At 61.1% G+C, this 115,343-nt stretch carries 94 protein-coding genes and 3 tRNA genes (2 of these 97 only partly in view); 71 read left to right on the top strand and 26 right to left on the bottom strand.

The annotated features are described in order from the left end of the window. The 11 genes from C1H69_RS04390 to C1H69_RS04440 all read left to right on the top strand — a co-directional run. Window positions 1-2,462, top strand: partial view of a DUF3141 domain-containing protein gene (locus C1H69_RS04390; protein WP_102652191.1) — the 3' portion only. Its footprint begins 82 nt before the window's first position; the window shows 2,462 of its 2,544 coding nt (coding positions 83-2,544); its start codon lies off the left edge, out of view; it ends in the stop codon at window positions 2,460-2,462. 286 nt (window positions 2,463-2,748) lie between these two features. Continuing rightward, window positions 2,749-5,376, top strand: coding sequence for a type I DNA topoisomerase (gene topA / locus C1H69_RS04395; RefSeq protein ID WP_102652192.1), 2,628 nt, complete (start codon window positions 2,749-2,751; stop codon window positions 5,374-5,376). Beyond that, window positions 5,373-5,837 (top strand): DUF6586 family protein, encoded by a 465-nt coding sequence (locus C1H69_RS04400; protein ID WP_102652193.1) that lies wholly within the window; start codon window positions 5,373-5,375, stop codon window positions 5,835-5,837. Before topA ends, C1H69_RS04400 begins: the two co-directional genes overlap by 4 nt. 135 nt (window positions 5,838-5,972) lie before the next feature. Continuing rightward, on the top strand, window positions 5,973-8,216 hold the full coding sequence (locus C1H69_RS04405) for a TolC family protein (RefSeq protein WP_165789415.1): 2,244 nt from the start codon (window positions 5,973-5,975) through the stop codon (window positions 8,214-8,216). 65 nt (window positions 8,217-8,281) lie between these two features. After that, window positions 8,282-9,406, top strand: a complete 1,125-nt coding sequence (locus C1H69_RS04410; RefSeq protein ID WP_165789416.1) for an efflux RND transporter periplasmic adaptor subunit — start codon at window positions 8,282-8,284, stop codon at window positions 9,404-9,406. Further along, window positions 9,403-12,627 (top strand): efflux RND transporter permease subunit, encoded by a 3,225-nt coding sequence (locus C1H69_RS04415; protein ID WP_102652196.1) that lies wholly within the window; start codon window positions 9,403-9,405, stop codon window positions 12,625-12,627. The genes C1H69_RS04410 and C1H69_RS04415 overlap by 4 nt, the downstream gene beginning before the upstream one ends. Before the next feature lie 26 nt (window positions 12,628-12,653). Further along, entirely contained in the window at window positions 12,654-13,133 is a 480-nt protein-coding gene (locus C1H69_RS04420) for a LabA-like NYN domain-containing protein (RefSeq protein WP_102652197.1), read from the top strand. 125 nt (window positions 13,134-13,258) lie between these two features. Continuing rightward, entirely contained in the window at window positions 13,259-13,723 is a 465-nt protein-coding gene (locus C1H69_RS04425; RefSeq protein ID WP_102652198.1) for a hypothetical protein, read from the top strand. A 12-nt stretch (window positions 13,724-13,735) separates the two neighbouring features. After that, window positions 13,736-14,167, top strand: coding sequence for a hypothetical protein (locus C1H69_RS04430; RefSeq protein ID WP_102652199.1), 432 nt, complete (start codon window positions 13,736-13,738; stop codon window positions 14,165-14,167). Between the two features lie 144 nt (window positions 14,168-14,311). Beyond that, the gene (locus C1H69_RS04435) at window positions 14,312-15,769 is read left to right on the top strand and encodes a sodium/glutamate symporter (protein WP_102652200.1); all 1,458 of its coding nucleotides are present in this window, start codon (window positions 14,312-14,314) and stop codon (window positions 15,767-15,769) included. Between the two features lie 138 nt (window positions 15,770-15,907). Then, window positions 15,908-17,494, top strand: coding sequence for an ABC-F family ATPase (locus tag C1H69_RS04440; RefSeq protein ID WP_102652201.1), 1,587 nt, complete (start codon window positions 15,908-15,910; stop codon window positions 17,492-17,494). A 46-nt stretch (window positions 17,495-17,540) separates the two neighbouring features. Here the strand turns inward: C1H69_RS04440 and C1H69_RS04445 are convergent, their stop codons facing one another. Further along, on the bottom strand, window positions 17,541-19,955 hold the full coding sequence (locus tag C1H69_RS04445) for a phosphoketolase family protein (protein ID WP_102652202.1): 2,415 nt from the start codon (window positions 19,953-19,955) through the stop codon (window positions 17,541-17,543). A gap of 178 nt (window positions 19,956-20,133) precedes the next feature. On the opposite strand from C1H69_RS04445, the gene C1H69_RS04450 reads away from it, so the two are divergent. Next, on the top strand, window positions 20,134-20,793 hold the full coding sequence (locus tag C1H69_RS04450) for a L,D-transpeptidase family protein (protein ID WP_422666880.1): 660 nt from the start codon (window positions 20,134-20,136) through the stop codon (window positions 20,791-20,793). 191 nt (window positions 20,794-20,984) lie between these two features. After that, entirely contained in the window at window positions 20,985-21,248 is a 264-nt protein-coding gene (locus C1H69_RS04455; RefSeq protein ID WP_102652204.1) for an Lpp/OprI family alanine-zipper lipoprotein, read from the top strand. 130 nt (window positions 21,249-21,378) lie between these two features. Here the strand turns inward: C1H69_RS04455 and C1H69_RS04460 are convergent, their stop codons facing one another. Together C1H69_RS04460 and mfd are read right to left on the bottom strand one after the other, a co-directional pair. Continuing rightward, window positions 21,379-22,440 carry a L,D-transpeptidase family protein gene (locus tag C1H69_RS04460; RefSeq protein WP_102652205.1) on the bottom strand — a complete coding sequence of 354 codons (1,062 nt, stop codon included), beginning with the start codon at window positions 22,438-22,440 and terminating at the stop codon, window positions 21,379-21,381. 213 nt (window positions 22,441-22,653) lie between these two features. Further along, window positions 22,654-26,103, bottom strand: a complete 3,450-nt coding sequence (mfd, locus tag C1H69_RS04465; protein WP_205738409.1) for a transcription-repair coupling factor — start codon at window positions 26,101-26,103, stop codon at window positions 22,654-22,656. 238 nt (window positions 26,104-26,341) lie between these two features. Here mfd and C1H69_RS04470 point away from each other — a divergent pair, with 238 nt between their 5' ends. The 29 genes from C1H69_RS04470 (at window position 26,342) to C1H69_RS04610 (ending at window position 60,901) form a co-directional block, all read left to right on the top strand. Beyond that, window positions 26,342-27,805: a glyceraldehyde-3-phosphate dehydrogenase gene (locus tag C1H69_RS04470; protein WP_102652207.1), complete on the top strand. Its 1,464-nt coding sequence runs from the start codon at window positions 26,342-26,344 to the stop codon at window positions 27,803-27,805. Window positions 27,806-28,180: 375 nt separating this feature from the next. Continuing rightward, window positions 28,181-29,530 carry a Na(+)-translocating NADH-quinone reductase subunit A gene (locus C1H69_RS04475; RefSeq protein WP_102652208.1) on the top strand — a complete coding sequence of 450 codons (1,350 nt, stop codon included), beginning with the start codon at window positions 28,181-28,183 and terminating at the stop codon, window positions 29,528-29,530. Next, on the top strand, window positions 29,530-30,756 hold the full coding sequence (locus tag C1H69_RS04480; protein ID WP_102652209.1) for an NADH:ubiquinone reductase (Na(+)-transporting) subunit B: 1,227 nt from the start codon (window positions 29,530-29,532) through the stop codon (window positions 30,754-30,756). The genes C1H69_RS04475 and C1H69_RS04480 overlap by 1 nt, the downstream gene beginning before the upstream one ends. Next, window positions 30,756-31,571, top strand: coding sequence for a Na(+)-translocating NADH-quinone reductase subunit C (locus tag C1H69_RS04485; RefSeq protein ID WP_102652210.1), 816 nt, complete (start codon window positions 30,756-30,758; stop codon window positions 31,569-31,571). Before C1H69_RS04480 ends, C1H69_RS04485 begins: the two co-directional genes overlap by 1 nt. Window positions 31,572-31,573: 2 nt before the next feature. After that, on the top strand, window positions 31,574-32,233 hold the full coding sequence (locus C1H69_RS04490) for an NADH:ubiquinone reductase (Na(+)-transporting) subunit D (RefSeq protein ID WP_102652211.1): 660 nt from the start codon (window positions 31,574-31,576) through the stop codon (window positions 32,231-32,233). A gap of 1 nt (window position 32,234) precedes the next feature. Next, a complete protein-coding gene (gene nqrE / locus C1H69_RS04495; RefSeq protein WP_102652212.1) occupies window positions 32,235-32,852 on the top strand; it encodes an NADH:ubiquinone reductase (Na(+)-transporting) subunit E in 618 nt (205 codons plus the stop codon). Window positions 32,853-32,923: 71 nt separating this feature from the next. Next, the gene (nqrF, locus tag C1H69_RS04500; protein WP_102652213.1) at window positions 32,924-34,156 is read left to right on the top strand and encodes an NADH:ubiquinone reductase (Na(+)-transporting) subunit F; all 1,233 of its coding nucleotides are present in this window, start codon (window positions 32,924-32,926) and stop codon (window positions 34,154-34,156) included. 80 nt (window positions 34,157-34,236) lie between these two features. Next, the gene (locus C1H69_RS04505; RefSeq protein ID WP_165789417.1) at window positions 34,237-34,941 is read left to right on the top strand and encodes an FAD:protein FMN transferase; all 705 of its coding nucleotides are present in this window, start codon (window positions 34,237-34,239) and stop codon (window positions 34,939-34,941) included. 16 nt (window positions 34,942-34,957) lie between these two features. Continuing rightward, on the top strand, window positions 34,958-35,212 hold the full coding sequence (nqrM, locus tag C1H69_RS04510) for a (Na+)-NQR maturation NqrM (RefSeq protein ID WP_102652215.1): 255 nt from the start codon (window positions 34,958-34,960) through the stop codon (window positions 35,210-35,212). A 120-nt stretch (window positions 35,213-35,332) separates the two neighbouring features. Continuing rightward, the gene (gene sthA / locus C1H69_RS04515) at window positions 35,333-36,724 is read left to right on the top strand and encodes a Si-specific NAD(P)(+) transhydrogenase (RefSeq protein WP_102652216.1); all 1,392 of its coding nucleotides are present in this window, start codon (window positions 35,333-35,335) and stop codon (window positions 36,722-36,724) included. Window positions 36,725-37,187: 463 nt separating this feature from the next. Then, window positions 37,188-39,242: an acyltransferase family protein gene (locus tag C1H69_RS04520; RefSeq protein WP_102652217.1), complete on the top strand. Its 2,055-nt coding sequence runs from the start codon at window positions 37,188-37,190 to the stop codon at window positions 39,240-39,242. A 52-nt stretch (window positions 39,243-39,294) separates the two neighbouring features. Then, on the top strand, window positions 39,295-40,344 hold the full coding sequence (locus C1H69_RS04525; protein ID WP_240609805.1) for an NAD-dependent epimerase/dehydratase family protein: 1,050 nt from the start codon (window positions 39,295-39,297) through the stop codon (window positions 40,342-40,344). Between the two features lie 63 nt (window positions 40,345-40,407). Next, a complete protein-coding gene (gene rfbF, locus C1H69_RS04530) occupies window positions 40,408-41,184 on the top strand; it encodes a glucose-1-phosphate cytidylyltransferase (protein ID WP_102652218.1) in 777 nt (258 codons plus the stop codon). A 156-nt stretch (window positions 41,185-41,340) separates the two neighbouring features. Continuing rightward, the gene (locus C1H69_RS04535) at window positions 41,341-42,558 is read left to right on the top strand and encodes an NAD(P)H-dependent oxidoreductase (protein ID WP_240609806.1); all 1,218 of its coding nucleotides are present in this window, start codon (window positions 41,341-41,343) and stop codon (window positions 42,556-42,558) included. An 11-nt stretch (window positions 42,559-42,569) separates the two neighbouring features. Continuing rightward, window positions 42,570-43,118 carry a dTDP-4-dehydrorhamnose 3,5-epimerase gene (gene rfbC / locus C1H69_RS04540; protein WP_102652220.1) on the top strand — a complete coding sequence of 183 codons (549 nt, stop codon included), beginning with the start codon at window positions 42,570-42,572 and terminating at the stop codon, window positions 43,116-43,118. A 94-nt stretch (window positions 43,119-43,212) separates the two neighbouring features. Continuing rightward, a complete protein-coding gene (locus C1H69_RS04545) occupies window positions 43,213-44,229 on the top strand; it encodes a glycosyltransferase family 2 protein (RefSeq protein WP_165789418.1) in 1,017 nt (338 codons plus the stop codon). A gap of 30 nt (window positions 44,230-44,259) precedes the next feature. Next, window positions 44,260-46,071 (top strand): ABC transporter ATP-binding protein, encoded by a 1,812-nt coding sequence (locus C1H69_RS04550; RefSeq protein WP_102652222.1) that lies wholly within the window; start codon window positions 44,260-44,262, stop codon window positions 46,069-46,071. 34 nt (window positions 46,072-46,105) lie between these two features. Then, the gene (locus C1H69_RS04555; RefSeq protein ID WP_102652223.1) at window positions 46,106-47,305 is read left to right on the top strand and encodes a right-handed parallel beta-helix repeat-containing protein; all 1,200 of its coding nucleotides are present in this window, start codon (window positions 46,106-46,108) and stop codon (window positions 47,303-47,305) included. A gap of 682 nt (window positions 47,306-47,987) precedes the next feature. Beyond that, on the top strand, window positions 47,988-49,103 hold the full coding sequence (locus C1H69_RS04560) for a polysaccharide export protein (protein WP_102652224.1): 1,116 nt from the start codon (window positions 47,988-47,990) through the stop codon (window positions 49,101-49,103). 122 nt (window positions 49,104-49,225) lie between these two features. Then, window positions 49,226-51,469, top strand: coding sequence for a polysaccharide biosynthesis tyrosine autokinase (locus C1H69_RS04565; protein WP_102652225.1), 2,244 nt, complete (start codon window positions 49,226-49,228; stop codon window positions 51,467-51,469). A gap of 180 nt (window positions 51,470-51,649) precedes the next feature. Continuing rightward, the gene (locus tag C1H69_RS04570; RefSeq protein WP_102652226.1) at window positions 51,650-52,897 is read left to right on the top strand and encodes a hypothetical protein; all 1,248 of its coding nucleotides are present in this window, start codon (window positions 51,650-51,652) and stop codon (window positions 52,895-52,897) included. A 69-nt stretch (window positions 52,898-52,966) separates the two neighbouring features. Next, window positions 52,967-53,911 carry a glycosyltransferase family 2 protein gene (locus C1H69_RS04575; protein ID WP_102652227.1) on the top strand — a complete coding sequence of 315 codons (945 nt, stop codon included), beginning with the start codon at window positions 52,967-52,969 and terminating at the stop codon, window positions 53,909-53,911. Between the two features lie 35 nt (window positions 53,912-53,946). Continuing rightward, the gene (locus C1H69_RS04580) at window positions 53,947-55,116 is read left to right on the top strand and encodes a glycosyltransferase (protein WP_102652228.1); all 1,170 of its coding nucleotides are present in this window, start codon (window positions 53,947-53,949) and stop codon (window positions 55,114-55,116) included. Further along, entirely contained in the window at window positions 55,113-56,240 is a 1,128-nt protein-coding gene (locus tag C1H69_RS04585) for a glycosyltransferase family 4 protein (RefSeq protein WP_102652229.1), read from the top strand. The genes C1H69_RS04580 and C1H69_RS04585 overlap by 4 nt, the downstream gene beginning before the upstream one ends. Then, a complete protein-coding gene (locus C1H69_RS04590) occupies window positions 56,237-56,863 on the top strand; it encodes a sugar transferase (protein WP_102652230.1) in 627 nt (208 codons plus the stop codon). The genes C1H69_RS04585 and C1H69_RS04590 overlap by 4 nt, the downstream gene beginning before the upstream one ends. Next, window positions 56,853-57,818, top strand: coding sequence for an ATP-grasp domain-containing protein (locus tag C1H69_RS04595; protein ID WP_102652231.1), 966 nt, complete (start codon window positions 56,853-56,855; stop codon window positions 57,816-57,818). Before C1H69_RS04590 ends, C1H69_RS04595 begins: the two co-directional genes overlap by 11 nt. 35 nt (window positions 57,819-57,853) lie before the next feature. Beyond that, on the top strand, window positions 57,854-59,065 hold the full coding sequence (locus tag C1H69_RS04600) for a DegT/DnrJ/EryC1/StrS family aminotransferase (RefSeq protein WP_102652232.1): 1,212 nt from the start codon (window positions 57,854-57,856) through the stop codon (window positions 59,063-59,065). Window positions 59,066-59,130: 65 nt separating this feature from the next. After that, a complete protein-coding gene (locus tag C1H69_RS04605; RefSeq protein WP_102652233.1) occupies window positions 59,131-60,084 on the top strand; it encodes an ATP-grasp fold amidoligase family protein in 954 nt (317 codons plus the stop codon). A gap of 139 nt (window positions 60,085-60,223) precedes the next feature. Next, window positions 60,224-60,901 (top strand): acetyltransferase, encoded by a 678-nt coding sequence (locus C1H69_RS04610; protein WP_102652234.1) that lies wholly within the window; start codon window positions 60,224-60,226, stop codon window positions 60,899-60,901. 29 nt (window positions 60,902-60,930) lie between these two features. Here C1H69_RS04610 and C1H69_RS04615 read toward each other — a convergent pair whose 3' ends face one another. After that, window positions 60,931-63,054 (bottom strand): polysaccharide biosynthesis protein, encoded by a 2,124-nt coding sequence (locus C1H69_RS04615; RefSeq protein ID WP_102652235.1) that lies wholly within the window; start codon window positions 63,052-63,054, stop codon window positions 60,931-60,933. Window positions 63,055-63,409: 355 nt separating this feature from the next. Between C1H69_RS04615 and C1H69_RS04620 the strand changes: the two genes are divergently transcribed. From C1H69_RS04620 to C1H69_RS04645, 4 genes are all read left to right on the top strand, one after another. Beyond that, window positions 63,410-63,850 (top strand): low molecular weight protein-tyrosine-phosphatase, encoded by a 441-nt coding sequence (locus C1H69_RS04620; protein WP_102652236.1) that lies wholly within the window; start codon window positions 63,410-63,412, stop codon window positions 63,848-63,850. Window positions 63,851-63,885: 35 nt separating this feature from the next. Beyond that, window positions 63,886-64,650 carry an ElyC/SanA/YdcF family protein gene (locus C1H69_RS04625; RefSeq protein ID WP_102652237.1) on the top strand — a complete coding sequence of 255 codons (765 nt, stop codon included), beginning with the start codon at window positions 63,886-63,888 and terminating at the stop codon, window positions 64,648-64,650. Window positions 64,651-65,188: 538 nt separating this feature from the next. Next, a complete protein-coding gene (locus C1H69_RS04630) occupies window positions 65,189-66,535 on the top strand; it encodes a UDP-glucose dehydrogenase family protein (RefSeq protein ID WP_102652238.1) in 1,347 nt (448 codons plus the stop codon). Window positions 66,536-67,245: 710 nt separating this feature from the next. Continuing rightward, window positions 67,246-69,105, top strand: coding sequence for an asparagine synthetase B family protein (locus C1H69_RS04645; RefSeq protein ID WP_102652240.1), 1,860 nt, complete (start codon window positions 67,246-67,248; stop codon window positions 69,103-69,105). On the opposite strand, the gene C1H69_RS04650 is transcribed toward C1H69_RS04645, so the two are convergent. The 6 genes from C1H69_RS04650 to leuS form a co-directional block, all read right to left on the bottom strand. Beyond that, window positions 69,096-69,536: a DUF488 domain-containing protein gene (locus C1H69_RS04650; protein ID WP_102652241.1), complete on the bottom strand. Its 441-nt coding sequence runs from the start codon at window positions 69,534-69,536 to the stop codon at window positions 69,096-69,098. The genes C1H69_RS04645 and C1H69_RS04650 overlap by 10 nt on opposite strands. A gap of 42 nt (window positions 69,537-69,578) precedes the next feature. Further along, window positions 69,579-70,523, bottom strand: coding sequence for a PA2778 family cysteine peptidase (locus C1H69_RS04655; RefSeq protein WP_102652242.1), 945 nt, complete (start codon window positions 70,521-70,523; stop codon window positions 69,579-69,581). Window positions 70,524-70,534: 11 nt separating this feature from the next. Beyond that, entirely contained in the window at window positions 70,535-70,930 is a 396-nt protein-coding gene (locus tag C1H69_RS04660; RefSeq protein WP_102652243.1) for a PA2779 family protein, read from the bottom strand. Between the two features lie 239 nt (window positions 70,931-71,169). Beyond that, the gene (gene holA / locus C1H69_RS04665; protein ID WP_102652244.1) at window positions 71,170-72,228 is read right to left on the bottom strand and encodes a DNA polymerase III subunit delta; all 1,059 of its coding nucleotides are present in this window, start codon (window positions 72,226-72,228) and stop codon (window positions 71,170-71,172) included. Window positions 72,229-72,231: 3 nt separating this feature from the next. After that, window positions 72,232-72,723, bottom strand: a complete 492-nt coding sequence (locus tag C1H69_RS04670) for an LPS-assembly lipoprotein LptE (RefSeq protein WP_102652245.1) — start codon at window positions 72,721-72,723, stop codon at window positions 72,232-72,234. 12 nt (window positions 72,724-72,735) lie between these two features. After that, window positions 72,736-75,324 (bottom strand): leucine--tRNA ligase, encoded by a 2,589-nt coding sequence (leuS, locus tag C1H69_RS04675; protein WP_102652246.1) that lies wholly within the window; start codon window positions 75,322-75,324, stop codon window positions 72,736-72,738. 211 nt (window positions 75,325-75,535) lie between these two features. On the opposite strand from leuS, the gene C1H69_RS04680 reads away from it, so the two are divergent. Beyond that, window positions 75,536-76,051, top strand: a complete 516-nt coding sequence (locus C1H69_RS04680) for a zinc ribbon-containing protein (RefSeq protein ID WP_102652247.1) — start codon at window positions 75,536-75,538, stop codon at window positions 76,049-76,051. Window positions 76,052-76,061: 10 nt separating this feature from the next. Here the strand turns inward: C1H69_RS04680 and C1H69_RS04685 are convergent, their stop codons facing one another. Further along, window positions 76,062-77,339: a hypothetical protein gene (locus C1H69_RS04685; protein ID WP_102652248.1), complete on the bottom strand. Its 1,278-nt coding sequence runs from the start codon at window positions 77,337-77,339 to the stop codon at window positions 76,062-76,064. A 105-nt stretch (window positions 77,340-77,444) separates the two neighbouring features. Next, window positions 77,445-78,350: a LysR family transcriptional regulator gene (locus C1H69_RS04690; protein ID WP_102652249.1), complete on the bottom strand. Its 906-nt coding sequence runs from the start codon at window positions 78,348-78,350 to the stop codon at window positions 77,445-77,447. 318 nt (window positions 78,351-78,668) lie between these two features. Between C1H69_RS04690 and leuC the strand changes: the two genes are divergently transcribed. The 15 genes from leuC (at window position 78,669) to C1H69_RS04765 (ending at window position 95,495) form a co-directional block, all read left to right on the top strand. Then, complete coding sequence (gene leuC, locus C1H69_RS04695; RefSeq protein ID WP_102652250.1) at window positions 78,669-80,117, top strand: 3-isopropylmalate dehydratase large subunit; 1,449 nt, start codon at window positions 78,669-78,671, stop codon at window positions 80,115-80,117. A 3-nt stretch (window positions 80,118-80,120) separates the two neighbouring features. Further along, a complete protein-coding gene (leuD, locus tag C1H69_RS04700; RefSeq protein WP_102652251.1) occupies window positions 80,121-80,774 on the top strand; it encodes a 3-isopropylmalate dehydratase small subunit in 654 nt (217 codons plus the stop codon). Between the two features lie 175 nt (window positions 80,775-80,949). Then, window positions 80,950-82,029 (top strand): 3-isopropylmalate dehydrogenase, encoded by a 1,080-nt coding sequence (gene leuB, locus C1H69_RS04705; RefSeq protein ID WP_102652252.1) that lies wholly within the window; start codon window positions 80,950-80,952, stop codon window positions 82,027-82,029. A gap of 194 nt (window positions 82,030-82,223) precedes the next feature. Beyond that, window positions 82,224-83,336 (top strand): aspartate-semialdehyde dehydrogenase, encoded by a 1,113-nt coding sequence (gene asd, locus C1H69_RS04710; RefSeq protein ID WP_102652253.1) that lies wholly within the window; start codon window positions 82,224-82,226, stop codon window positions 83,334-83,336. A 188-nt stretch (window positions 83,337-83,524) separates the two neighbouring features. Continuing rightward, window positions 83,525-85,282 (top strand): type IV pilus assembly protein FimV, encoded by a 1,758-nt coding sequence (locus C1H69_RS04715; protein ID WP_102652254.1) that lies wholly within the window; start codon window positions 83,525-83,527, stop codon window positions 85,280-85,282. 7 nt (window positions 85,283-85,289) lie between these two features. Beyond that, window positions 85,290-86,207, top strand: coding sequence for a tRNA pseudouridine(38-40) synthase TruA (gene truA / locus C1H69_RS04720; RefSeq protein WP_102652255.1), 918 nt, complete (start codon window positions 85,290-85,292; stop codon window positions 86,205-86,207). Continuing rightward, window positions 86,200-86,856 (top strand): phosphoribosylanthranilate isomerase, encoded by a 657-nt coding sequence (locus C1H69_RS04725; protein WP_276308746.1) that lies wholly within the window; start codon window positions 86,200-86,202, stop codon window positions 86,854-86,856. The genes truA and C1H69_RS04725 overlap by 8 nt, the downstream gene beginning before the upstream one ends. A 69-nt stretch (window positions 86,857-86,925) precedes the next feature. After that, window positions 86,926-88,140: a tryptophan synthase subunit beta gene (trpB, locus tag C1H69_RS04730; protein WP_102652257.1), complete on the top strand. Its 1,215-nt coding sequence runs from the start codon at window positions 86,926-86,928 to the stop codon at window positions 88,138-88,140. Between the two features lie 9 nt (window positions 88,141-88,149). Then, entirely contained in the window at window positions 88,150-88,965 is an 816-nt protein-coding gene (gene trpA, locus C1H69_RS04735) for a tryptophan synthase subunit alpha (protein ID WP_102652258.1), read from the top strand. 72 nt (window positions 88,966-89,037) lie between these two features. Continuing rightward, on the top strand, window positions 89,038-90,063 hold the full coding sequence (gene accD, locus C1H69_RS04740; protein ID WP_102652259.1) for an acetyl-CoA carboxylase, carboxyltransferase subunit beta: 1,026 nt from the start codon (window positions 89,038-89,040) through the stop codon (window positions 90,061-90,063). Next, entirely contained in the window at window positions 90,032-91,351 is a 1,320-nt protein-coding gene (folC, locus tag C1H69_RS04745) for a bifunctional tetrahydrofolate synthase/dihydrofolate synthase (protein ID WP_240609813.1), read from the top strand. The genes accD and folC overlap by 32 nt, the downstream gene beginning before the upstream one ends. A 2-nt stretch (window positions 91,352-91,353) precedes the next feature. Continuing rightward, window positions 91,354-92,076, top strand: coding sequence for an SPOR domain-containing protein (locus C1H69_RS04750; RefSeq protein WP_240609807.1), 723 nt, complete (start codon window positions 91,354-91,356; stop codon window positions 92,074-92,076). A gap of 16 nt (window positions 92,077-92,092) precedes the next feature. Beyond that, window positions 92,093-92,656: a CvpA family protein gene (locus tag C1H69_RS04755; protein ID WP_102652261.1), complete on the top strand. Its 564-nt coding sequence runs from the start codon at window positions 92,093-92,095 to the stop codon at window positions 92,654-92,656. Window positions 92,657-92,713: 57 nt separating this feature from the next. Continuing rightward, window positions 92,714-94,237: an amidophosphoribosyltransferase gene (gene purF / locus C1H69_RS04760; RefSeq protein WP_102652262.1), complete on the top strand. Its 1,524-nt coding sequence runs from the start codon at window positions 92,714-92,716 to the stop codon at window positions 94,235-94,237. A 61-nt stretch (window positions 94,238-94,298) separates the two neighbouring features. Then, window positions 94,299-95,495 (top strand): O-succinylhomoserine sulfhydrylase, encoded by a 1,197-nt coding sequence (locus tag C1H69_RS04765; protein WP_102652263.1) that lies wholly within the window; start codon window positions 94,299-94,301, stop codon window positions 95,493-95,495. Window positions 95,496-95,532: 37 nt separating this feature from the next. Here the strand turns inward: C1H69_RS04765 and C1H69_RS04770 are convergent, their stop codons facing one another. After that, a complete protein-coding gene (locus C1H69_RS04770) occupies window positions 95,533-97,236 on the bottom strand; it encodes an HD domain-containing phosphohydrolase (RefSeq protein WP_102652264.1) in 1,704 nt (567 codons plus the stop codon). A 36-nt stretch (window positions 97,237-97,272) separates the two neighbouring features. Continuing rightward, window positions 97,273-98,655, bottom strand: coding sequence for an EAL domain-containing response regulator (locus tag C1H69_RS04775; protein ID WP_102652265.1), 1,383 nt, complete (start codon window positions 98,653-98,655; stop codon window positions 97,273-97,275). A 243-nt stretch (window positions 98,656-98,898) separates the two neighbouring features. Between C1H69_RS04775 and C1H69_RS04780 the strand changes: the two genes are divergently transcribed. The 4 genes from C1H69_RS04780 to C1H69_RS04795 all read left to right on the top strand — a co-directional run bounded on the left by C1H69_RS04780 (window position 98,899) and on the right by C1H69_RS04795 (window position 102,321). After that, on the top strand, window positions 98,899-99,369 hold the full coding sequence (locus C1H69_RS04780) for a helix-turn-helix domain-containing protein (protein ID WP_205738410.1): 471 nt from the start codon (window positions 98,899-98,901) through the stop codon (window positions 99,367-99,369). Window positions 99,370-99,521: 152 nt separating this feature from the next. Next, window positions 99,522-100,076 carry a cytochrome b gene (locus C1H69_RS04785; RefSeq protein WP_102652266.1) on the top strand — a complete coding sequence of 185 codons (555 nt, stop codon included), beginning with the start codon at window positions 99,522-99,524 and terminating at the stop codon, window positions 100,074-100,076. A gap of 45 nt (window positions 100,077-100,121) precedes the next feature. Continuing rightward, on the top strand, window positions 100,122-100,706 hold the full coding sequence (locus C1H69_RS04790; RefSeq protein WP_102652267.1) for a YceI family protein: 585 nt from the start codon (window positions 100,122-100,124) through the stop codon (window positions 100,704-100,706). Window positions 100,707-101,034: 328 nt separating this feature from the next. Continuing rightward, complete coding sequence (locus C1H69_RS04795) at window positions 101,035-102,321, top strand: MATE family efflux transporter (protein ID WP_102652268.1); 1,287 nt, start codon at window positions 101,035-101,037, stop codon at window positions 102,319-102,321. Window positions 102,322-102,514: 193 nt separating this feature from the next. Here C1H69_RS04795 and C1H69_RS04800 read toward each other — a convergent pair whose 3' ends face one another. After that, on the bottom strand, window positions 102,515-104,038 hold the full coding sequence (locus C1H69_RS04800) for a uracil permease (RefSeq protein ID WP_102652269.1): 1,524 nt from the start codon (window positions 104,036-104,038) through the stop codon (window positions 102,515-102,517). 395 nt (window positions 104,039-104,433) lie between these two features. On the opposite strand from C1H69_RS04800, the gene C1H69_RS04805 reads away from it, so the two are divergent. Then, a complete protein-coding gene (locus C1H69_RS04805; protein WP_102652270.1) occupies window positions 104,434-105,174 on the top strand; it encodes a Crp/Fnr family transcriptional regulator in 741 nt (246 codons plus the stop codon). 61 nt (window positions 105,175-105,235) lie between these two features. Here the strand turns inward: C1H69_RS04805 and C1H69_RS04810 are convergent, their stop codons facing one another. Further along, on the bottom strand, window positions 105,236-106,423 hold the full coding sequence (locus tag C1H69_RS04810) for an amino acid aminotransferase (RefSeq protein ID WP_102652309.1): 1,188 nt from the start codon (window positions 106,421-106,423) through the stop codon (window positions 105,236-105,238). Window positions 106,424-106,594: 171 nt separating this feature from the next. Between C1H69_RS04810 and C1H69_RS04815 the strand changes: the two genes are divergently transcribed. Further along, on the top strand, window positions 106,595-107,209 hold the full coding sequence (locus C1H69_RS04815) for a hypothetical protein (RefSeq protein ID WP_102652271.1): 615 nt from the start codon (window positions 106,595-106,597) through the stop codon (window positions 107,207-107,209). Window positions 107,210-107,224: 15 nt separating this feature from the next. Here C1H69_RS04815 and C1H69_RS04820 read toward each other — a convergent pair whose 3' ends face one another. Together C1H69_RS04820 and cfa are read right to left on the bottom strand one after the other, a co-directional pair. Continuing rightward, on the bottom strand, window positions 107,225-108,133 hold the full coding sequence (locus C1H69_RS04820) for a GGDEF domain-containing protein (protein ID WP_102652272.1): 909 nt from the start codon (window positions 108,131-108,133) through the stop codon (window positions 107,225-107,227). 237 nt (window positions 108,134-108,370) lie between these two features. Further along, entirely contained in the window at window positions 108,371-109,522 is a 1,152-nt protein-coding gene (gene cfa / locus C1H69_RS04825; protein ID WP_102652273.1) for a cyclopropane fatty acyl phospholipid synthase, read from the bottom strand. 139 nt (window positions 109,523-109,661) lie between these two features. Here cfa and pyrF point away from each other — a divergent pair, with 139 nt between their 5' ends. Beyond that, entirely contained in the window at window positions 109,662-110,369 is a 708-nt protein-coding gene (gene pyrF, locus C1H69_RS04830) for an orotidine-5'-phosphate decarboxylase (protein ID WP_102652274.1), read from the top strand. Between the two features lie 4 nt (window positions 110,370-110,373). Here the strand turns inward: pyrF and lapB are convergent, their stop codons facing one another. Genes lapB through C1H69_RS04845 form a run of 3 tightly spaced genes read right to left on the bottom strand, consistent with a single transcriptional unit; the run spans window position 110,374 to window position 112,194 of the window. Next, complete coding sequence (gene lapB, locus C1H69_RS04835) at window positions 110,374-111,561, bottom strand: lipopolysaccharide assembly protein LapB (protein WP_102652275.1); 1,188 nt, start codon at window positions 111,559-111,561, stop codon at window positions 110,374-110,376. After that, window positions 111,562-111,867, bottom strand: a complete 306-nt coding sequence (locus tag C1H69_RS04840) for a lipopolysaccharide assembly protein LapA domain-containing protein (protein WP_102652276.1) — start codon at window positions 111,865-111,867, stop codon at window positions 111,562-111,564. A gap of 30 nt (window positions 111,868-111,897) precedes the next feature. Next, a complete protein-coding gene (locus tag C1H69_RS04845) occupies window positions 111,898-112,194 on the bottom strand; it encodes an integration host factor subunit beta (RefSeq protein ID WP_010629003.1) in 297 nt (98 codons plus the stop codon). 201 nt (window positions 112,195-112,395) lie between these two features. Here C1H69_RS04845 and C1H69_RS04850 point away from each other — a divergent pair, with 201 nt between their 5' ends. Both C1H69_RS04850 and C1H69_RS04855 read left to right on the top strand, forming a co-directional pair. Beyond that, complete coding sequence (locus C1H69_RS04850; RefSeq protein WP_240609808.1) at window positions 112,396-112,731, top strand: FAD assembly factor SdhE; 336 nt, start codon at window positions 112,396-112,398, stop codon at window positions 112,729-112,731. A 22-nt stretch (window positions 112,732-112,753) separates the two neighbouring features. Then, window positions 112,754-113,089, top strand: coding sequence for a hypothetical protein (locus C1H69_RS04855; protein ID WP_102652277.1), 336 nt, complete (start codon window positions 112,754-112,756; stop codon window positions 113,087-113,089). A 31-nt stretch (window positions 113,090-113,120) separates the two neighbouring features. Here C1H69_RS04855 and nadB read toward each other — a convergent pair whose 3' ends face one another. The 5 genes from nadB to pgsA all read right to left on the bottom strand — a co-directional run. Continuing rightward, on the bottom strand, window positions 113,121-114,716 hold the full coding sequence (gene nadB, locus C1H69_RS04860) for an L-aspartate oxidase (RefSeq protein ID WP_102652278.1): 1,596 nt from the start codon (window positions 114,714-114,716) through the stop codon (window positions 113,121-113,123). 88 nt (window positions 114,717-114,804) lie between these two features. Then, a tRNA-Leu gene (locus C1H69_RS04865) sits at window positions 114,805-114,891 on the bottom strand. Window positions 114,892-114,926: 35 nt separating this feature from the next. Beyond that, window positions 114,927-115,000 (bottom strand) — tRNA-Cys (locus C1H69_RS04870). Between the two features lie 13 nt (window positions 115,001-115,013). Further along, a tRNA-Gly gene (locus C1H69_RS04875) sits at window positions 115,014-115,088 on the bottom strand. Between the two features lie 64 nt (window positions 115,089-115,152). After that, window positions 115,153-115,343, bottom strand: the 3' portion of a protein-coding gene (gene pgsA / locus C1H69_RS04880; protein WP_102652279.1) for a CDP-diacylglycerol--glycerol-3-phosphate 3-phosphatidyltransferase. 358 nt of this gene lie beyond the right edge of the window; the window shows 191 of its 549 coding nt (coding positions 359-549); its start codon lies beyond the right edge, outside the window; its stop codon occupies window positions 115,153-115,155.

Genomic DNA, 115,343 nt, shown 5'->3' on the forward strand with positions numbered 1-115,343 from the left:
ACTGGCGTGATGCCGTTGAACGTAGCGTGCTGTACATGGACGTGATGCGTGAGCGCGGCAATCAGTATCTCGAACACATCGAGAAGACCAAGCCCAATGTGCTGGGTTTCGATGCCGACGTGGTCATGGATGGCCGTGAGCTGCCGCGACCGGTGAATTACGAACTGATGCGGATTCAGCCTCCCGAGGGTGTCGAAGTCGATCTGCAGACCCGACCTTTCGTGGTAGTGGATCCGCGGGCGGGCCACGGCCCCGGTATCGGCGGTTTCAAGCCCGACAGCGAGATCGGCGTCGCCCTGCGTGCCGGCCACCCCTGCTACTTCATCGGGTTCCTGCCCTATCCGGAACCGGGCCAGACGGTCGAGGACGTGGTGGAGGCGGAAATCGCCTTCCTGCGCCGAATCATCGAGCGTCACCCGGAAACCTCGGAGAGGCCCATGGTGGTGGGCAATTGCCAGGCCGGATGGCAGATCATGATGGCGGCATCGCTCGAGCCCGACCTGTTCGGGCCGATTCTGATCGCCGGGGCGCCGCTCTCCTACTGGGCCGGTGAGCGGGGCCGCGCGCCGATGCGCTATACCGGCGGCATGTCCGGGGGAAGCTGGATGACCATGCTGGCCAGCGACCTCGGCAGCGGGGTGTTCGACGGTGCCTTGCTGGTGCAGAACTTCGAACGCCTCAACCCGGCCAATACCTGGTGGGGCAAGCAGTATCGCCTGTTTTCCAGTATCGACTCCGAAGCCGAGCGTTACCTGAGCTTCGAGCGTTGGTGGGGCGGTCATGTGGTGCTGGGTGGCGAGGAGATCCAGTATATCGTCGACAACCTCTTCATTGGCAACCGGCTCTCGACCGCTCAACTGGTCACTTCCGACGGCCGGCGCATCGACCTGCGCAACATCCGCTCGCCCATCGTGGTGTTCTGTTCCCAGGGGGACGACATTACCCCTCCGCCCCAGGCGCTGGGCTGGGTAAGAGACCTTTACGAAGACGTGGACGATATCATCGCCAGCGATCAGACCATCGTCTATTGCGTTCATGATACCACCGGACACCTGGGGATCTTCGTCTCGGGCAGCGTCTCGCGCAAGGAACACACTGAGTTTACCGCCAACATCGATTACATCGATGTATTGCCCCCCGGGCTCTATGAAACAACCGTGTCGGCTGCGGCCGATCGAAGCGATTCGGAGTTGATCGAGCGGGATTACCTGCTCGAGTTCAAGGCGCGCTCCATCGAGGGCATGAACCGGGATGTCATCAAGCATATGGAGGAGGACGATACGCGTTTCGCCACCGTGGCCCGGATGTCGGAGATCAATATGGGCCTGTATCGCTTGTTCGTGCAGCCCTGGATCCAGGCGGTGATGACTCCCGAGGCCTCTCGTCTGATGCGTCGCATGCATCCCATTCGTTTGGGCTACAAGCTGCTGTCGGACCGGAATCCGCTTTCCGTGCCGCTGCCCGTGGTGGCCGACTGGGTACGCCAGGATCGTCACTCGGTGAGTGACGACAATCTTTTCCGGTCAGTCGAGGCGATCGTTTCCAAGCAGATCACCAGCGGGTTGGACAGCTGGCGTGAGCTGCGCGACCGGACCACCGAGCGGCTGTTCCTGGACTTCTATGGTCAGCCATTGTTGCAGACTATGGTGGGGCTGGGCGGTAATGCCCATGTACACCGTCGCCGCCCCGGCAGTGAACCGGAACATCGCCGCTTCATCGAACGCCGCAAGGATGAGCTGCGTCACCGTGTCGCCGAAGGCGGCATCCATGAGGCCGTCATGCGTTCGGTGATATACGTGCTGGGCGGTTCGCCCACGACGGATGAACGAAACTTCAAGCGCCTGCGTGCCTCCCGTGCAGAACTCGAGCCCGGTAGCAGCCTGAAGGATTTCAAGCATCTGGTGCGTGAGCAGTTCTTCATTCTCAAGCTCGATCGCGAGGCCGCTCTGGAGGCAATCCCCGACCTGTTGGTTAACGAGAAGGCGGAGATGATACGCACGTCTCTTGAGCATATCGACCACGTTCTGGCTGCGAGTGGCGAGCTGAATGATCAATCCCGGGCTCGCCAGGAGCGCATTCAGGCGCTCTTCGAGCAGGCGCTCGACAGGGTCGATCCCGAGAGCCGGCGCGAAGCCCTGGCCGAGCTGCATGCCGACGTCGAGAGCGAAGCCAAGGCCAGGACAGCGGCCACGGGAGAAGTCGAGAAGTTGCTGGACGATCCAGTGGCCAGCCCGGTCAAGGCGTCGAAAGCCAAGCCGAAGCCATCCGGGAAGGCATTGGCGAAAGCGACCGCCCGGCCCGGGAAAAAGCCGGCTACATCGACAACCGAGGTGCAACCGGCCGAGGACGCTCAGCCGGCCGGCAAGGCGTCCCGCCCGACAACTGACGATGCCGACGGTGTCGACCAGCAGGGCGCTGCTGCGCCCAAGACCAAGGCGGTGCGCAAACCGCGCAAGCGCTAGGCGACTGCGGTACCTTGTGCCCCTTCCGATCCTGTCGGCGGGGGCACAGGCTTTATTGGGCCAGGCTGGCGCCAGGTGTCGCCATCGAACGGCATCGATCCCCGTTGGGTGCTAGCTTCAAAGTGCCGGCCAGCCGGTGCCGTTCCGGTGGCGACTGGCGCAAAGGTGGTGGCTGGGTTAGGGTAAGCGGATTTTTCACCCCGCGAGTATCGTCCGCCGAGGACAGGCGGGCCGGAATCGTCAGGTGGGGGCCACTGGGTCTTCGCCGTGCAGAAAGTGGAGCACTATGGGCAAGTCATTGGTCATCGTCGAGTCGCCGGCCAAGGCCAAGACGATCAACAAGTATCTCGGCAACGAGTTCATCGTGAAGTCGAGCGTGGGTCATATCCGTGACCTGCCGACCAGCGGCTCGGGCAAGACGGCCTCCGATCCCAAGGAGCGCGCGCGCCAGGCTGCGGCTACCCGAAAGATGTCGCCGGAGGAAAAGGCCGAGTACAAGCAGCACAAGGCCAAGGATCAACTGATACGGCGCATGGGTATCGATCCTGAGCATGGTTGGAAAGCGCATTACGAAATCCTCCCCGGAAAAGAGAAGGTGGTGGCGGAGTTGCAGAAGCTGGCGGAAAAGGCCGACGCCGTCTATCTCGCGACCGACCTCGACCGAGAAGGGGAAGCCATTGCCTGGCATCTCAAGGAAACCATCGGTGGAGAGGATGGCCGCTACAAGCGCGTGGTCTTCAACGAGATCACCAAGAATGCCATCCAGGAAGCCTTCACCGAACCTGGCAGCCTCAATATTCCGCGGGTCGAGGCACAGCAGGCGCGTCGCTTCCTGGATCGGGTGGTGGGCTTCATGCTCTCGCCGCTGCTGTGGGCCAAGGTCGCCCGGGGCCTCAGTGCCGGCCGGGTGCAGTCGGTAGCCGTGAGGCTGATCGTCGAGCGTGAGCGAGAGATCCGCGCCTTCGTCCCGGAGGAGTTCTGGGACGTACACGCCAATCTGGTATCGAGTGACGGCGAGCCGGTCCGGTTCGAGTTGGCTCGGCAGGATGGCAAGGCGTTCCGCCCCACCTCGGAAGCCGAGACGCTGGAGCGTATCGCTGCGCTGAGAAAGTCGACTCTCGCGATCACCTCGCGGGAGGACAAGCCGACCCGGTCGAAGCCGAATGCGCCGTTCATTACCTCGACCCTGCAGCAGGCAGCCAGCGGCCGGCTCGGTTTCTCGGTGAAGAAGACCATGACACTGGCCCAGCGTCTCTATGAAGCCGGCTACATCACCTACATGCGTACCGACTCGACCAATCTGTCCAAGGACGCGGTCGAGGGCGTGCGCGGCTATATAGACAGCGAATTCGGCAGTCGTTATCTGCCGGAGGCGCCCAATCGCTACTCCAGCAAGGAGGGTGCCCAGGAAGCCCACGAGGCGATTCGCCCCTCCGAGGTGCAGCGCAAGGCGGGCGACCTGGCAGGCATGGAGCGTGATGCCGAACGGCTGTACGAATTGATCTGGCGTCAATTCGTGGCCTGCCAGATGACCCCGGCCGAGTATCTCTCCAGCACCTTGACCGTGGAGGCCGATGGCTATGAGCTCCGGGCCAAGGGTCGTGTACTCAAGTTCGACGGGTACACCCGGGTCATGAAGCCGGCCGGCAAGCACGAGGACCAGGCATTGCCGGACCTTCCCGAGGGTACGCCCATGGTCCTCGAAGAGCTGGATCCGCAGCAGCACTTCACCAAGCCGCCGGCACGCTATACCGAAGCGAGCCTGGTCAAGGAACTGGAGAAGCGCGGCATCGGCAGGCCCTCGACCTATGCCTCGATCATCTCCACGATCCAGGACCGCGGTTACGTCAAGCTGGAGAACCGGCGTTTCTATGCCGAGAAACTGGGTGACATCGTCACCGAGCGGCTCAAGGAGTCGTTCCCGGACCTGATGGACTTCTCCTTCACCGCGCGCATGGAGGATGGCCTCGACGAGGTGGCCGAGGGGGAGCGTAACTGGCAGGAACTGCTCGATGCCTTCTATGACGAATTCAAGCAGGAGCTGGAGGCCGCCCAGAGCGAGGACGGGATGCGGCCCAATCAGCCCGTGCCCACCGATATCGACTGCCCTACCTGCGGACGCAAGATGCAGATACGCACTGCCTCCACCGGGGTATTCCTGGGCTGCAGCGGCTACAACCTGCCGCCAAAGGAGCGCTGCAAGACCACGATAGACCTGTTGCCTGGGGAAGAAGCGGTAGCCGCCGACGCCGACGAGGCGGCCGAGACGGAGGCGCTTCGTGCCAAGCATCGCTGTCCCAGATGCGGTACCGCCATGGACAGCTATCTCATCGACGAGTCACGCAAGCTGCATATCTGCGGCAACAGCCCCGATTGTGACGGCTACGAGATCGAGACGGGCAAGTTCCGCATCAAAGGCTATGACGGGCCGATCATCGAGTGCGACAAGTGCGGCAGCGAGATGCAGCTCAAGTCCGGCCGCTTCGGCAAGTATTTCGGCTGTACCAACAGCGACTGCAAGAATACCCGCAAGCTGCTCAGGAGCGGTGAGGTGGCCCCGCCCAAGATGGACCCCATTCCCATGCCGGAGCTGGCCTGCCAGAAGGTGGACGACCACTACGTGCTGAGAGACGGCGCCAGTGGCCTGTTCCTGGCAGCGAGCAAGTTCCCCAAGAACCGGGAGACACGCCCGCCGCTGGTCCGTGAGCTGAAGGCCCATGGCGATGCTCTTCCGGAGAAGTATCACTACCTGCTCGATGCCCCTGCCGAGGACCCGGATGGCCGGCCGGCGCAGATCCGCTTCTCGCGCAAGACCAGGGAGCAGTTCGTGATGACGGATGAAGAGGGTAAAGCGACCGGTTGGAAGGCGATCTATGAAAACGGCAGGTGGCAGGTAGAGGACAAGCGAAAGTGACCCCAAGAGCCCGGACCAATCAGCTGTTCTATCAGGCCGAGCTGCTGCTGGACATGGCTCCGGAGGAGGATGAGCATGCCGAGGCCCGGCGCATGGCTGCGGAGGAGGGCGCGCTGGCCCTGACAGAGCTGGCGCTGGAGGCGCTGCTGCGTGAAGTCACCGAGCATGCGTGCCTGCCGGGGCATGATTGGCGTGAACTGCTCGATCCTCGCGGAGAGCCGGTAGCCGAGCTGCACCGGTTGCGTGAGCTGGCCGGTCGTCCCGGCAGTTGGCTGGACTGGCTGCTGACGAGATTGAGGGCGCTGCATGAGAGCGATGGCGTGGCTCGCCGCCGCGGTGCTGTCGCGCCAGGCATGATCGCGGTGGGCAGTGGGGCCGCGCTGGGAGACGAACTCCGTACCTGCCTGCGCGAGGCCAAGGCGGAGTTGGCGGCCTTGCGTGAGACGAGCGAGGAGTGGTAGTGCGGTGGATGGGCCGAGATGCCGGCCTGGATTGAGCCCGTGACAGGGAGGCCCCTGTGGTCACACTGGCAATTTTCAAACAGTCGTTTACACTCTTCCGCATCCGTCCATCGTACCGACTTCGGGCAGACAAACATGAGCATCACCGCATGGAGGCGCCTGTTCATCGCCTTGCTGTTGGCCACGGGGTTCACTCCGCTGATCGCCTTTTCCGCTAGCCTGACGATCGATGCCCGACTCTTGCCCGGTGGCGAAGCCGCAGTTGCCGAATTGCAACAGGAACTCGAGCGAATGCGGGCCGGGCGACCTGTCCCGCAATTGCGTTCCGTCGCAGCGGGTCAAGGCGTCCGGCTAGAGGGCCTCGACGACGCCGATGGGTTGACCCGGCCGCTGGCCGAAAGCCGTGATCCCTTTGCCTTCAGCCTGCTTCATGACGCCGAGCATGTTGCCGTACTGGGTCCTCGGGAACAGGCTGCGCGGGCCAGGACACTGCTTGCCGAGCGGGCAGAACGTCGCGGTGTTCACCTGTCGACGCTTGGTGTATTGCCCGGCGAGTTGCCTTCCCCCTCCGATTTCGAGCATCTCGATGCTGTCCTGCTACTGGCCCTGCCGCTTCATGCCGCCGATTCGCAGCGTGAATTGTTCGCGCGCCTCACAGAGGCCGGTGTGGCCACCCTGGCCCTGACCGATGCCGAGCAGGTGGTGCGTGGCGCCCTGCTCTCGGTGCCCGGGGCGCTGGATGCTCCGGCTTTCCATCGCCGCCTGGCCCTGCGGCTTGATGATCTGGCCGCAGGGCGCACACCCGAGCCGCTTTCCGATCGGCCCGAGCTGGGCCGAACCTGGCTAAATCTGGACACCGCCTCCCGCCTGGGCTGGGCACCCTCCTTTGAGCTGCTCAGCCAGTCCAGATTGATTGCGGAGCCGACCCCACTTGATCCCGATGCAGCGGTGTCGCTGCAGCAGGCCGTGGCGCTGGCGCTCGCCGATAACCTGAGCCTGGCAGTCGCACGTCAGTCGGTGGAGGTGGATGCCTTCGAACGGGACATGGCCGCGTCACGCTGGCGGCCCAACCTGTATCTGGAAGCCACTGGTAGAGTCATCGATGGAAATCGTGCCCGTTCTGCACTGGGTCAGTCGCCGGAACGCCAGGTCACGGGTGGGGCGGTGCTCGAACAGTTGATCTTTTCCGAACCCGCCTTGGCGGCATCGGCCATCGCCGTGAGCCTGGACCGTGCGCGCCGTGCCGAAATGGAAGTGGAGACCCTGGACCTGGCGCTGCGGGTCGCCAGCGATTTTCTGGACCTGCTGCGGCTACGGGACCGTCGGCACGTGCTGGAGAACGATCTTGAGCTGGCCCGCGCACAGCGAGATCAGGCCAGTCGTGGGCTGGATGCAGGAGCGGTGGGACGTGGTGAGCTGTCGCGCTTCGAGGCCGAGCTCGCCCAGGCAAGGGAACGGCTGGAACAGGCCGTTGCCGATCACGAGCAGTTACGGCTTGCGCTCAATCGTCAGCTGGGCCGTGATGCCACCGCGCCTCTCTCGCCCCTGGCTCCGGACACGGAGAGTTCGGAATGGCTGGGAGGCGACCCACGCTTCACGATCGCCATGGAAAGTCGCGATAGCCTGGAGCGATGGCAGGCCTCCCTAGTGGCTTCGGCGTTGTCCGAATCGCGTGAGTTACGGGCATTGGCTGAAATGCGCAGCGCGACAGCTCGCGAGCTGGAATCCCGGCGCCGCGCCTTCTGGTTGCCGGAAGTGGGGCTCGAGGCTCGCTACACCTCGGAAATCACTCGCGATGGCGAGGGGGAGCGCGCTCCCTGGGAAGCGGATAGCCCCCTGGTTCAGGAGGGCGTCGGTTTTCTGGAAGATCAGGGCATTCGTTTTCCCGAGACTGGGCGTGATGAGTGGAGTGTCGGTATTTCGGCGCGGCTGCCGCTATATGCCGGCGGGCGCCGCAGTATCGAGCGTGACACCAGCGCGGCCCGTCTGGAACAGACGACGCTGCAGGATGCCGACACCCGCCAGGGACTGGAAACGCGGCTGCGTGCGGCCAGCGTGGAGCTGCTGGCGGCATGGCGGCGTATCACACTGCGCGGAGAGGCCCGCGATCACGCCGAGGAGGCCCTGTCGCTGGCGGAGGTCGCCTGGCGTGAAGGTAGCCTGGAGCAGGTCGCCCTCCTGGATGCGCGGACCATGGCGCGACAGTCGGCCCTGGCCAAGAGCGAGGCGCGGTGGCAGTACCTCAAGGCACTGGTGCACCTGCAGCGCAGCCTGGGGATGACCCCGGGGCCGCTGGATGAGGCGGATCGCAATCAGCTGTTGGGCCATGTCGAGATGACCGGGCCATCCCGCGGCGCTACCAAGGATCCTTCACCATGAGCAGCCCCAGGAGCCTCGGATGGCCGGCGCCAGGCCAGTGGCGGCGGCGGGCGGGAGTCAGGACGATGCGGTTTCGATGTCTGCCGTTGGTCATGGTCATGTTGTGGCTCGCCGGGTGTGAAACGGAAACGGACGCCAAAGAACCCTTGCGACCTGTCCGTACCCTGCTGCTCGAAGAGGTTGGCCGTGACGCCGAGCGCCGCATTCCCGGCCGGCTGGAGGCAAGTGCCAACCGTCGTCTGAGCTTTCGGGTGGCGGGGCGCCTGGCAGATCTGCATGTCAGCATCGGCGATGCCGTGGAGTCGGGACAGCGGCTGGCGAGCCTCGATGATACCGACCTGGCCCTCCAGCGGGACCGGGCCAGGGCGGGACTGGCGGGTGCCAACGCGGCGGCGGTCAATGCCGAAGCGGAGTGGCAGCGTGCAAGGAGGCTGTACGAGGCCGGGAGTATCCCCGCGCGTGACCTCGATGGTGCACGGGCGCAGGTAGAGGCGGCACGAGCCCAGCGCAACAGCGCCGCCGATGCCTTGGCCCTGGCCGAGCGTCAGGTGGGTTTCGCCCATCTCGAGTCGCCCGGTGAGTGTCGGGTCGCCCAGCGCCTGGTGGAAAGTGGCGAGAACCTGTCAGCGGGGCAGCCAGCGCTGGTGCTGGCCTGTGGCGAGGGCATGGAGGTGCGCGCTTCGCTTTCCGAGGACATGTTGGGGGGGGTGGAGCAGGGCGACCCCATCACCGTGCATCTTCCGCTTCACGATCTGAGGCTCGAAGGCCGAGTGCGTGAGATCGGCTTGCCGGTGGATGCGCGCCAGGCCACCTGGCCACTGCGAGTGTCGCTGGGCGCTTTCGACGAGCCCTGGCAAGCCATGCTGCGCCCGGGTATGGCAGCGGAGCTGGTGCTGCCCCGGGCACAGGCTGTCGAAGGCGGGATCTGGGTGCCCATGGCAGCGGTTCAGCGCGACGGACGCAGTACGTTCGTCTATGTTGCCGAACCCCGGGAAGACGAGGCGGATGCGAATGGCCGCGAGGCAAGAATCCGGCGAATTGATATCGAGTTGGGAGACCGCCGCGGAGAAGAGCTCGAGATTCGTGAAGGGCTCGAACCGGGCATGGCACTGGTGGTCGCGGGCATGAGTCGGCTGCAGGATGGCCAGGCGGTTCGTCTGCTCGAAACCCATGGGGAGGCTTCGCAGTGACGCTGACGGAAGCCGCGTTGCGCTATGACCGGGTTACCATCGCCGGCCTTCTGGTTGTCCTGCTGGGAGCCGTCATCAGTTATATCGGCATCTCCCGTGCCGAGGATCCGGCGGTTACGGTGCGAGTGGCCCAGGTGGTGACGTATTTACCTGGCGCCACCCCTGAGCGAGTCGAACAGCTGGTCACGGACCCGTTGGAAACCGCCATCATGGAAATGCCGGAGCTGGACTATGTGGAAAGCACCTCCCGCTCGGGCGTCTCCATCATTCGCGTCGAGCTGCGCTCTGACGTGCATGACGTGCAGGCCGGTTGGGACAAGCTCCGACGCAAGATCGACGACAACCGCCAGGAGCTGCCTGACGAGGCCAGGGCCCCGATCATCAATGACGAATTCGGCGATGTCTTCGGGATCATGCTTTCCCTGACCGGGGAGGGCTATGATCAGGCCGAACTCAAGGAGGTGGCGGATGACGTGCGAGACCGCCTGCTGATGCTTGGTGACGTGGCCAAGGTGAGTATCCATGGCTATGCCGAGGAGCAGATATTCCTCGACTACAACGAGGCCCGGCTCGCCGAACTGGGTGTCTCGCCCCAGGGTTTGGCGCAACTGCTGGCGGCCCGTAACATCATCCTGCCGGGTGGCGCGATTCGCACCGAGGATGAGCGGCTGGCCGTGGAGCCCAGCGGAAACTTCGAGCATATCGACGACATCCGCAATGCACTGGTGCCACTCCCCGATGGAGCACTGATTCCACTGGGCTCCCTTCTCGAGGTGCGCCACGGCTACGCCGATCCGCCGATGACTCGCTACCACGCCAGTGGTGTTCAGGGGCTGGCATTGGGTATCTCCATGCGGGAGGGGGGGAATATCCTCGACCTGGGCGAGCAGGTCCAGGGAGCCATCCGACATCTGCAGCAGCGACTGCCGGTGGGCCTGGAGTTCGAGGTGCTGGCGGACCAGCCGGCGCGCGTCGACGAGCGTATCAACGAGTTCCTGATCAACCTGCTGCAGGCGGTGGTCCTGGTTTGCGTGGTCATGCTGCTGTTCCTGGGGCTGCGCACCGGGCTGATCGTGGCCAGTCTGGTACCCATGTCGATCATGACTTGCCTGGCTTTCATGGGGTTGTTCGACATCGGATTGCATCAGGTATCACTGGGTGCCTTGATCATTGCGCTGGGCATGCTGGTGGACAACGCCATCGTCATGGTGGAGTCCATTCAGGTCTCGGCTCGAGAGGGCAAGACCGTGCGCGAGGCGGCCCTGGGTTCGGCAAGACAGCTGCGCTTTCCGCTTTTGACGGCCTCGCTGACCACGGCGGCTGCCTTTCTGCCCCAGTTTCTGGCTGTCTCGGACGTGGGTGAATACACCCGCTCCCTGTTCCAGGTCGTTACCATCACCTTGCTGGCGTCCTGGCTGTTGTCGTTGACGATGATTCCGTTGCTCTGCGTGGCATTCATCAAGAACCGCCGCCCGGCACCGAACGGCGATCATGAGGACGACGGTGAGCGCGTGGTGGATGGCCATGCCATCAACAATGGCGAGGGTGAGGGTGGCGGAGCCGGTCGGCCCGGACCGAGTCGTCGTGAGCGGCTGAATGCCGCCATCCATGCCCGCTATCGAGGCATGCTGCTGGCACTGCTGCATCACCGTGGTCTGACGCTGTTGGCAGGAGGGGCTCTCCTGGGGGTTGCCTATATCGGTTTCGGCCAGTTACCCAAGATTTTCTTTCCCCAGGCCGAGCGCACCATCGTGACGGTGGAGCTGCGATTGCCCTATTCCGCCCCCATCGAGAGAACCCGAGAGACCGTCGAGGCCATCGAGACTTTCCTGCGTGACGAACTGGCCGCCGAGCGTGGGGAAGGCGACGAATGGGACGTTGATGGCGTGACTCACTGGGGCAGTTTCATTGGCTTCGGAGGCGAGCGCTATATCATCAACCATGCCCCTGAGCCGCCTAGCCCCGAGTATGCTTTCCTGCTGTTGCAGACCAATCGTTGGCAGGCAGCCAATGGCGTAATCGAGCGCCTCGATGAGTGGCTATCGGCCCATTTCCCCGACCTCAATGCCAGCGTGGAAGCAACCAGCTTCGGACCACCGGTGACCGTGCCCCTGTCGGTGCGCATATCTGGCGACGATGAGGACCGGTTACGCGACATTGCAGCCGACGTTCGAGAGCGGACGGCTTCGCTTGCCGGTACCCGCAGCGTGCGTGACGACTGGGGCGAGTGGATCAAGCGGCTACGCATTGACGTGGACCCCGCCCGGGCCCTGCGGGCGGGTGTGACCGAGCAGGACGTGGCGCTGAGCCTGCAGACCGCCCTGTCGGGGTTTACGGTTGGAACGTTCCGTGATGGCGATACGCTGGTTGCCATCCAGCTGCGCCAGGAAGGGGGCGAGCGGCGCACCCTGGACGAATTGGAGGGCGTCGTTATCATGCCGGCCGGTGGAGGACAGGGTGTGCCCTTGGCCCAGGTTGCCGATGTCGCATTGGACTGGGGGCCGGCACGTATCCTTCGCCGCGACCGGCATCGGACGATTTCGGTAGAATCCGAGCTCGCCGGAGGGGTCACGGCCGCTGCCATGGCCGAAGAACTGCGACCCTGGCTGGAGGAGCGTCGGCAGGAGTGGCCCGAGGGCTATTTCTTTGAATTCGGCGGTGAGGTGGAGTCCTCATCGATCGCCATACGCTCCATAGTGGATAACATGCCCATCGGGGCAATGGTGATCCTGCTGCTGCTGGTGGTGCAGTTCAATTCCCTGCGTCGCCCTCTGATCGTACTGACGACGATTCCATTGTCGCTGATCGGTGCGATCTTCGGCTTGATCATTACCGGTTCGCACTTCGGCATCATGACCTTTCTCGGCGTGGTGTCGTTGGCCGGCATCGTGATCAACAACACCATCGTACTGATAGACCGTATCGACCTTGAGATACAGACTGGCCTGACTCCTCAACAGGCCATACTCGAGGCGGGCCGGCGTCGGCTGAGGCCAGTCGTGATGTCGACGATCACCACTTGTGGCGGCTTGCTGCCACTGTGGCTGGGGGGTGGCCTGCTCTGGGAGCCGATGGCGATCACCATCATCTTCGGGCTGCTGGCGGCATCGGTCATTACGCTGTGTATCGTTCCGGTGCTCTATTCCCTGCTGATGCGGGTGCCCTTCGACAAGGTGCGGGTTGCCAGGGGGGGCAGCGAGGCGGGAAGTGTGTCACGCTGATCCTTTCTGGTCCGAGGAGCAGACCCATGGAGCGTGTCGCCATTTTCGTCGATGTGCAGAACGTCTATTACACGACTCGCCAGGCCTTTGGCCGACACTTCGACTATCACGCGTTCTGGGCGCGCTTTGCCGCGGGCCGTCAGGTCGTGGTGGCCAATGCCTATGCCGTCGAACGAGGGGACCCCAGGCAGCAGCAATTCCAGAACATCCTGCGGAGCATCGGTTTCAGCGTGAAGCTGAAGCCTTTCATTCAGCGGAGCGACGGGTCTGCCAAGGGCGACTGGGACGTTGGCATCGCCCTGGACGCAATCGAGACGGCCCCGCTGGTGGATCGTGTGGTACTGGTCTCGGGCGATGGGGATTTCGACCTGCTGGTGGAGCGGATTCGCCAGCGGCATGATATTCCGGTGGTTGTCGTGGGGGTGGAGCGCCTTACCGCTGACTCCCTGGTTCGTGCCGCCAGTGCTTTCGTGCCAATCACCGAGTCTCTGCTGCGCCAGGCATGAGCCGATCAAGAGTCATATCAACCCTTGTTGATATGCATCAAGCGGTGTGGTCCCGGTTTGGCTAGGATGAAGTCAGAAGCTGTCCGGCGAGGACTGGCGGTGATAACAACCAGAAGGGGGCTCTCATGCGCTTTCATCAAGTGAAGGATCTGGTGGACTGGGCGGCGGATTATCATGCTCGACTCGCTGGCCAATACACGCAGCTTGCCGCCAGCGGGGTCGATGAGCGAGTGGGCATGGCGCTGACCTATCTGGCGGAACGCGAGCGCAAACTGCAGTCCGACCTTGTCGGCTATCTTGAGGATGGTAGTGACCATCGAAGCGTTCTGAACGTCTGGTTCGACGATCCCAACGACTTTCCCCATCCACCGGTACTGGAGCGTCTGCCCGAGGAGGTCGACTGCGAAAGTGTTCGGAACGTCCTGGCAACGGCGCTGACGGCTCATCGGACCCTGCAGGATCTTTATGCTCATCGCGGCGACCTGGCCAGCGGTAGAGACGAGAAGCAATTCTTCGATGCCCTGTCCGCCGGGCACGAAGCGGAAGTGCGGCGTATCGCCCGTGACATGCAACGACTCGAAGATTATTGAGAAGGAATCCCCATGTCAGAACAGTTATTTTCCCCCAAGATGCTGGGCTACTGGACCCGCGAGCAACTGCATGACGCCCCGGACGAGTCCGGCATCTACTGCGTGTTCCGAGCCGCCAAGGACCCGGAAACCAATGAAATGGACGTGCAGGAACTGCTCTATGTGGGTGAGCATCGTAGCGCCCGCTATGGTTTGGAGCACCACGAGGATCACGACAGGTGGCAGGCTTTCCTGCAGCCGGGTGAAGAGGTCTGGTATGCAGTCGGGCTCGCCGGGCACGCCAATCGGGAGCGCCTGGCAGCCGCCATGATCAACGCCCACAAGCCACGCTTCAATAACCACAGCGAGTACCGGGATCGTTTCCCTTTCGACGAGACGACGGTTCACATCTACGGCAAGAAGCACAAGCTCCAGAGCATCTTCACGGTGGAGCGACAAGACTGACATTTCTGATCATTGTCTGGATATCGCCCCGGCAGGGTCTCCTGTCGGGGCGATGTCGTTTTGCAGGGTGTCGGCTAGACTGGTGTCATTGGTTGCGTGCACGGGCAACCCGGTTGGACGGTCAATCCAGGGAGGAAACGGCCAATGACCATGACGGTGGGGGAGCTATTCATCGCGCTGGTCCTGATTGGGCTGGTACTACTGATGAGCAACACCTTGCGAGTCTGGATGCCATGGATGAGGCGGTTGTTTCTGCCAAGCTCGGTGATAGGCGGTCTATTGCTCCTGTTGTTGGGTCCCGAGGTGCTGGGTGCCCTGGTGGGCTCGCCCTTCGTGGAAGGAGGTGGGCTCTTCCCGGCCTACGTTCAGGAGAGTTGGGCGGCACTGCCTGGTCTCTTGATCAATGTCGTATTCGCGGCGCTCTTCATCGGCAAGCCGATCCCGGGCCTGCGCACCATTTGGCTTCGTGCCGGGCCACAAGTGGTCGTGGGGCAGACCATGGCCTGGGGGCAGTATGTCGTCGGGCTGTCGTTGGCCTTGTTGGTGCTGGTTCCCCTTTTCGGGATGAACCCGATGGTCGGTGCGCTGATAGAGATCGGTTTCGAGGGAGGACACGGTACCGCGGCCGGCATGGCCGATACCTTCACGGAGCTGGGCTTCGAGGAGGGGGCCGACCTGGCATTGGGGCTCGCAACGATCGGCATCGTCTCCGGGGTGCTCATCGGCACGCTGATGATCAATATCGCGGCCCGGCGGGGCGTGGTGATCCCCAGCAGGGAGACGGACGACCCCGATGCTCTCATGGCTACCGATCAGCGCCCGTCGGCCGAGGAGTATTCCGAATTCAAGAAGGATCTCGAACTGGAGGCGGGCGCAACCGACCCGCTCAGCCTGCACATCGGCCTGGTGGGTATCGCCATCGTCATCGGCTGGCTGATACTGAATGGCTTGCAATGGGTGGAGCAGATGACCTGGGCCCGTGATGGTGGCCTCGAGATCATGGCACATGTCCCGCTGTTTCCGATTGCCATGATCGGCGGTGTGATCGTACAGCTGTGGGTCACCCGCTACAGCCTCGAGCGGCATGTCTCGAATCGCACCATGTCACGTATCGCCGGCACCTCGCTGGATTTCACTATCGTGGCAGCGCTGGCGACGCTTTCGCTCACCACGCTTGGCGAGTACCTGATTCCCTTTCTCCTGCTGGCGGTGGCTGGTATCGGCTGGTCGCTGTTCGTGCTGATCGTGATTGCCCCGAGAGTGATACCTGAAAACTGGTTCGAGCGTGGTATCGGCGATTTCGGCCAGTCCACGGGTGTCACGGTGACGGGCCTGTTGTTGATGCGCATGGCCGATCCCCAGAATCGCTCCGGAGCGATGGAAAGCTTCGGCTACAAGCAGCTGATGTTCGAGCCGATAGTGGGGGGCGGTTTGTTCACCGCCGCGGCCCTTCCCCTGATTGTCCAGTTCGGTGCCGTGGCGATATTGGTCTTGACGTCGACGCTGACGCTGGCCTGGCTAGCCTTCGGCCTGCTCTATTTTGGCCGCATGATACCGGGGCGGGGGCGTGGCCGCTGGTCGGGAGAGGAGCCCGGTTCGTGAGTCATCCCATCGGCGGTGAACGGACTGGTCCGGGTCGCTCCCGAGGGTGACGAGGGCCCTTTCCTGACATTCGACATGTGAGATGCGGCCATAACCGGTACAATCGCGGACTTTTGCCCTTCGATTGGATCTCCCTACGTGATCTCCACCGCCAATATCACCATGCAGTTCGGGGCCAAGCCCCTGTTCGAAAACGTTTCCATCAAGTTCGGCAATGGTCATCGCTATGGCCTGATCGGTGCCAACGGCTGTGGCAAATCCACCTTCATGAAAATCCTGGGAGGCGACCTGGAACCTTCCTCGGGGCAGGTGATGATCGAATCGGGCACCCGCCTGGGCAAGCTTCGTCAGGACCAGTTCGCCTACGAATCCGAGCGGGTCATCGATACGGTGATCATGGGCAACCACGAGCTGTGGAAGGTGGCGGCAGAGCGCGAGCGTATCTACTCATTGCCCGAGATGAGCGAAGAAGACGGCATGGCGGTAGCCGACCTGGAGACGCGCTTTGCCGAGCTCGACGGCTATACCGCAGAGTCCCGGGCCGGGGAACTGCTTCTGGGTCTGGGCATTCCCATCGACCAGCATGAGGGTCCGATGAGTGAGGTGGCGCCAGGCTGGAAGCTGCGAGTATTGCTGGCCCAGGCGCTGTTTGCCGACCCTGACGTACTGCTGCTCGACGAGCCCACCAACCATCTGGACATCAACACCATTCGCTGGCTGGAAGGGGTACTGGTCGCGCGCAACAGCACCATGATCATCATTTCCCATGACCGCCACTTCCTCAATAGTGTCTGCACCCATATGGCAGACCTGGATTATGGCGAGATCAAGCTGTTCCCTGGCAACTACGACGAGTACATGACCGCCGCCACGGCTGCCCGTGAGCGTCAACATGCCGACAATGCCAAGAAGAAGGCACAGATTGCCGAACTTCAGACTTTCGTCAGCCGTTTCTCGGCGAATGCTTCCAAGGCCAAGCAGGCCACGTCCCGAGCTCGGCAGATCGAGAAGATCAAGCTCGAGGACATCAAGCCTTCCAGCCGAGTGAGCCCGTTCATTCGTTTTGAACAGGCCAGGAAAATCCATCGCAACGCCGTTAACGTCGAGGCGTTGAGCCAGGGTTATGCCGGTGAGGCGCCCCTCTTCGAAGGGCTTTCCATGACCATCGAGGCAGGCGAGCGCATTGCCATCATTGGTCCCAACGGTATCGGCAAGACCACGTTGCTGCGAACCCTGATCGGTGAACTGCACCCGAAGGCTGGCGCCGTGCGCTGGACCGACAGTGCCGAGCTCGGCATCTTCGCCCAGGACCATACCGATGACTTTGCCAATGATGCCACCCTGTTCGAGTGGATGGCCCGGTGGACCGATGGTGGCGAGCAGGTGATTCGTGGCGCCCTGGGCCGGATGCTCTTCTCCAGCGATGACATCAACAAGTCGGTGAAGGTCATTTCCGGAGGTGAGCAGGGACGCATGCTGTTCGGCAAACTGTCGCTGACACGCCCCAACGTACTGCTGATGGATGAACCCACCAACCACCTGGACATGGAGTCCATCGAGGCGCTCAATCTGGCGCTCGAGCACTTCCCCGGAACGTTGATCTTCGTCAGTCACGACCGTGAGTTCGTTTCCTCTCTGGCGACTCGTATCCTGGATATGAGCGAGGCGGGCATCGTCGATTTCACTGGTAGCTACGACGACTATCTGAGAAGCCTGGGGGTGTAAGCGCCTTCGAGTCAGCCCCGGGAAGCGACGGGTGCCTCTCGACCCTTCAGCGCAGGGCTTCGGGGTCACCCTCTCCGGCCAGGGCCCGGCGCTCGCTTGCATCGAGCAGGGTCTCAAGGTCGAGCCCGGCCACTTCGCTGACGGCTTCCAGCACATGGGCCCAGGTGGCGCGGTTGGCATAGAGCATGCCGAAGGTGTCGAGAGTGCCACCGCGGTTTCGGTAACCGAGGAAGCGGGTTTTCATGCCGGTATCCATCGGTCGCAATACTCCGCTCAGGGCTTCCGGACGGCAATGGCCGAGGAAGACACGGGCTTCGACCGGTGGCACCAGTGTGCTTAGCCGATACTGGCTCAACACCACTGAGGCTTCCTGTTCGTCCCGGGCTTCGCGCAGCTTTCCGGGTTCCTGAATCACGTAGAGGCTTGCGGCCACCCCGACACGCATCAGGCGCTCCAGGGCGCGCTGCAGTTCGATCAGCTGATAGGCACCTACGGCGAACAACTGGACCCGGGGGGCGTTCTCGGTGTGCAGGGCGACGATGCCGTCCTCGCTCAACAGGGACGCCTGTTGTGGCGTGACGACCACCGGTACCGGGTTCTTCGGTACCACCATGACGGCGACACGCCCCCTGCTGCAATGGATGTCCAGCAGGGCTCGGCTGGCGCTGGTCGCGTCCACCGGGAACAGTGTCGGGGCGACGTCGTCCATTTCTCCCATCCACGCCTCGCACAGTGTGGGGTCCTGGTGCGACTGTTCGTTCTTGCCGTTCTCCCAGGTATGGGAGCTGGCCAATATCGGCACGGACAGCCAGCCCGGCTCCCGGCCCTCTTCGCGCTGGTGTCTGGCGAAGATGATCTCCTGACGCATGGCACCGAGCATCTTGATGGCGAAGGCTTCGTAGGAAGCCACCAGGTTGAGCCCTTGCTTGTTGGCGAGAGCCGCACTGACCACGGCTTCCTCGTTGAGTGCGGTAATGACCGCGCCGTCTAGCGCTTCGGCCACACCGGGCTCCGGGTCGGTGACCCGGTGGCAGAGAAGGTCCAGGGTCTGGTTCAGCCGATTGCTGCGCATTTCGTCCGGATTGCCGACGCGCACACGCAGGGCGGGGTTCGCATTCACCAGGCGACAGAATGTGTCATCGATCGCCGCCATCGGGGAAACCGCCACACCCAAGGGATGGATTTCCGTGGCAGGGAGGCTGGGCAGCGGGGTGATGGCGGCTGCGAGTTCGTGGTCTCGCTCTCTGGGCCTGTCGTTCAGGACATGGTTGTTGAGCGTGGCAATTGCCTCTCGCAGCTCGTCCAGGGGGACATGAAGGATGGCGGCGCCTTCATTGAAGCGCTGCCGGGCGGCTGTGTCACTGGCGGGATTATCCACGAGGGGCAGGTTGTGGGCTGCGTTGGTGCCGGCACCGGGAAAGCCATAGCCCTTCACCGTTTCGGCAATGACGTAGGGGAGCCGCAACGGATAGCGGCCGTGGCCGGACTTCCTTGCCGCCACCTGCTCGGCCAGTTCCTGTTCTGCGGTGATGATGGCCCAGGCAAAGGCGGCGGGATCACGACCATCGATGGTCAGCGGGGCGAAACCGTTGAGTATCAAGTGCTCTTCGAACCAGTGGGTGCCGCCAGACTGGCTCATGGTGGTGCGCTGGTCGATACGCCGACCATTGGCAATCATGACCGGTACCACCGGCCCGCTATCCTCGGCACGCCACCAGCGCGGTATCCAGTCGCTGCCTCGTTGCTCCTCGAAGGCACCATCGCTTAGAAAGGCGACAAGATTCTGGTGCGCAAGAGGCATGTGCACATACTGAAGGCCGGCAAAGCCGAGATACCCGCCTTCGCCCAACCCGCCTGCCGTATGGGCGTTCACATGGCTACCCAGCGGCGAAGAGGGCTGTCCGTTTGCCTCGACACCACAGTGGTAGAAGTCGTTGACCAGCCGGGTCAAGCCTTCATCGTCGAGTGAATATCGGGCAGCATGGGCCGGGTTCATGTTATCCACCAGCAGGTTGAGCGAGTCGATCGCCGCGACGCAGTGACCCTGGCCCATCATCCAGCTTCGGGTCAGCTGGGTCAGGCTATTGGCGACCAGGTAGCCCACATAGGCTGGTACCATATTGAGTGCACCGCCGGTATGACCTTCCGGGCTGGGCTTGAAATCGTCGGCGCAGAGGGGAGAGCCGTCCAGGCGGATGCGTCGTGCATAGGTCATGTGTGCCACCAGCCACATGCCCATGTTGGCCAGCCGGTCGGCGGCCCGTAGCAGAGCGAGCCATCGGCGCCGCTCCTCTACGGTGGCGGCGTGGCGATCCAGCAACTGACTGATGCAGGACTGGGTCGCGGGACTGTGCGAAATCACCCCGCGACCCCTTGCCCAGGCGGTAAAGTCGAGGTCGCGCTCGACAGTAACGTGTTGCTCGCAACGGGGCGGAAAGGTTTTTCTGGAAATCGGTGGCATGTAGGGCGCTCCTTGATCGTCACCAGATCCGCAAGCTGAATAGCTACTTTTCTGAAGACTAGAATGCCGTGGCGACAAAGACCATGACGCCCGTCATGTGAGATGATCGTCGAAATACCGTTTCTTATCGAATGTATTTCGACTGACAGGGGCGGGATAGATAGGCTATAACAGCGCCATGTTTTTTGCGTTTTTCCGTTTTTCTATACCGTGTGAGGAGCCGATGACCTCTCTTTCCCGTCGCCGTTTCGGCCTCCTGGCCCTGGGTGCGCCACTGACCCTTCTGATGGGAGGGCCCGCCCAGGCCAACCTGATCGAAACTCTTCTTGCTCGAGCGCACATACCGCGCCATGACGGTGAGCTCTGGGTGCTGGTCGATGACAAGGAAGCAACCCTCACTGTTTATCGAGGCAATGCCATCGTCGAGCGTTTCGCTCCTGTTTCCCTTGGACGTGCCGGTGCCAGGCCTGAAAGGATACGGGGCGGAAATGTGACGCCCATGGGTGAATTTCGCGTCAATCGCTTCAACATGCAGAGCGATTGGCATATCTTCATCGGTCTGGATTACCCTACGCCGTCCCATGCGCGCATGGCATTGGAATCAGGGCTTTACACAGAGCAAGATTACGAAGATTATTTCGTCTACTATCGGCGCCATGGCCACCCGCCTCAGCAGACTGTGCTGGGTGGTGCTATCGGTATTCATGGTCTCGGTCGTGCGGACCCCGATGTTCATGCCAATTATCATTGGACTCAGGGGTGCGTGGCGGTGACCAATGCGCAGATCGAAAGGCTCAATGAGCTCATCGACATTGGCACTCGCGTCGTGATCCGCTAGGCTCAAAATGCGTAAGGGACGTTTCGAGCTATGGACAAGCGTCGTATGGTATTATAAAACAGCGTTTGGCTCCTGTGCTTGGCAGCAGTCGCTGCAAGAATCCTGCATTGAGCAGGTTAGCCTGATCTCAGGCTCCATTAACGCCGCTGTACTAACATGTGCAGTACCAAGGAAGACTCAAGGAGAACACCATGACTCTGAAGACCACCCTGAAGCTGACCGCCGCTGCTGCTTCTATGGCTATCCTGGCCGGTTGTGCTAGCAACGCTGCTCTGGATGAAGTCCGCCAGACTGCTGAATCCGCCCAGGCTGACGCTGCCGAAGCTCGCAGCATCGCGACCCAGGCTCAAAACACGGCCAACCAGGCACAGCGTGACGCCCAGGCGGCCCTGCAGATGTCTGAGCAGAACCGCGAAGAAATGAACCGCATGTTCCAGCGCTCCATGCAGAAGTAATTCTGCCGGAGTGCCGGCATCATCGTTGGATGATGGCGGTTCTGCAAGAAGAGAAAACCCCGCCTCGGCGGGGTTTTCTCGTTGTGTTCCCCTTCATTGGAGGGGGGACGAGGCTCCACGATGTGGCTCCTTACCGCTGGCTGACCGCCAGCTCGGAGGCCAGGCTCGGGCGCTGGGTGACCTTCAGCTCCTGGAACAGGCCTTCTGCCTCTTCCTGTTGCGGCATGGACGGAGTCGGCTCCTCTTCGGCGGCCCGCAATAATGACACCAGCAGGCCGTCAGGGCGCTCCACGATGCGACGCAACCTGGAGTAATCGACGGAGGGCTTCTCTTCGCCAAAGGCCCTGGTGAGCACCTCAATGGCGTTGAGAATGGGCTCGAAGGTACCCTGATTCTCCTCGATTTGCGGGAATGACTGGGCATAGAGAATGTCGTCTTCCGACCAGGCCACCTTGAAGGGCTGGTCGATGATGTTCACCTTGGTGCCGCTCGGAACCCGATCGTAAAGGGATTCGATATCTTCCGGAAACATGCGGATGCAGCCACGGCTGGCTCGCATGCCGACGCCGTCGGGCATGTTGGTGCCGTGAATCAAGTAGCTTGGCAGACCGAGCAGGATGGCGTGCCGTCCCAGGGGGTTATCCGGGCCGGGTGGTACGACCGCGGGGGGTGGCTCGCCCCGGGCGGCGGCTTCTTCCCGCATGGAGCGGGGCGGTGACCAGTGGGGATCCTTTACCTTCACCGTTGTTCGGGTGACGCCAACCGGGGTGGAGAAGCCGTCACGGCCCACGCTGATCGGGTAGGTTTCCACCACGTCGTCGCTGGGATAGTAGTAGAGGCGAAGTTCGGAGAGATTGATCACGATACCCTCTCGTGGTGCATCGGGCAGGATGTGCTGAGCGGGTATCACGACTTCCGTACCTTCGAAAGGGGCCCAGATGCTGACATCGGGGTTGGCCATGCGAATCTCGTTGTAACCCACCTTGTGTTGACGAGCGATGTCGACCAGGGTTTGCCCTTCCTCGACGGTCACCAGGTAGGTTTCGCCTATGACATTGCCTTTTTCGGGCTGGGGATAGTGCCCGAGAGGCCACTCTCTTTCTTCGGCCAGAGCCGATGTCGCCAGCAGGGCGGCAAAGCCAAGAAAGGCGATACAGCGAACTGCGTGCCTGACTAGTAACGGATTTTTCATCAATTCATGATCTCGTCATGTAGTCGCCTGTCGGGCGAACGTTCCGTGCGTTCGCTGCCGTACAATACGACGGTTCGGGCGCCACTGGCGGGAATCGCCAGTGGCGCTGGGTTGGTGTCAGGGCTGCGATTGAGACACTTGGTTCACATTATAGCGCTACCGACCCTTTCGGGGAGACCCGGCCGCAAACATTCCCCCGTCGATCCGGGCACTTCAGGCCGCCTCCATCTTCTCGTTGAGGGCTTCCAGCAGTTGCTCCACGACCTTGAAGCGCTGCTCCTCCTGGCCCATGTCGGCTTCGAAGCGCAGGGTGTCGGCCCCGTCGAGCCTGTAGCATTCCGGCGAGTGCTGGATCAGCTTGACCAGGGTCAGCGGGTCGACACGGGCTTGACCACCAAAGATCAGACGTCCTTTCTCCCCACCGGCCTCCAGGCGCACGATGCCGAGGCGCTCGGCACGCTGACGAAGCGTCGTCTGTCGCAGCAGGGCTTTCACGGGGGTGGGCAGCAGGCCGAAGCGATCGATCATTTCCACCTGGAGTTCCCTGAGTTCCGCTTCCGTGTCGGCACTGGCGATGCGCTTGTACATCACCAATCGCTGCTGGACATCGGGCAGATAGTCATCGGGGATCAATGCCGGCAGGTTGAGGCTGATTTCCACACCCTGGTCCAGAGGCATGTCGATATTGGGTGTCTTGCCGGCCCGGATGGCCTGAACGGCCCGATCGAGCATTTCCATGTAAAGGTTGTAACCGATGGCCTCCATCTGGCCACTCTGCTCCTCGCCGAGCAGCTCCCCCGCGCCCCGGATCTCCATGTCGTGACTGGCCAGGGTAAAACCGGCCCCGAGCTCCTCGGCGGCGCTGATGGCTTCCAGGCGCTTGGTGGCGTCGCGCGTCAGGACTCGCGGCGGTGGGGCCAGCAGGTAAGCGTAGGCCTGATGGTGGCTGCGCCCCACGCGACCGCGCAGTTGGTGAAGCTGGGCGAGGCCGAACTTGTCGGCACGCTCGATGATGATGGTGTTGGCGCTCGGTACGTCGATGCCGGTTTCGATGATGGTGGAGCAGACCAGCACGTTGAAGCGCTTGTGGTAGAAGTCGGACATGACCCGTTCCAGAGCACGCTCCGGCAATTGACCATGGGCGACGGCGACTCGGGCTTCGGGTACCAGCTCGCGTATCGTCTCGGCGGCGACCTCTATGGTCTTCACTTCATTGTGCAGGAAGTAGACCTGACCACCGCGGAGCACCTCCCGCAGTATTGCCTCCTTGATCACGGATTCGTCACGCTGTTGCACGAAGGTCTTCACGGAAAGCCGCCGGGCCGGTGGTGTGGCAATGATCGAGAGGTCGCGAATACCGCTCATGGCCATGTTCAGGGTGCGGGGAATCGGCGTGGCGGTCATCGTCAGGATGTCGACTTCGGCCCGCAGGTTCTTGAGCCGCTCCTTCTGGGCCACGCCGAAGCGATGTTCCTCGTCGATGATCAGCAGCCCCATGTTGGGGAGCTTCATGGATTTCGACAGCAGCTTGTGGGTGCCGATGACGATGTCGGCCTGGCCATTCTCGATTCGCTTGAGCGATTCGGCCTGGCCCTTGCCGGAAGTGAAGCGGGAGATCAGCTCGATCTGGACCGCCGTATCGGCGAAGCGATCACGAAAGTTCTCGTAATGCTGTCTGGCCAGCAAGGTGGTGGGCACCAGTACCACGACCTGGCGGCTGGACTGCACGGCGAGGAAGGCGGCACGCATGGCGACTTCCGTCTTGCCGAAGCCCACGTCACCACAGACCACGCGATCCATGGGGCGGGGGGCCGTCATGTCGCCAATGACCGCGGCGATGGCGGCGCGCTGGTCGGGGGTCTCCTCGAAGGGGAAGCTGGCGGCGAAACGCACATACTCCTCGTCCGGCTCGGCGCAGGCGAAGCCTTCCCGCGCCTCGCGGCGGGCATAGACATCCAGCAGTTCGGCGGCGGTGTCGCGAATCTTCTCGGCGGCACGTCGCCGTGCCTTGTCCCACTGCTCGGAGCCCAGCCGATGCAGCGGGGCGAGTTCGTCGTCAGCCCCGGCATAACGGGAGATCAGATGCAGACTCCCCACCGGTACATAGAGCTTGGCACCGTCGGCATATTCCAGCGAGACGAACTCGGCTGCCTGGCCTCCTGCCTCGAGTGTTTCCAGGCCGCGATAGCGCCCTACGCCATGAGTTTGGTGGACCACCGGCGCGCCGGGGCGCAGTTCAGACAGATGACGAACCGCCAGTTCATTGGCGTCGGTGGCTTTTTCTCGCCGACGGCTCTGACGAACGACATCGCCAAGCAGCTCGGTTTCGCTGATCACGGCAAGGTTGGGACGTTCCAGCCACAGGCCGGCATCGATCTCGCCTTCGGTGATGGCCAGGCGCGAGCCGGACGTCAGGAATTCGGCAAAGTCCGCCATATGCGGCAAGGTGAGTTGCAGGGGTGCCAGGGTTTCTTCCAGCGCTTCGCGGCGTCCGCGAGATTCGGCAACGAACAGCACCCGGAGCTCGGGATTGCCGGTGAGGAAATCATCGAGGGCCGCCAGTGGGTGTTTGCCGCGGGCGTTGATGGGCACCTGCGGAGGGGTGGTCGCTGCCGGCTGCCTGGCATGTCGGTGCTCGCGGTCATCGGTGAGCTCGACCCGTGGGTGGCGTTTGATGGCGCCGAATACCTCCGACACTGGAACGAAGGCGCGGTGGGGGGGCAGCAGCGGGCGGGTGGGGTCGACGCCCAGGTTCTCGTAGCGGCTCTCTATCGCCGACCAGTGGTGCTCCGCGGACGCGAAGACACCGGGCAGAAGTATCACCCGCGTGCCATCGGCCAGGTGTTCGAACAGTGTCGCCGTTTCCTCGAAGAACAGCGGCAGGTACTGCTCCAGGCCGGGAGAGGGGATTCCCTTCAGCGCATCCACATAGAGCGGGCATTGGCGGGGGTCCACATCGAACAGCGTCTCGAAACCCTCGCGGAAACAGGCGATGGCCGAGCGCGCCAGCGAATATTCGTGGGCAGGCAGCAGCTCTATCCTGTCTACCTTGTCCCGGCTGCGCTGGGTGTCCTGATCGAAGTAGCGTAGCGTATCGATCTCGTCGTCGAACAGGTCGATACGCAGCGGGGCTTCGCTGCCCATGGGAAAAAGATCGATCAAGGCGCCGCGCAGGGCATACTCGCCGGGTTCATAGACGGTCTCGACTGCCCGGTACCCTGCCCGGGAGAGGCTTTCGCGAAAGCCTTCACGGTCGAGGTGCGCGCCGGTCTCGAGTGTCATGACCCGGCCTGCGATGTATTCCACCGGGGGCAGGCGCTGCATCAGGGTGTTGATCGGAACCAGTACGATCCCGCGCTCGCCGTCCTGGAGTCGGCGCAGGGTTCGCAGTCTGGCCGATACGATGTCCTGGTGCGGCGAAAAGCTGTCGTAGGGCAGGGTCTCCCAGTCGGGGAAGGGCAGCACCGGGGAGGTGGAAAAGAACAGCAGCTCATTTTCCAGGCGTTGGGCACTGGCGGTATCGGCGGTGATCACCAGCAGCGGGGCATCCATGGCCAGGTACGCCAGCGCCAGCGCAGTGGCGCTGCCGGGCGGTCTGTGCCAGTAAAGCGTGTCACGAACGCCGTCGGGGCGTGGTGGGTCTAGAAGCGAGAAATTGGACATGGTGTCGTCAGGCGCTATCGTCAGGCCGAAAAAGAAGGCGATGTACTGGGTGTCGAGTCTGAACGTCGTCTCGGAGTCGGGATCACAAAGGAGGAATCATACCAGCCCAGGGAATCGCTTGTAGTCAAGCCTCCATTTCTGTAATCCCCCTACAGCGCCTGCGACCATCCTGCGATTGCCCCGCCGGGACGCTGACGGGATAATGCGGGGGAATTCCAGATCATCAAAGAGGCTTCACGTGAGTCAACAACCCCTCGATACCGTTTTTCAGGATTGGCACGACAACCAGGCGCTGGCCGAACAGATGATCCCGCTGATCGGCAGCCTGTACCGTCACAACAACGTGGTCACCACCCTCTATGGGCGTTCGCTGTTCAACCGCTCGGTGATCCGCATCCTGAAGGACCACCGCTTCGTCAGGAAGGTCGAGGGGACCGAACTTTCCGTGCAGGATACCTTCCCCCTGGTCCAGGCCATGGCGGAACTCGATCTGGGGCCGGCCCATGTCGATGTCGGCAAGCTCGGGGTGGCGTTCAAGAAGCATGGCGGTGGCGATGCCAAGGCGTTCCTGCGTGAGGAACTGGCCGAGATCGTCGATGCCCACGACCCGAGTGGCAACAATGGGCAGTCGAAGGATGTCGTGCTCTATGGTTTCGGCCGCATCGGCCGCATCCTGGCCCGTGTGCTGGTCGAGAAGGCCGGGGGCGGCAACTTGCTGCGGCTGCGTGCCATCGTCGTGCGCGGACGCGGCGATATCGCCAAGGACCTCGAGAAGCGGGCAAGCCTGCTGCGTCGTGACTCCGTGCACGGCCCCTTCGACGGCACCATCAGCGTTGATGCCGAGGCTCGTACCATTACCGCCAACGGCAACGTCATCCAGGTGATCTATGCCGACTCTCCGGCCGAGGTCGACTACACCGCTTACGGCATCGACAACGCGGTTGTGGTCGACAACACCGGCATGTGGCGTGATGAAGAGGGCCTGGGACAGCACCTGCGGTGCAAGGGCGCGGCCAAGGCGTTGCTCACCGCGCCGGGCAAGGGCGACATCAAGAACATCGTGTTCGGCATCAATCATGGCGAGATCGGCGAAGACGACCGGATCCTCTCCGCGGCGTCCTGTACCACCAACGCCATCGTGCCGGTGCTGAAGGTGCTCAACGACGAATACGGTATCAGCCACGGTCATGTCGAGACGGTGCACGCCTACACCAATGACCAGAACCTGATCGACAACTACCACAAGGGTGATCGCCGTGGCCGCAGCGCGCCTCTGAATATGGTGCTTACCGAAACCGGAGCCGCCAAGGCCGTGGCCAAGGCGCTGCCGGAACTGGGTGGCAAGCTCACCGGCAATGCCATTCGCGTACCGACGCCCAATGTCTCCATGGCGATCCTCAACCTGACCCTGGACAAGGACACCGATGCCGAGGCGTTGAACGACTACCTGCGTCGCATGTCCATCGATTCCTCCTATCAGAAGCAGATCGATTTCGTCGACTCGCCCGAGGTGGTCTCATCGGACTTTGTCGGCAATCGGCACGCGGGGATCGTCGATGCCAAGGCGACCATTGCCAACGGCAAACACGCGGTCCTGTATGTGTGGTACGACAACGAGTTCGGCTATAGCTGCCAGGTGGTTCGCATCCTGCAGCACATCTCCAACGTGCACTTCCTCAAGCTGCCCCGCGGGCAGGCGTAAGGGGGCGGCAAGCAGGGCCATGGCGTTCCCGAACAGTATGATCGGGAACGCCATGACCTGGATCATTTACTGCTGCACCTTCGCTGGTGCCTACCTGGCACCGGCCATTTCCCCCAAGGCCGCATCCCTGGCCGATATGCGCGTCTTTCAACGGCTTTTGTCCTCTCGGTTCCCCGCTGGCACGGCCGTTCCGTAGACGCTTTGCGACTATAGGTCGTGTGGCCTTTGGTCGCGCTTGTCTTTATAATGCGGTGGATTTTTCGGGGTGGTCCGGGGTCTCCCGGGCCTGACTGGTAACGTACTGACGCTAATGAGAATTCGAATCCATTCGAACCCCTTTCCTTCATTTATCCGATCCATCAACTGGGCGAGACTATGATCGAAGTCAAGAAAGGCCTGGATCTCCCCATCATGGGGGCGCCCGAGCCGCGCATCGAGGATGCGCGGCCGGTGCGTCACGTGGCTATCCTGGGTCCCGACTATGTCGGCATGAAGCCGACCATGGAGGTCCAGGAAGGGGACAAGGTGAAGCTGGGCCAGCTCCTCTTCACCGACAAGAAGATCGAGGGCGTACGCTTCACGGCGCCGGCCGCAGGTGAGGTCGTGGCCATCAATCGCGGTGAGAAGCGTAAGCTGCTCTCCGTGGTCATCAAGATCGATGAGAGCGAAGAGGCGGTGACGTTCACTGCCCATGGCCGTGACAGGCTCGAGAGCCTGGAGCGCCAGGCAGTGGTCGACCAACTGGTCGAGTCGGGGCTATGGACCGCTCTGCGGACGCGCCCCTACTCGCGAACGCCGGTCATCGACAGCGAACCGGCGGACATCTTCGTCACCGCCATCGACACGCACCCGCTGTGTCCGGACCCAGCCGATATCATCAATGAACAGCCGGAAGCGTTCGAGGATGGCCTCAAGGTGCTGGCTCGTCTTACCGAGGGCAAGGTGTTCCTTTGCACCGCGCCCGAGGCACGCATTCCCGGCAGCAACGTGGCTGGCGTGCAGGTCGAAACCTTTGCCGGTCCGCATCCCGCCGGCCTGGTCGGCACCCATATCCACTACCTGTCGCCGGTCGCCCTGCACAAGCGTGTCTGGCATATCGGCTACCAGGATGTGATTGCCTTCGGCAAGCTGTTCGCCGAAGGCAGGCTCGATGTGAGCCGTATCGTTGCCGTGGGCGGTCCCCGAGCCGAGAAGCCTCGGCTGCTGCGTACCCGCATTGGCGCCAGTACCGAGGAACTGTTGGCGGGAGAGGTCATCGAACCCGATGAGACACGTGTGATTTCGGGGTCGGTCTTCTCCGGTTTTGCCTGCGAGGGCTCGCTGCGCTATCTGGGACGCTACCATAACCAGTTCAGCATGATCGAAGAGGGTAGCAAGCGACAGTTCATGGGCTGGCTGTCGCCGGGCACCAACCGCCATTCTGTCATGGGTATCTACCTGTCGAAGTTCAAGGGGTTGCACAACTACGCTCCTAACACGTCGACCAATGGTTCCGAGCGCGCCATGGTGCCGGTGGGCGTCTACGAGGAACTCATGCCGCTCGATGTCCTGCCGACGCAGCTGCTGCGCTCGCTGATCGTCGGTGACATCGAGGTGGCCATGCAACTCGGATGCCTGGAGCTGGATGAAGAGGACCTGGCGCTGTGCACCTACGCGTGCCCCGGCAAATACGAATATGGTCCCATCCTGCGTGAAAACCTCACCTTGATCGAGAAAGAGGCCTGATGATGGGTATCCGACAGACACTCGATAATCTCGAACCGCATTTCCACAAGGGTGGCAAGTACGAGAAGATGTATCCGCTGTATGAAGCGGTCGACACCATCTTCTATTCACCGCCCAGCGTGGCCAAGACCACGGCGCATGTGCGCGACGGCATTGACCTCAAGCGCATCATGATCACGGTCTGGGCCTGCACCTTCCCGGCGATGTTCTTTGGCATGTGGAACGCTGGCTGGCAGTCCAACATGGCGATAGCCGAAGGCTATGCTTCCATGGCTGGCTGGCGCGAAGCGATCATGATGACCTTGGCCGCCGGTCACGACCCGGGCAGCTTCTGGTCCAACTTCGTGCTCGGCGCAACCTACTTCCTGCCGATCTATCTGGTGACCTTCGTCGTCGGTGGGTTCTGGGAGGTGGTGTTCGCGGTCAAGCGTGGCCACGAGGTCAACGAGGGATTCTTCGTTTCCTCCGTGCTCTACGCATTGATCCTGCCGGCCACCATTCCTCTGTGGCAGGTGGCCCTGGGCATCACCTTCGGTATCGTGATCGGGAAGGAAATCTTCGGTGGCACCGGCAAGAACTTCCTCAACCCGGCGCTGACCGGCCGCGCCTTCCTCTACTTCGCCTATCCGGCGCAGATATCCGGTGACGAGGTGTGGGTGGCGGCCGACGGCTACAGTGGCGCCACGCCGCTGTCAATCGCCTTCCAGGAAAACATGACCGAACTCACCTCCCAGTACAGCTGGTGGGACGCCTTCATCGGTTTCTTGCCGGGCTCGGTCGGTGAGGTATCCACACTGGCGATCTTCATCGGTGCCGCCGTGCTACTGTGGACCAAGATCGCGTCGTGGCGAATCATGCTTGGGGTTTTCCTCGGCATGGTGGCCACCAGCGCGCTGTTCAACCTGATCGGTTCCGAGACCAACCCGATGTTTGCCATGCCCTGGTACTGGCATCTGGTGGTCGGCGGATTCGCCTTCGGCATGGTGTTCATGGCCACCGACCCGGTGTCCGCGTCGATGACCAATCAGGGCCGTCTGATCTTCGGCGTCCTGATCGGCGTGATGACGGTGCTGATCCGCGTGGTGAACCCGGCCTTCCCGGAGGGCATCATGCTGGCGATTCTGTTCGCCAACCTGTTCGCACCGCTGATCGACCACTTCTTTGTTCAGGCCAACATCAAGCGCCGCCTGCAGCGCACCGGTGTGCCGGCCGAGGAGACTGCCTGATGGCACAGAGCAATAACTCCATCAAGAAGGTACTGACGGTGGCGTTCGCACTCTGCATCGTGTGTTCGATCATCGTCTCCACCGCCGCGGTGGCACTACGCCCCATGCAACTGCTCAACGAGGAGCTCGACCGCAAGACCAACATCCTGCGAGTGGCCAACCTCTATGAGCCGGGTATCGACGTGGAGTCCGCCTTCCGCGAGGTCGCCCCACGCGTGGTGGACATGCGTACCGGAGAGTATACCGATGAGTTCAACCCGGAGACCTTCGATCACTTCCAGGCGGCTCGTGACCCGGCTACCGGTCGCACCCTCTCGGGGGATCGCGATATCGCTGGCCTGTCTCGCGTCGAGAACTACGCCACCGTCTATCTGGTGGGCGATACCGACAACCCGGAACAGATCATCCTGCCAGTTCGCGGGCAGGGTCTGTGGGGCCTGATGCGCGGTTACATGTCCATCGAGGGGGACGGCAACACCATCGTCGGGATCACTTACTACGAGCACAGCGAGACCCCCGGGCTCGGGGCGGAAGTCAACAACCCACGCTGGCAGGCCCAGTGGGAAGGAAAGAAGATCTTTTCTGATGACGAGAGCCTGGTTCCGGCTATCCGTGTGGCCCGCGGCAGCGGCACTGGAGAGCATCAGGTAGATGGCCTCTCTGGTGCGACGCTGACGGCCAATGGCGTCACCAACATGTTGCAGTTCTGGCTGAGCCCGGAAGGCTTCGGTGAGTATCTGGCGAGATTCCGCGGTGGAGTCGATCCGGAAGACGCTCAGGAAGCCGATGTCGAACTCGAAGCGGAAGGAGCCTGATCATGTCAGCCAAAAGTGTTCTCACGACGCCGCTGACGAAGAACAACCCCATCGCCCTGCAGGTGCTCGGTATCTGCTCGGCGCTGGCGGTGACGACCAGCATGAGTGTTTCGCTGGTCATGTCCCTGGCCGTTATCTTCGTCACGGCATTTTCCAATCTGTTCGTGTCGCTGATACGAAATCATATTCCGTCATCGATTCGTATCATCGTGCAGATGACCATCATCGCCTCACTGGTCATCGTGGTGGATCAGATCCTCAAGGCGTACGCCTACGAGATGTCAAAGCAGCTCTCGGTGTTCGTCGGCCTGATCATCACCAACTGCATCGTAATGGGCCGCGCCGAAGGTTTCGCCATGCAGAACACTCCGGGGCTTTCCTTCCTGGATGGTGTCGGCAACGGCCTTGGCTATGGCCTGGTACTGATGTTGGTCGGCTTCGTGCGCGAACTGTTCGGTTCCGGTAGCGTCTTCGGCTTTACCGTGCTTCAGACGGTGCAGGACGGCGGCTGGTACGTACCCAACGGCCTGCTGCTGCTGCCGCCGTCGGCGTTCTTCATCATCGGTCTCTTTATCTGGGTGCTTCGCGAGATGAATCCCGAGCAGGTCGAAGAGAACGAATTCGTGATGAGGAAGAACACCATGCCGAAGGAGGCTGTGTAACATGGAACACTATATTAGCCTTTTCGTTGCCTCGGTCTTCGTCGAGAACCTGGCCCTGGCGTTCTTCCTCGGCATGTGTACCTTCCTGGCCGTATCCAAGAAGGTGTCGGCGGCCTTCGGGCTGGGCATTGCGGTCATCGTGGTGCTGACCATCTCGGTGCCGGTCAACAACGTGATCTACCACGCGCTGCTGGCCGAGGGTGCCCTGACCTGGACCGGCATCAGCGGTGCCGAAAACGTCGACCTGTCGTTCCTGGGTCTGCTCTCCTATATCGGCGTCATCGCGGCGCTGGTGCAGATCCTCGAGATGTTCCTCGACAAGTACGTGCCGGTACTCTACAACGCGCTGGGCGTGTTCCTGCCGCTGATCACCGTCAACTGTGCCATCCTGGGTGGCGTGCTGTTCATGGTCGAGCGTAACTACGGCTTCGGCGAATCCGTCGTCTATGGTCTGGGCTCGGGCGTGGGCTGGGCGCTGGCGATCACGGCGCTGGCGGGTCTGCGCGAGAGGCTCAAGTACAGCGATGTGCCTGGTGGCCTCCAGGGCCTGGGCATCACGTTCATCACCGTGGGCCTGATGTCGCTGGGCTTCATGTCCTTCTCCGGCATTCAGCTCTGAGCCAGGACTCGTTTCCGGCGTTGCCAGGCGGCGTCGGGAACCCGGTTACTCACAGCAAATAGGAAACCGACATGGTTGGAACATCAGTCATCTTGCTCGGTGTGTTCATGTTCACCCTGATCGTCATCAGTCTGACGGTGGTGATCCTGGCGGCTCGCAGCAAGCTCGTGAGCAGCGGAGACGTGACCATCGAGGTCAACGGCGATCCCGAGCACACCCTGACCACTCAGGCCGGTGGTAAACTGCTGAATACCCTGGCTGCCAATGGGATATTCCTCTCGTCCGCCTGCGGCGGCGGCGGCTCCTGCGCTCAATGCAAGTGCCGGGTGGAAGAGGGCGGCGGTGCGATACTGCCCACCGAGGAGTCCCATTTCACCATGCGCGAGAAGAAGGAGGGTTGGCGCCTTTCCTGTCAGGTGCCGGTGAAGCAGGACATGAAGGTCGAGGTTCCCGAAGAGGTCTTCGGCGTCAAGAAGTGGGAGTGCGAGGTCGTCTCCAATCCCAACGTCGCGACGTTCATCAAGGAGCTCAACCTCAGGCTGCCCGAAGGCGAGAATGTCGATTTTCGCGCGGGTGGCTATGTTCAGCTGGTGGCACCTCCCTACGATATCACGTTCTCCGACTTCGATATCGAGGAGGATTACCGGGGCGATTGGGAGAAATTCGATCTGTTCAAGATCTCCCACAAGAACAACGAGGAAGTCATCCGCGCCTATTCCATGGCGAACTACCCGGAAGAGGTGGGGATCCTCAAGTTCAACATTCGTATCGCCACGCCGCCGCCCAATACCAGCCACCCGCCGGGGCTCATGTCTACCTACGTCTTCAATCTGAAGCCGGGTGACAAGGTAACGGTCATGGGGCCCTTCGGTGAATTCTTCGCCAAGGAAACCGACGCCGAAATGGTCTTCGTCGGCGGTGGTGCGGGCATGGCGCCGATGCGTAGCCACATCTTCGACCAGCTCAAGCGCCTGAAGTCCCAGCGCAAGATCTCGTTCTGGTATGGTGCGCGCTCCTGGCGTGAGACGTTCTATAATGACGAATACGACCAGTTGGCCGAGGAGTTCCCCAACTTTGAGTGGCACCTGGCACTCTCGGATCCGCTGCCCGAGGACAACTGGGAAGGCCCCACCGGCTTCATCCATAACGTTCTCTATGAGAACTACCTCAAGGATCATCCGGCTCCCGAGGATTGTGAGTACTACATGTGCGGGCCGCCCATGATGAACGCCTCGGTGATCAAGCTGCTGCTCGATCTGGGGGTGGAGCCCGAGAACATTCTGCTGGATGACTTTGGCGGATGATCTCGGTCGCCTCTCGGCGATTTGCAGGGCTGGCTCAAGGTGGGCCAGCCCTGTTCATGTTCTGCCTGATGATATTGCCCATGGCCCTGCTAAGCGCTTGTCGCAGCCAGCTGGAAGAGCAGCAGCTGCAGGGCATCTCATTGGGAACGGGTTACCATATCACCCTGTATGCCGATCTCGGCGATAGTGATCGAGCGGTACTCGAGACCGGCATACAAGGTGAATTGGCACAGCTGGAACGACAGCGTTCAGTGCTCTTGCGTCACGTCAACACGGCCTTTTCCGGCCCCGGACTGCCGCTGTCACGCCTATCGGGCGCGGTGCTTGGCGAGCTGGATCGCCTGATTCACGCGCTTGCCGTCGACCGTTTGACAGCCTGGCTGGCCGAGCTTGGCATCGACCACTCACTGGTCGAGGTCGGGGGCGTGATCCGTGCCCAGGGTATGCCTCCCGGTGCCGCCTGGCGCTTGTCGCTGGAACATGCCGGTTTGCCCAAGCACGATGACTCGCGGCGGGTGCACCTGAAAGATGGTGCATTGGTGCATCGACTGGCGAACCACGCCAACGCGCCGTCGGCGGACGGACCGAAGATGCTGGGCGTCACCGTGATGGCCGCTACTGCCAGTGAGGCGTCGCGCCAGGCCCTATGGCTCTCCCGGGTCGAGCCGGATGTCGCCATGGCCGTGGCCACTAGCACGGATAGTGCTGTCAGAATCGTGGTCAGAAGCAGACAAGGCATTGAAATTCAAAATACTGCGGCACTCGAGTCCTGGCTCGAGCCTTAGTCGGAAGGAGCGTTCTATGACTACTTTCTTGGTCGTTCTGGGTTTCATGCTCTTGATCGTGGCCGCCATGGCGGTGGGCGTGATCATGGGCCGCAAGCCCATTGCCGGGTCTTGCGGAGGACTGAACAGCCTTGGCCTCAAGGATGGCTGTGATATCTGCGGAGGCAAGGATGAGGTCTGCGAAGAGGAAAATCGCAAGCGTGGCAGTGCCCGTCGTCGCAGCGACGAAAGCCGTGGTGCCGACCTCGGCTACGATGCAACCCGGCGCTGAGCAGGGCGAACACCTCCCGGTGTTAGCCACATCACTTTCCGGAGGGTGATCCGACCCTCGGGGATGACATCCGCATGAAGGGATAACCTACAGAACGGGAACAAGGAGACGCGAGAGCCCATGGCAGTCCATAACTACGACGTGGTGGTGATCGGCACCGGTCCCGCCGGTGAAAGTGCCGCCATCAATGCCGCCAAGCATGGCAAGCGAGTCGCGGTAGTGGAGAAGCAGCCGGTAGTGGGGGGTAACTGCACGCACTGGGGGACCATCCCCTCCAAGGCGCTGCGGCACCAGGTCAAGCAGATCATGGCCTTCAATACCAACCGCATGTTTCGCGATATCGGCGAACCCCGTTGGTTCTCCTTCCCCAGGATCATGGAGCGCTCTCGCGTCACGATCGATCAGCAGGTCGAGATGCGTACCCGCTTCTATGCCCGAAATCGCATCGACCTGTTTGCCGGGGTGGCACGCTTCAAGGATGAACAGACGCTACTTATCCGTGATCGTCAGGAAGGGCTCGAAGAGCTGGTGGCACAGAAGGTCATCATCGCGACCGGCTCTCGGCCCTATCGGCCTGCGGACATCGACTTCCGTCACCCTCGTATCTACGAGTCAGACACCATCCTGAGCCTGTCCCATACGCCTCGTACGTTGGTCATCTTCGGGGCTGGCGTCATCGGCTGTGAATACGCATCGATATTCTCCGGGCTCGGGGTAAAGGTCGACTTGATCAACAGCCGGAATAGCCTGCTTTCCTTCCTTGATGACGAGATCTCTGACGCGCTCTCCTACCATTTGCGCAAGCATGGTGTGCTGATTCGTCATAACGAGGAATACGATCGCGTCGTGGGTGATGAATCGGGTGTCGAGGTCTACCTGAAGTCGGGGAAGAAACTTCGTGCGGATGCCTTCCTCTGGGCCAACGGCCGCACCGGCAACACGGATGAACTCGGGCTGGAAAACATCGGGCTGGAAGCGAATGGCCGGGGTCAGCTCCAGGTCGATGAACACTACCGTACCGTCATCCCGCATATCTATGCGGCTGGTGATGTCATCGGCTGGCCCAGCCTGGCCAGCGCGGCCTACGACCAAGGGCTCAATGCCTGCGACGAACTGCTGGGCCGCGATTACCGTTATGTCAACGAGGTGCCTACGGGAATCTACACCATCCCTGAAATCAGTTCGTTCGGCCGCACCGAGCGTGAGCTGACGGAAGCCAAGGTGCCTTACGAAGTGGCTCAGGCTTTCTTCAAGGACACCGCTCGTGCCCAGATTACCGGGGATACGGTGGGGATGCTCAAGATCCTTTTCCATCAGGATACGCTGGAAATCTACGGTATCCACTGCTTTGGCGACCAGGCCTCGGAAATCGTTCACATCGGTCAGGCGATCATGCAGCAAAAGGGCGAGGCCAACACGCTGAAATACTTCGTCAATACCACCTTCAACTATCCCACCATGGCCGAAGCCTATCGGGTTGCCGCCCAGAACGGTCTGAATCGGGTCTTCTGATACCTGATGTACGAATAACGTCAGCCGATACCCAAGCCGTTAAATTGGATATCTAAACCTTCACGTCGCCCTCTCGCGAGGGCGATGCACTTGCCTGTGCCCTTTCCGCCGTTCCTGCACCTCGTTGCGAGAGGGCGCCTCCCGACGTCTCCTGATCTCTGGATGATCTTCCTTGACTCTCCTCTCATAGAAGGAGAATTAGCCCAAAACGGGCATGATAATTGGCTCAGCATGAGTACGAGAAAAACCAACTACACAAAGTGTGTAACATTCAGTAATATTAAGATCGTTAACTTAACAATCAAAACAATGCCAAGAGTTGGGATAGGAGATGACCATGAACTCCCGGGCGGTAGCGTGGATGAAACGTATTGATCTATCCCGACGTTTGCTCCGGCGCTGTCTCCCTATATCGGGGTAGTGGCGGGGTAAATTCAGTTTAACTGATGAATCCGAGATAGCGATGACGACAACCATCTATAGGCCAGAAATCGATGGTTTACGAGCGATAGCCGTCCTGCCGGTCATTCTTTTTCACGCTGGATTTGAGAGGTTTAGCGGGGGCTATGTCGGTGTCGATGTTTTCTTCGTGATCAGCGGCTATCTGATAACCGGCATCATCTATGGAGATATTCTCAAGGGAAATTTCTCGATCGTTCACTTCTATGAGAGGCGCGCTCGCAGAATACTTCCTGCCCTGTTTTTTGTCAGTGTGGTTTGCTTGTTATTCGCTTGGTTCTGGATGTTGCCAAGTGAGCTTGCGAGTCTCAGCGAGAGCCTGATTGCGGTCAACCTCTTCGTTTCCAACATCTACTTCTGGCAATCTCTGGACTATTTTGCCGGACCGGCGGAGATGCAGGCCTTCCTCCACACTTGGAGTCTAGCTGTCGAGGAGCAATTCTACTTCTTCTTCCCATTGTTCATGCTGCTGGTGGGAGGGTTAAGGAAGGGATTTCTACTTGCCATCGTCGCCCTGGGTCTGCTGGCCAGTCTTGCCTTGGCCGAATACGCGTCGAGCCATCACCCCACGGCCAATTTCTATCTGCTTCCCACGCGAGCCTGGGAGCTGCTGACAGGGGCGGTCATTGCGATCTATATGCAGGATCGAAAGGGGACCTTTCCGCTGCTGGCGAGACATATCGGTGGTGGTGTGGGGCTCGCAATGATCCTGTTTGCCGTTTTCTTCTTTGATGCGTCTACACCCTTTCCGAGCCTTTGGGCCGTGGTGCCTGTACTGGGAACAGCGCTGGTCATCCTGCTTTCCAATGGCACCGACATCGTGGGTCGGTTGCTCTCCTGGCGGCCGGTGGTCGGCATTGGCCTGATAAGTTATAGCGCCTACCTGTGGCATCAGCCGGTCTTCGTCTTCGCCAAGGAGCGAAGCCTTGAGCCCATCGGTGATTTTGGGTTCCTGCTGTTGAGTGTCCTTTCACTGCTGCTCGCCTGGTTTTCCTGGCTTTTCGTCGAGTTGCCTTTCAGGAATCGCCGTAATTTTACGCGCGGACAGATCTTCAAATCAGCATTGGTGATGTCGTGCCTGATGGTCGGGGTGGGAGTCTTCGGCAAGTATGCGGACGGCATTCCGTGGCGATTCGATGAAGAGGTGAAAAGGATCGTGGATTTCCGATACATCAAACATCATGTGCCGGAGGTGTGCCATGCCACTACGGGAAGGATGCTGTCCATTGAGGAAACCTGCGAGTACAACGAGGAGGGAGAAAAGATCGTGGTGGTCTGGGGGGACAGTCATGCCACCCCGCTGGTCCTTCCGGTTGCCGATCGCGTCGATGCCCTGGGTATGAAAGTGAAGATGCTCGTCTACACCAACTGCCTACCTATTGCAGGTTATACACGAGAAAGCGAGCCGAATTGTGGCACGTTCAATAACAAGGTGATGGACTACCTGACGAATAACGACGATGTCGAGATGGTTATCATGCTTGGCAGATACCCACTTCAGTTCGAGGCGGCGATATTCGATAACGGCAAGGGAGGGATCGAGGATGGTGCTTCCCACAGGGCAATTCCAATGGATTCATCCATTGACGTTGCCGAGGATGATGACACTCGTATCGAGATCGTAGGGCAACTACTACATGAGACTGTCGACCAACTGGTGAAAGACGGAAAGCGTGTCGTGTTGGTCTATCCCGTTCCCGAAGTGGGTTGGGATGTGCCCGTCCTGTTGGCCAAGGAAAGGATATTCGGTATCGAGCGAGAAACGCCGCTCTCTACCAGCTATGAACTCTTTCGAGAGCGTGCTGAAACGTCTTATCGTCAATTGTCCCGAGTGGAAGAAGACGAGAATGTATTGAAGATCTATCCGGCCGAACTGCTCTGTGACACCTATCTCACTGGCCGCTGTTCCGCTCAGTTCGAGGATGAACTGTTTTACTACGATAGCAATCACCTGAGCGTCGTCGGCGCCTCGATGTTAGTTGACCATATGTTCCATAAGATGGTCGGAAAAGGTTGGGTAAACGACAGTGTTATAGAAATCAGCTCGCGGAGAGAGTGAAAGAAAGGCCATACGGGCGACGCGAAACCGAACGCCACCTGAGGGAAGCAATATGATGAAGATACTGATCATTGGCAATATGGGGTATGTCGGTCCCGCTGTCGTCAGGGAGTTGTCATTGACGCATCCCGATGCCGTATTGCATGGATACGATAACGCTTACTTCGCGCACTGCCTCACCGGTGCCGATGTCCTCCCGGAGCGCTATCTGGCGCGGCAGTATCTTGGTGATGTTCGGCAATTGCCAGAGGGCATGCTGGAAGGCTATACGGCGGTGGTGCAGCTTGCCGCGATCTCCAACGACCCTATGGGGAGTTGCTTCGCTGAGGTCACCCGCGAGGTCAACCAGGAAGCTTCCATTCGTATCGCGAGGCAGGCTGCCAGGGAAGGCGTCAGGCAGTTTGTCTACGCCTCGAGTTGTAGCATCTACGGTGTCGCGAGCGGAGAACCGCGGAAGGAGACGGATTCGCTCTCACCGATGACTGCCTATGCCATGTCCAAGATCGGGACCGAGGAGGCGCTGGCCGATCTCCCTGGCGACATGGTCATCACCAACCTCAGGTTTGCCACGGCGTGCGGCATGTCGGCAAGGCTGCGGCTCGACCTGGTACTCAATGATTTCGTGGCCTGTGCCCTGTCCCAGAGGAAGGTCACCGTGCTCAGCGACGGCACGCCATGGCGGCCACTGATCGATGTCACCGACATGGCGCGCGCCATCGATTGGGCCGTACAGCGTGAGGCTGACAATGGGGGCCGGGTCCTCAGTGTCAACACCGGTTCGAACCAACGCAACCACCAGGTGCGTGACCTGGCAGAGGCCGTGGCCAAGGCCATTCCTGGCACCACGGTCAGCATCAACAAGGACGCGGCGGTCGACAGCCGTTCCTATCGGGTCGACTTCAGTCACTTCGAACGGCTCGCCCCGGGGCACCAGCCCCAGATGACGCTGCGCGATTCCATTCATGGACTGATAGTAGGGCTCGCGAAGATGAACTTCGCGGATGCCGACTTCCGGAATTCATCGCTGATGCGTCTTCGGGTACTGCAGGACCATGTCGATCAGGGGCGTGTGTCGGAAAGCCTGGAGTGGACGGAACGATGACATCCAGACCGTCAAGCGGGGCAAGCCGTCAATGATGGGGTACATCGCGGAGGAGTGCACGAGATGAAAGTGGTCATTCTGGCAGGGGGATTCGGTACGCGTCTGAGCGAGGAAACTTCCATTCGTCCCAAGCCGATGGTGGAGGTCGGCGGGCGTCCCATTCTCTGGCATATCATGAAGATCTATTCCCACCATGGGTTCAAGGAATTCGTGATCCTTGGCGGCTACAAGGTTGATTTTATTCGCAACTACTTCCTCAACTTCCGAGGCAAGCAGACCGACTACACTATCGATCTCAAGACGGGGCGTATCGAATGGCTGCAGGGCGTCAGTGAAGACTGGACCGTAACCGTCCTGGACACGGGGCCCGACTCCTTGACCGGCGGTCGAATCAAGCGCGCCCAGCCCCTGATCGGTGACGAATCCTTCTGCCTCACTTATGGCGACGGTGTCAGCGACGTGAACATTCAGGATCTGGTGGCATCCCATCGCTCATCGGATTGCTGGTGCACCCTTACGGCGGTGACGCAGCCGGGGCGTTATGGCGCGCTGCGGCTCGAGGAGCAGGGTAATCATGTCAAGGCGTTCCGCGAGAAGGGGGCGACGGATGGCGGCCTGATCAATGGCGGCTTCTTCGTCTGTGAGCCGGAGGTGTTCGAGCTGATCGATAACGATCGCACAACCTGGGAAAACGAGCCCATGGATCGCCTCGTCGACATGGGGAAACTGGGTTACTACCACCATCAGGGCTACTGGCAGAGCATGGACTCCCTGCGCGACAAGATGGTGCTCGAGGACGCGTGGGCAGCCAATCCCCCCTGGAAGGTCTGGGTGGGTTGAGCCGACTATTTCGTTGCTTGCCACGACACGGCGGTTTGGAGGACGATCATGCTCATTGTAGATACTGCGTTGGCCAGAAGAGCAGTTGAAGGTAACCCCATTCGGGTAGGCATGATAGGGGCCGGGTTCCAAGGTAGGGGAATCGGCCTTCAGATCATGACGGCTACGCCCGGGATGTCGCTATGCGCCATTGCCAACCGGCATATCGGAGCGGCCGTTCGCGTCTTCGAGGAGGCCGGTCGTCAACCGGTACGCTGTGACACCACCACAGAGATCGATGCGGCGATTGCCAAGGGGCGTCCGGTGGTCACGGAGGACGCCAATGCGCTGGCTACTGCGGAAACCCTGGACGCCATCATCGAGGTGACCGGGTCCATCGAGTATGCGACCCTGGCCATCCTGACCGCGATATCCAGCGGGAAGCATGTGATCCAGATGAATGCCGAGCTGGATGGCACCATCGGGCCCATCCTCAAGAGAAAAGCCGACCAGGCCGGGGTCATCTACACCTTTTCCGATGGCGACCAGCCCGGGGTACAGATGAACCTCTACCGCTTCGTCCAGGGATTGGGCATCAAGCCCGTGCTGTGTGGCAATATCAAGGGGCTGCATGACCCCTACCGGAACCCGGAGACCCAGCGTGCCTTTGCCGAGCGCTGGGGGCAGAAACCGGCCATGGTGGCCTCGTTTGCGGATGGCACCAAGATATCCTTCGAGCAGGCAGTCGTCGCCAACGGCACCGGTATGCATGTTGCCCAGCGGGGCATGCTGGGACCGGATTTCTCGAAGGGGGATCCCAATACCCCTCTGGTGCCCGTCGAGGAGAGCATCCCGTTCTACGAACCCTACCTGGAGGCGTCCGGGTCGGGTCTGGTGGATTATGTGGTCGGCGCTCGTCCCGGACCTGGTGTCTTCGTGATCGGCAAGCAGGAGGATCCACGCAAGCGGCACTATTTGGAGCTCTACAAGCTGGGCAAGGGACCCTACTATTGTTTCTACACCCCCTATCACCTCTGTCATTTCGAGGTGCCTACCTCCGTCGCGCGTGCCGTGCTTTTCAACGATGGTGTTCTTACGCCCAGGGACGGGCCCCAGGTGGGCGTTGTGGCCATCGCCAAGAAGGACCTGTGCGAAGGGGAGCCTATCGTCGAGTTCGGTGGGTACGAGGTCTATGGTGTGGCGGAGAATATCGACACGATACGCAGGGAAAACCTGTTACCCATCGGCCTGGCAATCGACAGCGTTGTGCGGCATCCCATCAGGAAGGATACCCCCTTGACGTTTGACGATGTCCGAGTGCCTGAGGGAAGACTGGTGGATCGACTCTATAGCGAGCAGGAACGCATCTACGCCAGCACAGAGATGCTGTCATAAGGAAGGACACTATGAAATTCATCGAAACGAGTCTCAAGGACGCCTACCTCATCGAGCTCGAACCGCGGGGTGACGACAGGGGCTTCTTTGCCAGGACGATGTGTCGGGAGGCGTTCGACCGTATGGGGTTGGACGGTAACTTCATGCAGCAGAACACCTCTTTTTCTGCCTTGCGGGGTACCTTGAGGGGGCTGCACTTCCAGAAGCCACCCCATGGAGAAGACAAGTTGGTGCGCTGTATCTGTGGGGCGATCGTCGATGTCATCGTCGACATCCGAAAGGATTCGCCCACCTATATGCAGCACCAGGCATTCGAGTTGAGTAGCCGAAATCGTCGACAGCTCTACGTGCCAAAGGGGTTCGCACACTCATTCATGACGCTTCAGGACAACGTCGAAGTGAGCTATCTAGTGACATCGGCTTATGCACCTGATTCGGAAGATGGCCTGAGGTATGACGACGAAGCACTCGGCATAGAGTGGCCCTTGCCAGTCATGGTCATCTCGGAAAAGGATGCCAGTTGGTCACTGCTCAGGGACAGGGCCAGTGCACTTTACTGAGTCGACATTCGGGAATCCGATGTTCTGAATGGGAAGCCCAGGTCAAGGGAATGTCTGGTCGGGCGAGGAGCATAACCGCATAGGAGGTTGCGTGATGACTAGAATAACAGCAGTCGTGCTGACCTACAATCGCAAGGAGCTCCTCCAGCGATGTCTCGATGCCATCCAGGCTCAGACGCGTCCATGTGATGATCTCCTCGTTATCAACAATGCCAGTACGGATGGCACTCGTGAAATGCTGGAAAGCGAAAGATTTTCCTCTATCAAGATCTACAGCCTGAAGAAGAATATTGGGGCCGCCGGAGGATTCAATACTGGCTTCCGCATGGCCTACGACAATGGTGCCGACCAGATCTGGATGATGGACGATGATGTCATTCCCGAGCCTGATGCCTTGGAAAAGCTGCTGGACGCCAATGCGCTGCTCGATGAGAAGGGCGTAGGCAGGAGCTATCTCGTTTCGCTGGCGTATTCGAATAGTGGCAGATTGACCAATCTGTCACAGTTGGCCGATAGGCATCCTTCTTCCTGGCCCACCTATCTCGAACACGGCCTGGTGGCCGTAGGCTTCAGTACCTTCGTGTCGATTCTGGTACCACGCGATACGCTGGAAAAGTACGGATTGCCCATTTCGTCGATGTTTATCTGGGGGGAGGATGCCGAGTTTACGCTTCGGGTCACACGGGAAGAGCCTGGTTACCTGGTAGGGAGTAGCAAGGTGGCACATGTCCGAGCCATGGAAGTTGGCATTGATATCTTGGCAGAGACCAATCCAGCACGAATTAACTATTACAGATGCTACGTCAGAAATAACATCTTTCTTGCCCGAAAGTACAAGACCCGCCGGCGACTCCTGTCCGTTCTCGCCGTCAATGTGTCGCTCGTTATGAAGCTATTGGTCAAGGGGGAGTTTCGCAAGGCCAATATCGTGTTGGACGGAATGGTCGAGAGTATACGGTTTCGGCCCGTGGTAGAGTTGGTGAGTTCTGGTTATGACTATTCGAATATTGAAATAACGGCTCCGAAGAGTGGCGTATGGACCGAGGATGCCAATAAGCTTGATATCAATCGCTCTGGCATGGCCTATCAGGGGACTCGTCATTTGTCCTGAGCGCTTCCGCAGCAGGTAAAGGATTTTCCCATGATAACCAGTCTGAAAGATCTTTATTTACTATTGACGAAAGAGCAGAGAAAGAAACTATTAAAGCTACAGTTGCTTATCATTCTCATGTCCTTTGCCGAGTTGGCGGGCGTGGCGTCCATTGGCCCCTTCATGGCGCTGGTTGGGGATATGAGCCTTCTCGAGGGAGAGGGTTTGGGCGGCAGGCTCTATGCAATCAGTGGTATGGACGAACCAGAACATTTCCTGTTCTGGCTGGGAATTGCCGTACTGCTGGTGCTGACTATGGCCTCCGTTATCTCGATGTTCACCATCTGGCGCCTATCTCTGTATGGCTCCCGGGTTGGCGCGGAACTGGGCAATCGCCTCTACCGTTATTACATGTATCAGTCTTGGCTTTATCATACCAGTGTCAGCAGTAGTCACCTGACCAAACAGATCTCTCTGGAAACCCTTAGGTTGACCAACTATGTGATCAATCCGCTGCTGCACTTGAACTCGAAAATTGTCCTTGCATTGGTTCTGGCGGTCGCCATCTTTCTTTACGATCCCGTCATCGCCCTGTTGGGTATCACTATCTTTGTTGTCTGCTACTTTGTCCTCTATGTTCTTGTCAGAAAGCGGTTGGTGATGCATGGAAAGAGCATCTCTGACTCTCAGTCAGTACGTTTCCAGATGATGTCAGAGGGGTTCGGGGGCATCAAGGATGTCCTGTTGCTGGGAAAGCAGAAGACCTTTGTCGATCGTTTCGATAGAGCCAGTTTGAAATTTGCAAAATCGGCAGGTACTAATCTAGCCATTGCCCAAGTGCCGAGATATGCCATGGAGCTTGTGGCATTCTCCGCCATTATCTTTCTGGTGCTCTATCTACTCGCCGCCCACAACGGAAATCTTGGCACGATCCTGCCGATTCTGTCGATCTATGCGCTGGCAGGCTTCAAGATCCTTCCAGCTTTACAGAAGATCTATTCATGCGTATCGCAGATTCGAGGAAATATCGCCGCTTTCGAGGTGATTCGCGATGACCTTCGCGAAAGTACCGAAGGTCGTTTCAAGGAAAGAACCCTTGTTACCGACAGGGAGGAGAGTGATCGGCTCGCGCCCCTCGATGCCATTACCCTCGAAGATATCGTATTCCATTATCCCGGTACCAGGGAGTTTGCGCTGAATGGGATATCGATGCAGATTCCCGTCAATACGACAATCGGCATCGTAGGCGCCTCGGGAGCCGGAAAGTCAACCCTGATCGATATACTTCTGGGACTGGTCGAACCGAAGAGCGGTCGACTGTGTATCGATGACGTTACTGTCACGGATAAAGTACGACGCCGATGGCAGAATGCCATAGGCTTTGTTCCGCAGAGTATTTTCCTGGCAGATGCCACGATACGCGAGAACATTGCGTTCGGCGTACCGTCCAAGGAAATCGAGGAGGAGAGAGTGTGTCGGGCCACCCAACTGGCGCATCTCGATGAATTACTGGCAGAGCTTCCTGAGGGCCTGGATACCAGAGTAGGAGAGCGAGGCATTCAGCTCTCGGGGGGGCAGCGCCAGAGAATCGGTATCGCCCGTGCCCTCTACCATGATGCTCAAGTACTCATTCTTGACGAGGCAACCAGTGCCCTGGATGGGATCACCGAAAAGATGATCATGGAGTCGATCCAGGAGTTCATGGGAAAGAAAACGATCATCATGATTGCTCATCGGCTGGCCACTGTTCGCCAGTGTGACTGCATCCATCTAATGAAGGAGGGCAGGATCATCGACTCGGGTAACTATGCCGAGCTGACGAGTCGCAACGAGATCTTCCAGCGGATGGCGGCGCATAGTTGATATTGCATCGAATAATTACCAAGGGGTACCTGATATGTCGCTCGGCTCGATCGCGGATTTGAACGATGCTCTGCTGGCCTCCACGGCTGCAACCGCACATGCCAGCACCAGGGCGAGGCCGTCTTTGCCTACCCGTGCCAGACCGGCATCCATCACTACCAGTGAGCTGGGTATAGCGCCCTCCAGGGATCCGGTAGCGGACCAGGAGAGACTCCAGCGGTTCATCGATGACATCGCCACGGATGGCATCATCGGCGTCATCGATGCGGGCCGCTGGTTGCTCCACCGCAAATTGCAGCTACATGATGGTCTTCGGCTCTGCGGTAGGGGGATGAACAGGACCATCATCGAGGCCCGATCCGAGGACTGGCATCACGACGACTACACGCTGATGGAGCTTAGAGCAAACAATCATCTGAATGAGAATGGTATTTTTCTTTCGGACTTTCATTTGATCGGTGCCGACAAGGGTGCGACTCGTAATGGCGCGGCACTACGGCTCAATGGCATCAACGACTTCTCCCTGGAGCGGATCAAGGTGGTGGACGGCTCCGATGCGGGTATCCGCATCACTGGCTACGGGGTCGGCAGCTTTACCAATGACATCACCAGCGATTTCTGGAACTCCACCAAACGAGGAAGGATTCGAGGATGTATCGCTGTACGCGGGTCGCTCGGTATAGAGCTGGAGGGCGGAGTTGAGGGCGTGCTAGTCGAAGGAAATCATGTCTATGACTCTGCTCTGCATGGTATCCGGCTCCCTTCTGCCTACGACTGCATTCTGTTGGCCAACCATATCACTGGTGCGAGGAACGGTATCTGGATCGATCGCCACAAGGGGATTCACGTCCTACATAATACCGCTACCCAAGTTGAGCGAGGTTGCGTATATGGGGGATTCAATCGACATCGTGATGGAGAGATCTCGAAGGGCCTGTGGATCATCGGCAATCGATTTCAGACATCGAGATCCACGATCACCGATGCCTATCACGGCAGTTCCAACAAGTTTACTCACATCGTAAAGATCAAGGACAACCTACTTGAGGGCGGGAACATCCGGCTGTTGTGGTCGAGACGAGTCGATATCCAGGGTAATGATGGTGACGGTGGTAACGCCATCATCACTTCCCATCAGGTCAGTGGTCGGGTGGGTAACAACACCATGAGACTGCTGAACCGCGCCCCCCGTGTGACAGACCTGGGAAGTAACCTTAACCTGTCGGACACATAGCGTCGTACTATGCCTGCCAATGCTGGTATATGAGTAATCATCATACCTGATACAGGAAAAAGCTAAGTAAATCTCCCTGCCATTACTTAGGCAGTGCTTTAGGCTTTGTACGAAAAGTCGACGAGCGATGGCCAGACAAGGCAAAAATCGGCGACAAATCGGCAGGAAAGCCGATTTGGGCAGCTCCGCTGCTCGGAGAGCGAGCGACATGAATGTCGCGAGTCCAAAGACGGAGTTTACGCGGTGTAAATGAGTACTTTGAACCGATTTTTAACGCTGTATGGGCGAGTGCAGACAGTTTTCGTACAGAGCCTAGCTGTCAAGTGACAGTGAGCAAGAAAGTACCTTGTAAACAAATGTATGGGTACGGTTTTCTGAAAGGAGATGACTTTCTTCGTGTTTATTCTAAGCCCTCAGGTATGAAAAATTCCACGCCAAAGATGGTTCGAGATGTTTGTAATTATGTGTAATCATAATTGTGGCCATGTAACTCGGTGAGCCGGATCGTCCTCGAGCCGGTGTGAAGGACTCGATGAGCTGGGCGCCAACACGACCGACCGGTGTTTTCATCAAAGCAGCCAGAAGACCAACCTGGCGGCCTGATCACGAGGGATGACGCATGTTCCATTTCGACCCTGACAAGAATACCCAAGAAGTCTCAGGAACAGGGGAGGCGAAGTCCATGAAGAAGCTTGCACGCGGCGCCTGTCTCGCCATTACGCTGGGTCTCATCGGTGGTTGTGCCTGGGCGCCAGGTGGCCACATCGATTACCGGACGACGGACGATATGGAGCTGGATGGCCAGGTCGACATCGTGCCGATCACGCCATCCTTGATCTCGACTTATCGAGCGCAGAGCAGCGAGCCGAAGGCGAGGCCCATGCCTCCGGAACTGGTCCGCGAGATCGAGGACTACCAGTATCGAGTGGGTTCCGGCGATGTGTTGAACATCATTGTCTACGACCATCCCGAGCTGACGATTCCGGCAGGCAGTGAGCGCAGCGCAGCTGAAGCCGGCACCATGGTCCATGCGGGTGGCACCATCTATTACCCCTTCGTGGGTACCGTTCAGGTGGCTGGCAGGACCGTGGGCGAGATCCGGCAGATCCTTACCAACCGACTCTCGACCTATATCACCGACCCCCAGATCGAGGTCAGTGTGGCGGCCTTCCGCTCCAAGAAATTCTATGTCAGTGGTGAGGTCAACAGTCCGGGGGTGCAACCCATCACCAACGTGCCGATGACACTGCTTGATGCCATCAGCCAGGCGGGTGGTCCCACCAATGATGCCAACTGGCACCATGTAGCCCTCAATCGTGACGGCAGGGAGATCGCCTTGTCGCTCTTCGAGATGCTCCACAATGGTGACCTGAGTCGGAATACCCTGATGCAGCCGGGCGACGTTCTCCATGTTTCTTCGTCCGATAATCAGCGGATTTCGGTGTTGGGTCAGGTCCTCAGTCCGGGACACATTTCGACCGGCAGGGAGCGCTTGAGCCTCACCGATGCGCTGTCTCGTGCGGGGGGTGTCGTCGAGGCCCGGGCCGAACCTTCCGGCATCTTCGTCATTCGCGGCAATCCTGCCGGCAGCAACAAGATGGCCACCGTCTACCAACTGGATATCTCCAACGCCGTGGCGCTCAACATGGGGGCATACTTCCCGCTCGAACCACAGGATGTGGTCTACGTCACGTCCGCACCTCTGGCGCGCTGGAACGCTGTCATCAGCCTGCTGCTGCCGTCCGTCTCCCTGCCAGGCCAGGTGGCCGACTCGGCTGGCGACGTGAGGGACTTGTGATGTATCAGTGCTGAGCCGTGACGGCCCATGCCATGCCAGCGTTTCCTTGGCTGAGGCCGTCTCACTCCTTGGTTCCGCTTGCCAGCGTGATGTTTACCTACCCTTCCAGGGATGAGGTCAAGATGACGAGCTTGAATGCGAACAGAAGTATCGTACAGCCGGGAAGGGACGCATCCTCCTCTCCCCGCGTGTCGCTACCCCACGACGAGAATATCGATCTGGGGCGCATGATCGGCCTACTGATGGACAACAAGTGGAAGATCTTCTTCCTGACCCTGCTGTTCGGGTTGGGTGGCGCGGTCTATTCGCTGCTGGCGACTCCCTTATACCAGGGGGATGCGCTGGTCCAGGTCGAGAATACGGGAACGAGAACAGGCGCCGACCAGATTGCCGCCATGCTCCTGCAAGAGGAGCCAAGGACGGCGGCACAGAGGGAGATACTGAGCTCCCGGATGATCATGGGCCGGGCGGCAATGCGACAGAAGCTGGACATCTCCGTATCGCCCGAGACACTGCCGGTGATCGGTGGAGCCATCATTCGTCACCATATCCCGCGACCCGAGTTTGCCCTGGGTCGTCCCGAGATATGGGGAGGGGAGAGCGTGTTCATAGACTCCCTCGCCGTTGAGTCCGAGCTGCTGAACCTGCCCCTAACCCTGGAGGTCACCGAGGGTGGTGGTTATCGACTGCTCGGGTTAGAGGAGGAGGTCCTGCTGACCGGCCGCCCGGGCGAGAGGGTAATGTCCCATGATCCCTGGATCGAGATTCGCGTGAGCGAGCTGCTAGCCCCTCCTGGGGCTCGGTTCACGGTGGTCAAGCGCAGTGAGCAGTCTGCCATCAGGTACCTGAGGAATCGTTTCAACGTCCTGCAGCGTGGGGAAGGCGACTCGGGCATGCTGCAGCTCGTTCTGACCGGCACCGACCGCGCCGAGGTGGAGTCCTCGCTGAACGCCATTGCAGAGGTCTATCTGTCCCAAAACATCGCTCGCCAGGCTGCGGAAGCGGAAAACAGTCTCGAGTTTCTTGACCAGCAACTGCCCAGCGTGCAGGAACAGCTGGTCCAGGCCGAGAATCACTTGAACGCCTACCGTATGGAGCACGAAAGCGTCGACCTTACCCAGGAGACGCAGAATGTGTTGTCCAGCGTGCTGGATATCGAAAGCCGCCTTAATGACCTGGAGATGCAGGAGAAGGAGCTCGCTCGTCGCTTCACGCCGAACCATCCCGTATACGCTGCACTACTGGCCCAGAAGGCGCAGCTCCAGCGCGAGCGTGCCAACCTGGATGAGCGCACCAGCAGCCTGCCTGAGACCCAGCAGCAGGTCCTTCGCATGACCCGCGACGTCGAGGTGACCCAGCAGATCTATGTCCAACTGCTCAACCGAATGCAGGAACTGAACATTGCCAAGGCAGCCACGGTAGGTAACGTGCGCATCATCGATTTCGCGGTGGTAGCGCCTGGCCAGATCAAGCCCAGGTCCGCCTTGATAGTCATCGTCGCCATGATGGTGGGGCTGTTGTTGACGGTCTGTATCATCCTGCTGCGCAACATTCTCAACAAGGGGGTCGAGAATGCCGAGCAGTTGGAAGACCTCGGCCTACCGGTCTATGCCACGGTGCCACGCTCCGATGATCAGATGAAACTCGTCAAGAGAATCAAGCATCGCAAGGACAAGATCAGCAAGCATGCCATCGGTAGCTTTCTGGCCCGGCGCTATCCGACAGACATGGCCATCGAGTCGATCAGGGGACTGCGTACCAGCCTGCACTTTGCCATGATGGACGCTCCCAACAATGCCATCATGATCACTGGGCCGAGTCCGGGTATCGGCAAGAGCTTCCTCTCGGCCAACTTGGCCTATGTCTGTGCCCAGGGTGGACAACGGGTGTTGATCATCGATGCCGACATGCGCAAGGGCAACCTGCATCATATCTTCAGCGACGAGGCCCAGGGCGGACTCTCCGAGGCGATATCCGGGCAGATCTCGCTGGAAGATGCGATCCATATTTCCGATGTGCCCCACCTCGACTACATGACCCGTGGCATGGCGCCCCCCAATCCTACCGAGTTGCTCATGGGGCAAAGCTTCGCCAATCTGATCGAGCGTGCATGCGCGGACTATGATCTGGTCCTTATCGACACGCCGCCGATCCTGGCTGTAACCGATGCGTCCTTGATCGGGAAGCTGGTGGGCACCACGCTGCTCGTTGCGCGCTTTGGGGTCAATCCTCTGCGTGAGATCAAGATCGCGACCCGACGCCTGGAAAACACCGGCATCCCGGTGAAAGGTTACATCCTCAATGCCATCGAGAAGACCGCTGCGATCAGCTACGGATACGGTTACTACAGTTATTCCTACAAGTAACCCAAGATTCCCCGGCTGGCACCGTCAGCCGGGGGATGATGAAGCGTTCGACTCTCATTCGGTTAATCGGCAATCGCTCAGCGAAGGTAGGAAACCGTGAGATACCAGACTCGCACAGAAGACGTCGGCAGTTTTCGAGGCCTCCGTTACATACATGGAGTCACCTTCTTCAATATAAGCATGCTGACGCTTTTTCTGTATCTCTATCTGTTGTCCCCCTATTTTGACCTTCGTGTCATGGTGCTGCATGGGGGCGTTTTGTCCATCCTATTGTTTCTACTGGTCAACTTGCGACTTGTCGTCAAGGCGTTGCAACAGGAATCTCTGATTCTGATCTATATAATCTTCTGCCTGTATTGCCTGTATAACCTGGTCATGATCACGATCTACTCGGAGGCCTTCACCACGAGCTTCCTGACGTACATGATCCAGGTGTGTTTTTATCTACTGACGGGGTTTGTCCTGGCCCAGTACCTGATGCAGAAGGCACTTGATGTGGATCAGGTGATTACCCTTTGTTTCAAGCTGGTCTCTTTTGTCGTACTCGTGAATGCCATGGTTATCATACTGGAATATCAATTTCCTCCGTTCAGGCATCTTGTGGAGTCCATGCTCTACCAGCCGGAAGACGCCAATATTAATTACCTGACTCGTGAGTATCGCCTTCGGGGAATCGCCTCGGGGGGGGCGGCCAATCTGTCCCTGCTTCATGGTACCGTGTTGATCATTCTCCAGGCGCTCTATATCAAGAAGAAAATTGGTCTGCTCTATACCCTGGTGGCTTCCGTGGCTATCTTTACTTCGCTGCTGTTCATAGGCCGCACCGGTATTCTGTTGGCTTTTATCGGCATTGTGATGTTTCATCTGCTAAATCTCATGATGGCGAGAGAAAAGCTGTCCTTCCACCGCATACTTCTCTATTTTATAGTCGCATCTGTTGTTCTTGTCGCTCCTCCGGTCTTTGCCATCTTGTTCCCGGAGAACGTGCTTGCCTACTCAATTAATTTCTTCTACCAAGGCATGGAGGGGATTCAGCAGGAGGGCACCACCAGGACCGTCGCCAGGATGTTCGAGATACCCGACATCTGGACGAAGCTGATATTTGGTGTAGGCGCCCATTGGGGGGACTTCACGCTACAGGGGCGTGTGGATGCGGGTTACATGAAAATGTTGACGGCCTTGGGCATCCCTATTGCTGTTAGTTTCTACCTTTTCTACGCCTATTTGGCCAGGTATCTCTTGATGATTACACACTACAAGAGCATCTGGATCGTGTTGATGGTCGTCATGTTCATCGCCGAGATCAAGGAGCCATTTATCTTCAAGGGGTATTCGGCGCGAATGATCTGGATGATGATTGGTATTGGAGTCTGTTACTCCTTCTGCTCTCCTTATTATACTAATGAGAGGGTGCCAGAAGCACAATGAGGCTTTCGTTTTCCTGGATGTTGAACATTCAAAAAGCGAGTTTTCTCTCAAGGATGTGTGGAGATTGCTATGCGCCCAACAGTTACCGTCGTGATTCCTGTCTATAACAAGGCGAAATATGTTGGCAGAGCCATCCAGTCTGTGCTCGATCAGACCTATTCGGTTCTGGAGTTGTTGATTGTCGATGATGCCTCTACGGATGAGAGCATGAAGAAGGTGGCGGCATTCGATGATCCACGTATCAGGGTGCTCAGTAGAACCAAGTCTGGCCCGGGAGGCTATGCTGCCCGGAACCTCGGCATCAGGCATGCAGCAGGAGACTGGATTGGGTTTCTGGATGCCGACGATTTCTGGTTTCCTGAACATATTGAGCATGCTATGGGGGTTGCGAGAGTATTTCCTGATGTTCCAATCATCTCCGCAGGCCGTATCGATCAGGTCGGTACTGAACAGAAGTTGGACCCATTTTCCGAGCGCTTCATGCCGGAGGGGACACAGGTTCTCTATCTTGCCGATTATCTGCAGTACGCATGTAAAGGAATGCGTTGCATACAAACCAATACGATACTGCTGAAAAGGGCGGCTCTGTTCAGTTACTTGGTCTTTCCGGAAGGGCGCGCCAACCGCTCCGGTGATCTATTTGCTTGGGTTCAGCTCATGGCGAAGCTGAAGTGTATGGTCTGGTCGCCCCATGTCGCTGCGATTTCCTATCGTGATGTCGTCGGTGTTTCCAGAACGGCTATACCTTCGATACACCTTTTTCGTCAGATGGTCGATGAGTTCGGACCTTACGAAAATGACAAGGATGAAAGGTGGTTGAAAAGCTATGCCAACAAGATGATCAAATATGCTTGGCTGGAAGCAAGGAAGAAGAGGGTGGCTTTGCCCATGTTACTGCTTCCAAGATCATTTTACTGGATGAGCGATGTGCCTTATTGCTTGAAGTGGACCCTTATTTCTCTGGTTCCCTTCGGCATTCTGGAGTGGATGAAACAGGGTTTCCAGACGGACTAAAGCGCGCTGGTGGACACCAAAGCCGAGGCTCATAGATGCATATTGTGCATGTCATTACCAGCCTGTTTCCCGGGGGAGCCCAGTCTGCTCTGTGCCGGCTCTGCATGAGCGACTCAAGCAACCGGCATACCGTCATTACCATGATCGGCGGCGGGGACCTCGAGGAGCCACTGCGCCGACACGGGGTGATGGTCGAGTCGCTGGGGTTTTCCCGTCAGGCAGGACTGCTGTCCGGGGGAGTGGCGCTCTGGCGGTGCCTGAGACGCTACGAGCCCGATCTCGTCCAGACCTGGATGTATCACCCTGACCTGATCGGTGGGGTCTGTGCGCGCCTGGCCGGCATCCGCCACGTGTGCTGGGGCATCCGACATACTGCCCTGGAAGCTGGGCGCAGCTCTCGCTCATCGATTCTCGCGGCCAAGCTCTGCGCGAGACTCTCCGGCCTGGTGCCCAAGCGTATCGTCTGCTGTGCCAACGAAGCGGCCAGGCTGCATGCGGCTCTCGGCTATCAAGCCGACAAGATGGTGGTGATCGCCAATGGCTATGACCTCTCCGACTTTCGCCCCTATGAACATCGGGACGTGCTGGCACACAGGAAGGCACTGCTGGGATCTGACGCTGCACGCCCCATCCTGGGCATGGTCGGCCGGTTCAATGCCCAGAAGGATCATGAAAATCTCCTGAGGGCGCTCACTGAGGTCAAGTCCCGCGGCCACGACTTCCTGTGCCTGCTGGTAGGGGCCGATCTCGACGAGGGGAATGCCACCCTGGTTGGCTGGATCCACGAACTGGGACTGACTGCCGATACCCGCCTGCTGGGACTTCGATCGGATATTCCCGAGATAATGAACTGCCTGGACCTGCATGTCCTCTCCAGCGCCTTCGGTGAAGCCTTTCCCAATGTGATCGCCGAAGCCATGGCCTGTGGTACGCCCTGCGTGGGGACCGATGTCGGTGACACTTCTCTCATTATCGGTGAAACGGGTTGGGTCGTGCCTCCGCGCGATGCCATGGCATTGGCGGATGCGATCCAGGCTGCACTGGTGGAACGCGAAACCCTTCTCAGGGGCTGGGTCGAGCGTCGCCTCGGTTGTGCAGAGCGAATACGGAGTCACTTCACCATCGACCGAATGGTGGCGTCATACAACGAAGTTTGGGTCGGTTGTCTGGGTGTCGCGGATACAATGGAAAGGGGACGTCCATGAAATTTCTCATCATCGCCGGTGCGCCGGGATCATTGATCAGATTCCGTGGTCACCTTATCTCGGACTTGATCGAACAGGGGCTGACGGTGCATGCCGCAGGCCCCGATCTTCCGCCGGACAGCGAGATCCGTGCCCTGCTGGAACAGAAGGGGGCACATGTCCATGAGATCTACCTCAAGCGTGCCGGCATGAATCTCGTGGATGACCTTCGCACCCTGGTCGATTTGGCACAGCTCATGCGCCGGGTCAGGCCCGACTACGTGCTTGGCTACACCGTCAAACCAGTGATCTTCGGTACCCTGGCCGGTGCCCTGGCGGGGTGCCCGCAGCGCTTCGCCTTGATCACCGGGCTGGGCTACGCCTTTTCGGAATACAGTGAGAACCATAGGCAGTGCCTGGTAGGCGGCATCGTGACCCGTCTCTATCGCCAGTCGCTGCGGCATGCTCACAAGGTCTTCTTCCAGAACCCTGATGACCAGACGCTGTTTCGGCAACTGGGCGTGTTGAACGGCACCACCCCCTCGGTGGTGGTCAACGGTTCCGGCGTCGATATCGAGCATTACGCTCCGCGTGACTATCCCGGCCGTGTCACCTTCGTGCTGATTTCCCGATTGCTGATCGACAAGGGCGTCAGGGAATACGTCGAGGCCGCCTATCGTCTCAAGGAAGCATTTCCCGAGGCGACTTTCCTGCTGGTAGGAGGCTTGGACAACACTACCAGATCGATCACTCTTCAGGAGCTGGACAGATGGGTGGCGGACGAGGTTATCACCTATCTCGGCAAGCTCGATGACGTGCGAGAGGCGCTGGCGACAGCCAGCGTGTTCGTACTGCCCACCTTCTATCGTGAGGGGATCCCTCGCACCATCCTCGAGGCCTTGGCCATGGGGCGTCCGGTTATCACCACCAATACGCCAGGCTGCCGGGAGACCGTCGTGGATGGGGAAAACGGTTATCTGGTGCCACCACGGGATACGGACCGACTGGCCAGTGCCATGCGCAAGTTTCTCGAGGACCCTGAGCTGACGGTAGGCATGGGCAAGCGTGCGCGAGAAGCAGCCCTGACGAAGTACGATGTTCGGCTGGTCAATGCCGCCATGCTCAAGGAGATGGGGATATCATGATCAAACGATTCTTCGATCTCCTCGTCGCCACGGGCCTGCTGATTGTGCTGGCCCCGCTGCTCCTGGTGGTGGCCCTGCTGGTCCGCAGGAAACTTGGTGCACCGGTGCTCTTTACCCAGCAGCGTCCGGGCTTGCATGGCAAGCCGTTTCAGATGATCAAGTTTCGCACCATGCTGGATATGCGTGACCAACATGGCCAGTTATTACCCTCGGAACAGCGCCTGACACCGTTCGGAAAGTTCTTGCGTTCAACCAGCCTGGACGAGTTGCCCGAACTCTGGAACGTCCTCAGGGGGGACATGAGTCTGGTGGGACCGCGGCCGCTGCTGATGGACTACTTGCCGCTCTATACCCCCGAGCAGTTCCGGCGTCATGAGGTGCGTCCCGGTATCACCGGCTGGGCACAGGTCAACGGTCGCAATGCCCTCACCTGGGAGGATAAGTTTCGTCTCGATGTCTGGTACGTCGATAACGCGACACTCGTCACGGACATGAAGATCCTGCTGCTCACGGTCAGGAAGGTCCTTGGGCGAGACGGCATCGTGGCAGATGGCCACACCATCACGCCGCGCTTTCGCGGCAACCTTTCCTCCAGGGATGCGGCTCAGCACCATGAACACTAATATACTGATTCTCTCGGCCGGTCGGCGGGTGGAACTGCTCGAGGCGTTCCGCATGGCGCTTCACGAACGCGCTCCCGGAGCCCGGATCCTGGCCGCCGATATCGGCACCTCCCTCTCGGCGGCTTGCCACGTGGCCGATCAGAGCTTTACGGTCCCGCGCATAGGGGCACCGGATTATATCGATGCGCTGCTCTCGCTGTGTCGGGAGCAGAAAGTGGGCATGATCATTCCCACCATCGACACGGAACTGTTGATACTTTCTCATCACCGTGGCCACTTCATTCGGTTGGGTGTCGCACCGATCGTCGCCGATGAAACGCTGATCGAAGCCTGTCGTGACAAGCGTCTCACCGCCAAGCTTTTTACGTCACTGACGATCGCTACCCCGGCCATCTACCCCCGCGATGCCTTGGTCTTTCCCTGCTTCTGCAAGCCTTATGATGGCAGCAGTGGCCTGGGGGCAACCGTGGTTTCGGGTCCCCATTCCCTTACCGAGGAAATGCTCGACAACGAGAAGAACATCTTCATGGAGTTGATCGATGAGGGTTACCAGGAGTACACCGTCGATGTCTACTATGATCGTTGCGGTCAACTGCGTTGCCTGGTACCTCGCCAGCGGCTCGAAGTGCGCGCCGGCGAGGTGAGCAAGTGCATCACCCGACGTGGATTCGTCCACGATTACCTGGCGGAGCGTTTGCCGCACCTGAAGGGGGCACGTGGCTGCATTACCGTCCAGTTGTTCTACAACCACCATACGCAAGACATCAAGGCGCTGGAGATCAACCCGCGCTTCGGCGGAGGCTTTCCTCTCGCTGACGCCGCCGGTGCCCACTATCCGGCGTGGCTGATCGATGAATATTTCCTGGGGCATGACATCGACTTCTACGACAGCTGGGATGCGAATCTCATGATGCTGCGCTATGACGCCAAGGTGCTGGTTCGGCCAGGTCGGTAGGTCGACGGCACGCCTGACCACAGGAGGGCAATGCAATGCTGAATACTCCTTTCTCTCCCTGGCCGTCCTTCACGCGGGAAGAGGCCCGGGCCGTGGAAGAGGTCCTGTTGTCCAATCGGGTCAACTACTGGACCGGCTCCCAAGGACGTGACTTCGAGCGGGAATTTGCTGCGGCCATGGGCTCCGAGTACGCCATTGCGGTGAGCAATGGCACCGTGGCCCTGGAGCTGGCCCTGCGTGGCCTGGGAATCGGTCCGGGCGATGAGGTGATCGTCACACCACGGACCTTTCTGGCTTCCGCTTCCTGCATCGCCGCGGTGGGGGCGACCCCCGTGTTTGCCGATGTCGACCGTAACTCCCAGAACATCACGGTGGCAAGCGTGGCTGCGGTGATTACCCCGGCCACCCGCGCCATCATTGCCGTGCACCTGGCGGGGTGGCCCTGCGAGATGGCGGGCCTGATGGCACTGTCGCGCAATGGCATCCACATCATCGAGGATTGCGCCCAAGCCCATGGTGCCCGCTACCGGGGGCAGGGTGTAGGCACCATCGGCAAGGTCGGCTGCTGGTCCTTCTGTCAGGACAAGATAATGACCACCGGTGGGGAAGGTGGCATGGTCACCACCAACGATCCCGATCTCTGGCAGCGCATGTGGGCCTACAAGGACCACGGCAAGAGCTGGCAGGCCATCCACGAACAATCGCATCCCTCTGGCTTCCGTTGGCTGCACCACTCCCTGGGGACCAACTGGCGGATGACCGAGATGCAGGCCGCCATCGGCAGGATTCAACTGCGCCGACTGCCGGAGTGGTCAGTGGCACGGCGTGGCAATGCTGGGCGGATCTGGGAGGCAGCCAGGGAGTGCCCCGGGCTGCGCGTGCCGACGATACCTGAGCACATCGATCATGCCGCCTACAAGTGCTATGTCTTTGTGGAACCACAGGCTCTCAAGGAGGGCTGGAGCCGTGATCGCATCATCCAGGAAGTCACAACACGGGGAGTGCCCTGTTATAGCGGCTCCTGCTCGGAGGTCTATCTGGAGAAGGCTTTCGACGATACTGGCCGGCGACCGGAGAGCCGGCTGCCGGTGGCCCGCGAGCTGGGCGAGACCAGTCTGATGTTCCTGTGCCATCCCACCTTGACCGAGGCCGAGATCGATACCACCTGCCGCGTCCTCGAGGAGGTCATGGGTGAGGGGCTCCGTCGTTCCGTCGCTAAGGGAGGCGAGCGTCCGGCTCCACCATGAGCATGCCGTCCCCGGAAGCTGGGTTGACTTCTGATCTTGATGCATTTGGCTGAAGAGGGGGGAATATGGGTAAAAATAAAGGCAGCTTATTGGAAAAACTGAGGAAGCCATGTCGATTGACGTGGCGGTACATCTTGAGTGGGGTGTATAAGGTATCCCCTGTGACTGCCACGAGGCTCCTTTGCTTTCAGAAGACGGGGAAGATTATCGATATAAAGAACCCCCGGGACTTTAACGAGAAGCTGCAGTGGTTGAATCTCTACTGGGATGACCCTCTACGTTCCGTATGTGCCGACAAGCACCGGGTGCGTGAGTATGCCGAGCGTCAGGGCTGTGCCAGGATACTCAAGAAGCTGATAGCGGTGTATGACTCGGTGGATGATATTGCCTGGTCCGATCTTCCGGGCAAGTTTGCATTAAAATGTACGCATGGCTGTGGGTATAATATTGTGCCTGCCGACAAGGAGACGCTCGATCAAGAAGAGGTCAAGGCAAAGCTGAGGAAATGGATGGGGGAAAGGTTTGGCAGAAAGAATCTGGAATTTCATTACGACAAGATAACCCCCAGGATTATCTTGGAAGAATATATCGAGGGTGAAGGTGGAGACCTTCCCCGTGACTACAATGTATATTGTTTCAATGGAGTGGCCAGGATAGTGGAAGTTTGGACGGAAAAGGAGGGCGAGGAGTGGCAAGATATCTTCGATCTTGATTGGCAACGACTCGATATCGGTTGCAAGAAATCTTTCGAACGCCCGGTTGAACGGCCTGGTTGCCTTGATGAAATGATCCGCTATGCTCAACTGCTTGCAAGTCCATTTCCCTTCGTCAGGGTGGATTTCTATGAGAAGAATGGTGAGCCAATATTGGCTGAAATGACCTTTACGCCGGGTGCCAATATGTCGATTGATTATTACACTCCCTATGGGTTGGAATACCTCGGTAACATGCTGGAGTTACCGAACAAGAACGCTACAGCCGAGCTTGGGGGCCAACCTCGCCCAAGGATGTGGTATTGAGGTCACACCAGCCGACCTCATGTCTCGCCCCTGCTTGCGGTTCCGGGGCGTTAACCCAAGCATCAACAAACTGTCATCCTGAGTGGTTAGCATTGTTCTTGGACCCCCCCTCGTAACCTCGCAAGGTAGGGCACCCTCCATGAGCATGCTGGCCATACTGGGAGCGGGTGGACACGGAAAGGTCGTGGCGGATTGCGCCGAACTCCAGGGATGGGAGACGGTACATTTCTATGATGATGCCTGGCCCGATCGGGTGACGACGGAGCACTGGCCGATACAAGGTGATGGGCGCCATCTCATCCGGAATCTGCGCCACTATGGCGGGGTCTTCGTCGCCATCGGTGACAATCGCCGGCGCTGTAGCTGGCTGCAGGCGCTGGCGGCTCAAGGGGCACCCATCGTCAGCCTGATCCATCCTGCTGCCATGGTCAGCCGCTACGCCGAGCTGGGCACGGGAACCCTGGCGGTGGCTGGCTGCATTGTCAATGCCTTCGCGCGGTGCGGGGAAGGGGGCATCATCAATACCGGCGCCACTGTCGGCCATGACTGCCTGCTGGGACAGGGCGTGCACGTGGCACCCGGGGCTAACCTCGCCGGTCAGGTGGTGGTAGGGGCCCATACCTGGATAGGTATCGGCGCCAAGGTGATCCAGTGCGTGACAATCGGCAAGGAGGTATTCATCGGCGCCGGAGCCACGGTCATAGGGTCGGTGAGGGATGGTGAGACGGTGGTGGGGACTCCTGCCAGGCCGTTGCGTGACACTTCCGACGCCAATGGTGGGGAGCTACCCCCAACCCTGGCGGCCTCAGCCACCTGACGACGATCCTGGCGGAACCGATCCACGTATCACCCGATATCGGTCTCGGTTTCACCCCTTGGTGGACGAGATTGGTGGGGGCTACCACCATCCCTGGCGGCATCAATCCCCCCGTAGCCCTTGGCGTCGATCCTGACAGGCTGGCCTTTTGACGAAGGTGTTGGTGGGTGGGCCGGGGCCAGCATCAGCACGGTGCCGTCCCGAGTGGCCTGTGACGGATAATAATGGGAGGCAATGGAGACCTTGTGCCGGGTGGCGGCTGGAGCCTCGAGCCACTCCAGGTCGACGATATCGCCCAGCGGCGCATAGTCTGTGGGGGCCTCCATCAGCAATTGGCGGATTCTCTTGTGCTGACGCATCTGCAGCGCCTGTTGAAGGCGGTGCAAATAGGCCTCCAGGCGTGCCCATGGCCAGTAGGTCTCCTTGGCGGACATGATGCGAGGATGCTTCGTGTCGACTACGTCCTCGCCGATCAGCAACTCCTCGTAGAGCTTCTCCCCCGGACGCAGGCCGGTGAAGCGGATCTCGATGTCCCCTTGGGGATTCTCTTTGTTGCGCACTTCCAGGCCCGAGAGGCGGATCATCTCGGCGGCCAGGTCGGCGATCTTCACCGGCGCGCCCATGTCCAGCACGAAGACATCGCCACCGGTACCCATGGCCCCCGCCTGGATGACGAGCTGCGCGGCCTCGGGAATGATCATGAAGTAGCGGGTGACCTCGGAATGGGTCACCGTCACGGGGCCACCGCGGGCGATCTGGGCGTGGAACAGCGGCACTACCGAGCCGGAGGAGCCCAGCACGTTGCCGAATCGCACCATGGTGAAGCGGGTGGTCGATTGTCGCTCGGCCAAGGCCTGGCAGCAGAGCTCGGCCAGCCGCTTGGTGGCGCCCATCACATTGGTTGGGCGAACCGCCTTGTCGGTCGAGACCAGGACGAAGGTTCCCACCCCACAAGCGATTGCCGCCTGAGCCGTGGCCAGCGTGCCGAAGACGTTGTTGAGGATGCCCGGGATGCTGTTGTATTCCACCAGGGGCACGTGCTTGTAGGCGGCGGCGTGGTAGATGGTGTCCACCCCGAACACTTGCATCACGCTGTCGAGGCGTTCGCGATCCTGCACCGAGCCCAACAGCGCCTTCACCGACACGGCCAGCCGCTGCTCTTCGACCCGCTGCTGTAATTCGTGCTCGATGGCATAGAGCGAATATTCGTTGACCTCGTAGAGCAGCAGTTGAGTTGGTCCCTGTTGCAGCACCTGACGGCACAGCTCAGACCCGATGGAGCCACCGGCGCCGGTTACCATCACTACCTTGCCGCGGATGTTGGCGTCCATCAGCGCCCGGTTGGGTGGGACCGGGTCGCGGCCCAGCAGGTCTTCCACGGTGACGTCGCGGATCTCGTTGAGCTGCGCCCGGCCGTCGATGACGTCCTCGATGCTTGGCAGGGTCTGCACCGGGATCTGCAATGGCTTCAACATCCGCAGGATTACCTGGCGGCGCGCCCGCGTGGCGCTGGGAATGGCCAGCAGGATGCGGTTGACCCCGTAATTCGCTACCAGCCGAGGCAGGGCGTTGGGGCCGTATACCTTCAGCCCCTCCACGCAGGTACCGTCCATGCCGCGCCAGTCATCGATGAAGGCCACCGGGATGTACTCCGAGCCCTGGTCCAGCGAGCGCACCAACTGGGAGCCCGCCGAGCCGGCTCCGTACACGATCACCCGGGTCTTGTAGCGCAGCTGGCTGTGCATGTGCATTGCGCGAAGCATGAAACGCACCCCGCCTAAGCTGAGTATCGCCAGCATGGCGTAGATCAGGCAGGTCGAGCGAGGCAGAAAGACCGAGAATTGAGCCGCGCCCAGCAGCAGCAAGCCTGTAGAGGAGGCAATACCAATCACCAGCGACTGCAGGGCCCGGACGTTCACGTAGCGGATCACGCTGCGGTAGAAGCCCAGGCGCACGAAGATACCCAGGCTGATCGGTAACACGGCCAGCCACAGTGACCAGGTGGCCGTCGACGTCAGGGAGGCCCAGCTCTCCAGGCGCAGCCACTGGGCCAGGAAGAAGCTGGCCGTTAGCAGCACGGCATCCACGGATAGTTGAATCAGGCGTTTCTGCCAGCGGGGCAAGCGGAACAAGCTCTTGAGCAGTGCCAACATGCAGGATGCCTCGCCGTACGATTGTTAAGTAATGATGCAAAGGATACGTTTTGTTTCCATGGCGGCCCAGATGATTTTCCTGAACGAAAGTGACGAAGAAATCTGACCTATTTCACGAAAATGGCTAGCCAAAAAACGTCATGAAAGCAGAAGAATACTCGTGCCGAAAATCGGGAAAATCTCATATATTGACCCGGGCGAAGGGGAGAGGGCATGCCATCGCAGCCACAGGATCGCTACCTCGTGCTGTTGCCACCCGAGCCGGTTCAGGCATCTCGCCGATAGGGCAAGACAAGCGTCGAAGGCTCGGGTATCTTCGAGGGCCGTCATCCGGAATATCAACGAATCATTCATCATGTTCAAACGCATACTGGTGCTGTGCACCGGCAATATCTGTCGCAGTCCGGTGGCCGCTGCCATGCTGGCGGCTCGCCTGCCCGGCAAGCGGATCGAGAGCGCGGGGCTCGGCGCCGTGGAGGGCCAGGGTGTGGAGCCCAAGGCGCACGCCCTGGCAGAGGCCGACGGCCTGGACGTCAGCGGCCATGTGGCTCGGCAGGTCACCGTGGAGATCCTGCAGGACGCTGACCTGGTACTGGTGATGTCCGACGGCCAGCGCCTGGCCGTCGGGCAGATGGCCCCGGCGGTGCGGGGCAAGACGATGCTCTTCGGCCGCTGGCTCGACAGGGGGCAGGGCTGCGAGATTCCCGATCCCTTCCGTAAGAGCGAGGAAGCCTTCCAGCAGGTCCACCGGTTGCTGACCGAGGCTGCCGACAGCTGGGTAGGCAAGCTTGGCTGAATCCTATACCGGAGTCTCAACCGTCTTTCTGCCTCATGTATGACTTGTTGAAGGCACTGGCTGCCCAGTTACTGATGCCCCTGCCGGTTGCCCTGGGACTGCTTGCGCTGGGTCTATTGGCGGCTTGGCGGGGGCGTCGTCGCCTGGGGCTAGGGGCTGTCGTCGCGGCACTGGCGGTGCTCTGGTTGTCCAGTTGGGCACCGTTGGCCGATCGGTTGCTTGCGCCACTGGAGGCACGCTATCCCGCCATGCCTGACCTGCCGGAAGGCGAGGACGTGGCGGGTATCGTGGTGCTGGGTGGAGGCTGGGCGGGTGAGATGCCCTGGACGAGCACCGGCCGGCTGGGAGAAAGCTCGGCCATGCGCCTGATGGAAGGGGTGCGGCTATGGCATCAGCAGCCGTCGCTGCCGCTGGTGGTCACCGGGGCGAGTCGACGCCCTGATGCGCCACCGGTGGCCCAAGGCTATGCCCAGGCCGCGCGTGAGCTGGGCGTGGCGGAGGACCGGTTGCGGGTACTGGATACACCGACCGACACCGGTCTCGAGGCACGGTCCGTTCGCGAGGCGCTGGGGGAGGGGGCACGAGTGGTACTGGTTACCTCGGCCTCGCACATGCCACGGGCGATGCACCACTTCCAGCGCGCCGGGTTGATGCCCGTCGCGGCACCCACCCACTTCCTGGCGATGCGTCAGGAACGCGAGAGCCTCGGTTACTGGGTACCCTCGGCGACTCATCTGCACAAGACCGAGCGGGTGATACATGAGTTACTGGGCCAGCTGGCGGCGACCCTGGAGCACTGAATCCCATTTGGTTGCTTGACTGGTCGGGCAACGCCTACCTGGGTGTCTTGGGCTGTTTGGGCAGGGGCAGGGCGTGATGCATGGGGCCTGCGCCCGTCGGTGAGCCGGCACGACCCACTGCACAGCGACCTCATCGATACGGCCGCGCGCCGTGACGCTGGGGTCACTCACCTTGATGGCGCTGTACGGGGTGCCGGCATGGTTGTTCGCCCGCCACTTGCGCGGAAGCCGGGATGCTCAAACCAGAATTCTAGCCCTCTCGGGGCTAATGATCTGCTTCGCATTCGTCTATTTCGGACTGACACAATCCATGCTCCGTGACACGAGGGGATTGAGCGGTTACCTGGGCCTGACTGTGGCATGCTGGATGTTACTGAAGACACATTTGTTCACGGTTTGGTTGCAAAGTCATGCTGCGGGAAGAGCAGACCATGAATCTCTTGATCACTGTCATGGCCGGCTTCATTGGCCACGCCGTTGCCTGGCCAATTGACGCCCAGGACCGCGGCTCCTGCATCAGGACGAACAGGAGGTAGCAATGAGGATCACGATCTTTGGTACCGGATATGTCGGGCTGGTGACCGGAACCTGCCTGGCGGACGTGGGGCATGACGTGATATGTGTGGATGTGGACACAGACAAGATCGCCCGGCTGCGAGACGGCGAGGTCACGCTCTATGAGCCCGGTCTGGAATCGATGGTGAAGCGCAACCTGGCCTCCGGTCGGCTGCGTTTCACCACCGACCCGGCCGAGGGCGTGGCGTTCGCCACCCTGCAGTTCATCGCCGTGGGCACGCCGCCGGACGAGGATGGCAGCGCCGACCTGCAGTACGTGCTGGCGGTGGCCGAGACCATCGGCCGACACATGCAGGAGTACAAGGTGGTGGTCGACAAGTCCACCGTGCCGGTGGGGACGGCCGACCGGGTGCACAGCACCGTCGCCGATGCGCTGGCGGCCCGGGGCGAGACCATCGACTTCGATGTCTGTGCCAATCCCGAGTTCCTCAAGGAGGGGGCAGCCATCGAGGACTTCACCAGCGGGGCGCGCATCGTGGTGGGTACCGACGCGGAGCGAGTCAAGGAGCTGATGCGAGAATGCTACGCCCCCTATAGCCGCCTTCATGACAAGCTGATGTTCATGGATGTGCGCTCCGCCGAGCTGACCAAGTACGCCGCCAACGCCATGCTGGCCACCAAGATCAGCTTCATGAACGAGATGGCCAACCTGGCCGAGCGCCTGGGAGCCGACGTGGAGCAGGTGCGAGTCGGTATCGGCAGTGATCCGCGCATCGGCTACCAGTTCATCTACCCGGGATGTGGCTACGGCGGCTCCTGCTTTCCCAAGGATGTCCAGGCGCTGGCACGCTCCGCGGCGGAAGTGGACTACCTGGCCGAGTTGCTCAACGCCGTGGAGGCGGTGAACCGGCGCCAGAAGCAGAACCTGTTCCAAAAGCTCTTCCTGGCCTTCGACGGGGATCTGGAGGGCAAGACCATCGCCCTGTGGGGCCTTGCGTTCAAGCCCGACACCGACGACATTCGCGATGCCCCCAGCCGTACCCTGATGGAGGCGGTGTGGAAGGCCGGCGGCCGGGTCCAGGCCTTCGATCCCCAGGCGATGAAGGAGTGCCGCCGGGTCTACGGTGAGCGCGACGATCTGATCCTGGTGGCGGACCGCATCCAGGCGGTGAAGGGCGCCGATGCCCTGGTGATCTGCACCGAGTGGAAAGAGTTCCGGACGGTGGACTTCGAATGGCTGAAGGCGAACCTGTCGATGCCGGTGATTGTCGACGGTCGTAACCTCTTTGATCCTCGGGCGGTGAAGCGCGCCGGGCTGCGTTACTTCGCCGTGGGGCGCGGGGATTCCCTGAAGGCGTCTCAGGGCTAGTCCACCACGCAGGCCCTTCTGTCGTGCCATGGAAGGAGGGAGACAGCACAGTCATGAAATATCGCAGGGAGATCGATGGGCTCAGGGCGATAGCGGTGCTTCCGGTTATCCTCTTCCATGCCGGGTTCTCGTGGTTTGCCGGAGGTTATGTCGGGTCGATGTCTTCTTCGTGATCAGCGGCTACCTGATCACCACTATCCTCATCGACGATCTGTCCTGGTATCGCTCCTCATCATCACATCCCTCAGCCTGTTGCTCAGCCCTCCGCCAACTTCTATCTCTTGCCTTTCCGGGCCTGGGAGCTTGGCTTCGGCGCCTTGTGCGCCCTGTGGCTGAGTGGTCGACCGCAGCCTTCCAGCACGCTCCTGGCCAGCCTGGGGCTTGGGCTAATTCTTTATGTAACCTCCGCTTACGATGAAACCATTCCCTTTCCCATTCCCTTTCCCTCGCTGTACGCGCTGGCCCCGGTGGGCGGCACCGCGAGGTCTTCATGTTTCGGCCCAACCCGGAGCTGAAGAAGGACGTGCCCCGCTATTCGGTCGGTACTCCAGGTCATATACTCCCTCCTGATGGTCGATGTGATGGGTTTCGTCATTCCATCCATACCAGAATTTCCATGGTAGGGATGGATGGACTTTGCCTTACCGAATGGCTCTAATGATCAGGCAGGGACAGGAGGGCCACTCAGAGCCACAGTCGCGAGGCAACGTATGAGTGACTTCTTGTTCAGTTCCCGTTATCTGGCACCGGGTTTTCCATCCCGGGCATTGCAGTCGATCTACCTGGAGGATCCGCCACCGGCTACCGAATTTCATGGTGAATGGGGTACCTTGGCAGTCACTGCCTCCCCTTATAACGGCTTTGCTCCCCTCGATACACAGTCGCACCTCTGTGTCGTCATCGGGGCGCCGGTGCTTTATTTCCAGGACAATCACTTTCTTGTCGGTGACGACGATCAGGCAGGTACCCGGGCCATCCTTGAGCATTGGCAGTCGGGGGAGGCAGACTGGGCAGAGGACCTCAGTGGCCCCTTTGCCATCATCATCATCGACAAGCTCGCCTCACGGATCATCTGTATCACCGACCTGATGATGTTCCTGCCGATCTATTGCTACCGGATCGAAAGCCGAGTCGCTTTGGGGACTCATCCCGACGCCCTGGCACAAATCTGCGATTTGGGAGAAGAACGCGACGATGCTTCTCTGGTCGACTTCATCCTGCACCATGTCGTGACCTACCCTTACACGGTCTACCGCGGCATGCTGCAGTGCCACCCGGCCACCGAGCATGTGTTTCAATTCCGGAACGGCAGTGTCCATGCTTTCCCGCGACAGCCCTACTGGGCGCCCCTTGAGTCTCGGGAGTTCCGTGCCCTGTCCGAGGCCGCCGATACCCTGAGGGAAGGGGTGGAGGGCTATCTGGCCAGGGTCTGCGAGCCGATGCAGCGTGTGGCTCAGTTCCTGAGTGGAGGAGAGGATTCGCGGGTGGTCGCGTCGATGCTGCCCCAGCGCCTGGAACAGGATGCCTTCGTGTTCCTCAATGGTCCCACCCGCGAGGAGAGGATCGCCGGCAAAGTGGCGAAGGCCTCAGGAGCCAGGTTCCGGCCGCAATATCGCGAGCCGCTGCATTACCTGGACGTACTGTTGCAAGCGGCGAGGCTGGTGGGCAGCGGCCATCAGTATATCCATGCTCATACACTAGGGTTCCATCGCCGGTGTGAGCTATCATCCTACGAAGGGGTGTTCGGCGGCTATCTCGCCGACGCGCTGATCAAGGCACCCTACGCTCGGCGGATGCCTGGGTCGAAACTCATCAAGTTCCTCCCCCAGATCGGCTTTCCTGGGGAGACGCGTACCCAGGAGATCAAGAGTGAGCTCTTCCCCAAACACCTGTTGAATGAAGTGACGCAGCGCCGTCGCATGCACTTCGAGGAGGTCCGGGCGATGCGGCCCCGGAGCGCCCATGAGTGGTTCGCGCTGTGGCCGATGACCATGCGCAGCGCGATCTCCAATCTCTACAGCAACCGGCGACTGTTCCGCAGCTATGAGATGTTTACCTGCAAGGAGGCGGTCAAGGTCAGTGCTGCCTCGCCGACCGCCTGGAAGCTGAATCGGCGGCTGTTCCTGAAGGCCTTCCAGTCCTACTTGAAGCCGACCCGGTTCGTTCTGCATTCCGATGGGCGTCTGCCCTATCTTCCCTGGTGGGGAAACCTGCCCCTCAGCTCCCTGTGGTATGTCCGCCAGTTGGCATGGCATACAGGGTTACAGCAATACCAGGGCTCCTGGGCAAACTGGAAGGCCGTCATGGCGAGCGATCGTTGGCGGCAACTCATCGCCAGCCTGACGCCCGAAACGCTGACATCACCGGTGTTGGGCGAGGCGCTGGCCAAGGGGGCACTGGTGGGCAGCGAGCTTTCCCGCAGTCAGAAGATCAATCTGATCCAGGCATGCACGCAGACGATAGTGGCCGAGCCCGCATGTCCCGACCAGATTGCAGTCCTGAGTCCAGCGTTGCAAGAAGGTGAATTGTCCTGTCCCGGTCATTGGCCGGGACAGGACGGTTACGAATGATCGACGCTGGAATCGTCGATACGGTGGGCGAAGCAGGGTGGCGAGGCGGGCTCGAGGTCTTCGCCATCCTCCTGTCGCAGCGCCTCCAGCAGGGTTTGCTGAAGCAGCGGCAGATAGGAGTCCTCGAGGTTGCGAGCCGCGGAAAGCAGCGTCAATTTCCCTTGGCGGGCGTAGCGCATGAGCGGGATGAGGCATTCGGGATGGTCCCGCAGTTCGCCTCGATAGCGTACCGTGAAGACGGCCGGGCTGATCTCGCCCTCATGCAGCTGGCGCCGCAGTATCGTCGATGGCGAAGCATCGCGATACCAATCCGTCAGTTTGAGGCTCTCGCGGCGCTTGCCGCGGGGCCAGAGGCGGTCGACCAGGACCCGGGCGCCGTCGGTGGGTTCGCTCGGGCTGTAGATTCGCTTGAGTACGATCTCGTAGCTCACGCCGTCTCCCTTTGCTGTTGGCTCTTGCCGCAAGTCTCCAGGTTACAACCGTTCCAGGGCCGCCGTTGCGTGAGTCTGCCAATGACCAGGCAGGCTGGCGGCGCGCTCCAATGCCTGGCGAGCCTCGTTGGTCTCACCCTGCGCCTGAAGTGTCAGACCCAGGTTGAGCCATGCGACACCCAGGTCGTCCCGCTGTGCCACTGAAGAACGGAAGGCCTCGACGGCTCCTTCGTGGTCTCCTGTGGCATGGCGGGCGTTGCCCAGGGCGAAGTATCCCATGCCAGAATGAGGGAAGCGTTCGACGAAGGCCACCCAGGCAGGCAGTGCTGCCTCGGCACTCTGGGCCTGCTCGAAGGTGGCGATTGCATCAAGGGCACGCTGCTCGCTGACACCGTTCGGCAATTCCCCAGGTTTCAGAGCCACGAATGCCCAGCGGTCGCTGCGCGCCCAGGTCGCATCGAAGCGGCGGAAAGACTCGCTGCGTTCGGCCTCCTCGCCGCTGTGCAGTATCATTTCCTCGGCGTCCAGGTCGTAGCCGATGGCGACGGCATAGTGCCACATGGGCCAGGCCGGCAGGGAGAGATTCTGCATGACTACGACGGGATGACCTGCCGCAATTTCCGTCAGCAGGGCGTCGAAGCTGTTGTCGAGCACGAATGGGACGTGCCCGTGGCGTCGCACCGCGGCCAGCATTTCCGGCTGAACGCTGCCTTCACGACCCGGTATGAAGACCTGGGGGATGAGGGCATCGACATCAACATCGACGCCCTCATGGTTCAGCACCATCGCCAGCGAGGCGGGGCCGCACTGATAATCACGCTGGGCATGGAAGGGCACCCCTTCGATCACGACCTGTCGGGGCAGTGTCTGCACGGTTGTTTCGGCCAGCCTGGGCGTGGCGGCACAACCACTGAGAGTCAGCAGTGCCAACAGCAGAACGCCCGCAAGGCGGGCGTTCAGTAGCTGCCGGAATCGGCGGCCGGACATGGGTCTTCCCATCAGCGGGTGAAGGGGAAGACGTTGGTCAGGCCGAGGATGTCGGTGACCAACAGTATGACGAAGACCAGCAGCAGGGCGCCAACGGCGCTGGCTCCGGCAGGTAGCTGCTCGAGCTGGTCGGCCATCTGCCGGGCTTCTTCATCGGATAGTGCGGCCACACGCGCATCCACTTCCGCCAGGTCGACGCCTTGAGCGATGAGCTGTTCCTGCACGTCGGCTCGGGAGAGGATTTCCTGTATCCGCTCACGGTCAGCGTCGGTGCGCTCGGCGCTCAGTGCTGCTTGGGTAGTGACCAGGCCACTGCCTGTGGCAACTGGAGCGGCGGAAACCGATACGCTCCCCAGCAGCAAGGCGAGAATCAGCAGCGGGCTGAGATAGCGGTAGAGTTTTTTCATGGCAATCTTCCTTCTTTTTGGATTGGCTTCCGGCTCTTGAATGATCCATGCTTCGCCATCGCGGGAAGCTGGATATGACCTTACTCCAACGATGCCCCCCCAGTATAAGCAGAAATGGTGTGATATTTCATGCTCTTGCGTTGTCCATTCTGTCACATCGAGACGCAGCGGCTCCAGAGGTACAGCCCGCGACGTTGAAAGCGCCTGGCGGCGTGGGTTTCAACGCCGGCGGGTGGAGGCTAGCCGATCCGGTAGGAGCTCGGCATCTCGGCCAGCATGCCGCGGCCACCGGCCAAGGTCAGCGCCAGGTCGTGAAGCCCGTCCCACAGGGGCAATGGAGTGGCCCCCTTGATGGCCAGGTCCAGCCGCTGGGCGAAGAGCAACAGCTTATGGAGCCGCTGCAGGGGCAGCCGGGAGACGGCCTGCTGGTAGGCGGGGCGACGCTTGTCGAAGATGGCGGGTTTCTGCGCCTTGCAGGCATGCTCGAAGCTCTGTCCCTGATCCAGGTGTTGGTGGAGTGAAAGCAGGACACGCAGCTCTCTCGTCAGGGCCCACAGCACAATAGGAGCTTCGACCCCCTCGCCGCGTAGACCTCGCATGATGCGCGACACTCTTTCACGCTCACCCTTCAGGCTGGCATCCATCAACGTGAAGACATCGTAACGCGCACTGTTCTCGACGCCGCCGGCAATCTGGTCGGGGGCGACCCGTGCGCCCGGGGGCAGCAGCAACGCCAGTTTCTGCAGCTCCTGATCGGCGGCGAGCAGGTTGCCTTCGGTGCGTTCACCCAACAGTCGGGCGGCATCCAGGTCGAGAGAAAGGCCGTGGCGCTCGGCACGGTCTCGCAACCAGAAGCCCAGTCTCGTCACATCCACCGGCCATACCGGCACGAACAGCCCGACCTTGTCCAGTGCCTGAAACCAGGCGCTCTTCTGTTGTCGGTAGTCGAGCTTGCCCATCGAGATCAACAGGACGTCATCACTGCCCTGTAGCTGGTCGGCGTGCTCCTTGAGGGCCTTGGTTCCCTCCTGGCCCAGCCCGTTGCCAGCCAGGCGCAGCTCGATCAGTTTGCTGGATGCAAAGAGGGACAGGCTGGCGGCGGTCTCCCGCAGCCGGCTCCAGGCAAAGTTGGCCTCTACATGCAGCACGTCGCGCTCTTCTATACCCCGGGTGCGGGCAGCGGAGCGTACCGCGTCACAGGCTTCCATATGCTGCAGCGGCTCGTCACCGGCAACGATGACGACCGGGGGGAGTCGCTTGGCAAGCGTTTCGGGGAGCTTGTCTGCGAACACTTTCATGGCTTATTCATCGGCCAGGGTGCGGAGTCTGTCCATCAACTGCCGGAGCGCGTCGCGACGCAGCTCCTGCCGGGCCTCCTCGCGGAGATCCTCCTGAGCCAACAGATTGTCATCGCTGACCGTGAAACGGGTGAGGACCTCGAGCTGCTGCTGAGGTAGCTGATAGGCGCCATCGGACTGGCGCTGAACCGAGAAGGGAACCCGAAGCTCCATTTCCAGTTCACGCGGACCGGTGTCGAGTACGCTCAACTGGCGTTCGCGGAAATCCTCGGGCCCCAGGTTCAACACCCGAGGCGCCTGCGCGTGAACATGGGTATCGCTGGACTCCAGCCTTTCCTGGGCCATTCGGGCAAAATCGCTGTCGCTACCGGCGATGGCGAGCTCGCTGATGACCGGGCCCGGTGTGTCCAGGCCGCGCAGGCGAAAGCCGCAACCGGTGAGACCCAGGCCGGCGGTGCCAGCCAGGGCAAGCCTCAGAAAGGTACGACGCTGCATGGCCTGTCTCCTTCAAGCAACCACGATATTGACCAGTTTGCCAGGTACCACGATCACCTTGCGTACGGCCTTGTCTTCGGTATGGCGCTGTACGTTCTCGGCGGCGAGTGCCTGGGCTTCGACACTGGCCTTGTCGGCATCGGCCGCCACTTCGATGCGCGCCCGCAATTTGCCGTTTACCTGCACTACCAGTTCGATGGTGTCGCGGGCAAGGGCCGCTTCGTCAACCAATGGCCAGGTGGCGTCGATGGCCGGTTCGTCATGGCCGAGGTTGTTCCATAGAGCATGACAGGCATGAGGTGTGATCGGGGCGAGAAGCAGCACGCAGGCCTCGATCGCCTCGCGGGACACGGCCAGGCCCCGGGCGCTGGTATCGTCGAACTTGCCCAGTGCGTTGGATAGCTCCATCACCGCGGCAATGGCGGTATTGAAGGTGGTGCGGCGGCCGATGTCATCGCTGGCCTTCTTGATGGTCTCGTGGGTCTTGCGGCGCAGCTCGCGCTGGGGCTCGCTCAAGCTGTCGACGTCGAGTGGGCCGGGCTGTCCGGCCTCCAGGTGCTCGGCGGCCAGGCGCCACAGGCGCTTGAGGAAGCGGCTGGCACCTTCCACGCCGGAGTCGGACCATTCCAGGGACTGCTCGGGAGGGGCAGCGAACATCATGAACAGGCGCACGGTGTCGGCGCCAAAGCGGTCGATCATGGATTGGGGATCGACGCCGTTGTTCTTCGACTTGGACATCTTCTCGATGCCGCCCATCACGACTGGTTGGCCGTCCCTTGCCAGTACAGCGCTGATCGGTCGACCCTTGTCGTCTCGCTTGACCTCCACGTCGGCGGGATTGAACCACTCCTTGCCGCCGTTTTCGGTTTCCCGATAGAACGTCTCGGCGATCACCATGCCCTGGGTGAGCAGGCGCTGGAAGGGTTCGTCGGTCTTCACCAGGCCGAAGTCGCGCATCAGCTTGGTGAAGAAGCGCGCGTAGAGCAGGTGCAGGATGGCGTGCTCGATGCCACCGATATACAGGTCCACCGGCAGCCAGTAGTCGGCGCGTTCGTCGAGCATCGCGTCCTGGTTGTCGGCACAGCAGAAGCGCGCGAAGTACCAGGAGGACTCCATGAAGGTGTCGAAGGTGTCGGTCTCGCGCACCCAGCCGTCGCCGAGATCGGAGAAGGCCGGCATCCTCTTCAGCGGAGAGCCCGAGGCATCGACGGTGACCTCCATCGGCAGTGCCACCGGCAGTTCGTCATCGGAGAGCGGCACGGTCTGCCCTTCGGGACCGTACTTGATCGGTATCGGTGCACCCCAGTAGCGCTGGCGTGCCACGCCCCAGTCCCGCAGGCGGAAATTGGTCTTCACCTCGCCGCGGCCCAGTTCGGCAAGGCGCGCCGCGATGGCATCGAATGCCGCCTGGAAGTCGAGGCCGTCGTACTCACCGGAGTTGATCACGGTGCCGTAGCCGTCATGGGCGCCGGCAGACAGGTCCGGCGCCTCTCCATCCGCATCGGCGATCACCGCCTCGATGGGCAGGCCGTACTTGGTGGCGAATTCCCAGTCGCGCTGGTCATGACCGGGCACCGCCATCACGGCACCGGTGCCGTACTCCATGAGGACGAAATTGGCCACGTAGACCGGCACTTCGCGGCCGGTGAGCGGATGCACCGCCATATGCCCGGTGGGCATGCCTTTCTTCTCCATGGTGGCCAGCGCCGCCTCGGAAGTACCGCCACGTGCGCACTCCGCGCAGAAACTGGCCAGTTCGGCATTGCCTTCGGCTGCGGCACGGGCCAACGGATGGCCCGCGGCTACCGCCACATAGGTCACGCCCATCAGGGTGTCGGGGCGGGTGGTGTACACGGAGAGCGGTTCGGTGGCTGCTCCACCGGTGCCCTGGGGCCTGATGTCGAAACTCAGCTCAACGCCCCTGGACTTGCCGATCCAGTTGCGCTGCATGGTCTTGACCTGCTCGGGCCAGTCGATGTTGTCGAGATCGACCAGCAGCTCATCGGCGTAGTCGGTGATCTTGAGGAACCACAGCGGGATCTCCTTGCGCTCCACCAGGGCGCCGGAGCGCCAGCCGCGCCCCTCGATCACCTGCTCGTTGGCCAGCACCGTCTGGTCCACCGGATCCCAGTTGACCGTGGACATCTTCTTGTAGACCAGCCCTTTCTCCACCAGTTTGGTGAAGAACCACTGTTCCCAACGGTAGTAGTCGGTATCGCAGGTGGCGAACTCGCGGCTCCAGTCGTAGGCGAAGCCCAGCGCCTTGAGCTGCGTGCGCATATAGTCGATGTTGTCGTAGGTCCACTTGGCCGGCGGTACCCGGTTCTGGATGGCCGCGTTCTCGGCGGGCATGCCGAAGGCATCCCACCCCATGGGTTGCATGACGTTCCTGCCCCGCATGCGCTGATAGCGGGAAACCACGTCGCCGATGGTGTAGTTGCGCACATGCCCCATGTGTAGCTTGCCGCTGGGATAGGGGAACATCGACAGGCAGTAGAACTTCTCGCGGCTGGCATCTTCCACCGCCTTGAAGCACTGATTCTTGTCCCAGTACTGCTGGGCGTCGCGTTCGATCTCGTGGGGCTTGTACTGTGCGTCCATCGGTTTTCGAGATTACCTTGAGTGTCGGGCACGTCGTCTTGGCAACGTGCGTGTCGGCAGAGTCATGTCCAGCATCAATTCCCGATCGCATCGTCACGATAAAACGTTGAACTGACGGCTAGATGTCGTCTAAATGGTACCCAAGGATACCCCAGTAGGGCGGGGCCGGCCATGCCCGGCTCCGCCCGCAAGCTGCTTCGAGGAGAAGATCATGAGCGAACGTCCCGACCCCCAACGCGAACACCGCCTGCGTGAAGGCTACGAGCGCATGCTGGCCCGGTTGCAGGAGGGCGCCAATGACCTGACCTGGGAAAACCTGCAGCAGGAGCTCGATGAGGCAGTCGAGTTCGAAGCGGAATTCGAGGAATTCACCAAGGATGAACTCGCCCTGTTGCGCGCCTGGGTCGAGCGGGATCTGGTCGACATGCGCCGCTACCTGAGCGCGGGTGGGCGCAGTGTGGCCACCTGGCTGGGCATCGACCTCGATCAACTGTCGCGCAAGGTCATGGAATCGCTGTTTTCCATTGCCGATCGCAGCATCGTCGACAACGAGCGTCTGAAAGAGGACCTGGAGGCCGCGCGGGCCGATTACTGCGAGGGTGAAGTGGCGGCGCCGGGCCGCATGGCTTGCGTTCATTGCGATGCCGTGGTGGAGCTCGAGGGTGTCAAGCGCATCGAGCCCTGTCACCAGTGCGGGCATCGCTACTTCTATCGTGCCTCGACGTAGGCGCCCCTTCCTATAGCCACTGGTCCAGCGCCACGATGGCGGCCACCACCAGGCCGCTCATCACCAGCGCATAGCCCAGGTTGTGTCGCATCATGCGATAGCCGCTGATGCCGTAGCGACCCTGTAGGGAGAGGTTGATGCCCGACAGTGGCCCCACCGAGGTGCCGACCGCCCAGGAGGCCAGCGCCGTGAAGGCAAACAGGGTCTGGCGGTCGGCGGTGAGATCGAGCATGGAAGCCAGTACCGAGACGCCAATAATGGGGTGCAGTCCGATGATGGCGCTGGCGACGATGGTCAGGAAACTCAGGATCGCTTCCCCGGTGCCGAAGTGGGCAAAAAGCGTCCACTCGTTTCCGGTTGCCGCGTTGATGAGGGTGGACAGCCCCAGGGTCAGCAGGCCCGCCGAAAGGAACAGTGCAATTTCCCCGCGCATGGCCGGGAGCCGTATCAGGGTGTGTTGTCGTACCCGATGCAGGGTCCAGCGGGAGCCGGCCGGCAGGTTGCTCGCCAAGGCGACGGTCGGCAGCAGGAGCGTGATGATACTGACGATGCCGAGTTCGGGCGTCACTCGGTAGTGGAACAGCATCACCAGGGCGGCCATGCCCAGTGGCATCAGCAGGCTACGCGGCGACAGCGAGAATCCCGCCACTTCCGCGAGATCGAAGCGTCGCGACAGCTCGAACAGAGTCAGAATCCCGCTGATCAGAGCCACGGGCAGGCCAATGACCAGTATCTGGGTGTAGTTCATGGCCGGTGTCAGGGTCATCACCACGCCCATTGAGGCGAAGAAGGGGGACCAGAGGGCGGCGCTGGAGAGCCCGCGGTTGAGCGCCAGTAGCTGGGGGGTGTTCAGCGGTGCGCGACGAGCCAGACGATCGCCGATCATGAAGACCGTCGACAGGTTGAGGATGGTACCAAGCAGGTGTACCCCCAGCCAGGTTCCGGCTGTGCCGCGTTTACCGGTAATGGGGCGACCCAGAGGACGTGCCGATCCGCTGCGGTTGCCGACCAGACCGATGAAGCTGACCCCTACCAGCATGGCGACGACATAGGTGTTGCCATCCAGCACCGCTGGCCAGGCAATGGTGGCATCGAAGCGTGTCCAGGCCAGCCCCAGGAGTCCCAGCCCGATGGCGGCCAGCGTGCCGGCCTGCCAGCGCGTGCGTCGGGGAATGTCACGCCAGAGCAGCACCGTTGCCAGCCATAGCGCATATCCCACCAGATGGGGAAGGGGCGACAGGCCGGTGAACCCCAGTATCTGCAGGAAGAGACCGGTCAGGATCAGCATGCCCGCCGCGGCATGGCGCGGGTAGGATGATGCCGGAATGGGTGATGAGGTGGGGGGCGGGGACACGTCGCGTGAAGCTCCGGTTGGCAAGCGATAGTGAGCAGTCTAACCAATCTTGTGTCGTGAATCGCGGCTTGCCTCGTCTCTTGACGCTTCCAGCAGAGCCAGCATGGCCCTGGCGGCATTGGAAAGCGAGCGGCTCTTGTGCGCCAGATAGCCGAGCGAGCGGTGAATGGAGGGATGGTCGACTGCCAGCTCGTGAAGCTCACCGGCGACCAGCCGCTCCGGCAGCAGGCTCCATCCCAGGCCGATGGCCGTCATCATCTTGAGGGTCTCCAGGTAGTTGGTGGACAGCACGACGGGGAGGGTGAGCCCGGCGGAGGCGAACCGCGCCTCTATCAGAGTCCGGGTAAAGGTCATCGGTCCCGGCAGTACGGCATCGAAGGCACACAGCTCGTGCAGCGTCAGCCGTCCGCGAGCGGCCAGCGGATGGTCATGGGCGCAGACGAAGCACATCCGATCGTCCCATACCGGCACCACGTCGAGCTGAGGATCCGGGTGCGGTGCAAGGGTGACCACGGCCATTTCCAGCTCGCCATCGAGCACGCCCTGGTAGGCCTGTTCGGAATCGAGGAAGCGCAGGTCCAGACTGACCTCCGGGTGGGTGTGGGTATAGGCCTTGAGCAGTGGCGGCAGGCGGTGCAGCCCGATGTGGTGGCTGGTGGCCAGCGTCAGGCTGCCACCGATGTCACCGGTCAGGTTGCCCAGGGCGCGGCGGCTGTCATCCACCATCACCAGGATCTGGCGTGCACGTGGCAGCAGGACACGACCGGCCTCGGTGAGGGTGACGCGACGGCCGATACGGTCGAACAGGCGGGCGCCGATCTGATCTTCGAGCACCGCGATGCGCTTGCTGACCGCCGGCTGTGTCAGGTGCAACTGCTCGGCGGCGCGAGAAAAACTGGCGCTATCCGCGACGGCAAGAAAAGCCTGCAGGCTCTGGGTATCCATGACCACGCTCCTATTCCAGTTTGGAATCCAGGCAATAAATAACATGAATTGCTTTTATGGACGAGCCGCGCAAGACTGGCCGACACAATGAGCGCCAGCGCCAAGAGACGTATACGTACAAACCTAGCGGTGCGTTGCAGTCGTAAGCGGCGCCGGGGGCAGATCGAAGAGGAGGTCCGATTCCAGGGAAGGAATCGGTAGCGTACAGGGAAGTATTCACAGCGCCTCCTCGTAGGTCTGTCGCCGGAAAGGCCGCGGTGCTGGTGCGGTACTGAGACCGACCGGATGAGCAAAGGGCCCAGCGCCCGGGAGAACGACATGGCAGGCCAGACACTCTATGACAAGCTGTGGTCGCAGCACCTGGTAAAGGAGCGCGATGACGGTACCGCGCTGATCTACATCGACCGCCAACTACTCCACGAGGTGACGTCGCCCCAGGCCTTCGAGGGGCTGCGCCTGGCCGGCCGCAAGCCGTGGCGCCTCGACGCCAACCTGGCGACTCCGGACCATAACGTCCCGACCACCGTGAAGGAGCGTGCCGAAGGCAATGCCGGTATCAAGGACCCGGTGTCGTTGATCCAGGTACAGACCCTGGACGACAACTGCCTGGCCTTCGGTATCGAAGAGTTCAAGATCAACGACCCGCGCCAGGGTATCGTGCACGTGGTGGGTCCGGAACAGGGAGCGACCCTGCCCGGCATGACCGTGGTCTGCGGCGATTCCCACACCGCGACCCATGGTGCCTTTGCGGCGCTGGCCCACGGCATCGGCACCTCCGAAGTCGAGCACGTCCTGGCTACCCAGTGTCTGCTGGCCCAGAAGATGAAGAACATGCAGGTGCGTGTCGAGGGCAAGCTCGGTACCGGTGTCACCGCCAAGGACATCGTACTGGCGGTCATCGGCAAGATCGGTACCGCCGGCGGTACCGGCTATGCCATCGAATTTGCGGGCAGCGCAATCCGCGATCTTTCCATGGAGGGCCGGATGACCGTGTGCAACATGGCCATCGAGGCCGGTGCCCGTGTCGGCCTGATCGCCGTTGACGACACCACCATCGACTACCTGCGTGAACGCCCCTTCGCCCCATCGGCCGGCCAGTGGGAAGCCGCCGTGGCCGACTGGCGCAACCTGGTTTCCGATACCGATGCCGTCTTCGACAAGGTGGTGGAGCTTGACGCCGCCGGGATCGAGCCACAGGTCAGCTGGGGTACCAGCCCCGAAATGGTCACCGGTATCTCCGGTGAAGTGCCGGATCCATCCGAGGCCGCCGATGAAACCGTACAGCAAGGCTATGCCAGGGCGCTGGAGTACATGGGGCTGAAGCCGAAGCAGAAGATCACCGATATCAAGCTCGACAAGGTGTTCATCGGTTCCTGCACCAATTCCCGCATCGAGGATCTGCGTGAGGCCGCCAAGGTGGCCAGGGGCAAGAAGGTGGCCGGCTCGATCGCACTGGCCATGGTGGTGCCGGGTTCCGGCCTGGTGAAGCGTCAGGCCGAGGCCGAAGGGCTCGACCGGATATTCGTCGAGGCGGGATTCGAATGGCGTGAGCCGGGTTGTTCCATGTGTCTGGCCATGAACGCGGACAAGCTTGGCGCCGGCGAGCACTGTGCCTCCACGTCGAATCGCAACTTCGAGGGGCGCCAGGGCTACGGTGGGCGCACCCACCTGGTCAGCCCGGCCATGGCCGCCGCGGCTGCCATTGCCGGTCACTTCGTTGATGTCCGCCGGCTTGCCGGTGAACCCCAGTCCGCCCAGGAGGCTTGAGACATGCAGAAATTCGAACGCCTGGAAGGCCTCGTTGCCCCCCTCGACCGGGCCAACGTCGACACCGACCTGATCATACCCAAGCAGTTCCTGAAATCGATCAAGCGCACCGGCTTCGGTGTCAACCTGTTCGACGAGCTGCGCTATCTGGATGAGGGTTACCCGGGCCAGGATGCCTCCAAGCGCCCGCTCAATCCGGATTTCGTTCTCAACCAGCCGGCCTACCAGAAGGCCCGCATTCTGCTGACCCGGCGAAACTTCGGCTGCGGCAGCTCGCGGGAGCATGCCCCCTGGGCGTTGGAGGATTTCGGCTTCCGGGTAGTGATCGCGCCGAGCTTTGCCGACATCTTCTATAACAATGCCTTCAAGAACGGCCTGTTGCTCATTACGCAGCCCGAGGACGTGATCGACCGTCTGTTCCGTGAACTGCAGGCCGGCGAGGGTTACCGGCTCGACGTGGATCTCGAGAACCAGCGTGTCATCACGCCGTCTGGCGAGATTCTCGAGTTCGAGGTGGACGCCTTTCGCAAGCACTGCCTGCTCGAAGGGCTCGACGATATCGGCCTCACCCTCAAGGACGAGGACGCCATCCGCGCCTTCGAACAGCGCCACCGCGCCGAGCGGCCGTGGCTGTTCCGCGAGACTGCTCAGGCCTGACACGTTCTCGACCGTGAATTGAAGGGCGTAGGAGACAGGCCGGAGAGGAGGTCCGATTCCAGGGATGGAATCGGTAGCGCCCAGGGATGGGTTCACAGCGCCTCCTCGCAGGCCTGTCGCCGTACAGCCCGCCGCCATTCTCTCGAGAACGGCAACGACAAGGATTGAAAGACACATGACACGCAAGATTCTCGTTCTCCCGGGCGACGGTATCGGCCCGGAAATCACCGCCCAGGCCAGTCGTATCCTGGCTGCCTGCCAGGCCCGGGGGCTGGATGTGGAAGTCGAAGAGGCGCTGGTGGGCGGCGGCGCCTATGACGAGTACGGCGATCCGTTGCCGGCCGGGACACTGGAGAAGGCCAGGGCCGCCAGGGCGATCCTGCTCGGCGCCGTGGGAGGCCCCAAGTGGGACCGGCTGGAGGACCTCTCCAAGCGCCCGGAGAAAGGGCTGCTCGGCCTGCGCAAGAGTCTCGGCCTGTTCGGCAACCTGCGTCCGGCGATCCTCTACCCGCAGCTGGCCGAGGCCTCGAGCCTCAAGCCCGAGGTGGTGTCGGGGCTCGACATCATGATCGTGCGCGAGCTCACCGGCGGCATTTATTTTGGCCAGCCGCGGGGTATCGAAGAGCGCGATGGCGAGCGGGTCGGTTTCAACACCTATGTCTATTCCGAAAGCGAGATCGAGCGTATCGGTCGCGTCGCCTTCGAAATGGCGCGGAAGCGTGGCAAGAAACTCTGCAGCGTGGACAAGGCCAACGTGCTCGAGGTCACCATCCTGTGGCGCGAGGTCATGGACCGCCTGGCACCGGAGTATCCCGACGTCGAGCTCTCCCACATGTACGTCGACAACGCCGCCATGCAACTGGTACGTGCGCCCAGGCAGTTCGACGTCATCGTCACCGGCAACATGTTCGGCGACATTCTCTCCGATGCCGCCGCCATGCTGACCGGCTCCATCGGCATGCTGCCGTCGGCCTCGCTGAACGAGAGCGGCCAGGGCATGTACGAGCCCTGCCACGGCAGCGCCCCGGACATCGCCGGCCAGAACATCGCCAACCCCCTTGCCACCATTCTTTCGGTGGCCATGATGCTGCGCTACTCGTTCGACGAGCCGGCGCTGGCCGGGCGCATCGAGGCGGCGGTGGGCAAGGTGTTGGACGATGGGCTCAGAACCGCCGATATCGCCTCCGAGGGGACGCGTACCGTTTCCACCGTGGAGATGGGCGATGCGGTCCTGGCGGCATTCGAGGGGCTGTAGTCAGGCCTTGGCGATGCGGCTTTCCCGGCGACAGGGCTTTGCGAAGACGCTGTGAACCCCTCCATGGGCGCTCCATTTTTCTTCCCTGAAAAATGAGCTTCGCTTATCCCTGTCCCCGGGGCCGCGTCTGTCGCTGCGACCCGGGCGTGCTTCATGTATAATATTGGCCTCATTTGATTTCTGGAGGACTTCACATGTTGAAAGTCGGTTTTGTCGGTTGGCGCGGCATGGTGGGCTCCGTGCTCATGCAGCGCATGGTGGAGGACGGGGATTTCAACGGCATCCAGCCGATCTTCTTCACCACCTCCCAGGTCGGCAAGCCCGGCCCTGACATCGGCGTTGATGTTCCTCCCCTCAAGGATGCCACCGACATCGACGAGCTCAAGGCACTGGATGTGGTGATCACCTGCCAGGGTGGCGACTACACCAAGCAGGTCTACGGCGATCTGCGCAACGGTGGCTGGAAAGGCTACTGGATCGATGCCGCCAGCACCCTGCGCATGGAAGACGAGGCGACCATCATCCTCGACCCGGTCAACCGTCATGTCATCGATGACCAGCTGGCTCGGGGCGCCAAGACATTCGTTGGCGGCAATTGTACCGTCAGCCTGATGCTGATGGGCCTGGGCGGCCTGTTCGAGGCCGACATGATCGAATGGATGACCTCCATGACGTATCAGGCCGCTTCCGGCTCGGGTGCCAAGCACATGCGGGAACTGCTCAACCAGATGGGGGCCCTGCGGGACAGTGTGGCGGATGAACTGGATGACCCGGCGAGTGCGATTCTCGATATCGACCGCAAGGTCACCGAAGCCATGCGCGGTGGCGACTTTCCGATCGATAACTTCACTGCACCGTTGGCAGGCAGCCTGTTGCCCTGGATCGATACCAGGCTCGACAACGGCCAGAGCCGCGAAGAGTGGAAGGGCTCGGTCGAGACCAACAAGATCCTCGGCCTGCAGGACAACCCGATACCCATCGACGGTATCTGCGTTCGTATCGGTGCCATGCGTTCCCATAGCCAGGCCTTTACCATCAAGCTGAAGAAAGATGTACCGATGGATGAAATAGAGGACCGCCTGGCCAGGCATAACGACTGGGTCAAGGTAATCCCCAACGACAAGGACGCCACGATCGCCGGTCTGACGCCTTCGGCTGTCACCGGTACCCTGACCGTCCCGGTCGGGCGTCTGCGCAAGATGCAAATGGGGGGGGAGTACCTTTCCGCCTTTACGGCCGGCGACCAGCTTCTGTGGGGGGCCGCCGAACCACTCAAGCGCATGTTGAAGATCCTGCGCGAACAGTGACCGACCGCCTGGGCGGGCGATGGCGGGGCGCTTCCTTCGGGGGGCGCCCCGTTTTCGTATCGGTCGGCGACAGGCGGTCGCAACCATGACCTCGGACAAACGTTGTATCAGGAATATGTGGTACATCCTTCAGCCAATATAAGCCACTGGAATTGCTTCAGCGCTGCGCCGCACGCAAGGGAGCTCCAATGAGACGCAAGCTGACATTCACCATGATGCTGTCGCTGTCGGCGGTCAGCCTTCGGCTATTGGCACTCGAGGTGGGAGAGGTGGACGTCCGGTCTCCGCTCGATGCGCCACTGCGTGCCACTCTCCCGTTGACCGATACGGTGGGTATGGCGCCGGACCTGTTGAGGGTGTCGGTGGCCAGCGCGCGTGAATTCGAGGCCGCAGGACTCTTCCGTACGCCTCTTGCGGCCAGCGTGCGGCTGGCTGTCAGGGAGCGCCAGGGCCAACTGGTCGTGGATATCGACAGCGAAAAGCCGATACGCGAGCCCTGGATGGATCTGATGCTGCGCTTTGATTGGCCGAACGGTCACCAGCTTCATGCAATCACGCTGTTGCTGGACCCGCCGGACTATGACGAGTTGCCCACGTTGATGGGAAGGGCGCTTGCCTCGCGTCCAGCATTGGAGGCCGAACGTTCCCCGCCTGAACCCCTGCCCGACGTGCAGCCCGGCGACCCGGCCTGGGTACGCAGCGGTGATACCCTCTGGACGGTGGCCGGCCGCTTGCTGCCGGATAGCGGCGTCAGTATGGACCAGATGATGGTGGCGCTGGTCGAGGCCAATCCCGACCTCTTCCCATCAGGGAATATCAATGGAATGCGGGCTGGACACGTCCTGGTGGTACCGCCCCGCGATCTCCTGACGTCACGTTCTGCCGCTGATGCCGGCCGAGTCGTGCAAGCCATGAACCAGGCCTGGGCCAACCGGGGGTCCGGTCCGCCGGCAAGCGTGCCGCTCGGGACCACGACACCACCGGTGGAGGTGGCTGGCGCCCAGATGGCAGCGGCGGAAACCGTCGAAGCACCGAGGACGATACCGCTGAGCGAGGCCGAGTTGGCGGTGGAGGGCCCCAACGATCCGGCCGTGCCCAACGATACCTCCCGACTGGCGCTTCTCGAGAGCCGTTGGGTAGAGAGCCAGGCGGCCCTGGCAGCCGTGCAGGCGGAGCGCGATGCGCTGCATGGCGAACTGGATGGCCTGAGGGGGGAAGTCGAGGCCATGCGTGACCAGTTGGCTGCGCTGATCGCCGGCGGCAGGGGGAAGATGCATCGTGGTCTGATGTTGGGTGGGGCGGGACTGGCCGCACTGCTGGGGCTATGGGGGCTCGTGAGGCTGCGCCGTCACCGAGAAATCTCCTCGACGGAAGCGTTCGCGACCATGCCCCGGGTGCCATGCGGGACGCCGCCTCCACCGCCGACTGTGCCCCCGGCCGTTGCGGTCGATCCTGTCCCGCCGGGGCTGACAGTCGGCGAGGAGCCACCCTGGGGCGACCAGGCATCGGTTCTGTCGGACAGTGGTGGGGAGGGGGCCGACGTCCTGGAAAACCGGGGCGTGATCGATTACCAGCCGCCGCCTCTTGATACCGAGCCCGCGCGGCGCGAGGAGACCCCGATGCAGCCCGGCATCGACTTCCCGCCGGGCATCGGCGAGCCCGATACCGATGCGGAAGAGGGCGTGGAACCCGGTACGGACAGGCTGCCTGGTACCGAGAACGTCGAGTGGGAAGTCGAGGAGGTGGTCTTTCCGCCTCTGGACCGGGATAATGAGGGCGCCCCCGGCAACCCGGTCAGCGTGGGTGACCTCGATGAGGCGCGCCGTCTGCTGGAGGCTGGCGATACCGATCGGGCACGTGCGTTATTGCGCCGCCTTGTCGATGGCTCCGACGATCCAGGGCTTCGCACCAAAGCCCGGAACCTGCTCACCTCTTATCGACTCTGATGGCCGAATGACCCTGTTTCGACGTCTCGAAGAACGCCACCCCCTCCATGGCCGTCTGGCCCTGGGGGTGGAATACGATGGCAGCGCCTACTGTGGCTGGCAGCGTCTCAAGCATTCTCCCTCGGTTCAGGCCGAAGTGGAAAAGGCTCTGGCCAGGGTGGCTGGCCAGCCGGTCACGGTTCATTGCAGTGGACGTACCGACTCCGGGGTTCATGCGACCCGGCAGATCGTGCACTTCGACCCACCGGTGCCGCGTTCCGAAAAGGCCTGGGTGTTTGGCGCCAATGCCAATCTGCCCCGGGATATCGCGGTGCGCTGGGTGCACGAGGTTCCGGATGACTTCCATGCGCGCTTCAAGGCCCTGGCGCGACGCTATCGCTATGTCATTCTCAACCAGCCGAGCCGTCCGGTTCTGGAGCGGGCCAACGCCACCTGGTGTCGCGATCCCCTGGATGCCGATGCGATGCACCGCGCCGCTCAGGTACTGGTGGGCGAACACGACTTTTCCAGTTTTCGGGCCGCTGGCTGCCAATCAAAAACGCCTTGGCGTCATCTGCACTTCATCGAGGTGCATCGACACGGGCCGATGGTCGTGGTCGACGTGCAGGGCAATGCCTTCCTGCATCACATGATTCGCAACATCGCCGGCGCTCTTGTCACGGTGGGGCGTGGCGAGCGTGGCGACGGCTACCTGGCCGAACTGATGGTGCTCAAGGATCGGACCCTGAGTGACGTCACCGCACCGGCCTGTGGATTGCACTTCGTCGATTCCCTTTACGATGACGTGTGGGGTCTGCCACGCGAACCGCTGGGGCCCAACCTGCTGGCCTTCCTGGGGGAGTGGACCGGCGAGCGTCCGCTGCCCGACTGCCCCATGGTCGCGTTTCGCCGGGGCAGGCCGAAAGCGATATCGAACATTGAGTGACAGGGAGAACCCGATGACGCCCGCCCGCACGCGAGTGAAGTTCTGCGGTATTACCCGGGAACAGGATCTGGACGCCGCCGTGGCGGCTGGCGCCGATGCCCTGGGCTTCGTGCTCTGGCCCGGTAGCCAGCGCTGTATCGATGATGCCCGGCTGGCTGAACTCGGCGCTCGGACACCGGCTTTCGTTGCCCGGGTGGGACTGTTCGTCGACCAGGATGCCGATGAGGTCACCCGGGCCAGCCGGCATCTGGACCTGCTGCAGTTTCACGGCGATGAAACACCGCAATATTGTGCCGGGTTCGAGCGGCCCTGGATCAAGGCGCTGCGCATGCGCGACGGGCTCGACCTGCACGCCGCCGCAAAGGCGTATCACGGCGCCAAGGCCCTGTTGCTGGATGCCTATCGCCCGGGGGTGCCGGGAGGTACCGGTGAAACCTTCGACTGGTCCCGAATCCCCGCAAACCTGGCAAAACCTGTTATTCTCGCGGGAGGTCTGACACCCGACAACGTGGCCGAGGCCATTGCGGCCGTGCGGCCCTTCGCGGTGGATGTCTCCGGCGGTATAGAGGCAACCCGTGGCTGCAAGGATCCCGTGCGTCTTGCCTCCTTTGCCGCCGCGGTGCGTGGCATCGATAACGCCGGGCGCTGACGTTGTCCGTCGACCTGATGGTCTCTTGTTTCCCCCTGTCCCTTCTGGCGACCCTGTGAGGTGTCTTTCGTGAGCAAGTTCAGTGACCTGACCCGATTGCCGGATGCCCGTGGCCACTTCGGCCCCTATGGCGGCCGGTTCGTTTCGGAGACCCTGAGCTTCGCCCTGGACGATCTGGAGAAGACCTATATGAGTCTTCGGGATGATCCGGATTTCCAGGCGGAATTCGACTACGACCTGGCCCATTACGTGGGCCGTCCGTCACCGCTCTATCATGCCGAGCGATGGTCGAGGAAGCTTGGTGGGGCGCGGGTCTGGCTCAAGCGGGAAGATCTCAACCACACCGGCGCTCACAAGGTGAACAACACCATCGGTCAGGCGCTGCTGGCCAAGAAGAGCGGCAAGCCGCGGGTGATCGCCGAGACCGGCGCAGGGCAGCACGGCGTGGCCACGGCAACGGTGGCGGCCCGCCTGGGCCTCGAGTGCGAGGTCTACATGGGCGCCGAGGACGTGGAGCGTCAGAAGCTCAATGTCTACCGCATGCGCCTGCTGGGTGCCAATGTGATCCCGGTGGAGTCCGGTACCCGAACGCTCAAGGACGCCATGAATGAGGCGCTGAGAGACTGGGTCACCAACGTCGACAATACGTTCTACATCATCGGTACCGTGGCTGGGCCCCATCCCTATCCGATGCTGGTGCGCGACTTCAACGCCGTGGTTGGACGCGAGGCTCGCCGTCAGTCGTTCGAGGAGTTCGGCAAGCTTCCCGATGCCCTGATCGCCTGCGTCGGCGGAGGCTCCAACGCCATGGGCCTGTTCTACCCCTTCGTCGAGGATGACGAGGTGGTCATGTATGGCGTCGAGGCGGGCGGTGACGGTATCGAGACCGGCCGCCATGCCGCCCCGCTGTCGTCCAACGCGCCCCGCGGCGTGCTGCACGGCAACCGGACCTACCTGATGTCCGACGAGGGCGGCCAGGTATCCCATACGCATTCGATCTCGGCAGGCCTGGACTACCCCGGGGTGGGGCCCGAGCATGCCCTGTGGAAAGACGTCGGGCGGGTCAACTACGTGGCCGCCAACGATGATGCCGTACTCGAGGCCTTCCGTGAGTTGACCCACATCGAGGGCATCATGCCGGCGCTGGAATCCGCCCACGCCCTGGCCTATGCCAAGGTGCTGGCCCCGACCCTGGGTCCCGATCGGAACATCGTCGTCAATCTCTCCGGTCGTGGCGACAAGGATATCCTCACCGTCGCCAAGCTCGACGGCATCAATATCTAAGGGGCCATGATGAACCGTATCGACCAACGCTTTGCCGCTCTCAAGGCCGATGGCCGCAGGGCACTGATTCCCTTCATCACCGCTGGCGACCCGGCGCCCGACTACACCGTCGGGTTCATGCATGCCATGGTGGAGGCCGGTGCCGATATTCTCGAACTGGGGGTACCGTTTTCCGACCCCATGGCCGATGGCCCGGTGATCCAGAAGGCCTGCGAACGGGCGCTGAAGCATGACGTGCGCCTGATTCACCTGTTCGAAATGGTGCGCGAATTTCGCGAGCGGGATCAGGACACTCCGGTGGTGCTGATGGGTTACCTCAACCCGGTCGAGCGCATCGGGCTCGACGCCTTTGCCGATCAGGCCGCCGCCGCCGGTGTCGATGGTGTGCTGACGGTGGACATGCCGCCCGAGGAGGCCGACGAGTTCGGGCCGATACTCAAGGCACGTGGCCTGGCCTCGATCTTTCTCGTCGCCCCTACCACTTCCCATGAGCGGGCCGCTACAATATGCGCCCACGGCGAAGGCTACCTCTATTATGTAGCCCTCAAGGGTGTGACCGGTGCCGCTACCCTCAATGCCGAGGAGGTGGCCAGCCATCTCGCACCGCTGCGTGAGCTGACCGAGCTTCCCCTATGCGTGGGTTTCGGCATTCGGGACGGTGCATCGGCCGCGAAAGTCGGCGAGGTGGCCGATGGGGTCATCGTGGGTTCGGCGTTGGTCAGCCGCATTGCCGCCAATGCCGAGCAGCCGGAGCGGATCGCCGGTGAGCTCAAGGTGGTACTGAGCGAGATGCGAGAGGCCCTGGATGCCCTGGGTGGGCACTGAGCATACCCACGACACTCGATTCGATTCATGACGCCCGGCCCTGCCGGGCGCGACAGCATACGGAAGTCCTTCATGAGCTGGCTTGACAAGATCGTACCTTCGATGGGGCGCGTGCAGCGCAAGGACCGCCGGGCCAATGTGCCGGATGGCCTGTGGCGCAAGTGTCCCAAATGCGAAGCGGTGCTTTATCTCCCGGAACTCGAAAAGCACCACAATGTGTGTCCCAAGTGTGACCATCACATGCGCCTGACCGCGCGCAAGCGGCTCGACTGGTTCCTGGACAGGGAGGGGCGCGAGGAGATATCGGCCGATCTGGAGCCGACCGATCGGCTCAAGTTCCGGGACTCGAAGAAGTACAAGGATCGTTTGAACGCGGCGCAGAAGGAAACCGGTGAGAAGGACGCCCTGGTGGCCATGCGTGGCAGCCTGGACGGCCTGCCGGTAGTGGTGGTGGCCTTCGAGTTCACCTTCATGGGTGGCTCGATGGGCGCCGTGGTGGGTGAGAAATTCGTACGGGCAGCCACCCTCGCATTGGACGAGCGTATTCCGCTCATCTGTTTCTCCGCTTCGGGTGGCGCGCGCATGCAGGAAGCGCTGTTCTCGTTGATGCAGATGGCCAAGACCTCGGCCGCTCTCGAGCGACTGCGTGAAGCGGGGGTACCCTATATTTCGGTACTGACGGACCCGGTTTTCGGGGGCGTATCGGCGTCACTGGCCATGTTGGGTGATCTCAATGTCGCTGAGCCCAACGCATTGATCGGCTTTGCCGGACCGCGGGTCATCGAGCAGACCGTGCGCGAGAAACTGCCCGAGGGGTTCCAGCGCAGTGAATTCCTGCTCGAGCATGGCACGGTGGACATGATCGTGCCGCGGGGTGAAATGCGTATCCGCCTGGGCAGTGTACTGCGCAAGCTCACACATCAACCCCCTAGTGGCCTGGACGTCGGCATGATCATCGAGCCCGACCTGGTCGATGTCGCCGAACAGGGTGAGCAGGCCGACAGGGAACCATCCACCGAAGCCGAGCTGGTAGAGCGGCCAGTTGAACCCTCGGAGCCGGCCGATGATGAGGCCGAGCGTCCCGATTCGACACGCTGACCCGGACGTGATGCTGCCCACCACGTCCCGCACGCTCGATGCCTGGCTGGCCCGGCTGGAAGCGGCACACCCGATGGGAATCGATCTCGGTCTCGAGCGGGTGTCCGAGGTCGGCCGTCGTATGGGCCTTCTCCGGTCGCCGCTGGCGAAGCGCGTGATCACCGTGGCCGGGACCAATGGCAAGGGGTCCACCGTTGCCATGATCGAAGCGCTGGCGAGGCGCCATGGCCTGGTCACGGCGACCTATACCTCACCGCATCTGCTGCGCTACAACGAGCGACTTCGCCTGGATGGCAAGGATGTCGATGACGCGACACTGATAGCCGGATTCGAGGCGGTCGAGACGGCGCGCCTCGACGGTGAACCCATCAGCCTGAGTTATTTCGAGGTGGGGACGCTCGCGGCACTGTGGGCCATCGTCGGGTTCCAGCCGGATCTGGCGATCCTGGAAGTCGGCCTGGGAGGGCGCCTCGATGCGGTGAATATCATCGATGCCGATGTGGCGGTGATCACCACCATCGCTCGAGATCACGCCGCCTATCTGGGCGATGATCTCGACGGTATCGGGCGCGAAAAAGCCGGCATTCTTCGCCCCGGCAGCCCGGCGGTGCTGGGCTGTCGCACCATGCCCGCCAGCGTGAGGCGCGAAGCGGCCGAGCGCGGGGCTCCGGTAGTGGCCCTCGATGAGGTTTTCGGCTGGCATGGGACGGGCTCGGGGACCTGGCAGTGGCAGGGGCGCGGGCCAGCGGATTCGACATTGACGCTGGAGCACTTGCCGGACCCGGGGTTGCCGCTGGACAATGCCGCCACGGCCCTGCAAACCCTGGGGCTGGCCGGTGTGGTATTGGATGAAGCGTCCTGTCGGCATGCCTTTGAGGAGGTCAGGCTGCCGGGGCGGATGCAGTGGGTGGGGCAGTGGTGCCTCGACGTCGGGCACAACCCCCATGCGGCGGCCTATCTGGCCGGCCGACTGAAGGAGATGCCCTGCAGCGGACGAACCTGGGTACTGCTGGGCATGCTGGGTGACAAGGACGCGGACGGTGTCATTGCCGCTCTGGCTTCAGTGGCGGACGCCTGGGTAACCGTGACATTGGAAGGTGAGCGCGCCCGAAGCGCCGAGGACCTGGCCGGGCGGGTGCAAGCCTCGGGCATGGACGTCGCCTGCCAGGCGACATCACCGGAAGCAGGGGCCGAGTGGTTGGTCGACCGACTCGCCCCGGAAGATCGGGTACTGGTTTGTGGCTCCTTCTTTACCGTAGCGGCCATACTGGCATGGAAGCAGGCGTAGGTATGGCACAGGTGCCTGGGCAGGAGGGCAAGATGAAGTACGGAATGCGCGAACGAATCAGTGGGGCGATCATCCTGATCGCCTTGGCGGTGATCTTTGTACCGATGCTGTTCGAGGAGCCGGCACCTCGTGATGAACGCCCCCAGCCGATGCTGACGATCGAGCAGCCGGTGCCAGTGGAGCGGCGCGACGTGCCCGATCCACAACCACCGGACAGCCTGGGCCAGATTCGTGGCCCCGAGTCGATCCCGGGCGGGGTCGGTACACCCGAGCCTGACGACATCGATCCCGGTGTGGAGCAGCTGGATGAATCCGCCGTGGTCGAGGCACCGCCACCGGAAGTGGTGAGCCAGGAACCGGAAACCGCCGAGCCGCCAACTCGCTCCGAACCGGATGGCGATCCGATTGCCGACCTGGCACGAGCGGCAACCGAGCGACTGGGCAGTGGCCAGGCGCCTGCGGAGACGTCGGCCGCGCCAGCGTCTGCTGCCGCTGCGGGTGATTGGGCGGTGCAGGTGGGCAGCTTCGGCGAGCCGGCCAATGCGGAGCGCCTGCAGGCGCAACTGCAGGAGCAAGGCTTCTCGGCGTACAGCCGACGGCGAGACAACGAGATGACGACAGTGTATGTGGGCCCCTATGACTCATCCGAATCTGGCGAACGTGCCATGGGCGAGCTGAAAGAGCAGGCCAACCTTCAGGGGTTGCTGGTACGGGTGAGAGAGTGACGCAGAGAGGGGCACCATGACACTGACATGGATCGACTGGATTTTTCTCGCCGTACTGGCCGTCTCGACCCTGGCAGGCTTCATGCGCGGCCTGATCCGGGAGGGCCTGGGCCTGGCCGCCTGGATCATTGCCCTGCTGGCGGCGCGCCTGCTGGCGGAGCCCGTTGCGGACATGCTCTCTGGGCTCATCGATAACCCGGATGGCCGGCTGGTGCTGGCCTTCGTGCTCGTGATTCTCGGCGTGATACTGCTGTGCGGGATCGTCATCCGCATGGTTCACGCCGCGGTGGAGTGGGTCGGCATGGGATTCTTCAATCGTGTGGCCGGCGCCTGCTTCGGCGTGGCGCGTGGTGCCGCGATACTGGTGATTGCCACCATCCTGATCACGCTGACTCCTCTGGCACAGCTCCAGGCCTGGCAGGATGCCGAGCTCAGGCCTGCCTTCGAGCAGCTGCGCGACTGGGCCGTCACCCAGTTGGAAGCCTGGGAGAGCGACATGCCCGAGACGCCGGCGTCATGGCAGAACCTGTCGTTGCCCGCCGCCCGAGACACTGCCGAGCCCGACGACAACGCGCTGTAGGCATTCGAATTCCTGCCGACCGCTGGTCGGCCCCCATGGCAAGCGAGGTAAGATGGAATGTGCGGTATCGTGGGCCTTCTGGCCAAGCAGACCGTCAATCAGGCGATCTATGACGCACTGACGGTGCTACAGCATCGCGGACAGGATGCCGCCGGCATGATGACATGGAGCGAAGGCCGCTTCCTGCTGCGCAAGAGCAACGGCCTGGTACGCGATGTCTTCCACACTCGCCACATGGCGAGGCTGAAGGGCAATGTGGGCATCGGCCACGTGCGTTATCCCACCGCCGGTTCCTCGAGCGAAGCGGAATCCCAGCCGTTCTACGTCAATTCGCCCTATGGCATCTCACTGGCGCACAACGGCAACCTGACCAACTCGGACCAGCTCAAGCAGGAGCTGTTTTCCTCCGACCTGCGCCACATCAACACCAGTTCCGACTCCGAAGTCCTGCTCAATGTCTTTGCCCATGAGCTTGGCAAGCAGGGTCCGCACCTGGAGCCGGGCGACATCTTCGATGCCGTGCGTCGAGTCTATCGCCGTTGTCGTGGCGGCTACGCGGCAGTGGCCATCATCAACGGCTTCGGCCTGGTGGCCTTCCGCGACCCCAACGGCATTCGCCCGGTGGTGTTCGGTACCCGTGACGAGGGCAACGGGCAGGAGGTGATGATCGCTTCGGAGTCGGTGGCCCTCGACGTGGGTGGCTTCGAATTGCACCGGGACCTGGCGCCCGGCGAGGCGATCTTCGTCGACATGGAAGGCAATATCCACACCCAGTCCTGCGCCGATCGTCCCAGCCTCGCTCCCTGCATCTTCGAACATGTCTACCTGGCTCGCCCGGACTCGATCCTCGATGGTGCCTATGTCTACGGCACCCGCATGCAGATGGGGCGCAAGCTCGGCGACCGGATCCGCAGCGAATGGCCCGAACACGACATCGACGTGGTCATCCCGATTCCCGATACGTCGCGCACCTCCGCGCTCGAACTCGCCCAGCACCTCGGTGTGACGTACCGTGAAGGTTTCATGAAGAACCGCTATATCGGGCGGACCTTCATCATGCCGGGCCAGACCCAGCGCAAGAAATCCGTGCGACAGAAGCTCAATGCCATCGAGATCGAGTTCAAGGACAAGAACGTCCTGCTGGTGGATGACTCCATCGTGCGTGGCACCACCTGCAAGCAGATCATCCAGATGGCCCGGGAAGCCGGTGCCAACAAGGTCTATTTTGCCTCGGCTGCCCCCCCCGTCCGCTACCCTAACGTGTATGGCATCGACATGCCGGCGGCTTCGGAGCTGATTGCCCATGGCCGCAGCGAGGCGGAAGTCGGGGAACTGATCGGTGCCGACCGAATCTTCTATCAGGATCTGGACGACCTCAAGGCGGCCTGTCGTGAGGTGAATCCCGAATTGGAAGCATTCGATTGCTCGGTCTTCGATGGCCGCTACATTACCGGCGATATCGATGCCGGCTACCTGTCGGCCCTGGAAGCCTCCCGCAATGACGCGGCCAAGCAGCAGCAGAGCGCTGGCGGGCACGCCCTGGTAGGCATGCATAATCAGGACGATGACATCGACGACTGATTCATACCACTGACCTTCGCGAACGATCTTCATGAGCGATCTTTACGATCAAGGACCGAACATGCACGACGATTCGACACCGGAAGCGGCCTGGGGGCTGGAGACCCTGGCGATTCGAGCCGGTCACCATCGCACTGGCGAGCAGGAGCACAGTGAGCCGATCTTCCCGACTTCCAGCTTCGTGTATGGCAGTGCGGCCGAAGCCGCCCGCAAGTTCGGAGGCGACGAGCCTGGCAATGTGTACTCGCGCTTCACCAACCCCACGGTGCATACCTTCGAGCGTCGCCTGGCGGCCATGGAGGGCGGGGAGCGCTGCGTGGCCACCAGCTCGGGCATGTCGGCGATACTGGCCACCGTACTGGCGCTGCTTCAGGCGGGTGACGAGATCGTCGCCTCGCGCTCCCTGTTCGGGTCCACCGTCAGTCTCTTCGACAAATACTTCGGCAAGCTGGGGATCACCACGCGCTATGTCGAGCTGTCGGACCTGGCGGCCTGGGAAGCGGCCGTAACGCCGAACACTCGCCTGCTGTTTGCCGAGACGCCCTCCAACCCGCTTTCGGAGGTCGTCGACATTGCGGCACTGGCAGACATTGCCCATCGTCATGACGCGCTGTTGGCCATCGACAACTGCTTCCTGACGCCGGCCTTGCAACGCCCGCTGGCCCTGGGAGCCGACCTGGTCATCCACTCGGCAACCAAATACCTGGACGGCCAGGGCAGGGCGGTGGGCGGTGCGGTGGTGGGGCGGAACCGGGAGCTCGAGGAGATTTTCGGTGTCGTGCGAACCTGTGGACCCTGCCTGAGTCCTTTCAATGCCTGGATCTTCACCAAGGGGCTCGAGACGCTGAGCCTGCGCATGCGCGCCCACTGCGAGAATGCCCAGGCTCTGGCGGAATGGCTGGATCGGCATCCGGCCGTCACCCGGGTCTACTACAGCGGCCTTGCGCACCATCCTCGGCATGCGCTTGCGGCTCGCCAGCAGAAAGGGTTCGGCGCGGTGCTGGGCTTCGAGGTCAAGGGTGGACGCGAAGCGGCCTGGTCAGTCATCGACGCCACGCGGCTGCTCTCCATCACCGGTAACCTGGGCGACGTCAAGACGACCATCACCCATCCCGCCACGACCACTCACGGCCGGCTCTCCGCCGATCAGAAGGCCGCCGCCGGTATTACCGAAGCTCTGATTCGCGTGGCAGTGGGTCTGGAGTCTCTCGAGGATATCCGTGATGACCTGGCCCGCGGCCTGGACGCGCTGGCGTAGCCCGCTCCCAGCGGGGTCTTCTCGTGGGCCCGTGCGCTCAAAGCTGGAAGTTGGCGGGGTCGACCACCACTTCCAGCTTGCCGATCTGCCGTATATCCTGGCCGGTCAGCACGGTGTCGAGCTTCGAGTCCCGAAACGCCAGATTCTTGACGACGCGCACCTGGCTCGGCGCGCCCTCGCGGTCGATCTCCATGACCCAGGCGAGAAACCCGCCCGTATACTTGATCAGGCTGCCCACCGGATAAAAGCCGTAGCGGCGAACATGGCGGCTCAGGCATTTCCTGTCGTAGCCGTCATGGTTGTATACCCAACGGTAGGCTTCCAGGGGCGTCAGGGCGGAGCGGCCATTGCGTGCATGGCCCAGCGTATCGATGATCTTGATGACCGACGCGATGCGCACCAGTTCCGGTAAGGCTTCGGCCGTCTTGCCCTCCGGATAGCCACTGCCGTCGAGCCGCTCGCTGATATCGGCGACAATGCGGCTGAGCACAGGGCCGGGGGACCACCCGACCTTGTGCAGTTGCCGACGCAACACCTTCATATGGCTTTTCAAGACGTTTTTCTGCGACACCGTCAGGTCGGTGTCCAGGGAGGGCAGAAGCTCGCTGAGCAGCAGGGGTTTTCCCGTTACGTGCAGCAGGGCGCCGGCCACCGCTTCTCGTGCATCGCTGGCGAGATCAGGCTGTGTCAGCAGGGTGTCTCCCAACAGGGCCGCGACCCGTACGGAATGCCGTACCCATGGCGCTTCTTCGCTGAGATAGCGCAGGCCATACAGAAACTGCTGCCGGTCGCTCTCGGCCAGGTGCAACAGGGTGTCCGAGCCGTCGTAAAGAATGTCTTCGGGGAAGGGCTGTTCGTTTTTCAGACAATGAAGAATGATATGTTGTTGTCGGGCCACCTCTTTGATGGCGTGGACCATGGGCGGTAGCTTGTTTTGCCTCTTGTTCGAATTGGCCGGTTTTTTGTAGGTGGAACTGGTGAGGAAAAGCGGCGACACTCTTGCCCGCCTGTTCTCCATTCCCACGCGCCTGGCCAGCTCCGCTTCGGACTCTGTGACGAAGTAGAGCAGGCGCTGTCGTGCCTCCCGATCGAGGTCGACGAAGCGTATTCCAACCGCCACGTGCCGCGCGCGGCCAAAGGGGCGCATATTGCGGATCGAACCCTTGGAGCGTAAGCTTTCTCCGTTGGGGAATTCGATGGAAATATTGGGTATCTGCTGGTGTATCGTCAGCGGCGTGCTTTCCTCGAGCGGCACTTCGAACATGCAGCCGCCCACCGAAAGGTTGCACAGACGGGCGCTGATGGTGAGGCTGCCCGGATATACATCGAGGGTGACCGAGGCCGACATCCCTAGAAGAAACGGAACCCTGACGCCGCCGGGCTTCACGGTGATCAGCAGCGAGTCGGCCAGGGTGCAGCGAAGCTCGAACAGGTTGCTATTGATCCGTTCACAGCTTGCCTGGACCTTTTCGAAGCACAGCAGTAGCGGCGAGTCGTCCCGGTTGATTTTTTCCAGATCAAAGGATACCAGCCCACCGGGCAGGTAATCGCCGATATTGCCCGTTGGGCAGAAGACGCGAAGGACCAGGATTTTTTCCCCGAGATCGATGCCCGCCACCTGGGCCGACAGCGGATGGGCCCGAGCGCCAGAAAAAACGGTGATGTCGTGACTTCCCTCGACGATTCGCCCAACGGTACGGATGGCCTGATCGGAAAGTGTTGATATTGTTTTCCATTCCATAGCGAGACATTCGCAAATAGGCAATCGATGAGTGAGTTAGCTGCGGCGTGTTTCCCAAGCGCGCCACGGCCATTCCGGTGCGCTGTTCAGCCAATCGGCGAGCTTTTCGCCGGACATGGGATGCGCGATGAAATACCCCTGAACCAGGTCACAGCCGACGAAATCGAGAAACTGCAGGGTTGCCTCGTCCTCGACACCTTCCGCCGTCGAGCGAAGCCCCAGGGAACGGCCAAGTTCGACAATGCTCTTGACAACCGAGCGTGACGTGGCGGACTGCAGAGCCGTGGCAACGAAGGCTCTATCTACCTTGATCTCTGAAAATGGCAACCGTGCCAGTTGCTGCATCGAGGAGTAGCCGGCACCGAAATCATCGATGGAGAGTTGAAAGCCTTGCACCCTCAGTCGTGTCAGCAGTTCGAGGGAAAGTACGGGATCGTCCAGTGCACTGGTCTCGGTCAGTTCGAGTACCACTCGGCTGGGATCCACGTCGTGGCGTTCGCACAGGCCGGTCATGGTCTCGGGAAAGTCCGGTTGCGCGAGATTGCGGGCGGAGATGTTGATGGACAGCGACGGAGCATTTTGCGCCATGCTGTCGGCGAGCACTCGTGGCGGAGACAGGATGTTCACGCGAAACCAGGACAGTGCCTGCCCGGCTATCCGCGCGGTGAACTCAGGCATCAGCCCGGCCCGCTCGATCGCCGGAATGAAGCGATCGGGAACGATGACCCCGTCCACCGGGTGTCGCCATCTTGCCAGGGCCTCGAACCCGGCCAGTTGGCCGTCGCGGCAGGAGACCTGGGGCTGATAGGCCAGGCTGAACTCACAGTTCTCGATGGCCTGGCGCAGGATGGAAGGGGCCAGCTCCAGCGTGGGGTGGGCACCAGGCTCGTACGTGTCGTCCGCGGCGGGCAGCGCCCCGCCCACCTGCCTCAGCATCCAGCTCAGCCCGGTCGAGGAGAAGGGCTTGGTCAGGTGACCGATGACTTGCAGTCCGCGTGCCGTGGCCACACGGGCCGCGGCATCGAGCACCCGCGGGTCGGCGCCACTGGTCAGAATGACTCTGGCCTCGCATCCCCGGTTGGCCAGCAGTCGAATGATGTCGAGGCCATCCGTTCCGGACATGGACAGGTCGATCAGGATACAAGCCGGGTGCTCCTCGCGCAGGGCGGAAAGAAAGCTTTCGACACTCTCGACTATCCGCACCTGAAGTGCCGCACTCTCCGCGATGCGAGCCGCGGATCGGGCCGCCTGCGCGTCATGCTCGAAAATCAACAAACGTTCCATATGAATCGCCATGCCGTAGTCCAGACCCCGGCGCCTGCCCTTGCTGAATATCTCGCGCCCCTCGCGGGTGCTATCCTTGCACCATACTGTTTCGGCAAAAGAAGGCCAGGCGCCTCGATAATGATCGGCCGCCATGAGCCGCTCGGCTTCTCGGCCTCGATCGCCTTCCCGCGGCGGTACAGGGCTGGAGAGCCTGCTTGCTGGTTGTCGTTTCGATTCGGCGCAACATTGGCGACGAAGTTCGGCTCTTTGTCTTGCCACGCCGAATTTACGCCACAAATGGAGCGAATGTCAACACATGTGAGTCGATTGGAACCATATTCGCTATGAATGTAGCGATTGGGTAACGCTTTGTTTTTCTAACTACTAGGGTAGGCCATGGCGCGTCAGAACCTTGAAGCACTTAACATTCCCCCTAAGGAAGAACAGGTTGACGCGTTCGAAAAGCGCATGCGCATAGCGATAAAACAGGCAGGAGGCGCCACAATCATGGCGGAAAAGGCGGGGGTCTCCACCTCGGTTCTCAGAAAATGGCGGGCGGGGCAATCTGAGCCAACCCTGAGCAGCCTGGTTCGAATGGCACGAGCCGCGAACCTCTCCGTGGAATGGCTCGCCACTGGCGAAGGCAGGCCGGATGCTGGCCCGGCATCGGGACAATGGCTTATCGACCTGGAGACCCTGGAAGATGTCATCATCAGGACGCGGCGGATCTTCGACCGTAAGCGCCTTGCCCTCAAGCCGGAGGTAGAGGCCCGAATAATCCGTCTCGTTTACGAGTTCTCCTTGCGACAGGGGCAACCGATGGACGACGCCAGTCTGAACAACATCGTAGAGCTGGCCTTTCTCTAATGGCAGCCGTCGGCTGGTTCATGGTCCAGGCATGATGCACCGCTCGTGATGGGCGTCATGCGGTTTTTCGAATGGTCTGTTCGGCTTTTTTCAGCAGAAGCTGATGCTGCGCTGCGTTAAGCTCCGACAAGGCATTCATCGAGGACGTCGACATGTGGCGCAATACCCGCACAGGCTGGGGCCTGGTCAGCATACTTCTGCACTGGCTCAGCGCCGTGGTCATTGTCGGCCTCTTCATACTGGGCTGGTGGATGACGGGCCTTGGCTATTTCGATTCCTGGTACAACCTGGCACCCTGGTGGCATCGCTCCATTGGCATGCTTCTGTTGTTCGCTACACTGTTCAGGTTGGCGTGGCGCTTCGTGCAGCCAACTCCCACGGCCCACGGCAGTCGGCTCGAGCGCCTGGCGGCCCACCTGGGTCATATGGCCCTCTATGTATTGCTGCTGGTGGTGATGATCAGTGGTTACCTGATTTCTACCGCCAGAGGCCGTGGCGTCAGTGTCTTCGACTGGTTCGAAGTGCCGGCGCTCATCAGCCACCTGCCCGACCAGGCCAGTATCGCGGGCGAAATTCACTGGTACAGCGCGCTGGCCTTGATGGTGCTGGCTGGTGGGCATCTGCTCGCCGCCCTCAAGCATCATTTTTTCGATCGACACGATACCCTGACCCGTATGTTGAACCCGGCGCGTTCGCGCCGCCGTTGAAAATAGGGCGCCTGACAGCGCTTTCGATCACTAGGAGAACTCCAGATGTTCAAGAAGACCATCCTTGCCACCGCCCTGGGCGCCGCCGCTCTGGCCGGCGTGAGTCAAGCCCAGGCCGACGAGTATGTGGTTGACACAGAAGGTCAGCATGCCTTCATCCAGTTCAAGATCAATCACCTGGGGTATTCCTACATTCTTGGCAACTTCGAGGAATTCAGTGGCCAGTTCCACTATGATCCGGAAAACCTGGATGCCACCAGTGTCGAGATGGAAGTTCAGGTGAATAGCCTGAACAGCAACCATGCCGAACGTGACCGTCACTTCCTGAGCGATGATTTCCTCAGTGCCGGTGACTACCCGACGGCAACCTTCGTCTCCACTGGCTTTGAGCCGAACGGCGACAACGAAGGTGTACTGACCGGTGAGTTGACACTGAAGGGCGAGACTCGCGAGATCGAAATGCCGGTCACGCTGATGGGCGAGGGAGAGGACCCCTGGGGTAACTACCGCGCCGGCTTCGAGGGCAGCACCGTGCTGACGCTCGACGACTATGGCATCGACATGAGCGACTTCCCGGAAGTGATGCATGAGCTGGAGCTGTACGTGACGTTCGAGGGTATTCGTCAGTAAAAGCCCAACGCCATCCATTCCGACTCCGACGTTGACGAGATGCCCCCGGGGACCAACCCCGGGGGCGTTCCATGTCGACGAGTTTATCTCCAGCGTGGGCAGCACCGCGGTCGCGAGCTGAAGCTATCTCCGACAGCTGTTTGTTCCTCCTGGGTGGAGAGTATTGTTGTGGGAGCGCTGATCCGCGTCGCGACTGGCGCCTCCCCGGGCTGAAGTCCAATTTGCATTGACATAGAATGCCCGGTTCCTGACACTTGGAGCCGCCGTGACCACATCTGATACGACGCGAGCCTCTCTCGGCCCGACCTTGTGGCGACAGACCTGGCCCATGGCCATCGGCGTGCTGTCCCTGCTTGGCTTTCAACTGGTGGACAGCGCCTTCATCGCTCGCCTGGGCACGGCCCCGCTGGCTGCCCATACCTTTACCTTTCCATTGTCGTTTCTGATCATCGGCATACAGGTGGGGTTGGGAATCGCTATCGCGGCACTGGTGTCTCGCACACTGGGGGAAAGGGACCAGGCCAGGGCCCAGCGCCTGGGCACGCTTGTGCTGCTGCTGGGCACAGCGATCATTGCAGTCCTGGCCTGGCTGTTATGGTGGATACAGGTACCGGTCTTCAACTGGCTGGGAGCCGACGCGGCCACTCGGACGCTGATCCGGGATTACTGGGCTCCGCAGTTGCTGGCCGCCTGGCTTGGCGCGGCACTCTATTTCGGATACAGCCTGTTTCGCGCCCATGGTGACACGCGGTTGCCGGGAAAGCTGATGGTGCTGACCAGTCTCATCAACCTGGTACTCGACCCTCTATTGATCTTTGGCCTGGGTCCCTGGGAGGGGCTGGGTCTGCCCGGTGCCGCCTGGGCCACCGCCCTGGCGTTCTCCTGTGGGCTATTGATACTGGGCCGTCGACTGGTGCGTACCGATTGGCTGGCCTGGCAGGGGCTGGGCGGGGAACTGGCACGCTCAGCTCGCCCTTTTGCAGGCATAGCTGGCCCGGCGATGATCAGTCAATTGATGCCGCCACTGGCCGCCATGCTGACCATCACGGTAGTGGCGGGTTTGGGTGAAACCGCTGTGGCTGCCTGGGGGTTGGCCAGCCGCCTGGAGACTCTCTCATTGATGGTCGTTCTGGCCATGACCATGTCGCTGCCACCCTGGCTGGGGCGTTGCTATGGGGCGGGTGACTGGGACCAGGTGCGCCGCCTGATGCGCCTGGCGTTGCGAGTCGTTCTGGTATGGCAGTCTGGCCTGGGAATCGTGCTGGCGTTGACGGCCCCCTGGGTGGCACTGGCGCTGTCGGGCAATCCGGACGTTCGCGATGACCTGTCCACGCTGATCCGCTTTCTCCTGCCGAGCTACGCGCTGCTTGGCATCTGCATGCTCGTGGTATCGGCGGGAAACGCCCTTGGCTGGCCCCTGCGCGCCATGTTGATGTCCGGCGCGCGGCTGTTCGTTTTCTACCTGCCATGCCTGTGGCTGGGGGCGCAGTTGGGTGGTTTGACCGGCCTGGCGATGGGGGCGGCGACAGGGAACCTGTTGGCCGGCCTGGCCGCCTGGTTGCTGCTTCGCCGGGTGCTGCTCAACCCAAGGCGAAAGGCAGTCAGTTTTGTCTAGGTGATTTTTCTAAATATAATTATAAGTTATTTTTTCAATGAAAAAATGCCATAAATAGAATAAAAAAATAATGCATTCTCTTATGCTGCTGCCGTGCTCCCGGACCTCTTGCCGAAGGGGTGTGTTGGCGACAGGAGAGATGGCATGAAAGCAGATGCCGAGGCCTGCGGCCTCGGCAATATCGAGAAGGGAATCAGTCGGCGGAGGGCGGTGGCGTGGCGATGACGGACCGCGGAGTCGCCAGCGTCTCCTGCTGCCAGGCGAAGTAGAGGAAGAGCGCGCCCATCACCAGGTAACCCAGGGTGAAATCCCAGGCGGCATTCACGGCAAGTTCCGGTGCGTGCATGAGCCCAACGAAAGAGAAGCCTGCGGCAATGGCGGCAAAGACAGCGGCGCGCCGGAACTGGTGGTCGATGACCGAAACGGTCATGGCACCAAGGAAGATCGCCATGAACATCGCCCCCTGTCCCATGGCAACGATGCCACTCGAGATATCGGCTACGACATCGCCGGCCCCCCGGTTGAACCGTGTCATCACATAGTTGGCAAAGTAGGGCAGCATGGCGAGCGCGACGGCGGGATAGTATCGCGTGTCATTGGTCTGGAAAGCCGTGGCGATCATCGACATGCCGACGAATACCAGGATAGGGGCCACTACCGAGACGGGAATGATGGCGGCCAAGGCCGCGATGAGCCCAAACATGGTGGCAATGGCGTAGACCGCCCCGTTGAGAATGCTGTAGCCCCGGCCGGCTCCCATCCACTTGGCGCCTACGGTGGCAATGTACACCGTGGTGGGGAAAACCCCGCCAAACAGTGCACCGATCATGGTGCCGGCGCCATCCACCGCCTGACATTCCCGTACATCATATTTGTCGCCGGCGGCTTCCATGGCCTCGACGTTGTTCATCGTCTCGATGGCGTTATAGAGCGTAATGGGCAGTACGACCGTCAGGACCGCCAGCATGCCGGTGAACAACAGGCCCAACCCTTCGAACCAGGCCATGTTGGGCACCAGCGGGTAGAAGCCCAGGTGGGTAAAGGCATCGCTGAAACGCTCTCCGCCGGCATCGCCGATCAGGTAGGCCAGCGCGGTACCGATGATGATGGCGAATAGCGACGTGGGAATGCGAAATGGCATGGACACCCGGGCCACCAGTCCGACGATGATGATGGCCAGCACCAGCAGGCCAACCACTGGCATCTCGAGGGTCTTGAACAGCATTTCCCCTGCAATGAAGGTCAGTGCCACGCCAGCAACGGCACCGAGCATGGCTGCCCTGGGCAAGTGATACTGGACCCAGCGACCGACCAGGCTGACGGCCGCCTCGATAGCGCCGCTGATGAAGCAGGCGGCGACCGCTACCTTCCAGGCCAGTTCGGCGTCACCGGTAAGTTGTTTGGCCGGGAGCAGAACCCCAAACAGAAAGACGAACATCACCGGGGTTGAGATGCCGTAGGAAAGGGCCGTCACATCGGTCCGGTTTTCCTTCTTCGCCAGCCTGGCCGCCGTCCATGCGTAATAGAAATTGCCCACCATGACCGCAACCGCCGCGCCGGGCAGCACCTGGCCGAACACGAGGGACGAAGGAAAGCCCATGCCCAGCATGGTGATGGCAATGATGACAAAGTTGGCAATATTGTTCTGGAACAGAGCGAAGAAGGCGTCGGTGTCCTCCTTCTTGTACCAGGGGTAGTGTACGGGGGATGCCGCCATGGTGAGCCTCTTGTGTTTTAGGGTTGTATACAAGGCAGGGGGCAGTCTGGCCGGTTTCTGACTGTTTGGTCAAGCCTGAAAGGCCGCAAATGAAAAGAGGCCAGCGCAACCCAGGCAACACTGGTGGACTTGTGTACACGACCGAAGAGCCACTCGAGGACTCCTCTACTGTGTTTGAGTCATGTCATGACTTACCACCTGGACGATACCTATACGGAAAGAGGGAGGGGTGACTGCTGCCCTTTTAGCCACACCCTTCGCTTTAACATGAGTTAAAGAAGGAGATAAAAAGCCTTTATGCGTTGTGGCTTTCGGTTCTGCTTGCGCTGGACTGCACCGGCCAAGGCTCCCACAATGCAGGTTGGGGTTCCATAGCGTTACAGGAGGCGGCAGCCATGGATCAGGAGGACAGCTGTATCGTTCGACATTTCAATTATTATTTGGAATTGTCGAAAGAAGACAAGAACCTGCTGTTTGATCTGGAAAAGAGCCCAACCAATATCAAGTCCGGGATGCAGCTATGGGAAGAGGGCGACCGTGCCAGGGAATTTTGTACCCTCAGTGCCGGCTGGGCCTATTCATACCGTCATCTCGAGAACGGGTCTCGCCAGATTTTCGAGATATTTCTTCCCGGCGATATCATCGGGCTCAGGGAGTTCGCCTTTTCAGAACGCCTGGCGGGGGTTCAAATGGCTGAGGACGGGGTAATATGCCACTTTCCCCACCAGCATATTCTTGAGCTCATACGTCGGTCTTACACTCTGACGACGGTGTTGTTCGCCATTTCGAGCCGCCAGCAAGTCCTGCTGACCGAACGCCTGGTCAACCTGGCACGACGCAATGCCAGGCAGAAACTGTCGCATCTGTTGCTCGAGATGTATCAGAGGCTGCAGCAGACCGAGGCCGTCGGCAGCGGCAGTTTTCGGTTGCCACTGTCACAGGAGCTTCTGGCCGATCTGCTCGGGCTCAGCTCGGTGCACGTCAGTCGCACCTTCACGGCTCTTGGAGAAGACGGGTTGGTGTATCGCGAGCGGCACCGGGTGACGATCCCCGATCTCGAGGCCCTGAAGCGGGAAGTGGCGTTCGATAACCGCTATCTTATCGATAACATGCGACCACTCTTCAACGGGCACTAGTGGTGAAGACACCCGGGACTGGGCTTTCCCGGATGTCTCGATGGCCTTGCCGGGTGCTCGGTCAGTTGACCGCGGCGATCGCCTTGGCCAGATAGGGCAGGTTTTCGTGGGAGAAGCCGGCGACGTTGGCACGGCCGGAGCGCACCATGTAAATACCGAACTCATCGCGCAGCCGATCGACCTGTTCCGGCGTCAGGCCCGTATAGGAGAACATGCCGCGCTGTTCGGCCACACAGGCATACTTCCGGTCGAGCCCATAGGGCTTCAACGCCTCGACGAACTCGCGGCGCAACGTGTTGATGCGGTCACGCATCTCGGTGAGTTCTTCACGCCACAGGGCGGTGAGCTCGGCGGAGTGCAGGATTTCGCTGACGATGGCGCCGCCGTGGGCCGGGGGATTGGAGTAGTTCTCCCGCGCCACGATGGCCACCTGGGAGCGCACGTTCTCCATCTGTTCATCATTCTTCGCCACCATGATCAGGCAGCCGGTCCGCTCGCAGTAGATGCCGAAGTTCTTCGAGCAGGAACTGGTGATGATCACCTCGTCGAGATTCTCGGCCATCAGGCGCACGCCATAGGCATCCTCGTCGAGCCCCTCGCCGAAGCCCTGATAGGCGAAGTCGATCAATGGCAGCAGGTTGCGCTCCTTGACGACCTCCAGCACCCGTTGCCACTGTTCCTGCGAGAGATCGAAGCCGGTGGGGTTGTGGCAGCAGGCGTGCAGCACGATGACGTCGCCCTGGGGAATCTGCTTGACGGCGGTGAGCATGCCGTCGAAATCCAGGCGATTCTCGGGGTCAACGTAGGGGTACTTGTGCAAGTCGATACCGGCAGCGGTGAAGATGCCATGGTGATTCGGCCAGGTCGGGTCGCTGACCCAGATGCCCTTGCCGGGAAGCTGATTGGCGATGAAATCTGCCGCAAGGCGGAGGGCGCCGGTGCCGCCGGGCGATTGGGTGGCACTGGCACGTTTGGCTTCCAGTATGGGTGAGCCGGCACCCAGTACCATGGGCAGGATCACGTCGCCGTAACTCGGGGCGCCATGGGAGCCGATATAGGTCTTCGTGGTCTCGTTCTTGAGCAGCAGGGCCTCGGCTTCCTTGACGGCGCGCAGCACCGGGGTGTTGCCCTGGGCATCCTTGTAGACACCAACGCCGAGATCGACCTTCCGGGGGTTGGTATCCTTCCTGAAGGCCTCGATCAGGCCGAGGATGGCATCCCCCGGCACCCGCTCAATATGTTCGAACATTGAATTCGCTACCTCGTCGGTTCTGGCGGCAAGCATGAAGTCGTTGCGGTGAAGGCCCGCTCAAGCTGCATGATGCCATCGCTCTCGATGATCTGCCACTCAGGCACCCTCGGCGTTGTGTCGCGGGTCGGCAGTCTATGATAGGGACAGATGAGGAAAAGGAGAATCCCTATGCCTGGCCATGATCGCCACCTGCCCCTTTGGCTCAAGCTGGTCTTCACGCTGTGGATCCTGTTCTGGGCGCCATCGTTTGCCGTGATGTTGGGCATGCAGAACTACTTCTGGCTGTGCAACCTGGCCAGTTTCCTGATCCTGGCGGGCCTATGGGCCGAGAGCCGCCTGTTGCTCTCCATGCAATGGCTCTCCGTGTTGCTGGTTGGCATGTTCTGGGCGCTGGACGTGGGAGTGGCATGGGTGACCGGGGTGCATCCGATCGGTGGCACCGAGTACATGCTGGACCCGGACCATCCGACGCTGGCGCGGATACTGTCGCTCTACCACCTCGTTCTGCCCCTGGTGGCGGGTTTCGCGGTGACGCGACTGGGCTACGACCGGCGGGCCCTGATCTGGCAGGCCGCGCTGACAGGGCTGGTGATACCCTTGACCTATCTGTTTACCGATGCGCAGCGCAATATCAATTGGGTGCACGGGCCCTTCGGGACGCCTCAGGACATCCTGGATCCGCTGCTCTACCTGGCAGGGCTGATGCTGGGGTGGCCGCTCGTGCTTTATCTCCCCGTGCATGTCCTGATGTGCTACCTGCAACGGCGAGGGGCGCTGCGATGAGAGGGGGCGCTGGAGTCAGCGTATGACCCGGTTGCGGCCCTGGTGCTTGGCGGCATACAGGTTCTGGTCGGCTCGCTCGATCAAGGAGTCCCGAGGCTCGCCGAGCCGGTATTCGGCAACGCCGATACTGACGGTGACCTGCCCCGGCGCGATGCCGAAATCCTGCTCGGCGATGCTCTGGCGCAGCCGTTCGGCCAAGGGAAAACTGCGTACGGCCGGCGTAAGCGGTAATACGACGGCGAATTCCTCGCCGCCGAGCCGGCCGATAGTATCCTCAGTGCGCAACATCTGTCGGCAAAGCTTGGCCAGCTCTACAAGAACCTGATCCCCCTGGAGGTGGCCCCAAGTGTCATTGATTCGCTTGAAATGATCGAGATCGAGGAGCATCAGCGACAGGGGAGTGCCGTGTCGGTCGCACTTGGATATCTCCTCGTTCAAGCGAGCCATCAGCTTGCGGCGGTTGGCCAGTCCGGTGAGGTCGTCGGTATCGGAGAGTCGCCTGAGGCGAGCCTCTTCTATCATCTGTTCGGTGATATCGATCATCAGGCCATGCCAGAGCACTCCGGTACCGGCATCTTCGGGTTGAGCGCGAAGCGCTACCCAGCGGCTGCGTCCGTTGGGCAGTCGTAAGCGGAATTTCGTGGCGATGGGGATCCGCCAGCGGGCCGAGCGCTCGATCGCAGCCATCAGGCGAGGATAATCTTCACTATCGAGTCGATCGAGCATATGCCTGGCGTTCTGGCCCAAGGCCTTGCGGTCGATGCCTGGAAGATCGGTGCCGCTGCCCGCCATGTAGGGAAAATGCATGTGGCCATCCAGGCCACGATGAAACTGGAAAATGACACCGGGCAGCCGCTCGGTAAGATCGCGGATAGACACCGGCTCACCCAGGCGTCCACTCGTCATGGAGCTGTCTTGTGGCATGAGGGTGTCCTTTTTCCCCTGCGATCACAGGTGGTTTCGGCTATTATTTTTGATTCAAGCCATGCCATAGGCGAGTCAGGGCAGCCATAAGACCACCGTTACCGCTGGCCGAGCCGAGATTGGTGGGTGAGCATTGTACGATGCAACAAGGCATGATTCATCTTTCTATCGCTGTAGGAGATTGTCGATAGTGGACGTAGTATGCCGGTACACGGTGGCCTAGGTTTTATACAAAGCCTAACGAGGGGCGTCGTAGCGACAGGACCGCCCCCGGGAATAGATGATTTGCCAGAGCTGCAGGTCCCGGGCACGGAAGGCGCCGGCACAGATCAGAAGATAATAGCGGAACATGCGTTGGACCCGCTCGCCGTATCGGTCGGCAATTTCGTGCCACTGCGTATCCAGGTTGCCGAGCCAGGCCATTAGGGTGGCGTCGTAGTCGGGGCCGAAATTCTGCCAGTCCTCCATCAACAGCAGGCCTTCGCTGGCATCGGCTATCTGTCGGATAGACGGCAAGACGCCGTTGGGAAAGATATAGCGCTCGATCCAGGGGTCGACATAGATGTCGGAGCTGTTCGAACCGATGGTGTGCAGCAGGAACAAGCCGCGATCGGCCAACAGGCGCTCCACTGTCTCGAAGTAGGCGCCATAGTTGCGATGTCCCACATGCTCGAACATGCCGATCGAGACAATACGGTCATAGGAGCCCGTGAGCTCACGATAGTCCTGAAGGCGGATGTCGACCGGCAGGTCGGCGCAGCGCCGCTGTGCCAGGGACGCCTGCTCCCTGGATATCGTGATGCCGGTGACGGACACGCCATAGTGGCGGGCCGCGTACTCGGCAAAGCTTCCCCAGCCGCAACCGATATCCAGGACGTGCATGCCCTCGCTGAGTTCGAGCTTGCGGCATGTCAACTCGAGTTTTGCCAATTGGGCTTCATGCAAGGTTCGGGCGTCCTTCCAGTAGCCGCAGGAATAGCACATGGTCGGATCGAGCATGCGCTTGAAGAGATCGTTGCCGAGGTCATAGTGTGTCTCGCCGACCATATAGGCCCGCGCCTTGCTCTGGAGGTTGAGCAGTCCGGACTGGAGACGGTACATCAGGCGATCCGAGGGTGGGCGGGCCCGTTCACCGAGCCCGTGGAGCAGGAGGCGCCGGGCCATTTCGTCAATGCGTTCGCACTCCCACCAGCCCTCCATATAGGCTTCGCCCAGCCCCAGGGTACCTTGACGCAATATTCGGGAACAGAAGTCGGGGTGATAGATCTGAGGGTCCCAGGGGGCTTCGCCGTTGAGTGTCACGCCGGAACCTTCCAACAGGGATTCAAGAACCCGTCGGGCGCGGCTATGCGGAAGAGCGATAGGGCCAATGCGAGGGTCGCTGGTCATGGAATCCTCCCGGTCCATCATTAGCAACTGTTGTCCTCATACAGCATTGAGCATAGACCAGGCGATGGAGAAGGGTTAACCGAAGCAGGCTGATATACTCTTCCGTTCACCGACCATGATGCCGACTGGAGCTACCACCGTGTTTAGTGACTCGCCGCTGATCATTGCCCTGGATCACCCCTCCCTGGACGCCGCCTTGTGCCTGGCGGACCGGCTCGATCCGTCACGCTGCCGCGTGAAGGTGGGGAAGGAGCTGTTTACCCGTAGCGGGCCCGATGTGGTCGAGGCGCTGCATGGGCGGGGGTTTCAGGTCTTTCTGGATCTGAAGTTTCACGATATTCCCCATACCGTGGCCAGTGCCGTACAAGCCGCGGCGGAGCAGGGGGTCTGGATGGTCAATGTCCATGCCGGTGGCGGGCGACGGATGATGGAGGCTGCCCGGGAGAGGCTGGCGCGTCATGGCCTGGAAACCCGACTGATTGCCGTCACGGTGTTGACGAGCATGGAGGCGGCGGATCTCGCAGAGGTGGGCATCACGACAACCCCTGCCGAGCAGGTCGAACGGCTGGCCCTGCTGGCCAGGGATAGCGGCATGGATGGGGTGGTGTGTTCCGCCCAGGAGTCGTCGAGGCTGCGCGAGCTGTGCGGCGATTCGTTTCTCAAGGTGACGCCGGGCATTCGGCCGAGCTTCGCCGATGTCGACGATCAACGGCGCATCATGACGCCACGAGAAGCCATGGTGGCCGGTAGCACGCACCTGGTGATAGGACGTCCGGTAACGCAGGCGGAGGACCCCATGATGGCGTTGGCAGCCATCGAGCAGGAGCTGGCGGGCAGCGAGGTGTGATGGATCATTCGCCTTCGATGCCGGTTATCGGCCGTGTCGTTCCCCAACTGCGACAGCGAGGGCATTGCCAGTGAAGCGGCGCACCGGCGAAGCCACAGCGTCCGCAGCGATGCCGCGGCCGCACTTCGAGTAGTGTGTGAGTGTGGTGCTTGAGCAGCAGGATGCGGCTATCCGGATCGCCCCGCTCATGTTGCTGGTGCCGATAGAGATCCAGCAGATAGTCCAGCGCCCCCAGGCTGGGCGCACGGTTGAGCTGTTCGCTCACGAGCTCGATGGCAACCTGGATACCGAGTCGCCTGCGCTGCGTTTCGGCCAGCAGTATGATCAGGCTGGTGAAATGTCCGCGCTCCAGCAGGCCTTCCAGCCTGGCCACCAGCCCCTCTTCGTCATCCAGTAGCTGGTAGGCATGGCGCAGGGGCTCCAGCAGCGTGGGGATGAACTCCAGATCCTGGTCTGGAATGCGCATCAAAAAACGGATGGCATCCCGATAATGGCCGGTGTCCTGGGCCATCGCCGCCAGCAGGAGATTGACACGCACGCACTGGGGGTCGATGGAGAGCGCCTGGCGAAGGTGCTTGCGGGCCAGCCCCGGGCTGGCGGATTGGCGCTCCTGGTCAGCCAGCTCACACAGCCAGTGAGCGGCTGCGCGGCGGATATCGTCATGCTGCCGGGTCAGCGTCGGGTGGGCGACCTCGATGGCGGCTTGCCATTCGCCTTCGCGGTCGAACAGGTCGGCCAGCAGGCGTTTGGCAGCGTGTCGAACCTCGTCGCGACTGGTCTCGCGAATGACTTGCTGGAGCAGGCGCTCCGCACGATCGAGCAGGCCAAGGTTGAGGAAGTCGCGGGATAGTTCGAGCTGTACCTGGTCGCTCTGGGCCGCCGTGAGGGTGGGCCTGGCCAGTAGGTTCTGATGGATCTTGACGGCCCGATCGGCTTCGCCGCGGGTGCGAAACAGGTTTCCCAGTGTGATATGCGTGTCAATCGTCTCGCTATTGACCTCGAGGGCACTGACGAAGGTTTCGATGGCGCGATCGGGCTGCTCGTTGAGCAGGTAATTCAGGCCAACGAAATAATCGCGCGACAGCAATGTCGGCGGCGCTGAATCACTGTTACCCCGGCGTTCACGGCGGCCTAGCCACCAGCCGATGGCAACGGCTGCCACTAACAGGGTTAGCAGCAGGACATCGGGCATCTAGGGCAGTTCCTTGAGCTCCTGCACACGCAGCCGGTCGAGCTCCTTGCGTTGCTGTCGGTTCTGGCGCTGCGCGCGGCTCAACAAGGTGCGCAGTCTCAGCCAGACTCCCGTCATGGCCAGCATGCCGAGCAGCACACCACAGACCAGCGCTGCCAATAGCCATACGGATAGCGATACCGCCGGCAACTCCACCCAGATCAGGTTGAGTGGCACCGTCTGCTGGTTGTTGACGGCAAAAAGGATGCCGACCAGCAGTACCGCCAGCAGGATGATGGCCAGGATGAGGCCTTTGAGCCAACGCATGAGAGTATCCCTTGTCAATGAATAAAGCGGTTAGTAGCCGAGGGCACGGCTGGCATTGACCTGCTCGCGGAGCTCCTTGCCTGGCTTGAAGTGTGGCACGAACTTGCCCTCCAGTGCGACCGGGTCCCCCGTCTTCGGGTTGCGCCCGACCCGTGGCTCACGATAGTGCAGCGAGAAGCTGCCGAACCCGCGAATTTCCACCCGACCGCCTTCGGCGAGGGTGTCGGTGATGTCGTCGAGGATAAGGCGAACCGCGGATTCGACTTCCTTGATCGAAAGCTCCGGCTGTCGCATTGCAATCTGCTCGATCAATTCGGATTTGGTCATCGGTTATCTCCAGGCGGCTCCCGGGTCCGGGTGGACCTGGGCGATTATTGTTCTTTTATCAGCATACTGCGCAAAGCGAGATAAAACAACGCACTACGACCATGGTCAAGGATTTTCTCCAACCCGCCCCCAAGGCGCTGCCACCGCCCGGTTGGCTCCGGTATACTGAAGGCCAATTCCACCGTACTGTCGAGGCCGACGTTGAGCGAAGTGACTAACACAGGCGCCGAAGCGACCAACACGGGTAACGACGCGTCCAGCGCCGATGCGGTTGCCCAGCGCAAGCGACTTTACTGGCACTCCCGCCGCGGCATGTGGGAGCTGGACCTGCTGCTGATTCCGTTCCTGGAGCACTGTTATGATGGGCTCGATGAAGAGGACAAGGCCTCCTACCGAGCCCTGATCGCAGGAGAAGACCAGGACCTCTTCGGCTGGCTCATGCGGCGCGAAGAGCCCGATTCCGCCTACAAGCGTATCGTCGAGTTGATCCAGGCCCATGCCGAGAACGCCGATAACGATCCGCGTCGGCCCATCTAGGCTGGCATGGTGGTGGCAGTTCATGCTGGCGCTGGCCGTCGCCGGGCTCCTGATCGGCTATGGGGCTGCCTGGCTGGCGCTGCTGGCGGGAGTCTGGGTGGCGGCGGTCATGTGGCTGCTCAAGCGTGAAGCCGTCGGCGGCGAGCTGCGCATGGTACCCGAAACGGCAGGTGGATGCCGCTGGTACTGGCGCACGGAAGCGGAAGGTGAATGGCAGGATGTCGCACTGCGTTGCCGCTATCTTGGGCCCTGGCTCATGGCCCTGGAGCTGAACGGCCGAACCTTCTGGCTGTGGCCTGACAGTAGCCACGTGGAATCGTTGCGCCAGCTGCGATGCCAGTTGATCCAGGCCGCTTGATCTCCCTGCCGGAGGTGTGCACCTCGATCGTTTACTCTGCCTCGTCCAGGTCGGCCAGATGCAGCCGGGAAGGCAATGGAGAGGAGCCGGCTGGGCTCTGGGCGTGGTGCGGGCAGTCCGGGTTGTAGTGCAGCCCCCGTGACTCGCGGCGAGCGTGTGCAGCCTTCACCGTCAGCCTGGCCAGCCTCAGTGCATGCCACAGGCTTGCCAGCGGCGCGTTGGGCGTGGCCTGACCAACGACCGGTGCCACGTCACGGCTCAATGCGTTCAACTCGGCCGCCGCGGCATCGAGGCCGTTATCCCATCGTACGATGGCGACGTTTCGGCTCATGATCTCGCGCATGGCGAGACGCCACTGACGTATCTGCTGGATATCCACGACGAGATCGCCGGCTTCCCTGGTCGACAGAGCGGCTCGGGAAGGCTGCGCCGGGCCGCCAAGGCGAGCGGCACAGCTGCGCGCGAACACCAGGCACTCCAGCAGGGAGTTGCTGGCCATGCGATTGGCGCCATGCAGGCCGGTACAGGCTGCTTCACCGATGGCGTAGAGGTGCGGGACTGTCGATGCGCCGTCAAGGCCGGTGGCAATGCCGCCGCAGCTGTAATGTGCGGCGGGGACCACGGGAATCGGCTGCCGGGCGATGTCCAGGCCGCGACTGGCGCAGTGGGCATGGATCGTCGGGAAGTGGTGGCGAATCGCGGCCTCGCCGAGATGGCGTATATCGAGCCAGACGTGCGCTGCCCCCGTGTCTTGCATCTCGGCATCGATGGCGCGGGCGACGATATCCCTTGGTGCCAGTTCGGCACGTTCGTCGAGCGCCAGCATGAAGCGCTCCCCCCTGGCATTGAGCAGGTGGCCGCCTTCCCCTCGGACCGCCTCGCTGATCAGGAAGGGCGGGCCCTCCGGATCGTAGAGGCAGGTGGGATGGAACTGCTGAAATTCCAGGTTCATCAGCTCGGCGCCGAGTTCGGCGGCCATCGCCATCCCTTCGCCACTGGCCGGGTTGGGGCTGGTGGCGTGGCGATAGAGCCCGCTGGCACCGCCAGTGGCCAGAATGGTATCGGCGGCGAGCAATTCCAGCAGTGCTCCCTGTTGATCCAGGCAGCGTGCGCCCCGGCAATGGCCTTCGACATCGGCGATCAGGTCGATGGCAGTGAGATCGTCTCGTATCGTGATGGCCGGATGCGCCAGAGTGTGGTGCATCAGGGTGTCCAGCACGGCGCGACCCGTGGCGTCTTCCACGTGAATGATGCGCCGTGCCCCATGGCCACCTTCCCGCGTCAGGTGATAGGGATAGGTGGCGGCCGTGTCGGGGTCCCGGGTAAAGGGCACGCCCAGCGACAGCAGCCAGTCGATGGCGCCGGGCCCCTGCTCGACGGTGAAGCGCACGGCACGCTCGTCGCATAGGCCATCGCCGGCGACCAGCGTATCCGCCACGTGGGCGTCGAAATCATCCTGGGGGGAAAGCACGGCGGCAATGCCGCCCTGTGCCCAGCGACTCGCTCCCTGATCATCGCTGGCGGGGCGAACCAGGGTGACGGGGCGAATATCGGCTGCGTGCAGTGCCAGGGTAAGACCGGCAACGCCACCGCCTATGACCAGTACATCGTGTTCGCTACGGGGCATGCGTGTTCTCGCTGGAGCACGTTGCATCAGCCAGCTTGGCTCGGGAATGTCCGATAATACCGGTAGAAGAGCGGGATAGCGATGAGTCTGGTGCCCGGAGCCGGGCTCGAACCGGCACGGTGTTGCCACCGAGAGATTTTAAGTCTCTTGCGTCTACCAATTTCGCCATCCGGGCGGCACGGTTTTCGAGCAGACAGCTGAAGGGAAAAATGGAGGCTGGAGTCGGAATCGAACCGGCGTACACGGAGTTGCAGTCCGCTGCATAACCACTCTGCCATCCAGCCTCGTTGAGTCGTATGGAGCGGGAAACGAGATTCGAACTCGCGACCCTCGCCTTGGCAAGGCGATGCTCTACCACTGAGCTATTCCCGCTCGACTCGAGTGCGGATTATACGGATAAGGTCGTTGCTGTCAATCACTTGTTGAGCTCTGGCGATCACATGGACCGGCTCAGGTGCGGCCATGCGGAGCGCAGATACAGCACCATCGACCAGAGGGTGAGAATGGCGGCCACGTATAGCGTTGCCACGCCGACGACCGCCAGTTGCGTGCCAGGTACAAAGGCAAGCAGCAGCAGCAGTGCGATCATCTGCAGGGTGGTCTTCACCTTCCCCAGCCACGAGACCG

The sequence above is a fragment of the Billgrantia endophytica genome (assembly GCF_002879615.1).
GTDB lineage: Bacteria > Pseudomonadota > Gammaproteobacteria > Pseudomonadales > Halomonadaceae > Halomonas > Halomonas endophytica.

Excerpts from the sequence above, each read along its gene's own strand:
- topA (WP_102652192.1), top strand. The coding sequence starts at position 2,749 with ATGGGCAAGTCATTGGTCATCGTCGAGTCGCCGGCCAAGGCCAAGACG.
- C1H69_RS04405 (WP_165789415.1), top strand. The coding sequence starts at position 5,973 with ATGAGCATCACCGCATGGAGGCGCCTGTTCATCGCCTTGCTGTTGGCC.
- C1H69_RS04410 (WP_165789416.1), top strand. The coding sequence starts at position 8,282 with ATGCGGTTTCGATGTCTGCCGTTGGTCATGGTCATGTTGTGGCTCGCC.
- C1H69_RS04420 (WP_102652197.1), top strand. The coding sequence starts at position 12,654 with ATGGAGCGTGTCGCCATTTTCGTCGATGTGCAGAACGTCTATTACACG.
- C1H69_RS04425 (WP_102652198.1), top strand. The coding sequence starts at position 13,259 with ATGCGCTTTCATCAAGTGAAGGATCTGGTGGACTGGGCGGCGGATTAT.
- C1H69_RS04430 (WP_102652199.1), top strand. The coding sequence starts at position 13,736 with ATGTCAGAACAGTTATTTTCCCCCAAGATGCTGGGCTACTGGACCCGC.
- C1H69_RS04435 (WP_102652200.1), top strand. The coding sequence starts at position 14,312 with ATGACCATGACGGTGGGGGAGCTATTCATCGCGCTGGTCCTGATTGGG.
- C1H69_RS04445 (WP_102652202.1), bottom strand. The coding sequence starts at position 19,955 with ATGCCACCGATTTCCAGAAAAACCTTTCCGCCCCGTTGCGAGCAACAC.
- C1H69_RS04450 (WP_422666880.1), top strand. The coding sequence starts at position 20,134 with ATGTTTTTTGCGTTTTTCCGTTTTTCTATACCGTGTGAGGAGCCGATG.
- C1H69_RS04455 (WP_102652204.1), top strand. The coding sequence starts at position 20,985 with ATGACTCTGAAGACCACCCTGAAGCTGACCGCCGCTGCTGCTTCTATG.
- C1H69_RS04460 (WP_102652205.1), bottom strand. The coding sequence starts at position 22,440 with ATGAAAAATCCGTTACTAGTCAGGCACGCAGTTCGCTGTATCGCCTTT.
- mfd (WP_205738409.1), bottom strand. The coding sequence starts at position 26,103 with ATGTCCAATTTCTCGCTTCTAGACCCACCACGCCCCGACGGCGTTCGT.
- C1H69_RS04475 (WP_102652208.1), top strand. The coding sequence starts at position 28,181 with ATGATCGAAGTCAAGAAAGGCCTGGATCTCCCCATCATGGGGGCGCCC.
- C1H69_RS04480 (WP_102652209.1), top strand. The coding sequence starts at position 29,530 with ATGATGGGTATCCGACAGACACTCGATAATCTCGAACCGCATTTCCAC.
- C1H69_RS04485 (WP_102652210.1), top strand. The coding sequence starts at position 30,756 with ATGGCACAGAGCAATAACTCCATCAAGAAGGTACTGACGGTGGCGTTC.
- C1H69_RS04490 (WP_102652211.1), top strand. The coding sequence starts at position 31,574 with ATGTCAGCCAAAAGTGTTCTCACGACGCCGCTGACGAAGAACAACCCC.
- nqrE (WP_102652212.1), top strand. The coding sequence starts at position 32,235 with ATGGAACACTATATTAGCCTTTTCGTTGCCTCGGTCTTCGTCGAGAAC.
- nqrF (WP_102652213.1), top strand. The coding sequence starts at position 32,924 with ATGGTTGGAACATCAGTCATCTTGCTCGGTGTGTTCATGTTCACCCTG.
- C1H69_RS04505 (WP_165789417.1), top strand. The coding sequence starts at position 34,237 with ATGGCCCTGCTAAGCGCTTGTCGCAGCCAGCTGGAAGAGCAGCAGCTG.
- nqrM (WP_102652215.1), top strand. The coding sequence starts at position 34,958 with ATGACTACTTTCTTGGTCGTTCTGGGTTTCATGCTCTTGATCGTGGCC.
- sthA (WP_102652216.1), top strand. The coding sequence starts at position 35,333 with ATGGCAGTCCATAACTACGACGTGGTGGTGATCGGCACCGGTCCCGCC.
- C1H69_RS04520 (WP_102652217.1), top strand. The coding sequence starts at position 37,188 with ATGACGACAACCATCTATAGGCCAGAAATCGATGGTTTACGAGCGATA.
- C1H69_RS04525 (WP_240609805.1), top strand. The coding sequence starts at position 39,295 with ATGATGAAGATACTGATCATTGGCAATATGGGGTATGTCGGTCCCGCT.
- rfbF (WP_102652218.1), top strand. The coding sequence starts at position 40,408 with ATGAAAGTGGTCATTCTGGCAGGGGGATTCGGTACGCGTCTGAGCGAG.
- C1H69_RS04535 (WP_240609806.1), top strand. The coding sequence starts at position 41,341 with ATGACGGCTACGCCCGGGATGTCGCTATGCGCCATTGCCAACCGGCAT.
- rfbC (WP_102652220.1), top strand. The coding sequence starts at position 42,570 with ATGAAATTCATCGAAACGAGTCTCAAGGACGCCTACCTCATCGAGCTC.
- C1H69_RS04545 (WP_165789418.1), top strand. The coding sequence starts at position 43,213 with ATGACTAGAATAACAGCAGTCGTGCTGACCTACAATCGCAAGGAGCTC.
- C1H69_RS04550 (WP_102652222.1), top strand. The coding sequence starts at position 44,260 with ATGATAACCAGTCTGAAAGATCTTTATTTACTATTGACGAAAGAGCAG.
- C1H69_RS04555 (WP_102652223.1), top strand. The coding sequence starts at position 46,106 with ATGTCGCTCGGCTCGATCGCGGATTTGAACGATGCTCTGCTGGCCTCC.
- C1H69_RS04560 (WP_102652224.1), top strand. The coding sequence starts at position 47,988 with ATGAAGAAGCTTGCACGCGGCGCCTGTCTCGCCATTACGCTGGGTCTC.
- C1H69_RS04565 (WP_102652225.1), top strand. The coding sequence starts at position 49,226 with ATGACGAGCTTGAATGCGAACAGAAGTATCGTACAGCCGGGAAGGGAC.
- C1H69_RS04570 (WP_102652226.1), top strand. The coding sequence starts at position 51,650 with ATGCTGACGCTTTTTCTGTATCTCTATCTGTTGTCCCCCTATTTTGAC.
- C1H69_RS04575 (WP_102652227.1), top strand. The coding sequence starts at position 52,967 with ATGCGCCCAACAGTTACCGTCGTGATTCCTGTCTATAACAAGGCGAAA.
- C1H69_RS04580 (WP_102652228.1), top strand. The coding sequence starts at position 53,947 with ATGCATATTGTGCATGTCATTACCAGCCTGTTTCCCGGGGGAGCCCAG.
- C1H69_RS04585 (WP_102652229.1), top strand. The coding sequence starts at position 55,113 with ATGAAATTTCTCATCATCGCCGGTGCGCCGGGATCATTGATCAGATTC.
- C1H69_RS04590 (WP_102652230.1), top strand. The coding sequence starts at position 56,237 with ATGATCAAACGATTCTTCGATCTCCTCGTCGCCACGGGCCTGCTGATT.
- C1H69_RS04595 (WP_102652231.1), top strand. The coding sequence starts at position 56,853 with ATGAACACTAATATACTGATTCTCTCGGCCGGTCGGCGGGTGGAACTG.
- C1H69_RS04600 (WP_102652232.1), top strand. The coding sequence starts at position 57,854 with ATGCTGAATACTCCTTTCTCTCCCTGGCCGTCCTTCACGCGGGAAGAG.
- C1H69_RS04605 (WP_102652233.1), top strand. The coding sequence starts at position 59,131 with ATGGGTAAAAATAAAGGCAGCTTATTGGAAAAACTGAGGAAGCCATGT.
- C1H69_RS04610 (WP_102652234.1), top strand. The coding sequence starts at position 60,224 with ATGAGCATGCTGGCCATACTGGGAGCGGGTGGACACGGAAAGGTCGTG.
- C1H69_RS04615 (WP_102652235.1), bottom strand. The coding sequence starts at position 63,054 with ATGTTGGCACTGCTCAAGAGCTTGTTCCGCTTGCCCCGCTGGCAGAAA.
- C1H69_RS04620 (WP_102652236.1), top strand. The coding sequence starts at position 63,410 with ATGTTCAAACGCATACTGGTGCTGTGCACCGGCAATATCTGTCGCAGT.
- C1H69_RS04625 (WP_102652237.1), top strand. The coding sequence starts at position 63,886 with ATGTATGACTTGTTGAAGGCACTGGCTGCCCAGTTACTGATGCCCCTG.
- C1H69_RS04630 (WP_102652238.1), top strand. The coding sequence starts at position 65,189 with ATGAGGATCACGATCTTTGGTACCGGATATGTCGGGCTGGTGACCGGA.
- C1H69_RS04645 (WP_102652240.1), top strand. The coding sequence starts at position 67,246 with ATGAGTGACTTCTTGTTCAGTTCCCGTTATCTGGCACCGGGTTTTCCA.
- C1H69_RS04655 (WP_102652242.1), bottom strand. The coding sequence starts at position 70,523 with ATGTCCGGCCGCCGATTCCGGCAGCTACTGAACGCCCGCCTTGCGGGC.
- C1H69_RS04660 (WP_102652243.1), bottom strand. The coding sequence starts at position 70,930 with ATGAAAAAACTCTACCGCTATCTCAGCCCGCTGCTGATTCTCGCCTTG.
- holA (WP_102652244.1), bottom strand. The coding sequence starts at position 72,228 with ATGAAAGTGTTCGCAGACAAGCTCCCCGAAACGCTTGCCAAGCGACTC.
- C1H69_RS04670 (WP_102652245.1), bottom strand. The coding sequence starts at position 72,723 with ATGCAGCGTCGTACCTTTCTGAGGCTTGCCCTGGCTGGCACCGCCGGC.
- leuS (WP_102652246.1), bottom strand. The coding sequence starts at position 75,324 with ATGGACGCACAGTACAAGCCCCACGAGATCGAACGCGACGCCCAGCAG.
- C1H69_RS04680 (WP_102652247.1), top strand. The coding sequence starts at position 75,536 with ATGAGCGAACGTCCCGACCCCCAACGCGAACACCGCCTGCGTGAAGGC.
- C1H69_RS04685 (WP_102652248.1), bottom strand. The coding sequence starts at position 77,339 with ATGCTGATCCTGACCGGTCTCTTCCTGCAGATACTGGGGTTCACCGGC.
- C1H69_RS04690 (WP_102652249.1), bottom strand. The coding sequence starts at position 78,350 with ATGGATACCCAGAGCCTGCAGGCTTTTCTTGCCGTCGCGGATAGCGCC.
- leuC (WP_102652250.1), top strand. The coding sequence starts at position 78,669 with ATGGCAGGCCAGACACTCTATGACAAGCTGTGGTCGCAGCACCTGGTA.
- leuD (WP_102652251.1), top strand. The coding sequence starts at position 80,121 with ATGCAGAAATTCGAACGCCTGGAAGGCCTCGTTGCCCCCCTCGACCGG.
- leuB (WP_102652252.1), top strand. The coding sequence starts at position 80,950 with ATGACACGCAAGATTCTCGTTCTCCCGGGCGACGGTATCGGCCCGGAA.
- asd (WP_102652253.1), top strand. The coding sequence starts at position 82,224 with ATGTTGAAAGTCGGTTTTGTCGGTTGGCGCGGCATGGTGGGCTCCGTG.
- C1H69_RS04715 (WP_102652254.1), top strand. The coding sequence starts at position 83,525 with ATGAGACGCAAGCTGACATTCACCATGATGCTGTCGCTGTCGGCGGTC.
- truA (WP_102652255.1), top strand. The coding sequence starts at position 85,290 with ATGACCCTGTTTCGACGTCTCGAAGAACGCCACCCCCTCCATGGCCGT.
- trpA (WP_102652258.1), top strand. The coding sequence starts at position 88,150 with ATGAACCGTATCGACCAACGCTTTGCCGCTCTCAAGGCCGATGGCCGC.
- accD (WP_102652259.1), top strand. The coding sequence starts at position 89,038 with ATGAGCTGGCTTGACAAGATCGTACCTTCGATGGGGCGCGTGCAGCGC.
- folC (WP_240609813.1), top strand. The coding sequence starts at position 90,032 with ATGAGGCCGAGCGTCCCGATTCGACACGCTGACCCGGACGTGATGCTG.
- C1H69_RS04750 (WP_240609807.1), top strand. The coding sequence starts at position 91,354 with ATGGCACAGGTGCCTGGGCAGGAGGGCAAGATGAAGTACGGAATGCGC.
- C1H69_RS04755 (WP_102652261.1), top strand. The coding sequence starts at position 92,093 with ATGACACTGACATGGATCGACTGGATTTTTCTCGCCGTACTGGCCGTC.
- purF (WP_102652262.1), top strand. The coding sequence starts at position 92,714 with ATGTGCGGTATCGTGGGCCTTCTGGCCAAGCAGACCGTCAATCAGGCG.
- C1H69_RS04765 (WP_102652263.1), top strand. The coding sequence starts at position 94,299 with ATGCACGACGATTCGACACCGGAAGCGGCCTGGGGGCTGGAGACCCTG.
- C1H69_RS04770 (WP_102652264.1), bottom strand. The coding sequence starts at position 97,236 with ATGGAATGGAAAACAATATCAACACTTTCCGATCAGGCCATCCGTACC.
- C1H69_RS04775 (WP_102652265.1), bottom strand. The coding sequence starts at position 98,655 with ATGGCGGCCGATCATTATCGAGGCGCCTGGCCTTCTTTTGCCGAAACA.
- C1H69_RS04780 (WP_205738410.1), top strand. The coding sequence starts at position 98,899 with ATGGCGCGTCAGAACCTTGAAGCACTTAACATTCCCCCTAAGGAAGAA.
- C1H69_RS04785 (WP_102652266.1), top strand. The coding sequence starts at position 99,522 with ATGTGGCGCAATACCCGCACAGGCTGGGGCCTGGTCAGCATACTTCTG.
- C1H69_RS04790 (WP_102652267.1), top strand. The coding sequence starts at position 100,122 with ATGTTCAAGAAGACCATCCTTGCCACCGCCCTGGGCGCCGCCGCTCTG.
- C1H69_RS04795 (WP_102652268.1), top strand. The coding sequence starts at position 101,035 with ATGGCCATCGGCGTGCTGTCCCTGCTTGGCTTTCAACTGGTGGACAGC.
- C1H69_RS04800 (WP_102652269.1), bottom strand. The coding sequence starts at position 104,038 with ATGGCGGCATCCCCCGTACACTACCCCTGGTACAAGAAGGAGGACACC.
- C1H69_RS04805 (WP_102652270.1), top strand. The coding sequence starts at position 104,434 with ATGGATCAGGAGGACAGCTGTATCGTTCGACATTTCAATTATTATTTG.
- C1H69_RS04810 (WP_102652309.1), bottom strand. The coding sequence starts at position 106,423 with ATGTTCGAACATATTGAGCGGGTGCCGGGGGATGCCATCCTCGGCCTG.
- C1H69_RS04815 (WP_102652271.1), top strand. The coding sequence starts at position 106,595 with ATGCCTGGCCATGATCGCCACCTGCCCCTTTGGCTCAAGCTGGTCTTC.
- C1H69_RS04820 (WP_102652272.1), bottom strand. The coding sequence starts at position 108,133 with ATGCCACAAGACAGCTCCATGACGAGTGGACGCCTGGGTGAGCCGGTG.
- cfa (WP_102652273.1), bottom strand. The coding sequence starts at position 109,522 with ATGACCAGCGACCCTCGCATTGGCCCTATCGCTCTTCCGCATAGCCGC.
- lapB (WP_102652275.1), bottom strand. The coding sequence starts at position 111,561 with ATGCCCGATGTCCTGCTGCTAACCCTGTTAGTGGCAGCCGTTGCCATC.
- C1H69_RS04840 (WP_102652276.1), bottom strand. The coding sequence starts at position 111,867 with ATGCGTTGGCTCAAAGGCCTCATCCTGGCCATCATCCTGCTGGCGGTA.
- C1H69_RS04845 (WP_010629003.1), bottom strand. The coding sequence starts at position 112,194 with ATGACCAAATCCGAATTGATCGAGCAGATTGCAATGCGACAGCCGGAG.
- C1H69_RS04855 (WP_102652277.1), top strand. The coding sequence starts at position 112,754 with ATGCTGGCGCTGGCCGTCGCCGGGCTCCTGATCGGCTATGGGGCTGCC.
- nadB (WP_102652278.1), bottom strand. The coding sequence starts at position 114,716 with ATGCCCCGTAGCGAACACGATGTACTGGTCATAGGCGGTGGCGTTGCC.